The sequence below is a fragment of the Pseudomonas sp. ACM7 genome (genome assembly GCF_004136015.1).
GTDB lineage: Bacteria > Pseudomonadota > Gammaproteobacteria > Pseudomonadales > Pseudomonadaceae > Aquipseudomonas > Aquipseudomonas frigoris.
On the sequence record NZ_CP024866.1, the window covers coordinates 1,714,702 to 1,830,044 of the forward strand.

Sequence of the window (115,343 nt, forward strand, 5' to 3'; positions counted from 1 at the left end):
GACTGCGCAGATCAGACGTTGTCTTATTGATAGTCATCGCCAGACTATTCATTGTTCTGACAGTACCAGGCAAGTAATCGTATTGTTCGACGAGCATTTGTGCAGTGGTGTTCGTTCCTTGCACCGCGGCGTCATGGCCACGCAAGTTCGCCATATTGAAAACTGAATTATCCGAATTATTAAATAGCGAAAACATCTGGACCCTACTCCTGAAAGTCAAACGATTATTCTCATATTCCTTATCTGCCTCTGCGAACACAGCCAGCAATTGATCAGAACTTACTTTTATCTGCTCCCAAGGATCAATGATACTGAGTATCTGATTTTTAAATCGCCGCAAAGAAGTTGCCTCCTCCAGCTTATCGACCTCTTGGACAGATGCATTGATATAAGTAGCCAACGCATTCCATACCAGCATAAGATTTTGAGTCGCGACTTCAGCCTCGATCGCAACGTAGCTCAGATTCTGAAGGTCATCCCGCACCTTGTTCAAGGAGTTCAGTGTCTGGCTTTTACTGGCCATTTTTTGATTAGCTGCTTGTTGCCCTTCCTTCAGTTTATTTCGTTCACTGCGTATCTTTTCAGCCTTGACACCCTGATAGATGCCGAGAATCAACCCGCCAATATTGAGGGTCGCTGCCGACTTGATCGCTTCCTGTACCAGTTGGTCATATTGCTTATTGAGCTCATCAATCTCTTTCGAGCGTTGGTCAATTTCAGCTTGCAGGACCTGAATATCAGCCTGATAAGTATTTTTGGAAACAAACTCTAATCGCAACTTTATTTCCGGCAACACTTCCGCGCGCATATCAGTGCCAAAGCTATCCAGTTCGGCTCTAACCCGCCTTGTCATGACATAACTTGACCTTCGCCAGCATGTCATTGAGGTATGCCTTGATGTCTGGAACATCACCCTCAGGCAAGCCAAGATCGGGAAGATTCGGAATCTTGGCTTTAAGTTTCTGATACTCCTCCGGCGTGTTGATATTGTGCTCTTCCAGATATTTCGATGCTTTGAGATCCTCATAGACCTCTACAATTCCTTTGCCAATCCTGATAATGCTACCACCGAAAACTTTAAGGTCGGTGCCTGTCAGCATTATCTTCTCGCGCAATGGCGACCAGCGTTTAGCATGATCATATGTCATTGTGAATGTGCGTAGAAAATCCCTGGACTTAAGTCCCACACGCCCTTCATCACCTGCGCCATAATTTAAATACGCAATAACATCTTGCAGCCGAACAGGAAGAGACAACCCTAAAGTTTCATACTTCCTCAGACTGACAATCTGCTGTGCGGTCAGCTGCATTCCGGGCTCCCGGCTATATACCTCACCATCGCCAGTTGACGCTTCCACAAATACTTTGGGCGCTTTCGCCGCTGCTTGGACGATCTTATCGTCCACCTTGAATTCCATTAGAGACTCCTTGTCTTCTTCGGATGTATATAAAATTTATGTTTCCATCGATACTGAGAGTGTTTACTCCACTCAATTACAGATATCGCGCAAAAAGACTTTAATACAGCACCACAGTTATCCACCAGAGTTCAAATATATAAAATCAAGACAAACCACAAGAGAAACATCGCCTTCACCCGACTTGACGTCATGACTTAAAGATGAACCCCACAAAATTACTGGCCGAATCACTCACTTAAACAACAACGGCAAAATCCCGGCGGATACTTTATCGCCAGACCTTTATGTCATAGGAACCAAGATAATAAGCCTTGTTGTGCGGTGCTCTTTATTGCGCAACCCTGCGTATCAAGGCAACTTCGCTATTAAGAAGATAGAAGTAACGATAAACCGTTACAGGCCGGCCAGCTGGGACAATCGCTGCCGGTAAGCATCAGCCATCTCACGAATTTGCGGATGATGTGCGTCTAGTAATGACTCACTGCTCACCCGCAAGAAATTCACATTCCCCCCGACCAGCGCCTTGCGCAACCAGCCAAGTGCTTCATAGACTCGCCCCTCATCGGCCAGCACCGCCGCGTAACTGAACTGCCCCCGAAAATCCCCACCTTCGGCAGATCGCTGATACCACTGCCGTGCCGCGAGTGGATCAGCGAGGCAAACCTTGCCATCTTCCAGATAACGCCCCAGCAGGTTCATCGACTTCGCATGGCCCAACGCGGCCGCCTGGCGATACAGGTTCAGCGCTTGCAACTGATCCTCGATCACCCCGCGCCCGGTGGCCAGCAGGTTGGCGTAGTTGTACATCGCCCAATCCAGTCCGGTATCGGCGGCCTGGCGGTAATGAACAACGGCAACGGCGGCGTCGGCAACGCATCCCCAGCCATGCTCATGACAACGACCGAGCATGTTGCGCGCCATCAGGTGTCCACCCTGAGCAGCGATCCCGAACCAACGCAAGGCCAGCGGCTGATCCTGCTCGATACCCTGCCCGTCCAGCAGAATCTGCCCGAGCAAGGCCTGAGCATCGAGCACGCCTTCGCGGGCAGCGATCAGAATCGCCTGTGCCGCGCGCGCCGGGCTTTCGTCGAGCATGGATTTGAGACGATCACCATCGAGGACTTCCTCGCGGCGCAGTCGATAACTCATACCTCGACCCAGCGACGCAACAGGTTGTGATAAGTACCGGTGAGGCGAATCAGCGAAGGGTGATCGGGCATGTCCTGGGTCAGCTGCTGGATCGCCCCGTCCATCTCGAACAGCAAGGCGCGCTGACTGTCTTCGCGGACCAGGCTTTGGGTCCAGAAGAACGAGGCGTAGCGAGTGCCGTGCGTCACGGCGTTGACCTTGTGCAGGCTGGTGCCGGGGTACAGAACCATGTCGCCGGCCGGCAACTTCACCCGTTGGGTGCCGAAAGTGTCCTGGATTTCCAGTTCGCCGCCGTCGTAGTCGTCCGGCTCGCTGAAAAACAGAGTGGCCGACAAATCGGTGCGCACTCGCTCGAGGCTGCCTTTGGGCTGGCGCACGGCGTTGTCGATGTGAAAGTCGAAACTGCCGCCGGCCGTGTAACAGTTCAGTAACGGAGGGAAAACCTTGTGTGGCAACGCGGCCGACATGAACAGCGGATTTTTCCACAGCCGTTCCAGCATCGCCGCGCCGACTTCCTTGGCCAGCGGATGACCTTCAGGCAGCTGCAGATTGTGCTTGGCCTTGGCCGACTGATAACCGGCGGTGATTTTGCCGTCGGCCCAATCTGCCTGCTCCAGAGCCTCGCGGATGCGCTGCACTTCTTCTTTCGCGAACACGCCGGGAATGTGCAGCAGCATGGGATGACACCTGAAGACAAAGAGGCGGCAATGGTATTGATTCTTATTGACTCTGTAAAACCCCTGTGACGAACGAGACAGTAAAAACCGTAAGGGTAAATTGTAAAGAATGTAAATTCCTCGCGAATAGTAACGTTTCGCAATTGATACAAATACCTGTTTACCCTATATTCCGCGGCCTCAAATCCTTGGGGAGGGGAATTCTCATGTCACGCCAACAACCACAATTACCGGTCAGTTCACCGCGTTTGCTCGCGTCTGCAATTGGCGTGGCGATCACTGCCAGCTCTGCGGGCCACATGGCTTTCGCGGCTGAAAAGACCGACGAAAAAGCACCGAGCAACGTGATTTCCCTGGGCGCTACCGCTATCACCGGCGAGACCCAGGACGAGACTTCCTACAACGTCGAAAAAGCCTCCTCGCCCAAGTACACCGCACCGCTTGTGGACACGCCGCGTTCGATCACCGTCATCCCGCAACAAGTGCTCAAGGACACTGGCGCCCTCAACATGCAGGACGCCCTGCGCACTGTTCCAGGCATCACCTTCGGTGCCGGTGAAGGCGGCAACCCGCAAGGCGACCGCCCATTCATCCGCGGCTTCGATGCCCAGGGCGATACGTATCTGGACGGCGTGCGCGATACCGGTTCGCAGAGCCGCGAGATCTTCGCCGTTGAGTCGATCGAAGTCAGCAAAGGCCCGAACTCGGCCATGGGCGGCCGTGGCGCTGCCGGTGGCAGCATCAACCTGGTGAGCAAAAAGGCGCACCTTGGCAATTCGCTCGATGGCGGTTTCACCTGGGGTTCCGACCAGACCCAGCGTTACACCATGGATGGCAACTATCAGTTCACCGACACCGCCGCTGGCCGTCTGAACCTGATGAGTCACGAAAGCAACGTCGCCGGCCGTGACACTGTCGATTACGATCGCTGGGGTATCGCACCGTCGCTGGCCTTCGGCCTGGGCACCGACACTCGCGTCAACCTCGACTACTACCACCTGGAAAGCAACGACACGCCAGATTCCGGCATTCCATACAGCATTCCGGTCGCAGGCTCGACGGCTCGCACCAAGTCCAACCCGGACAAGCCTGACGATGGCGGCGACAGCAGCAACTTCTACGGCCTCGACGGCCGCGACTTCCGCAAGGGTCGCACCGACACCGCAACCATCGCCATCGAGCACGATCTGAGCGACGCGCTGACCGTCAAGAACACCCTGCGCCACGGCACCAGCATGCAGGACTACATCCTGACCCAGCCGGACGACAGCAAGGGCAACGTCAACAACGGCAGCGTCTGGCGTCGGGCCAACACCCGGGTCAGCAACACCGAAACCACCACCAACCAGACCGATCTGTTTGGCGACGTCTACATCGCCGGATTCAAAAACAGCTTCTCTACCGGTATCGAGTTGAGCCGCGAGGAAAGCGAAAAGTCCTCGTATAACGTCAACACCGACACCACCCCGGGAACAGCTGCCGCGACCACCAACTGCTCGCCGGCGTTGATTGGTGCGCCGAGCGGCTACAACTGCACCTCGCTGTCCAACCCGAACCCGAACGACCCATGGAACGGTGCAATCTCGCGTAACTACGCTGGCACCGACACCAAAGCCAACACCTATGCGCTGTATGTGTTCGACACGCTGGAGTTGTCCGAGCAATGGCTGGTGAACATGGGTCTGCGTTATGACCATTTCGACACCCAGTACCGCACCTTTGACAGCGCAGGGGCGACTGTCCTAAACAAAGGCGTACCTGCAAAAGGCAAAGACACCAGCGAATTCGTCACCGGTCAATTCGGTGTGGTCTACAAGCCGGCCGAAAACGGCAGCATTTATGCGTCCTACGCGACTTCTGCCACTCCACCTGGCGCCACCCTCGGCGAAGGCATGGACGGCAACCCGCTGGGGGGCACGGTTAATCGCAACAAAGATGTGCTCAAAAGCGACATGGAGCCGGAAACCACCAAGAACTACGAAATCGGTACCAAATGGGACCTGCTGAACGATCGCCTGTCGTTGACCGCCGACATCTTCCGCACCGAGAAAGAAAACGCTCGCGTTCAAGTCGACACAACCGCCTATGAAAACGCCGGCAAAACCCGCGTTCAAGGTATCGAACTGTCGGCCAGCGGCAAGATCACCGACAAATGGCAAGTGTTCGCCGGTTACGCATACATGGACAGCGAGCAGGTCGATGGCGGCCCGCTGAACCGCGCCACCGAAGGCAACGAGCTGCCTAACACACCGAAAAACAGTGCCAGCTTGTGGACGACTTATCAGGTCACGCCGAAGCTGACCATCGGTGGCGGTGCGTTTTATGTCGATGATGTGTTCGGCAGCGTGGCCAATACCACCATGGTTGATTCCTACGTTCGTTACGACGCAATGGCCGCGTACAAGCTGAGCAAAAACGTCGACCTGCAACTGAACGTGCAGAACCTGACCGATGAAACCTACTACGACAAAGCTTTCTCGACCCACTTCGCCAACCAGGCGGCGGGCCGTACGGCATTGCTGAGCACCAACTTCCACTTCTGATAGAAGCGTGAAGACCAGGGCCCCGTTCATCCAGGTGAACGGGGCTTTTGTGCGTAATAAAGAATGTTTCTCGACAACCCACGGCATAATGCCCGCCGTGATCATTATTTTCGAACGAACAAGGCGAGTGACGTGTTGAAGAAAACCCTGTTCCAGTTGCACTGGTTTTTCGGCATCAGCGCCGGACTGGTCCTGGCCCTGATGGGCATCACCGGGGCGACGGTGTCGTTTCAGGATGAAATCCTGCGCGCTCTGAACCCTTCTGTGTTGCAGGTCGAGAAGCAGGTCGCTGGCGTCCTGCCGCCCGCCGAACTGGTGGAAAAAATCGAGGGTGCCTCGGGCAAGAAAGTTTCGATGCTCTGGGTCGAGACTGACAGCGGAAACGCCGCGCGCGTGATCTTTACCCCGCCACCGGGCGAGCGCCGTGGGCAGATGCGCTACTTCGACCCATACACCGCCGAGTTCATGGGCGACGCCACTGGCCAGGACTTCTTCGGCCTGATGCTGCAACTGCACCGCTTCCTCGCCATGGGCGATAGCGGTCGGCAGATCACCGGTGCCTGTACGCTGATACTGGTGTTCTTCTGCCTGTCCGGCCTTTACCTGCGCTGGCCGCGCCAGTGGAAAAGCTGGCGCGCCTGGCTGACCCTCGACTGGAAGAAAAAGGGCCGCAGCTTCAACTGGGATTTGCACTCCGTCGCCGGCACCTGGTGCCTGGTGTTTTACCTCCTGGCAGCGGTCACCGGGTTGTCCTGGTCCTATGAGTGGTACAACAAGGGCCTGACCCGATTGCTTTCCGACTCACCGCAGAACGAGCGCGTTCGCGGCGGTCGCGGCCCGGCGCCAAGCGGCCCGGCCCCCACCGCCGACTACGCCGCGATGTGGAGCAGCATCTACAGCGCCGCCGGTCCGGCACTGAGTGCCTACAACATCCGCATGCCTCCCGTGGCCGGGCAGCCGGCAACCGTGTTCTACCTGTTGAACACCTCACCCCACGACCGTGCGCTGAACCAGATCACGCTGGACCCGGCGACCGGCATCGTCGCGCGGCATGATCGCTACAGCGACAAGAGCCTCAAGGCGCAACTGCTGACCAGCATTTACGCGCTGCACGTCGGCAGCTATTTCGGAATCATCGGGCGGATCATCCTGACGATCAGCGCGCTGACGATGCCGCTGTTTTTCGTCACTGGCTGGTTGTTGTACCTCGATCGTCGACGCAAGAAAAAGCAGATCAAGGATGCCCGCAAAGGCCTCGCACAACCGGGTAGCGACGCGCCTGCATGGCTGATCGGCTTCGCCAGCCAGAGCGGCTTTGCCGAGCAACTGGCGTGGCAGACCGCCGGGCAATTGCAGGCTGCGGGCCTGCCAGTGAAGGTTCAGCCGCTGGCGGACGTCAGCGAGCAAGACTTGCGTGATTCCAGCAATGCGTTGTTCGTGGTCAGCACCTTCGGCGACGGCGAAGCGCCGGACAGCGCCCGGGGGTTTGAGCGCAAAGTGCTGGCCCGGACGTTGAGCCTGGAAAGCCTGAACTACGCCGTGCTGGGCCTCGGTGATCGGCAGTATCAACATTTCTGCGGTTTCGCTCGACGCTTGCACACATGGCTGGGCGAGCACGGCGGCAAGACCCTGTTCGCCCCGGTGGAGGTCGACAGCGGCGACCCTTACGCCTTGCGTCACTGGCAGCAGCAACTGGGTCTGCTGACCGGACAGGCGCCCGTGGACACCTGGCAAGCACCAAGCTACGACAACTGGACCCTGACCCGCCGCGAACTGCTCAACCCTGACAGCACGGGTTCTGGTGTGTACTTGCTGGGCCTCACCGCCCCCACCACCAGCAGTTGGCTGGCCGGTGACCTGGTGGAAGTGTTGCCGCGCAATTGTCCGTGGACGATCGAACATTTCCTCGATGGCCTGGGCATTGACGGTCGCGCCACGGTTGCGCTCGGTGGCCTGTCACAACCGCTGGAGCAAGCCCTCGCCAGTCGACAACTGCCGGAAAACAGAGCTCACCTGGTCGGCCTGCATGCCCAGGCGCTGGTGGATGCGCTGGTGCCCTTGGCCATGCGCGAATACTCCATCGCCTCGATCGCCGCCGATGGCGTACTTGAACTGATCGTACGTCAGGAACTGCATCCCGACGGCAGCCTGGGCGTCGGCTCCGGCTGGCTGACCGAACACGCCCCGGTGGGCGGCACCATCAGCCTGCGCGTACGGCGCAACAGCGGTTTCCACCTGCCGGTCGAGCCAGTGCCGATGATCCTGCTGGGCAACGGCACCGGCCTGGCCGGGCTGCGCAGTTTGCTCAAGGCGCGGATTGCCGATGGGCAGCAGCGTCATTGGCTGTTGTTCGGCGAACGCAATCGCGAGCATGACTATCTGTGGCGCGATGAGCTGGAAGACTGGTTGATTTCGGGCGATCTGGAGCGGCTGGACCTGGCGTTCTCGCGGGATCAGGCCGAGAAGATCTACGTACAGGATCGACTGCGCGAGTCGGCTGGGGAGTTGAAGAAGTGGCTGGCTGAGGGTGCGGTCATTTACATCTGCGGCAGCTTGCAAGGGATGGCTTCAGGCGTGGATCACGTGCTCAACGAAATACTCGGAATTGCAGAGGTCGACCGCCTGATCGAGCAAGGCCGCTACCGCCGCGACGTCTACTGACCCCCCACAATCCCTGTGGGAGCGAGCTTGCTCGCGATGACGGTTTTACATTCAACAAATCTGTTGGCTGTTAGACCGTAATCGCGAGCAAGCTCGCTCCCACAGGGGTCAGGTGTACAACTCTCGACTTCTTTTCACTCCGGCTGCAGCTTCTGCTCAAACACCCCAACCCCATCCAAATCCCGCAACACCACACTCATCTCCCCCGTCTGCCCATCAATATTCACCTCACCAAAAAACTGAAACCCGGCAAACGGCGAGGTGTTCTGTGCCGGTGGTGCTTTCTCGAACACCACCTCGGGACCAAAGGTCTTATCCAGCAAATCAGGCCCGAAACTCCCAGCATTCAAAGGCCCGGCGACAAACTCCCAGAACGGTTCGAAATCCTGAAACGCCGCACGGTCCGGATGGTAATGGTGCGCGGCGCAGTAATGTACATCCGCCGTCAACCAGACAAAATTGCGCACCTGCTGCGCCCGCAGAAAACCCAACAATTCGGCGATTTCCAGTTCACGCCCCTGGGCCGGACCCGGATCGCCATTGGCCACGGCTTCCCAGCGCGCCACACCGGGGCTGACCTCACCATCCGGTACGCCGAGGCCAATCGGCATATCAGCAGCGATGACTTTCCACTGGGCCTTGGAGGCCTTCAACTCACGTTTGAGCCAGTCCAGTTGTTCACGTCCAAGGAAAGGTTTAGCGGCCCCCAGGTTGTCGTCATTGGCCCCGCGATAACTGCGCATGTCGAGCACGAACACATCGAGCAACGGACCGTAACCGAGCTTGCGATAAATCCGCCCGCCACCATCGGCGCTCTGCAACCGCATCGGTGCGTATTCAAGCCAGGCCTGACGCGCGCGATCGACCAGGCTGTGGATATCTTTGCTCTTGTAGCGATCATCCAACTGCTTGCCCGGCGACCAGTTGTTCACCACTTCATGGTCGTCCCATTGCCAGATCTGCGGGACCTCGGCGTTGAAGCGGCGGATGTTTTCGTCCATCAGGTTGTAGCGGTAATTGCCGCGATAGTCGTCGAGGGTTTCGGCGACTTTGCTCTTGGCTTCAGTGGTGATGTTGCGCCACACGCGGCCGCTCTCTGTGGTGAGCTGCGCAGGTACGGGGCCGTCGGCGTAGATGGTGTCGCCGCTGTGGATAAAGAAGTCCGGCAGGCGCAAACGCATGGCTTCGTAGATGCGCATGCCGCCGATGTCCGGGTTGATGCCGAAGCCCTGGCCCGCAGTGTCGCCACTCCAGACGAAACGGATGTCGCGACGGGTTTGCGGCACGCTGCGCAGATGGCCGAACCAGGGTTCGCTGGCGACGCCGCTCTGGGCGTCTTCGAAGTGCACGCGGTAGAAAATCGCCTGGTCGGCGGGCAGGCCAGTGAGTTCGACGCGGGCAGTGAAATCGGTATTGGAGACGGCCAATGGCGAGACAAAACGACGGGGGTTGCTGAACAGGCTGCGGGTGTCCCACTCCACCACCATTCGCGCCGGACGATCACATCGGCTCCAGATCATCGCCCGATCGCCCAGCACGTCGCCAGACTGCACGCCATCGGTGAGTTGCGGACGATCCTTGACCGAGGCAATCACCGCCGGCGCCAGGCCTGGCAACAACAGCCCGGCACCGACGGCTTGTATGACACGACGGCGACCGAGGTCGAATTCACTCATGGTGCTCTCCCTGAAAAGGAAAACTAAAGCATGGCTCGATGACTCAGGCATGACACAGAAATCTGCCAGTACAGCAGATCCCTTGTGGGAGCGGGCTTGCTCGCGAAAGCGGTCTAGCAGCCAACATATTTGTTGAATGCCAATCCGTCTTCGCGAGCAAGCCCGCTCCCACAATATCCGGCGACTAGCCGGGCGGATCGAGATTATCCAGCACACGGTTCACCGCCAGTTCTCCCAACATGATCGACTGCTGAATCCCCAACATCGTGTTGCATTGCGATCCTTGCAGATACCTCGCGAAGTCACTTGCCATGACATTCGCTGATGCCAGCGATTCACAGGCGTATTCCAGCAACGTCCGGTTGTCGGTTTCGGGGGCAATGAAGAAGATTTTGCTGGGTGTGCGCTGGGTCTGGTTGATGGTTGCAGCGCTGGGATCGGATGGAGCGGCCGGATCGGTATCCGGCGGGTTTGGCGTAGGTTTGAACATTATTTGGGGTCCTATACGTGAGAGCTACCACCGCCTCTCTACTAATAAGAAGAGGTGGCAGCTGTGCGCAGGTTAGTAGACCGGGGACCCAGGAAGCCGGCGCGCCCGAGGGCGCCCTACGCACAGCCACCATAAAGTACAGGGATGGGATACCTGACTGTCTGATGCGCTATACGCCATGGGAAACCACGGGCTACTAAACCCGATCACTGATGGGCAGTGACGAGAATCAAGTTACCGACGACCCTCAAGGCGCACAAGCCGGCGGATTCTGGCGCAGTTGTAGGCAACGACGCAACGTCGTGTAGCCCCAGGACGACGGCATTTTGATGCAAAACATCGCGGCTCCCGGCCCTATCAAGAAATAGGAAATTTCAGCGCCAAATTTGGGAAGCGTCCTAACGCCAGCCCTGAGCGAGCCAAGTAGGTTCAAGGCTTCCCAGCCACACTCAGAACAGGACGCCTATGGCTCGCAACAAGGACATCCCCCAAGTCTGGGAGCATGGCGGTGGTGGCGGCGGATCGGGCATCGGATACCGTTACCTGAGAGACATGACCCCAACCGAGCTCGCCGAGCGTAAGGCGAGGCAAAAGCCCTACGACGCCATGCTCGCCCGGCAACAGGCCTATGAAGATCGCATCTTCAAAGAAGTCGAACAGAGCAAACAGTTCGCCACACGAGGCTGCGTATTCGCCAAAAGCTGCAACCTCCCCGACGGCGTCATCAATCACGACAACCCCGCCGGTTTTGTCCCCGTCGAGAAACTGGCTGACTACGGGTTGTGGGCCGTGCTTGGCACCGGCGCAGCAATCACCGCCGAAGGGAGTCCCTTGAAACTGGTGGGAGGCTCAGCAACAGGCGGTGCCATTGCCCAACGTCTCGGCGGTTCTCTTGCACTGCGTCTACTAACAGGATCAGCCGTTGTGGCGACTGGTGCAGCGGTCGGGACAGTTGCGCTATTAATGCCGAACACCAGCCTTTCACCCGACAGCGCCTTCTACAAAAACGAGCAATACGCGGCGCTGGAGGCGGGGCGAACCCGTGTGCGCATCAACGTGAAGACATTGCCGGATAGCTCAGTCAACGCTTACGGCTTTTACACAGGCGGGAAAAAAGACTGGGAGTTTGTCCCGGTTATCAAGGCCACTCAAGAAGGCGAGAAGTTTGTTGCTGACATCGGTAACGGGATTGGCCTGACTTGGACGCCAGCAGCGAATCCAGACGTTGTACTAGGAATTCCTGCATTGGAAGGCGCCCCGCAACTACCGTCTGTATGGGTGTACCCGCCCACCGAGCAAGCCAATAAAGCACTAGTGAACCCCGAGCATCCGCCCGAGTATCAGGATGCGATCATCTGGTTCCCTGCAGATGCTGGACTTGAGCCGATCTATATTGTTCTGAGTGTGCCTGGAGACTACAAATACCGCCCTGCTCCTACGACACTCCCGGCTTTTCCAGATATAAAACCTGCTCCGTTAAAAACTTCAGTGCGTGGTGGTGGTAAAAAACGTCGGCGATGGAAAGATCCCTCAGGAAGGATTTATGAGTGGGACTCGCAACATGGCACCGTTGAGATGTACACCAAGCAAGGAAAACACCTTGGGGAGTACGACCCGCAAACAGGGGAGCAAACCAAGCCAGCTGACCCGTCTAGGAAAGTAGAAAAATGAAACACGTAATAGAGGTCTTCGACAGACACAGTGAGGAACTTCTCCTGAGTGTGGAAATACCCAAAAGCCGTCACGAAGAGCTAGCAAAACTAATGGATTGGCAAACACCAGAGGATGAGTTTGATGGCTACGACCTTTCTCCAGAACAAGTGCAAACACTTGAAACCTGGACTGGCAAGATCCTGGGAGACGCAAACCACATCGTGCAGTTGGTGTGCGTTGATTGATTTACTCCACCGCCATGAAATACGAACTGAAGTTTCAGATTTACGGAATACCTGAAAACGATGACTTGGCTGTATTCGAGATGGATTTGTCCCGGTCCATTACAACGGATGCCCTGAAGCCAATAATGGCTTGGCATGAAGAAGAGGATGCCATGGCAAGCCATCGACTATCCGCCAAGCAGGTTACAGCCATTGAGAATCTCGCAATGATTGAACTCCCCAAGGAACTAATGCTGTATCTCAGCAGCTACGAGTGAGCCTTGAATGGCGCGCAACTCAGGGCCTGGATTTAAAGAAAAATGCAGCATGGCGACGTTACCGGGACATGACACAGAAATCTGCCAACACAGCAGACCCTTGTGGGAGCGGCGGTGCGGCGATCCGACTTGCTCGCGAAAGCGGCCTGACAGCCAACATATTTGTTGAATGTCAGTCCGTCATCGCGAGCAAGCTCGCTCCCACAGGGTTTGGTGTCAGGCGCTGACTGGCTCTATTGCCAGCTCAACGACTTCCGGCCGCTTGAGCACCGCATACGCCACCGCTGTCAGCAGACTCCCGGCCACAATCGCCAGCAGATACAACAGCGCATGGTTGATCGCATTCGGGATCGCCAGCACGAACAATCCGCCGTGCGGCGCCATCAGTTTGCAGCCGAAATACATCGACAACGCACCGGTCAGCGCACCACCGGCAATGCTCGCCGGGATCACCCGCAGTGGGTCTTTCGCGGCAAACGGAATCGCGCCTTCGGAGATGAAGCACAACCCCAAAACCAACGCGGCCTTACCGGCCTCGCGTTCAGCCTGGGCGAACTTGCGTCGGGCAATAAACGTGGCGATGCCAAGACCAATCGGCGGCACCATGCCGGCCGCCATGGTCGCGGCCATCGGTGCATAACTTTGCGACGCCAGCAGCCCCACCGAGAACGCATACGCGGCTTTGTTGATCGGCCCGCCAAGGTCGACGCACATCATCCCGCCCAGCAATACACCGAGCAGAATCGCGTTGGTGGTGCCCATGCTGTCGAGGAAGTGCGTGAGCCCTGCGAGCATCCCCGCCACCGGTTTACCGACCACGTAGATCATCACCAGACCGGTGAACAGACTCGCCAGCAGTGGGATGATCAGGATCGGTTTCAATGCTTCAAGACTTTGCGGCAAGCGCGCATAACGGTTGATCGCCTGCGCCGCGTAACCGGCGATGAAACCGGCAATGATCCCGCCGATAAAACCGGCGCCCAAGGTGCTTGCCAGCAGACCGCCAATCATCCCCGGCGCCAGGCCCGGACGGTCGGCGATCGAGTAGGCGATATAACCCGCCAGCAGCGGCACCATCAGCTTGAACGCGGTCTCGCCGCCAATCTGCATCAGCGCCGCCGCCAATGTGCCCGGCTCCTTGAACGCCGTAATGCCGAACACGAACGACAAGGCGATCATCAGACCGCCCGCCACCACCATCGGCAGCATGAACGACACGCCGGTCAGCAGGTGCTTGTAGACACCGGTTTTCTCTTGCTTGGCCGGGCCTTTGGCGCCGGTCGATGCGGTTTCCTGCGTGCCTTCGGCCAACGCTTTGTTCAGCGTCGCCTCGGCTTGTTTGAGGGCGATTCCAGTGCCGCAACGGTAAATCTTCTTGCCGGCGAAACGCTCGGTGGCGACTTCGATATCGCAGGCCAGCAGCACCACGTCCGCATCGGCAATTACCGCTGCACTCAGCGGATTGCGCGCACCGACCGAGCCCTGGGTTTCCACTTGCAGGTCGTAGCCCAGACGCTTGGCCGCTTGCTGCAAGGCTTCAGCGGCCATGAACGTGTGAGCGACGCCGGTCGGACACGCGGTAATCGCGACCAGGCGCGGGGCGTTTTTTACGGGGGCGGCAGGCTCGGCCACAGCTTCGGGGGCAACGTAAACCTGAGCCTCTTCAGCACCGCGACGCAGCACCGCTTCAACCTCTTGCAGGGCTTGCGCCGGGGTACTTTGGAACACCCGCTTGCCGACGAATCGCGACATATCCACCGGCGCACTGGTCACCAGCAATACCCACTCGGCCGCCTCGATCGTGGCCGCCGACAATTGGCGTTCAGGGTGCGCGGCATCGTTGACTTCGACACTGGTGCTCCAGCCCTGACGCTGGGCCGCCGCATCAAGCAAACGGGCACACAGCACACTGGTGACCATACCGTTCGGGCAGGCCGTAACAATGGCTAACTTCATGACAAACCCTCTTATTGTTCTGTCAGGGTGCGTATGCGCACGCCCTGTTCGAGCCGCGCCAACTGCGTGGCGTCGCCAATACCGAAACCGATCTGGGTGACCGCCATCGCGGCAATCGCCGTGGCGGTGCGCAAGGTCTGTTCCGGCGTGTCGGCGCTGAGCAAACCGTGGAGCATGCCGGCCAGCAACGAATCGCCTGCGCCCACTGTGCTGACGACACTGACCTTGGGCGGCGTGGCATGCATCGCCGAGCCGACACTGAACCAGTTCACGCCATCGGCGCCGTCGGAGATCACCACGTGCTCGATGCCTTGAGCGTGCAAGCGGCTCGCGGCGTGCGCTTGCGCAGCCACCGAAACCACCTCGCAGCCGAGCGCGTCGGCCAGCTCTTCGGTATTGGGTTTGATCAGCCACGGACCAGCCTTGAGCGCCGCCCGCAAGGCTTCACCACTGGTGTCCAGCGCCACGTTCAAACCGAGATTTTTCAAACGCACAATCAACGTCTGCAACCACTGAGGACTGATGCCTTGGGGCAAGCTGCCGGCAACGACGACCGCGTCATGATCGGGTGCAATCTGATCAAGTCGATCAAGCAACGCCTGTTGCGCGGCTTCACTCACCAAGGGTCCGGGACCGTTGATGTCGGTGATGCGCCCATCGCTTTCCGCCAGTTTGATGTTGCTGCGCGTCTCACCGGGAACACGGATGAACGCGTCGACAAACCCGCGTTTGGCGAACAGGGTTTCGAACGCCTGGAGGTTGTCCTCCCCGAGGAAACCGCTGACCGTGAGCTGATGCCCGAGGTCCGCCAGCACTTGTGCCACGTTCACGCCCTTACCGGCGGCATGCGTGTGCATCTCGTCGCTACGGTTGACTTGGCCGGGGGCAAGTACCGGCAACTGGACGGTGAGGTCCAGCGCCGGGTTGAGGGTCAGGGTCAGGATCTTGGCCATTACAGGGCCTCCACTAATGCGCGCACTTCATTGGCGCTGCCCACGGCCAAGGCCTGCTGGGCAAGGATTTGGGTCTGGGCCAGGCTGAGTTCGCGAACCCGCGCCTTGACCTCGGCAATGCTGCGACCCGACACACTGAGCTCGTCCACACCCAGTCCGACCAGCACCGGCACCGCCAGCGGATCAGCCGCCAACTCGCCGCACACGCCGACCCACTTGCCGTTGGCATGCGCCGCGCGCACGGTGATGTCGATCAGTTGCAGCACCGCCGGGTGCAAGCCGTCAGCCTGGGCCGACAAGGTCGGATGACCACGGTCGATGGCCAGGGTGTATTGGGTCAGGTCATTGGTGCCGACGCTGAAGAAGTCGACCTCTTTGGCCAGTACCGGAGCGAGCAGTGCAGCCGACGGCACTTCAATCATGATCCCCAATTGCAGGTCTGCAACCGGAATTTCCAGACGCAGCCGTTCGGTCATGTCCCGCGCCTGGCGCCACTCATCAACGCTGCCGACCATGGGAAACATAATCCGCAGCGGACGGTTGTCCGCCGCACGCAGCAACGCGCGCAATTGCGCTTCCATGATGTGCGGACGTTGCAGAGTCAGGCGAATACCACGCACGCCGAGGAACGGGTTTTCTTCTTTGGCAATCGGCCAATACGGCAGCGGCTTGTCGCCGCCGACATCGAGAGTACGCACCACCAGCGGCCGACCGGCCAGGCCATCGAGTACACGACGGTATTCAACCTCTTGGGTCGCTTCGTCCGGCGCTTGCGAGTGGGCCATGAAAATCAGTTCGGTGCGCAGCAGGCCAATGCCTTCGGCGCCCTGCTCCACCGCGCTGGTCACGCCGGCGCTTTCGCCGATGTTGGCGAACACTTCGACTGCATGGCCGTCGGTGGTCAGTGCCGGCTGATGACGTTGTTCGGCAGCCGCTTTCAGACGCAGCTCGCGGGTGTCGCGCTCTTCGGTGGCGCGCTGCAAGGTCGCCGCGTCGGCGTCCACGTGCAGGCGGCCGCGTTGGCCATCAATCAGCAATGGCGTGCCCGGCGCCAGCAGCAACACGGCCGGGCCGGCGCCGACCAGCGCTGGAATACCAAGCGCTCGGGCGACAATCGCACTGTGCGCGGTAGCACCGCCACGGGCGGTGAGGATGCCGGCGACGCGGGCGGGGTCAAGACGGGCGACATCGGATGGACCGACTTCATCCATAACCAGAATGTACGGTTGCTCAGGCTCGCTCGGGGTTTCGACGCCACTCAGTTGCGCCAGCACTCGACGGCCGATGTCGCGTAAGTCGGCGGCGCGCTCGGCGAGCAAGGCGTCCTGCAGCGATTCCTGTTGTTTGGCCGCCGCTTCAATCACCGCCATCCACGCCGCTTCGGCGCTTTCGCCCTGCTTGAGACGGGTGTCGACTTCATCGGTCAACTCCGGGTCGTCGAGCATTTCCTGGTGAGTGATGAAAATCTCGCGAATGGCCTTGGACTTGCTGCGTTCGATCAAGCCTTCGATGTCGCGACGCACGTCCGCCAACGCCTGCTGGAGACGCTCGCGCTCGATCGCGGCAGACTCACCGCGCAGCGGGTACTCAATGGTTTGCAGCACTTGAATGTGCGCCGGGCCGATGGCGATGCCCGGTGCAGCGGCAATGGCCTGAACCAGGCTGCCGGAGGCTGGCGCGAGGATTACCTCGGCCACATCGGCGATCACTTCGCGCTGTTGGCTCACGGCGGGCAGCGGCTCGACTTCTTCACCGAGGCCTTCTTCGATGGCGGCCAGCAGGGCTGGCAAGGCATCGGCGGCGATGCTCGGTTCGGCGACAAATTCCAACACCTGACCGCGACGAGCACCGAGGCTGAGCAGTTTGCTCAAGCTCTTCACCGACACCGCGCTGTCCTGGCCATCGACGATGCGTACGCGGATTTCACCTTCAAAACTCTTCGCCAGTTGCGCAAGGATCTTCGCCGGGCGCGCGTGCAAGCCGTGGGCGTTGGCCAGGGCGATGCGAGCGCTCGGCCAATCCGCCGGCAGCTCACCGCCCAGGACTTCGAGGACTTTACGGCTGCTGGTGGCGCGGCCCAATTCGTGGCCGCGACCTTCGATCAGCAACGCACAAAGACGCTCGAGCAAGGCCTGATGGGCTTCACCGAGGCTGGCCAGACAGAACAGACCGCTGAGCGGCTGGCCGAGGTAGCGCATGGGTTTGTCCGGGGTGACGAAGGCCAGGCCCGGACGCTTGACCGTTTGCTCGCTGTGCAGCCACCACAAGCCATCGCCCAGCGGCAGCGCGTCGACCTGCTGCAACACGGCAGAGAAACCGTTGCTCACGCAGTCGGCCTGGCGCAGCAAACGTGCACCGCGCCAGACCAGCTCTTCGAAGTCATCGGCGGACACACCGAGGCCGATCATCTGTGCATCCAGCGCCAGTTCTTGCGGCGCGCCTTGCAGCAATTTCAGCAAGGCTTCGGCGGAACTGGCGCGGCGCAGCGCCTGGCCGAGGTCGGTTTCGCCGAGGGCACGGGTCAGCAGCTGCAACAGGCGCAGGTGTTCGTCGGATTTGGCTGCAATACCAATCGCCAGGTAGACGATCTGACCATCGCCCCAGTCCACGCCTTCAGGAAACTGCATCAGCCGCACGCCGGTGGAAAACACCTGATCGCGGGTTTCCGGCGTACCGTGGGGGATGGCAATACCTTGACCGAGAAAGGTCGAGCCCTGGGCTTCGCGCGCCTGCAACCCGGCGAGATAACCCTCGGCCACCAGGCCATCGGTGACCAGATGCTGCGCCAGCAGGTGCAACGCTGCGGACTTATCCACAGCCGATTGGCCCATGGATATCTGCTCTATGGTGAGCTCGAGCATGCTTTCTCCTTTTTGGCGCCTTGTGACGCCAGGTATTGTTTTGAATGATTCAGCTTAGGCGCTTAGGCACACCTTTTCAGGGGCAGTTTTGGCGGTTTCGCGGCAGAACCGGCAAAGGAGCCTATAACGTAGAAAATACGCCTGCTGAAACGTTTAATCTAGAAAGATTGGCACGTTACTCGATAATGTCTCATCCTTGAAGTCCAATTGTCGGATGTGCTGCGACAATGGTCGTCTGCCTTAATCGGGTAGGATTGGCGAAAATGTCGAGGCAAGCTCGAAAAAACAAGGAAAACCCGGGTTGAAACTCAGTGATATCGCCCAGTTGGCCGGTGTGTCCGTTACCACCGCCAGCTATGTCATCAATGGCAAGGCAGAACAACAACGTATCAGCAGTGCCACCGTCGAGCGCGTGCGCGCGGTCGTCGAACAACATGGCTTTACGCCCAATCCCCAGGCTGCCGGGCTGCGCAGTCGGCATACCCGAACCCTGGGTTTCATTCTGCCGGACCTGGAAAACCCCAGTTACGCACGAATCGCCAAACTGCTGGAACAAGGCGCCCGGGCTCGCGGCTATCAGCTGCTGATCGCCAGTTCCGACGATGCACCGGACAGCGAACGGCAATTGCTCAAACTGTTCCGGGCCCGGCGCTGCGATGCATTGATCGTTGCCAGTTGCCTGCCGGCCGGCGATGACAGCTATCGCCAATTGCAGGCCAAGGGCATTCCGATCATCGCGATCGACCGGGTCATGGAGTCTGAGCATTTCTGTTCGGTGATCAGTGATGACCGCGAGGCCAGCCTGCAACTGACCCGCAGTCTACTGGACCCGCTGCCCAAGCAGATCGCACTGATCGGCGCACGCCCCGAATTGAGCATCAGCCAGGAGCGTGCGGGCGGTTTCAAAGAAGCGTTGGCCGGGTTCAAAGGCGAAGTGCTGATCGAACACGGCGAGTCATTCAGCCGTGAGTGCGGCAAACAGTTGATGGAAGAACTGCTACAGCGTCTGGGTCATTTGCCGGATGCGCTGGTGACCACGTCCTACGTGCTGCTTCAGGGCGTATTCGATGCCTTGCACGACTTCCCGCTCAAAACCCGCCCGCTGCGGCTCGGCACCTTCGGCGACACGCAGCTGCTGGATTTCCTGCCGCTGCCGGTCAACGCCATGGCCCAGCAGCATCAACTCATCGTCGACAAGGCCCTCGAACTGGCCCTGGCCGCCATCGAGCAATCGGATTACCGACCCGGCGTGCAGGCTATCGCGCGGACCTTCAAGCAGCGTATTCGCCAGGACTGAACCGTGGAGCTGATCGACAGCCACACTCATCTGGATTTTCCGGACTTCGACGAGGATCGCACGGCGTTGTTGGCCGAGAGCCGCGCCCTCGGAGTGCGGCGGATGGTGGTGCTGGGGGTTTACAACGCCAACTGGCAGCGCGTCTGGGATCTGGTGCAAAGCGACCCCGATCTGTATGCGGCGTTCGGTTTGCATCCGGTGTATCTGGATGATCATCGTCCCGAAGACCTGACGGCACTCGGCGACTGGCTGAGCCGTCTAGCGGGCCATCGACAGTTGTGCGCGGTGGGCGAGATCGGTCTGGATTACTTTATCGAAACCCTGGACCGTGAACGTCAACAGGTACTGTTCGATGCGCAACTACAACTGGCGGCGGACTTCAATCTTCCCGCGCTGATTCATGTGCGACGCAGCCACGCGGCGGTGATTGCCACGCTTAAACGGTTTCGCTTGAAACGCGCGGGGATCATTCATGCCTTCGCCGGCAGCAAAGAAGAAGCCCGCGAATACATCAAGCTCGGTTTCAAACTTGGCCTGGGCGGAGCCGCGACCTGGCCTCAGGCGTTACGCATGCATCGTGTGCTTGCCGAATTGCCGCTTGAATCGGTGGTACTGGAAACCGATTCTCCGGACATGGCGCCCGCCATGTTCCCCGGACAACGCAACAGCCCGGCGCATCTGCCGGCGATCTGCTCGGCATTGGCCGGGATCATGGCGATCAGCCCTGAACAATTGGCCGATGCCAGCACTGCCAATGCCTGTGAGCTGTTCAACTGGTAATCAGTCGGCGTAGGCCTTGGCGGCTTCCAGCGTCAGCGTCATGTGTAGCCGGTGCCGGGCAAACCGCATGACGGCGAAATAGACGAGAATCGCCAACAGCGAAAAATTCAGCTGCTCCACGACGCTGAACATCCCGATCCACTCCAACACCAACGCCACCAGCAACGCGGTGCAAACCATGACCAACGTGCTCGCCCGCAGTAATGCCAGGGAGTCGAGGGACTTGAAGCGCTTGATCTGTTTCGGATCGTTCAGTTGCAAGGCTTTCTGGCAGTGGGAACATGCGAACGCTTCGTTGATCGCAATGGCGTTGAGTTGCCAGGGTTTGAGCAGGAGTGTGCTCGCGCAATGAGCGCAATGACCCTGGATTCCAATCGTTGCAGCAGACATAACCGAGCCTCCTCAGGGCGGGTCCAAGTGATTAATCTTCCTACATTGAAGACCAAAAACCAGACGGCGGAGGAAAACCGGACATTGCCTACCTGAAGAGGGAACAAATACTACAGACAGAGCACACATACCTGTGGGAGCGGGCTTGCTCGCGAAGGCTGATCAACATTCAACATAGATGTCGCCTGTCAGGCCGCTTTCGCGAGCAAGCCCGCTCCCACATTTTTTTTGCGCCGCAGAGTTCTTTAAACCCGGAACGCGCTGATCAGCTGCTTCAACTCCACCACCTGGGCCGACAACGCACGACTGGCGTCTTCGGTCTGGTGTGCACCTTCGGCGGTACGCTCACCGGCGCGGTTGATCTCGACAATGTTCTGGTCGATGTCATGGGCCACGGCGGTCTGCTGCTCTACCGCAGCGGCAATTTGCTGATTCTGATCGACGATCATGCCGACGGCACCGAGGATGTTTTCCAGCGCTTGCTGAACCTTTTCCGACTGCCCCACCGTGCCGTTGGCCATCTGATGACTGGTACCCATCGCCTTCACCGCAGCGCCGACACCACTGTGCAGCTTGGCGATCATCTGCTCGATTTCCTCGGTCGATTGCTGGGTGCGCTTGGCCAGGGTCCGGACCTCGTCCGCCACCACCGCAAAACCACGGCCCTGCTCACCGGCCCGAGCGGCTTCGATGGCCGCGTTGAGGGCCAAGAGGTTGGTCTGTTCGGCGATGCTCTTGATCACCTCCAGCACACGGCTGATGGACTGGCTGTCGCTGGCCAGCTGATTGATCACCAGCACCGACTGATCGATCTCACTGGCCAGTGCAGCGATGCTGCCCTGCTGGGATTCCACCAGCCCGCGACCGCTGATGGTCTCGTCATTGACGCTATGAGCGCTGCTGACCGCTGCCGCGGCACTGCGTGCAACCTCAAGGGACGTGGCGGACATCTGGTTCATGGCCGTGGCGACCTGCTCGATCTGCGTGCGCTGCCCCGCCACCGCCTGGTTACTCTGGGCGGAAACGTTCTCCACCTGCCCGGCCTGGCGCTCGACCTCAGTGACGGTCTGGCCGACCCGCTCGATCAGATCATGGATTTTCTTCACGGTGCCGTTGAACACCTCGCCCAACTCGCCCAGTTCATCGCGGCTGTTGGCGCTGAAGGTTACCGTCATGTCGCCGGCCGCGACCTTGTCCATCACCGCGCCAAGACGCTTGAGGGTGGTGCGGGTCGAGGCATAGAAGCCGCCGTAAAGGTAAAAAATCAGCACAAACACCACCGACAACGCCACGGCCTGCAAGACCATGTGGGTGCGGTTCTGCTCCAGTCGCTGTTGTAACTGGGTGCCGAGAAACTTCAGGGTGGCTTCGTTGAGCTGGTACGTCTGGTCCATCAGGCCCGTGACCTGATCGTAAAAGCCCTGCCACGGCGCATCGAGCGTGTCGGCCATTACCACCTGTTCTTCGAACAGTTCACTGGCCTTTTTCAACGATGCCTTGCTGTTATCGGCCTGAGTGGCCAGGGTTTCCCGTGCCGCTTTGCTGGAGCCCAGCGCGTCCTGCAACTTCAGGGCATATTCGGCGTGCAGTTTTTCGATCTGCGCCAGCAACTCATCAAAACGGGTACTTGATGCCGAATTGAGAAAGCCCTGCCCCAACGAAAAAGAGCCCATCGCCCGGCCTTCGCCCAGAAGCTGGGTCACGGGCGGGGTGACATTGGTAATGAGTTCGCTCAGCTGGCGCATGTCGCTCTGGGTGTCGCGGCTCAGGCCGGCCTGACTGGCGATGATCTGGCTGAAAATTTGCGCGTTGCCGAGCAACTTGCCGATCATCGCGCTTTTGCTTTGCAGGGAGTTTTCCGTTTGCTGGGCCTTGAACGCGGCGATCATTTCATCGCGTTTGCCATCGAAAACCATGATTTGCTCAGCGTCCGCGGTCATCGCCGTCAGCGCTTGCAAACGGGTCAGCACACTTTGCCCCAGGGTACTGATCTGTGACTCGACATTGCCGGCCTTGCCGGACTGACCAAGGGTGACGTTGATCTGCACCAGGTTGTTCAGGGTTTCCAGATCGCGCCGTAACGTCAGGCTACTGCCCAGCAGGTCGAGGCTTTGCAGTTCGACCCGGGTGCCCTGGAATTCTCGATAAGAATCACGCACCAGATAGAAGTTGGTCACCAGCATCGGCACAAGGAACAGCACGCTGATCAGGCTGAACTTCATGCCAAAGCTCAGGCGGTTCATCAGCGCGACGGCGGGATAGAGCAAGCTCTTCACTGGAAGTCTCCCTTTGATTTCTTATTTTTATTGGCAGGCGCGGGTCGAGAGCAGATAGCCACTATTCGGCGCTGTCTCTGTATAGCTCAAATCGGCGGGAGGTTTTGTAACTTAAGGTTAACGACGGGGGGACGCGGTCTTGTAGCAGCTGGCGAAGCCTGCGTTCGGCTGCGCAGCAGTCGTAAATCCTGATTACGCGGTGAGCCTGACAAACCGCGGTGACTGAGTTGGCGACTGCTGCGCAGCCGGACGCAGGCTGCGCCAGCTGCTACAGAGGCCAGTGTGCTTACGGAAGGACGGTCCACAGCGCGAAACCGGCGTACCAGAGCACCGCCGCGCGCAGCAGCAGTTCCCAGATCCGGTCGAGGCTGTTGATGCCGTCAGGCCCGACCACCGGTGCCGGGATTTCACCGGCCACCAGCCCGACCTTCTCGATCAATTGGGCGGCGCTGATGTTCCAGTTCAGCAGCTCGTGCACCATCACGCGACCCACCGCGACAAAGTTGCCGACCAACGCAAAGCTCGCCGCCAGCAGACGCACCGGCACCCAGTCGAACGCATGACGCAGTTTTGCCGCGCGCTCGACCACGGCCGGGTTCTGCCCGTGTTCTTCGGCCAGGGCCAGCAGTCGATAGCTCAGGGCCGCGACCGGCCCCAGCAGGAAGTACCAGAAAATCACCGCGAAAAAGCTCTGATAAGCCTCCCACAGCAGATGCCCTTCGACCCGTTCCAGCAGTTGTTCACCGCTATCGGCGCAGATACCCACATCGCGGTCCGCTACATGAGCGGCCGCTTGCAGGTCTTCCCGGCGCCAGGCATCGCGAAACGGCCCGAGACCGGCCAGCAGATCACCGCGGCCGAGACTGTAAATCACCACCAGCAGATGCACCGGCAACGCCAGCAGACCGTAAGCCACCGGGTCCAATACCAGTAGCAGCAAACCCAGCAGTGCCGCTGGCAACAACACCAGTATCAGCAAAATCAACCACGGACTTTTCGCCAGACGCGGACTGACCTCAAGCTTGTTCAGCTCGCGAACCCATCCACCATCGCGCTGAACCCGATGGCGCAGGGCCGAGAACTTCTCGATCCAGACCGCCAACAGCAACACCAGAAAACTCATTGTTGTTCCTCTTTTGCCAGGGCCGCCCGATAGCGTGCCCAGTCGAACGCAGGCCCCGGATCGGTTTTACGCCCGGGTGCAATGTCGCTATGCCCGCAAATGCGCTGTGCGGTGATGGCCGTGAACACGCTTTGCAGCTGCCGGGTCAGGGTCGTCAACGCTTGATACTGAGCGTCGGTGAACGGCAGATCATCCGTGCCTTCAAGTTCGATGCCCAAGGAAAAATCGTTACAGGTTTCCCGCCCTTCGAAACTCGAGACGCCGGCATGCCAGGCACGCTCAAGACAAGAGACAAACTGAGTGACGGTGCCGTCACGTTCGATCAGAAAGTGCGCAGACACTCGCAGGTCGGCGATCCCTTCAAAGTAAGGGTGCTCCGTGACATCCAGACGATTCTGGAAAAATTCCTGCACCTTGCCGGTAGCGAACTGCGCTGGTGGCAGACTGATGTTGTGGATCACCAGCAGGGAAATTTCGCCCGAGGGGCGCGCATTGAAGTTGGGCGAGGGGCAAATATCTACGCCCTGACACCAACCGCTCGCGGGGTCCAACTGCATACAGGTTCCTTCAACGACGACTGTGTAGGCGCCCAGTATGCCGCGATAGACCCTCGGGGCGCGATCACTTGCCGCGATTGAGGCGACGCAGATTGCCGATCACCGACTCCAGCGCCCGGTCGAACAGCAAGGTGTCGTCCAGCGCGCGCACCGCGCCACGACGCAATTCCAGCGCCAGACCGGTGCGGCTGCGCTCCAGCACTTTCATCCCGGTGCGATTGACGAAAATGTACTTGCCGGTGGCTTCAATGATCGCCGCCAGCTTGCAGCGAAGGGTGTTGTCCTCGTCTTCCTGAAACTCGACCCAGCACCCCAACCGCAGTTGATCGACCTGAAGCAAACCGGCATCGTCCTCCGGTAAACGAACTGACGCCGTTTCGGCCGGCCCTTCGTCCGCGGTTCGCAGGACGATTTCCTGCAGCACTTGGACCATTACCGGAGTATCGAGAGACTGTTCAAGCTTTTGCCCTGGACGTTCGAACAGTTGAACGTGCAAGGCTTCCAGCTCACTGAAAAATTCGCTGGTGGCGAACGGATCGAAGGCCGAACTGTTCAGCCCGTCGCGCAACGACTTGAGCAATCCAGGCACCAGCGCCAACAAGCGCAGACTCGCATCAGCCTCATCATGACGCTGCACGCTCCAGATCAGTTGCTCCATGGACTGCACATTGGCGTGCCACTCGGCCGACTGATCGCCGTGCTTGAGACAGGTCAGCAGCAGCACCTGGCTCCAGGCTTCCTGGACAAACACCACCACCCGTTGCGGCAATACTTTGCCTAACAAGGCCTGATTCAGCACCTGCTCGACGCGCTGGCGGGCCAGTTCAGTCCTGGCGCGGCCTTCTTCGGCGTCACGGGTACGTTGCTCCAGCAGCTCACTGCGACGGCGCTCATCGCTGGTGAAGGCGAGAAAATCCGCCAACAATTCGGAAAAGACCGCCGGATCATCGACAAAATCGTTCAGCAACCGTTGCACCACTTGCTCGATGCGCAGATACAGACTGTCGCGCTCATGGTCATCGAACTCACCCCAGCCCATGGCTGCGGTGGCGATTTCATTGAGCAGGCGCCGGGCCGGGTGACTGCTGCGGCTGAAGAAGCTCTTGTCGAGCACCGCCACTTTCAGCATCGGGATCTGCAGGCGGCCGATCAACGCCTTGAGCGAGTCCGGCAGGTTGCGGTCATCGAGGATGCATTCGAAGAGCATGGCGTTCAGGTTGATCACGTCTTCGTCAGCCACCCCGACCACGCGTGACTTGCCACTTTTGACGCTGACCCGGGTCAGCAGCTGTTCGAGCTGGTTTCGCAGATCGAAGTCGTCCTGGGCTGCCGGCGCCGGCACGTATTGCTGCAAGTGCGAGAGCAGCCGCATTAGGTCACGGGTGGAAATCGGCTGTGTCAGGGCACTGGCTTCCAGGGTTGGCGCGACACTGCCACGCACGTGAAACAGCAACTCCTGCAACGCCGCGAAGACTTCCTGCACGCTGTCGTCGATCGGCGGGCCACCGACGCGAGTGTTGGCCTGTGCGGGTTCAGTACCAACGCTGGCAGTCGCACGATCCGTGACCCGACGCGCAGGGGCGGGCTTAAGGTCAGGCAGAACACCGGTGGCGATCAGCAACTGATTGGCTTCGGCGTAAAGCTGATTGGCATCCCTGAGCACATAGCGCTCGAACAGTTTGAGGATGATCAGCTTGACCTTGATCTCCACCCCCAGGTTGCGCCCGGCCTGCAAAAAGTACTCGCAGAGCATCGCCGGCCCCATGGGATTGTGCTGATCGAGCAGTTCCCTGCCCAGCAGTGCGCTGAGTCGGGCGGTCAGTTGGTCCAGGGCGAATCCGTCGCGGTTCAGCACTTTTCTGACCATCGCCTCCACCGCCACGCTACGTTCCATGTCGTCATCGGGCATCGCCACCGAATCGTCGAAGACCAACGCCATGGGCAAGGCAGACTGAGTGATGTCGTACTGGGTGAGGCTGACAAAAGCCGCGAAGAATTGTTCGAGAAAGCCGCGTTCGATGTTTTTGCGCTTTAGGCGCAAGTCGCGCATGGCTTCGAAGAAGAGGTTCTGTTCGACGTCAATGCGGGCCCGGTCGGCCATTTCGAACAGCGTGTCGTCGGCGTTATCGAACAGTTCCTGCAAACCATGCCTGAGCTGTTGAGCGGCCTTGTCGCGAACCTGAAGCAGAATCACAGGCAGGCGGGCGAGCGGCGAGTGAGTCGCCTGGTCGGTAGCAACCTTGTGCAAAGGCACTACATTCCCGTCGTTGTGCATTCAGGCCTCCTGAAACGGTGAGTCTTCGAAGTCGTCAATCCAAATCCACGTCAAAGTCATGACGTCAAAAGCAAGGCGGATTATCTTGCAAAAGATGTCCCCTCTACCAGCAGACTCTGCGTTCCCCATTGAAATAGACGCTTATGGCAGACGCTGACTTAGTGCCGATTGCTCAGGCGAATCGACCAAATGCAGGTTTCAGAGTGATCGGAACGCGTCCGACGCCTTGGGTTGCCCAGCGCCATGGCCCTATAATCGGGCCACTTTGTTTGTGGAGTCCGTTATGCCGAATCTACGTCTCGCCGATTTGACCGCCGAAATCGAAGCCAACGTGCGCCGTGCGTTGCTCGAAGACATCGGCAGCGGCGACATCACCGCACAGCTGATCCCGGCCGAACGCCTGGCCAAAGCCACGATCATCACCCGCGACGCTGCCGTCATCTGCGGCACAGCCTGGGTTGATGCAGTGTTTCGGCAGCTGGACCCACGTGTTGCGGTGCACTGGCAAGTGCGCGATGGCGAGCGGGTGAAACCCAATCAGGTGCTGTTCCACCTCGAAGGCCCGGCGCGCTCACTACTGACGGGCGAACGCAGTGCACTGAACTTCCTGCAGTTGCTTTCTGGCGTGGCCACGCGCGCGCAGTACCTGGCGGATTACGTTGCCGAGACTCAGGTGAAGTTGCTCGACACCCGTAAAACCTTGCCGGGGCTGCGTCTGGCGCAGAAGTACGCCGTGACCTGCGGTGGTTGCCACAACCACCGCATCGGCCTGTACGACGCCTTCCTGATCAAGGAAAACCATATTGCCGCCTGCGGTGGCATCCCGGAGGCCATCAAAGCCGCGCACAAGATTGCCCCGGGCAAACCGGTGGAGATCGAAGTGGAAAGCCTGGAGGAGCTGAAGGAAGCCCTGGCGGCCGGTGCCGACATCATTATGCTCGATGAGTTGAGCCTGGATGACATGCGCGAAGCCGTGCGCCTGAACGGCGGCAAGGCGAAACTGGAGGCCAGCGGCGGTATCAACGAAAGCACGCTGCTACCGATCGCCGAAACCGGGGTGGATTACATCTCGATTGGTGCGATGACCAAGGATGTGAAGGCTGTCGATCTGTCGATGCGACTGAGCCTTTGATCGAGAAAACGTCCGTACCAAATGTGGGAGCGAGCCTGCTCGCGAAAGGGGTGAGTCAGGCGCCAATTACGTCGACTGACACGCCCTCTTCGCGAGCAAGCTCGCTCCCACAGTTCAGACCACCAGATTATTCATCTCGCAGTACTCTTCCCACTCGACGCCCAACACCTCGGCAGCCTCCTTGTGCAGAACAAGGCGCGCAACCTCGAACTCTTCAGGGGTTGAGGTGTACTTGAGCGTCAGTTCCCACGGCTGCAAGCCCTGAGACTCTGCCTCATCCTCGAATGCCCACTGGATCTGGTCTTTCTGATCGTCGGCGGGCAAGTCCTTGATCTCTTCGGCTAGCTGGGGCGAATCCAGCAAGTACTTCTTCAGTGCTTCTGCGTGTCTGGCTTCTTGGGTCAATTCTTTAACGGTCATGGCGTTCTCTTTGATCTGGGGAATGGAAGATGGATCTGGATCATCAAGGATCTCTCTGACGCAAAAAACCGTTTGAAGCCCGGTTTATCTGGCCTTCAGAACCATTCGGGATCATCTGAAAACAACGTGTCGCTCGTGCCCGAGACAGGAATCGAACCTGCGACCTTCGCGTTACGAGTGCGCTGCTCTACCAACTGAGCTACACGGGCAGTGGGCTAAACCTAGCACTGACTTTGGGGTCAGGCAACTTCATGACTCGTCTCATTTTTTTGCAGACAAAAAAATGCCCCGCAGCTTTCACTGCGGGGCATTTTTTATAACGTTGAAGCGGTCAGGCGTGGGGAGTGATTAAACGCCCGAAGCCTTGGCTGCTGCTACGTCTTTGATGGACAGCTTGATACGGCCGCGGTTGTCCACGTCCAGTACCAGAACTTCCACTTCCTGGCCTTCTTTCAGGATGTCGGTCACTTTCTCTACGCGAGCGTCGCTCAACATCGAGATGTGGACCAGACCGTCCTTGCCCGGCAGGATGTTGACGAATGCGCCGAAGTCGACGATGCGCTCAACCTTACCAACGTAGATCTTGCCGATTTCGGCTTCAGCGGTGATACCCAGAACGCGCTGACGTGCTGCTTCAGCCGCTTCCTTGGTTTCGCCGAAGATCTTGATCGAGCCGTCGTCTTCGATGTCGATCGAAGCCTTGGTCTCTTCACAGATCGCACGAATGGTCGCGCCGCCTTTACCGATGACATCACGGATTTTGTCGGTGTCGATTTTCATCGCGATCATGGTCGGAGCGTTTTCCGACAATTCGGTACGCGACTGGCCAATGATCTGGTTCATCTGACCGAGGATGTTCAGGCGCGCTTCCAGGGCTTGGCCCAGAGCGATCTCCATGATTTCTTCGGTGATGCCTTTGATCTTGATGTCCATCTGCAGCGCGGTCACACCTTTGGCGGTACCCGCTACTTTGAAGTCCATGTCGCCCAAGTGATCTTCGTCACCCAGGATGTCGGTCAGGATGGCGAACTTCTCGCCTTCTTTAACCAGACCCATGGCGATACCGGCAACCGGTGCCTTCATCGGAACGCCGGCATCCATCAGAGCCAGGGAAGCGCCGCAGACCGAAGCCATGGAGCTCGAACCGTTGGACTCGGTGATTTCCGACACAACACGAATGGTGTACGGGAACACGTCGGCAGCAGGCAGCATGGCTGCAATCGAACGACGGGCCAGACGGCCGTGACCGATTTCGCGACGACCAGCGCCACCCATGCGGCCACACTCACCTACCGAGAACGGAGGGAAGTTGTAGTGCAGCATGAACGGGTCTTTTTTCTCGCCTTCCAGGGTGTCCAGCAGTTGTGCGTCACGGGCGGTGCCCAGTGTTGCAACAACCAGAGCCTGGGTTTCGCCACGGGTGAACAGAGCCGAACCGTGAGTCTTAGGCAGAACACCGACTTCGATGTTCAGAGGACGTACGGTCTTGGTGTCGCGGCCGTCGATACGTGGCTTGCCGTTTACGATGTTTTCGCGAACGGTGCGGTATTCGATTTCGCCGAAAGCAGCTTTGACTTCGCTGGACGAAGGCTGGCCTTCTTCACCGGACAGCTTGGCAACAACCTGGTCTTTCAACTCACCCAGGCGAGCGTAACGGTCGGCCTTGATGGTGATGGTGTAAGCCTGGGAGATCGCGTCGCCGAACTCGGCACGGATAGCGCCCAGCAGTGCGGTGGCTTCTGGCTGTGGAGCCCATGTCCAGGTTGGCTTGGCTGCTTCAGCGGCCAGTTCTTTAACGGCGTTGATCACAACCTGGAACTCGTCGTGAGCAAACAGTACCGCGCCCAGCATCTGGTCTTCAGTCAGCTCTTTGGCTTCCGATTCAACCATCAGAACGGCTTCCGAAGTACCGGCAACGACCATGTCCAGGCTCGAAGCTTTCTGTTGTTCGTAAGTCGGGTTCAGCAGGTAGCCGGTGCTTTCGTGGAACGCAACGCGGGCAGCGCCGATCGGACCATCGAAAGGAATGCCGGAGATGGCCAGGGCAGCCGAGGTACCGATCATCGCAGCGATGTCCGGATCGGTTTTCTTGCTGGTGGAAACGACGGTGCAGACAACCTGCACTTCGTTCATGAAGCCTTCTGGGAACAGCGGACGGATCGGACGGTCGATCAGTCGGGAAGTCAGGGTTTCTTTCTCGGAAGGACGGCCTTCGCGCTTGAAGAAACCGCCAGGGATCTTACCGGCAGCGTAAGTCTTTTCCTGGTAGTGAACGGACAGAGGGAAGAAGCCCTTGCCTGGATCGGCTTGTTTGGCACCGACTACGGTCACCAATACGCTGACGTCGTCGTCAACGGTGACCAATACTGCGCCGGAGGCCTGACGGGCGATACGGCCAGTCTCGAGGGTAACGGTCGACTGACCGAACTGGAATTTTTTGATTACCGGGTTCACGGTGTCCTACCTTCTTTTGTGGCTCTTGGGGAACTTGTCTTCTTGCGAAATTCTTGGGCAACGCCGGGAATCGGCCCGACTGTCATTGTCCAGGTAAAGCAGGTATCCAGATAAAACTTGAGGCTGGGAGCCTGCCATGCGCCAGCGGGAAACCCACTGACGTACGACAGACAACCAACCTCTAGCGCAATCGCTTATTAGCGACGCAGACCCAGGCGACCGATCAGAGCCTGGTAACGACCCAGATCCTTGCCTTTCAGGTAGTCCAGCAGCTTACGACGCTGGTTTACCATGCGGATCAGACCACGACGGGAGTGGTGATCTTTACCGTTGGCCTTGAAGTGACCTTGCAGCTTGTTGATGTTGTGGGTCAGCAGTGCAACTTGCACTTCTGGCGAACCAGTGTCACCAACAGCTTGCTGGTAGTCAGCTACGATTTGAGCTTTTTCTTGAACGTCGAGAGCCATGAGGCAATCCTTTTATCAGGAAACTGTTTCAAAGAAACAGCTTCAACAGGCCAGGGACAAATCCCTGTATCTAAAAATGAGTAGTGACCGTGCCTGTTAACAGCCACCCTCGTCCCAGTTTGTGCAAAAGCTACTGCGCTCGGTAATCCTGCGTCAAAAACAGGCTCGGAATGCTCATTGACAGCAGTCAACTCCGCTTCCTCGCCTGTTTTTTCCTTGTCTTCCCTTCGCTCGTTACGCTTTTACACCAAACTGGTTCCGGTCATTCTGACCGAATCAGTCGACGTGGCGCGATGCGCCCGTCTTCGCTCACTTCACCGATACCGATGAAGCGACCATTGTGATCCTGTACCCGTACCATGCCGAACTTCGGTGCATCCGGGGCTCGTACCGGTTGGCCGTTAAGCCAGTAGAACGAGCTGTGCTCCGAGAACTGCAACAGTGGCCAATCCAGCAGGCCGCTGTCCGATGGCATCAGGAAGCGGTCGACCGCTTCGTTGCCGCCTTCGGCATGTACCGCTTCCAACTCTTCAAGCGTGACCGTCTGGGCCAGCGTGAAAGGCCCGGCCTGGGTACGTCGCAGTTCAGCAACGTAAGCGCCACAACCGAGTTGCTCACCGATATCCTCCACCAGGGTGCGGATATAGGTACCTTTGGTGCAATCCACTGCAAGCCGCGCAGTATCACCTTCAAAGGCCAGTAATTCCAAGCGCGCAATAGTAACAGAACGCGGTTCGCGCTCCACTACTTCACCTGCCCTGGCCAGCTTGTACAACGGCTGGCCATCACGTTTGAGCGCCGAGTACATGGGCGGTATCTGACTGATTTGCCCACGAAATTTCGGCAGCACCGCTTCAACATCGGCGCGACCAACGGTCACCGGGCGCTCCAGCAAAACGTCACCCTCGGCATCCGCCGTGGTGGTGGTCTTGCCCAGTTGCGCCAGGGTTTCATAAGCCTTGTCGGAATCGAGCAGGTATTGCGAAAACTTGGTGGCCTCACCGAAGCACAACGGCAACACGCCGGTGGCCAGCGGATCGAGACTGCCGGTGTGCCCGGCCTTCTCGGCGTTCAGCAGCCAGCGGACCTTCTGCAACGCCGCATTGGAGGTGAACCCCAGTGGCTTGTCGAGCAGGATGATACCGCTGACGTTACGACGGATACGTTTGACCTGAGCCACCGATTACTCCTTGGTGTCTTCGGCTTCTGCCGCAACCGGATGCTGATTGTCTTCAGCTACTGCACGTTCGATCAATGCCGACAGATGAGCACCACGCACGACGCTTTCGTCGTAGTGGAAGTGCAACTGCGGAACGCTGCGCAACTTCATTTCGCGAGCCAACTGCATGCGCAGGAAACCAGCGGCGGAGTTGAGCACCTTGATGCTTTGCGCGATGTCTTCAGCGTTGTCCTGCCCCATCACGGTGATGAAGATCTTGGCGTGACCGACGTCACGGCTGACTTCAACAGCGGTAATGGTGACCAGGCCGACGCGCGGGTCTTTGACTTCACGACGGATCAGCTGTGCCAGCTCACGCTGCATCTGATCGCCGATACGTTGGGTACGGCTGTATTCTTTTGCCATGTCTTGTTACCTGTTACTGCCCCACGGTGAAACCCGAAGGGTCTGAAAGCGGCAAACGCCCGGCCTGACAAAAGCCAGACCGGGCGTTGCATTTAGAGTCCTGACGCTGCGCCGCGCATCTGCATGCGACGGCTCATCGTGGCCCTTGAAGTGCGCGAGTTAGAGGCTGCGAGCAACCTGAACCTTCTCGTAGACTTCGATCTTGTCGCCTGCTTTGACGTCGTTGTAGCTCTTGACGCCAATACCGCATTCCATGCCGGCACGTACTTCGGAAGCGTCATCCTTGAAGCGGCGCAGGGATTCCAGCTCGCCTTCGAAGATAACGATGTCTTCACGCAGTACACGGATTGGACGGTTACGGTGAACAACACCTTCGATAACCATGCAACCGGCGATCGCGCCAAACTTCGGCGAACGGAACACGTCACGGACTTCAGCGGTACCCAGGATGTTCTCGCGAACATCGCTGCCCAGCATACCGGTGAGGGCTTTCTTGACGTCTTCGATGATGTCGTAGATCACGTTGTAGTAACGCATATCCAGACCTTCCTGCTCGACGATCTTGCGAGCGCCAGCATCGGCACGCACGTTGAAGCCAAACAGTACAGCGTTGGAGGCCAGTGCCAGGTTGGCGTCGGATTCGGTGATACCACCGACGCCGCCACCGACAACACGCACTTGCACTTCGTCGTTACCCAGGCCGTTCAAGGCACCGTTCAACGCTTCCAGCGAACCACGGACGTCGGATTTGAGGACGATGTTGAGCGTCTTCTTCTCTGCCTGACCCATGTTTTCGAAGATGTTTTCCAGCTTGCCGGCGTGAGCGCGAGCCAGTTTGACTTCGCGGAACTTGCCTTGACGGAACAGAGCCACTTCACGGGCTTTCTTCTCGTCCGACAGCACGCTCATCTCGTCGCCAGCGTCCGGGGTACCGTCCAGGCCGAGGATCTCGACAGGGATGGAAGGACCGGCTTCCTTGATTGGCTTGCCGTTCTCGTCGAGCATGGCACGTACACGGCCATAGTTCGAACCGACCAGCACCATGTCGCCTTGGCGCAGGGTACCGTCTTGAACCAGAACGGTTGCAACCGGGCCACGACCTTTGTCGAGACGCGATTCAACCACGACGCCACGGCCAGGAGCCGAAGGAGTCGCTTTCAGCTCCAGAACTTCAGCTTGCAGCAGAACAGCTTCGAGCAACTCGTCCACGCCAGTACCGACTTTCGCCGAAACCGATACGAACGGGGTGTCGCCGCCCCACTCTTCCGAAGTCACGCCGTGAACCGACAGTTCGCTACGGATGCGATCGAGATCAGCGCCCGGCTTGTCGATTTTGTTCACAGCAACCACCAGTGGAACACCGGCAGCCTTGGCGTGCTGGACCGCTTCAATGGTCTGCGGCATAACGCCGTCGTCCGCTGCAACGACCAGGATCACGATGTCAGTCGCCTTGGCACCACGAGCACGCATTGCGGTAAACGCAGCGTGACCCGGGGTGTCGAGGAACGTGACCATGCCGCGATCAGTTTCAACGTGGTACGCACCGATGTGCTGGGTGATACCGCCGGCTTCGCCAGCAGCTACCTTGGCACGACGGATATAGTCGAGCAGCGACGTCTTACCGTGGTCAACGTGGCCCATTACGGTCACGACTGGCGCACGGGAGAACGTCTCACCTTCAAACTTCAGGGACTCGGCCAGGGAATCTTCCAGGGCGGTGTCGCTGACCAGGGTCACTTTGTGGCCCAGTTCTTCGGCTACCAGTTGAGCAGTTTCCTGATCAAGCACCTGGTTGATGGTCGCTGGAGTACCCAGTTTGAACATGAACTTGATGATTTCAGCAGCCTTGACCGACATCTGATTGGCGAGATCGCCAACAGTGATGGTCTCGCCGATCTGCACATCACGCACGACAGGGCCTGTTGGGCTCTGGAAACCGTGTGCGTTGCGTTTTTTCAGCTTGGCCTTGCCGCGACCACCACGACGAAAGCCATCGCTTTCTTCGTCGGTAGTACGTGGGGCAACGCGTGGTGCAGGCGCTTTCTCTTTGACCGAGGCACGATGCGGAGCGTTTTTACGCTCGCCGTCGCCACCACCGCTGCGACGATTGTTATCGTCGGCACGTGGTTTATCCGGACGGCGCTGTTCGTTCTGCTTGTTGCGAACGTCAGCAGACGGTGCTGGAGCAGCGGCTACAACCGGTGCGCTTTCGCGTACTGGCTCGGCAACTGCAGCAGGCGCTGCAACGGCGTCGTTAGTAGCGGTTTGCGCAGCAGCAGGCTGGCGACGCGCTTCTTCTTCGGCGCGACGCTTGGCTTCTTCTTCAGCCTTCTGACGTGCAGCATTGTCTACTGCGCGACGTTCTTCCAGTTCGCGTTTGCGCTCGGCTTCGATTTCTTCCGGGCTGCGCTGTACGAAGACTTTCTTCTTGCGTACTTCAACGCTGATGCTTTTGCTGCCAGCAACACGCAGTGTACTGGTGGTTTTGCGCTGCAATGTAATCTTGCGCGGTTCTTCCACTTTCGCCTTGTGGCTGCTCTTCAAGTGAGTCAGCAAAGACTGCTTCTCACTATCGCTCACACCTTCATCGGCGGCGGTGTGCGGCAGACCTGCCTCACGCATCTGCTGCAACAGGCGCTCTACCGGTGTTTTGACCTCATCGGCCAGTTGTTTCACCGTGACTTGCGTCATGCACTTCTCTCCTCAGGCCGCGCCTAATTACTCGAACCAGTGGGCTCGGGCGGCCATGATCAACTTGCCGGCACGATCATCGTCAATGCCGTCGATGTCGAGCAGATCGTCAATAGACTGCTCGGCCAGGTCTTCGCGGGTAATTACGCCGCGCACCGCCAGTTCCATCGCCAAATCCTTGTCCATACCCTCAAGCGAGAGCAGGTCTTCGGCCGGATGGGCGTCTGCCAGCTTTTCCTCAGTAGCGATGGCTTTGGTCAACAAACGATCCTTGGCGCGAGCGCGAAGCTCGTTGACGGTTTCTTCGTCAAAGCCGTCGATGTTGAGCATTTCTTCCAACGGTACGTAGGCAATCTCTTCCAGGCTGGTAAAGCCTTCATCTACCAGCACCTGCGCCAGGTCTTCGTCGACTTCCAGCTCGTCGATGAAGTTGCGCAGGATGTCGCCGGTTTCTGCTTGCTGCTTAGCCTGGATGTCCGATTCGGTCATCACGTTCAGGGTCCAGCCAGTCAACTGGCTAGCCAGACGCACGTTCTGACCACCGCGACCGATGGCCTGAGCGAGATTGTCTGCGCCAACGGCGATGTCCATTGCATGGGCATCTTCGTCAACGATAATTGCCGCCACTTCAGCCGGCGACATTGCATTGATCACGAACTGAGCCGGGTTGTCGTCCCACAGGACGATGTCCACACGCTCACCGCCCAACTCACCCGACACTGCCTGGACGCGCGAACCGCGCATACCGATGCAAGCGCCTTGCGGGTCGATGCGTTTGTCCTTGGAGCGGACCGCGATCTTGGCGCGCGAACCCGGGTCACGGGATGCTGCCATTACTTCGATCAGGCCTTCAGCGATTTCCGGCACTTCGATGCGGAACAACTCGATCAGCATTTCCGGCGCGGTACGCGACAGGATCAGCTGCGGGCCGCGGTTCTCGGTGCGGATTTCCTTGAGCAGCGCACGCAGACGCACGCCAACCCGGAAGGTTTCGCGAGAGATGATGTCTTCACGAGCCAGCAACGCTTCGGCGTTGTTGCCCAGATCGACGATCACGTTGTCGCGGGTCACTTTCTTCACGGTGCCGGAGATGATTTCTCCCAGGCGCTCGCGATAGGCATCAACGACTTGAGCGCGCTCGGCTTCGCGAACTTTCTGCACGATGACTTGCTTGGCAGTCTGTGCAGCGATACGGCCGAACTCGATGGATTCGATCTTTTCTTCGACTACATCACCAACCTGAGCACCAGGATGCGTTTCTGCAACCTTGCTCGGCCAGGTTTCGATGGCCGGATCGTCCAGGTCTGCTTCTTCGACGACCGTCCAGCGACGGAATGTCTCGTAAGCACCGGTGTGGCGATTGATTTCCACACGCAGATCAACTTCGTCCTCGAAACGTTTTTTGGTAGCAGTGGCCAGAGCCAGCTCCAGCGCTTCAAAAATTACGTTTGCCGGTACGCCCTTTTCATTGGATACCGACTCAACAACCAGCAGTACTTCTTTGCTCATCGTACGCCTCGCCTTTCGCAAGCCATTGGATCCGCGGGATCCGCGTCTCAGTCAAAACTGGGAATAATGTTGGCCTTGTCGATCATATCGATCGGCAACAGGAACTCATGGTCTTCTACCTGCACCACGACGTCCTGCTCTTCTACACCGCGCAGAAGGCCCTGAAAGTTGCGTCGGCCTTCAAAAGGCGAGCGCAGCTTGATCTTCACTTGTTCACCGGCAAATTTTGCAAACTGCTCAATAGTGAACAGCGGGCGTTCCATGCCAGGCGAGGAAACTTCAAGGGTGTATTCAACGGCAATTGGATCTTCAACATCCAGAACGCCGCTGATCTGACGGCTGACAATGGCACAATCGTCCACGAGCACACCGCCCTCTTTATCGATATAAACGCGCAACATTGAGTGGCGACCTTGAGCCGAAAACTCAATACCCCAGCATTCATAGCCTAGGGCCACGACCACCGGGGCCAGCAAGGCCTGCAACTCTTCTAGCTTGCTCGACACCTGAAACCCCCTCGTGCATGTATGTGCATGCTGTGCAAAATAAAAAAATGGGCGAAACGCCCATCCTTGAAACGCCGTCGAACAGCGGCGTTGAAAGTGTCCAGCTAACAAAAAGCCCCTTAAAAGGGGCTCCTTAAACTGGTTGCGGGGGCCGGATTTGAACCGACGACCTTCGGGTTATGAGCCCGACGAGCTACCAGACTGCTCCACCCCGCGACAAAGCTGGGGCGGAAGTATACGACCGATCCCTGACAGGGTCAATGTAACCTTCCACCTACAAGAAAGCCCGCAACAGCGGGCTCTCCTGATAATTGGTACCGAGAAGGGGACTCGAACCCCTACACCCTATGGGCACAACCACCTCAAGGTTGCGTGTCTACCAATTCCACCACCTCGGCAATACTACGTTTGAAACCCTTCTTACTTTTGCTCTTGAGCTGGAGGCACGTCAGTCGCTGGAGTAGCCGACTTTTGCTCTTGAAGCACCGGTACATCATCAGAAGCCGGTTGTTGCTTTGGAACTTCCAACACTGCTGGATTTGGCAAACCTACTTGAGTCAGCTGGTGAGCCTTCTCTTTAGCAAAGTAACCTAACCCTAAGCTGGTTATGAAGAAACCGGCGGCAAGTATAGCAGTAAACTTACTAAGAAAGGTAGAGGAACCTTGGCTTCCGAACACAGTATTTGAAGCACCTGCTCCGAAAGACGCGCCAGCATCCGCACCTTTACCCTGCTGCAGCAATACCAGAGCAACTACGCCCAATGCACCCAGCAGATGAAAAACGACTACGACTGTTTCCAGCATTTTTTCAGTTTCCCGCGGCGCGACAAATCGCACCGAACTCATCTGCATTCAGGGAAGCCCCACCAATGAGCCCCCCATCGATATCCGGCATGCCGAACAGTTCGACCGCATTGGCCGCCTTCACGCTGCCGCCGTATAGAAGCCGCACACCTTGTGCGACCTCAGAATTCTCTGCCGCCAACTGAGCGCGAATGGCTGCATGCACATCCTGCGCCTGTTGCGGCGAAGCAGTCAGCCCGGTACCAATGGCCCAGACCGGCTCGTAAGCGATTACTGCCTTTGCAAAGGCACCAACACCCAGCTCCTCTATGATACTGCCTAGCTGACGCCCGACAACCTCAAGAGTTTTTCCAGCCTCGCGCTCTTCAAGGGTCTCCCCTACGCACAACACCGGAATCAAGCCACTTGCCTGTGCCGCTGCGAACTTGCGAATCAGCATTCCGTCCTGCTCGCCCATTATCTGGCGGCGCTCGGAGTGCCCAACAAGTACAAAAGAACAGCCTGCATCCACCAACTGACTCGGCGCAACTTCACCGGTCAACGCACCTTGCATGGATTCCACCGCAGAGTTCTGCGCGCCGACCGAAATCGACTTTTCCTTCAAGCCATCAATCACTTGATTGATATGCAAGCAAGGCGGGAATACCGCTACATCAACATCGCTCGGCAAGGCCAGATGACGAAGGCCATTGATCAGCTCAGCGACGCTGGCGCGGGTACCGTGCATCTTCCAGTTACCAGCTACCATAGGGCGACGCATGCTGTACCTCGTCGGTCAAAGTGGGCGCAGATGTTACCCAACACAATCATGGCTGGCAAGCCGAAATCAGGCAGAAACTTCAGTAACCAGTTTTGCCAGCTCTTCGGCGTAGCCGCGAACCTGTGTTTCGTCCTCGCCTTCGACCATGACCCGCACCAGCGGCTCCGTCCCGGACTTGCGCAACAGCACGCGCCCACGACCAGCCATAGCCTCGGTAACGCGCTCGCTTGCCTCCTTGACGGATGGATGATCAAGAGGGCTCGCACCGCCGCCGAATCGTACATTGATCAGCACCTGAGGGCACTTGCGCAGCGCCTGACGCGATTGCGCCAGCCCCTCGGAGCGGGTCTTCAGCGCCATCAATACCTGCAATGCGGCAATGATCGCGTCACCGGTGGTGGTGTGGTTGAAGCAGACAATGTGCCCCGAATTTTCACCACCCACCAGCCAATCACGCTCCAGCAACTCGGAGATTACGTAACGGTCGCCAACATTGGCCCGCACAAAAGGAATTGCCAGATCCGCCAGGGCCAACTCCAACCCCAGATTACTCATCAACGTACCGACCACACCACCCTGCAACTTGCCCTGCTCATGCAGGTCACGAGCAATGATGAACAGCAACTCATCACCGTCGACGACAGTACCGGTATGATCAACCATCTGAACGCGGTCACCATCACCGTCAAAGGCGATACCCAAATCAGCATGCTCGGCCAATACAGCAGCTTGCAGCGGCCCCATATGGGTCGAACCGCAATTTTCATTGATGTTCAGGCCGTTAGGATGAGCAGAAAGCACAACGACATCGGCTCCCAGCTCACGGAATACACTAGGCGCCACCTTGTAGGTCGCACCATGAGCGCAGTCGATCACGATCTTCAGGCCCGCGAAGCTGGTGCCGGTCGGGACGCTGCTTTTGCAGAATTCGATATAGCGGCCCGAAGCATCGTTGATGCGCGATACCTTGCCGATCTTGCTCGATTCAACAACAGTCATCGGGGTGTCGAGCAACTCTTCGATCATATGCTCGACTTCATCAGGAAGCTTGGTGCCCTTCCCGGAGAAAAACTTGATGCCATTGTCATCGTGAGGGTTGTGCGAGGCACTGATCACGATGCCCGCTTCAGCTTGGAAGGTACGCGTCAGGTAGGCGATGGCCGGTGTCGGCATCGGGCCCAGGAGCATGACATCGGCACCTGCCGAAGTAAGTCCGGCCTCGAGCGCAGATTCGAACATATAGCCAGAGATCCGAGTGTCCTTGCCCACCAACACCTTGCAGGCGCCCATTTTGCGGAACGCCATACCAGCAGCCCAGCCGAGCTTGAGCATGAAGTCAGGAGTAATCGGATATTCGCCGACCCGACCACGAATGCCGTCGGTGCCAAAGTATTTTTTAGTCATAAGTGCTCCATCATTCTTATTCGGCTGATTCCACTGCGGCGATCATCCGCACCACATCGACGGTTTCGGCCACATCATGGACGCGCAATATACGCGCCCCCTTGACCGAAGCCAGCGCTGCAAGCGCCAGACCACCATGCAGACGCTCGCCAACCGGACGATTCAATGCCTGACCTATCATGCTCTTTCGCGAGACCCCGACCAACAGGGGCCGCCCCAAGGCATGCAGGGCCTCCATATGCTTGAACAAGCTTAGATTGTGCTGCAAGGTTTTTGCGAAGCCAAAGCCCGGATCAAGGATGATCCGGTCCGCTGTAATTCCTACCGACGCACACTGAGCCATGCGCTCGGCGAGAAACTCGCCCACCTCTTTCGTGACGTCCTGATACTGCGGATTGTCCTGCATGTCGCCCGGCTCACCGAGCATATGCATCAGACAGACCGGCAGGCCAGTGGCCGCGGCCGCATCCAGAGCGCCATCGCGCCGCAGCGAGCGCACGTCATTGATCAACCCCGCACCAAGTCGTGCGGCTTCGCGCATGACAGCTGGCGTGGAAGTGTCGACCGAGATAATTACATCCAGCTCGCGGTGTATTCGCTCGACGACCGGAGCTACGCGCTCAAGCTCTTCCAGCGGTGAAACCACCCTGGCACCCGGCCGGGTCGATTCGCCACCGACATCAATCAACGTCGCGCCGGCCGCTACCATAGCCTCAGCATGGCGCAAGGCTGCATCGAGCTGGCTATATTGGCCGCCATCAGAGAAGGAATCGGGAGTGACATTGAGAATACCCATGACGTGCGTCAGGGCTAAATCGAGAACCCGATTGCCGCAAGGCAACCGGGTCGAGGACTGAACAGAAGTCATTTCAAACCTTAAACGTCAGCAGCCGGACCGCCGATCGGTGTTTCCGGACGCGGATCCTGTGCCACCGGAGGAGTTCCGGAGGTACCGGTGCCACCTGACCAGTCGCGAGGTTCACGAGGCGTACGACCCGCCATGATGTCGTCGATCTGATCAGCGTCGATCGTTTCGTACTTCATCAAGGCATCAGCCATGGCGTCGAGCTTGTCACGGTTATCGGTGAGGATCTGCTTGGCCGTGCCGTAGCACTGATCAATGATGCTGCGGACTTCGGAGTCGATCAACTTGGCCGTCTCACCGGAGAAGCTTGCACCCTGCCCGCCACCGCCGCGACCGAGGAACACTTCGCCCTCTTCTTCTGCGTACATCAACGGGCCGAGTTTTTCCGACAAACCCCACTTGGTCACCATGTTCCGTGCAATCTGGCTGGCACGCATGATGTCGTTTGATGCACCGGTGGTGACGCCATCGAAGCCCAAGGTCATTTCTTCAGCAATACGGCCGCCGTACAACGAGCAGATCTGACTGATCAATGCACGCTTGGACAGGCTGTAGCGATCTTCTTCCGGCAGAAACATGGTCACACCCAGCGCACGACCGCGCGGGATGATCGACACCTTGTAGACCGGGTCATGCTCAGGCACGACGCGCCCGACAATAGCGTGACCCGCCTCGTGATAAGCGGTGTTCTGCTTCTCTTTTTCGGACATGACCATGGATTTGCGCTCGGCGCCCATCATGATCTTGTCTTTGGCCAGTTCGAACTCTTTCATTTCGACGATGCGCTTGCCGGCACGGGCTGCGAACAACGACGCTTCGTTCACCAGGTTAGCCAGGTCAGCACCGGAGAAACCAGGGGTACCACGAGCAATCACGGCCGGAGCGACGTCGTCACCCATTGGCACTTTGCGCATGTGAACCTTGAGAATCTGCTCGCGACCACGGATATCCGGCAGACCGACGACAACCTGACGGTCGAAACGGCCCGGACGCAGCAACGCAGGGTCCAGTACGTCCGGACGGTTGGTTGCAGCGATGACGATAATGCCGTCGTTCATTTCGAAGCCGTCCATCTCTACCAGCAACTGGTTGAGAGTCTGCTCCCGCTCATCGTGACCACCACCCATCCCGGCGCCACGATGACGACCGACGGCGTCGATTTCATCGATGAAGATGATGCATGGCGCGTGCTTCTTGGCCTGCTCGAACATGTCACGAACACGGCTGGCACCGACACCCACAAACATTTCGACAAAATCGGAACCAGAAATAGTGAAGAAAGGTACTTTTGCTTCGCCTGCAATCGCTTTGGCGATCAAGGTTTTACCGGTCCCCGGAGGACCCACCATCAGCACGCCGCGAGGAATGCGACCACCCAGACGCTGAAACTTGCCCGGATCACGCAAGAACTCGACCAACTCACCAACTTCTTCCTTGGCTTCGTCACAACCGGCAACGTCACCCAAGGTGGTTTTCACTTGATCCTCGGAGAGCAGGCGCGCCTTGCTCTTGCCGAAGCTCATTGGCCCGCCCTTTCCTCCGGCGCCGCCCTGCATCTGCCGCATGAAGAACATGAACACGGCGATGATCACCAGGATCGGGAAGCTTGCGACCAGGAGCTGAGTCCAGATGCTTTGCTGTTCAGGCTGCTTGCCTTCGACTACGACATGGTTGTCCACGAGGTCGCCGATCAGACCGTTGTCCTGGATTGCAGGACGAATGGTCTTGAAGCTGTCGCCATCGTTGCGTTTGCCGGTAATCACGTAGCCGTCAACCGCTACGCGCTCGACCTTTCCATCCTTGACCTGCTGGATGAAGTCGGAATAGTTGAGGGTCTGCGGCTCGTTAGGGCTGGAGAAGTTGTTCATAACTGTCACAAGGACAGCCGCGATGATCAACCACAGGATCAGATTCTTTGCCATATCGTTCAATTAACTACCCTCTGAAGCAAGCTCCGCTAATGGCGCGCGCTTCGCATGATATTCACCGGCCTAACTTACTACATTACCTACGGCTCTGGCAGGCGCCGTCTGTAACCCTTTGTGAAACACTTTCTACACAATATTCGCTAATGCTCACGGGGCGAAATACGAAAATCCTATCGACCCGCAAAAAAACCTCGATTTACTCACTACGGCCGCGGTAGCCCCAAGCCAGCATGTATTGCTCGCGGGAACTGCCACGGGAAGAGTCCGGCTTGATCATCTGGACCTTGTCGAATTTCTGACGAACGTCCTTCACGTAAGCATCAAACCCTTCACCCTGAAACACCTTGATCACGAAATTACCACCCGGCTTGAGTATCCGAGCCGCCAGATCAAGAGCCAGCTCACATAGAAACATGGCTTTTGGCATGTCCACCTCAGGCGTACCACTCATATTGGGGGCCATATCGGAAATCACAAGGTCCACCTGCGAATTACCCACGGCTTCAAGGATCTGAGCGAGCACTTCGTCCTGGGTGAAGTCACCCTGGATGAAAGTCACGTCCGGAATGCTGTCCATTTCCAGGATGTCCGAGGCGATCAAGCGCCCCTGACCACCGATCAGCCGACTAGTGACCTGCGACCAGCCGCCGGGCGCCGCTCCCAGGTCGACAACACTCATACCTGGACGGATCAGTTTGTATTTCTCCTGGACCTCCAGAAGCTTGTAACTCGCACGCGAGCGGTAACCATCCTTCTGCGCCTGCTTCACATAGGGATCATTGACATGTCTTTGCAGCCATTTAAGGCTTGTCTTGGAACGGGCCACGGGCCACCTCGAAAATAAAACGGGTCGTGATTAACTGGGCGGTCCCGGACTCGCTCGGGTAAACTGGCCGCCGCTTTTTACAAGATCAGACGCAGGGGTCAGATTATGCCGCTCACTCAAGAGCAGAAGAAACAGTACAAATCCATTGGCCACCATCTGAAACCAGTTTTGACTGTGGCTGACAACGGTTTGACTGAAGGTGTGTTAGCCGAACTTGAACGCGCTTTGGCGGATCACGAGCTGATTAAAATCAAGCTCAACATCCTCGATCGCGAGTCGCGCCTGGCGAACATTGCAGAACTGTGCAAGGTCGGCAAAGCGGACCTGGTTCAGGTCATCGGCAAGATGGCACTGATTTACCGCAAGAACTTCAGCGTCAACAAGCAGCTGTCGAACGTCCATCGCTTCAAGTGATGACAAGGGTCAAGGGTGTGCTTCGCGCACCCTGCCACTCCATCCACGCACCGGCTGCAACACCAGCATCAGCCCGGAAAAGCCCAGAACAAGATAGCTGAACACCTGCCAACGCACGGCATCCGGCCAACCGATACGCACCGCGGCATACATCGCACACGCGAACAGCGCCATCATCAGCAGTTGCCCGCGAATATCGCGCCATAGACTGGCAAGGCCCTCGGCCTGAACCAGCACCAAAGCCTGAAAAATCACACACGCTGCGGCGAATCCCACCATCAGCGCATCAAGCATGCCTGCGATTTCGTCGATCAGCAGCGGTGCCAGGCCAATCCTGCCCAGCACCGGCAGCAGACCAATGTGCAACAGCCACAGGCCGCCGACCCACAACATCTGAGTCAGCTGCCAAAGCATGGCGCCCGCACGTAGCGGGCGCCTGCGTTTAGATGTGGCGTACTTCGACAATCTCGTACTCGATAACGCCGCCAGGCGTTTTCACGGCAACCACATCACCCTCTTCCTTGGCTATCAAGGCGCGGGCCAGTGGCGAGCCGACCGAAATCTTGCCAAGTTTGAAGTCAGCCTCATCCTCACCCACGATGTGGTAAGTGACGCGCTCGTCAGTCTCGACATTGGCGATTTCAACGGTGGTGCCGAAAATCACTTTACCGGTGTGAGGAATGGTCGTGACATCAATGATGACCTGATTCTGAATCCGGCCTTCAATGTCACGAATCCGCGCCTCAACCATACCTTGCTGCTCACGAGCAGCGTGGTATTCGGCGTTTTCCTTCAGGTCACCCAACTCGCGGGCCGTGCCGATGTCCTGGCTGAGCTTCGGGCGGACGACCTTGGTCAGGTGAGTGTGTTCTTCTTCAAGGGCTTTCGCGCCCTTGACGGTCATTGGGTACTTGATCATGCCTTCAATCCTGCGTGTAGATCCTGCAAGCGGCGCACGGTCTTCTCGGGACCGAACTTCAGCGCTTCGCAGATAGCTTCGCCAGCAGCAATGGTAGTGGTGCAGTAGATTTTGTGCTGCAAGGCATTACGACGAATGGAGTACGAATCAGCGATCGATTGACGACCTTCGGTGGTGTTGATGATCAGGGTGACTTCGTCATTCTTGATCATGTCGACCACGTGCGGACGACCTTCGGTCACCTTGTTCACACGACGCACTTTCAGGCCTGCGGCTTCGATCAGCTTGGCAGTACCGGCAGTGGCGACCACTTCGAAGCCCAAGTTGATCAGATCACGGGCCACGCCTGCAACCAGTGGCTTGTCGTCATCACGCACACTGATGAACGCTGTACCGCCGGTCGGCAACACTTCGCTGGCGCCCATTTGGGCCTTGGCAAACGCTTCACCGAAGGTGTCGCCCACGCCCATCACTTCACCAGTGGACTTCATCTCTGGGCCCAGGATCGGGTCCACGCCAGGGAATTTGGCGAATGGGAACACCGCCTCTTTCACACTGTAGAAGTTCGGAATGATTTCTTTGGTGAAACCGATTTCCTTCAGGGTTTTACCGGCCATCACGCGAGCCGCGATCATTGCCAGGGAAACACCGATGCACTTGGACACGAACGGTACGGTACGGGAAGCGCGCGGGTTGACTTCGATGACGTAGATGTCTTCGCCTTGCAGCGCCAACTGAACGTTCATCAGGCCGACAACGCCCAGTTCCAGGGCCATTTTCTTGACCTGTTCGCGCATCTCGTCCTGGATGTGAGCAGGCAGCGAGTACGGCGGCAAGGAGCACGCGGAGTCACCGGAGTGAACGCCGGCCTGCTCGATGTGCTGCATGATCGCGCCGATCACCACGTCGGTGCCGTCGCAGACCGCATCCACGTCCATTTCGATTGCGCAGTTGAGGAAGTGGTCGAGCAGCACCGGGCTGTCGTTGGACACTTTCACCGCATCGCGCAGGTAGCGCTTGAGCTCTTCTTCTTCGTAAACGATTTCCATCGCGCGGCCGCCCAGCACGTAGGACGGACGAACCACCAACGGGTAACCGATCTTGGCAGCGGCACGAATCGCTTCGTCTTCGCTGCGCACGGTGGCGTTTGGCGGCTGACGCAGGTTCAGGCGTTCGACCATTTGCTGGAAGCGCTCACGGTCTTCGGCACGGTCGATGGCGTCAGGGCTGGTGCCGATAATCGGCACGCCAGCTTCTTCCAGGGCGCGAGCCAGTTTCAGCGGGGTTTGGCCGCCGTACTGGACGATCACGCCTTTCGGCTTCTCGACGCGGACGATTTCCAGTACGTCTTCCAGGGTCACTGGCTCGAAGTACAGGCGATCGGAGGTGTCGTAGTCGGTGGAAACGGTTTCCGGGTTGCAGTTGACCATGATGGTCTCGTAACCGTCTTCGCGCAGGGCCAATGCCGCGTGTACGCAGCAGTAGTCGAACTCGATGCCTTGGCCGATACGGTTAGGACCGCCGCCGAGGATCATGATCTTGTCGCGACCCGACGGCGCGGCTTCACACTCTTCCTCGTACGTCGAGTAGAGGTAAGCGGTGTCGGTGGCGAACTCGGCCGCGCAGGTGTCAACGCGCTTGTAGACCGGAAAAATCTCCAGCTTGTGACGGTGGCGACGCAGAGCCTTCTCGGTTACGCCCAGCAGCTTGGCCAGACGCATGTCGGAGAAGCCTTTGCGCTTGAGGCGGAACATCAAGTCGCGGTCGATGCTGGCCAGCCCCAGGGTCTTGACCTTCTCTTCTTCCTTGATCAGATCTTCGATCTGCACCAGGAACCACGGGTCGATCATGTTCATGCCGAAGATGTCTTCGACCGACAGGCCGGCGCGGAAGGCGTCAGCCACGTACCAGATACGCTCGGCACCCGGCACGGTCAGTTCGCGCTTGAGCACGCTCATGCTTTCCGGGTTGCTCAGGTCGAGCTTCTCGTCCAGGCCGCAAACGCCCACTTCCAGACCGCGCAGGGCTTTCTGCAGGGATTCCTGGAAAGTCCGGCCGATGGCCATGACTTCACCGACCGACTTCATTTGAGTGGTCAGGCGTGCGTCGGCTTTCGGGAACTTCTCGAAAGCGAAACGTGGCAGCTTGGTGACGACGTAGTCGATGGACGGCTCGAAGGATGCAGGAGTAGCGCCGCCAGTGATTTCGTTCTGCAGCTCATCCAGGGTGTAGCCGATCGCCAGCTTGGCAGCGATACGCGCAATCGGGAAACCAGTGGCTTTCGAGGCCAGTGCCGAAGAGCGGGATACACGCGGGTTCATCTCGATCACGACCATACGGCCAGTGTCAGGGCAGATGCCAAACTGAACGTTGGAGCCGCCGGTTTCCACGCCGATCTCACGCAGTACCGCCAACGAGGCGTTACGCATGATCTGGTATTCCTTGTCCGTCAGGGTTTGTGCCGGAGCAACAGTGATCGAGTCACCGGTGTGCACGCCCATCGGGTCAAAGTTTTCGATGGAGCAGACGATGATGCAGTTGTCCTTCTTATCGCGGACAACCTCCATCTCGTACTCTTTCCAGCCGATCAGGGATTCGTCGATCAGCAGCTCTTTGGTCGGCGACAGGTCGAGGCCTCGGGCGCAGATTTCTTCGAACTCTTCACGGTTGTAAGCGATACCGCCACCGGTGCCGCCCATGGTGAAGGACGGACGGATGATGCACGGGAAGCCAAGCTTCTCGAGGACCACGTTGGCCTCTTCCATGCTGTGGGCGATACCTGAACGCGGGCAGTCCAGGCCGATGGATTTCATCGCCTTGTCGAAGCGCGAACGGTCTTCAGCCTTGTCGATGGTGTCAGCGTTGGCGCCGATCATCTCTACGCCGAACTTCTCCAGAACGCCTTCGCGCTCCAGATCCAGTGCGCAGTTCAGAGCGGTCTGGCCACCCATGGTCGGCAGCAGCGCGTCCGGACGCTCTTTCTCGATGATCTTGGCAACGGTCTGCCACTTGATCGGTTCGATGTAGGTGGCGTCGGCCATGTCCGGGTCGGTCATGATGGTCGCTGGGTTGGAGTTCACCAGGATGACGCGGTAACCCTCCTCGCGCAGGGCTTTACAGGCCTGGGCGCCGGAGTAGTCGAATTCGCAGGCCTGGCCGATCACGATCGGGCCAGCGCCGAGAATCAGGATGCTTTTAATATCTGTACGTTTTGGCATGGGTTTGTCACTCAAATCCGCAGGTCAGTCGGCAAGCCGTCTTGTTCAATCTTTGAAGACTTGAGGGGGCCACCGTGTGTCGGGACCGCCCTCAAGCTTTGCTACATCACGGCGAGCGATTAGCGTCGCTTGGCCATTTCGTTGATGAAGCGATCAAACAGTGGTGCTACGTCGTTCGGGCCAGGACTGGCTTCCGGGTGACCCTGGAAGCTGAAGGCGCTCTTGTCGGTACGCTCGATACCTTGCAGGGTGCCGTCGAACAGCGATTTGTGGATCGCGCGGACGTTGGCTGGCAGGGTCGTTTCGTCTACCGCAAAACCGTGGTTCTGGCTGGTGATCATCACCACACCGGTATCCAGATCCTGGACCGGGTGGTTGGCACCATGGTGGCCGTGACCCATTTTCAGGGTCTTGGCACCGGAAGCCAGAGCCAGCAGCTGGTGACCAAGGCAGATACCGAAGACCGGAATTTCGGTTTCCAGCACATCTTTGATCGCCTGGATCGCGTAATCGCAAGGCTCCGGATCACCTGGGCCGTTGGACAGGAACACGCCGTCCGGCTTTAATGCCAGCGCTTCAGCAGCTGGCGTCTGTGCTGGCACCACGGTCACGCGGCAACCGCGCTCGACCAGCATGCGCAGGATGTTCAGCTTGACGCCGTAGTCGTAGGCAACCACGTGGTACGGCAGCTCAGAGGCTTCGATGGTCGCATGGCTGTCGGTTTTCAAATCCCAGACAGTCGAGCGCCACTCGTATTTCTCTTTGGTGCTGACGACCTTCGCCAGGTCCATGCCTTTGAGGCCAGGGAAACCCTGAGCGGCGGCGATGGCGGCTTCTTCGGAAATGTTGTCACCGGCCATGATGCAGCCGTTCTGCGCGCCTTTTTCACGCAGGATGCGCGTCAGGCGGCGAGTGTCGATACCGGCGATTGCCACAACGTTGTTGGCTTTCAGGTAGTCGGACAGAGACATCGTGTTACGCCAGTTGCTCGCAACCAGTGGCAGGTCACGGATAACCAGGCCAGCGGACCAGACGCGGTCGGACTCGGCGTCTTCCGGCGTGGTGCCGGTGTTGCCGATGTGCGGGTAAGTCAGGGTAACAATCTGTTGGGCGTAGGAAGGATCGGTAAGGATTTCCTGATAGCCGGTCATTGCGGTGTTGAACACCACCTCACCAACGGTTTGACCGTCGGCTCCAATGGCTTCGCCGCGAAAAATGCTGCCATCAGCAAGGGCGAGTATGGCTGGCTTAGTCAAGAAGACCTCCCGTAAATAAAGCCTGAAAGGGCGATCGCAGGTTGTAAAAAAGCGGAGTGACGTATGGACACGTCACCCCGCTCTTCACCGAATAATTCTGCGCGCTTTTAGTGGACACACTAAAGCTGTAGCTTACAGAAAAAGGCATTTTTGGTCTACCGCCAATGAGCCTTAAAGGCCGGAGAATGCGACAGGACGTCGCTTGGCGGAGTAAAACCGGGCTCAAACACACTATTTGAACCCGATTTCGGGCGCATCTTAACGCAGATCGAGTACGTCTTGCATGTCGTAAAGACCCGGCTCACGACCGTCCAGCCACAACGCAGCACGTACCGCGCCCTTGGCGAAGGTCATGCGACTGGACGCTTTATGGGTGATCTCCAGTCGCTCACCCTCACAGGCGAACAGCACCGTATGATCGCCGACTACATCACCACCGCGAACAGTGGCAAAGCCGATCGTTTCACGCTCGCGAGCACCGGTATGGCCTTCACGACCATACACCGCAACCTTCTGCAGATCACGATCCAGGGCGCTTGCGATGACTTCGCCCATGCGCAGAGCCGTACCTGAAGGCGCATCGATCTTGTGCCGATGATGAGCCTCGATGATCTCGATATCCGCGTCATCACCCAGCACACGAGCAGCCATGTCGAGCAGCTTCAGGGACAGGTTTACACCGACACTGAAATTGGCCGCGAACACGATCGGAATATCTTTGCCGGCCTCAGCCAGCAGCTGCTTCTGCGCGGCGTCCAGCCCTGTCGTGCCGATCACCATGGCCTTGCCCGCCTTACGGCAGAACGCCAGGTTTTTCAGCATGACTTCCGGGAGCGTGAAGTCGATCAGCACGTCGAACTCATCAGCCACCGCGTCCAGATTGCCGGACAGTGGAACGCCGATACGCCCCAGCGAGGCCAGCTCACCAGCATCCACGCCAATCAGCGTGCTGCCGGGGCGTACGATGGCTGCCGTCAGCCCGGTCAGCGGCGCGCGCTGCTGCACCGCCTCGACCAGAATCTTGCCCATGCGCCCGGCAGCGCCCATCACAGCTATACGTCGCATGCCGACTCCTTACAAATCGCCGAAGAAGCGCTTCACGCCTTCAAACCAACCAGTGGTTTTAGGTGAATGGCTGTTGTCATCCGCCAGCGAGCTACGGAACTCTTCCAGCAGTTCGCGCTGACGACGCCCCAGATTGACAGGGGTTTCGACCGCCACTCTGCACATCAAGTCACCAGCACCGCCGCCGCGCACTGGCGCAACGCCCTTGCCGCGAACACGGAACTGCTTGCCGGTCTGAGTCCCTTCAGGGATTTTCAGTTTGACTCGACCATCAAGGGTCGGAATCTCCAGCTCGCCACCCAGCGCAGCATCAACAAAACTGATTGGCACTTCGCAGAACAGGTGCTTGCCGTCGCGCTGGAAGATCGCGTGCTCACGCACGTTGATCACCACGTACAGGTCGCCAGTCGGACCACCCTGAGCCCCCGCCTCGCCTTCGCCGGACAGACGAATACGGTCACCGGTATCAACACCGGCCGGCACTTTCACCGAGAGGGTTTTGTACTCTTCGACACGACCTTGACCGTCGCACGAGTCGCACGGATCGGAAATGATCTTGCCCTGGCCATGGCAGCGCGGGCACGTCTGCTGCACCGAGAAAAAGCCCTGCTGCATACGGACTTGACCGATACCGCCACACGTCGGGCATGTGATCGGCGAGGAGCCTTTCTTGGCACCCGAACCGTCGCACGGCTTGCAGTTGACCAGCGTCGGGACGCGGATATTCACAGTCGTACCGCGAACCGCCTCTTCCAGATTCAGTTCCAGAGTGTAACGCAGGTCGCTGCCGCGCTGAGCGCCGCCACGAGAACCGCCGCGACCGCCGCCGAAGAAGTCACTGAAGACATCACCAAAGATATCGGAGAAGTTCTGACCGCCAAACCCGGCACCGCCGCCACCCATGCTCGGGTCGACACCGGCATGACCGTACTGGTCGTAGGCCGCGCGCTTGCTGGAATCGGACAGTACTTCGTAGGCCTCGTTGGCCTCCTTGAACATATCTTCCGACGCTTTGTCATCGGGATTACGGTCCGGGTGGTGCTTCATCGCCAGGCGACGGTAGGCCTTTTTCAGGTCTGCTTCGCTTGAGCCGCGCTCAACACCTAATACTTCGTAATAGTCACGCTTTGCCATAAGTCTTTGCACTCTTAAGGACGTTCGGCAAACCTCTCCTGAGCCTTGCCAAACTCGTTGAGCCCCAATACAGGCCCGGACCCAACTCACGTCAATTCAACGATCCTGGTCTTTGATTCGATGCGGTACTTTCGGCTCGAAAAGCAGGAGCATTCCCGGCCATACCGCCAACACTGGGGCGGACTGAATGGCTTGTTCGTTAGGCAATTCCGGCGCCTGAACACCTATCCTGCGTTGCCACTCCTCCCCATAGCGAGCTATGAGTCGTCGCAGCGCCTTGGTTATGGCGTTCAGGAATCCGAACTTGCTCTAACGAACAAGCCACTCACTCCGCCTTTGTCGCATGCTGTAAAAATTCGCTAACTCCAGACACGCCAACGCGGGAGCAAGCCCCCGCGCGGCGACATCCTACCAGTCACTGCCTAAAGGCAGTCAACCGGCCGACCAACAACTTACTTGTGGTCTTTGACTTCTTCGAACTCAGCGTCGACAACGTCGTCAGCCTTTTCAGCCTTTTCAGCCTTTTCGTCGTGCGGTGCAGCGCCTTCAGCTGGCTGAGCCTGCTCGGCGTACATTTTCTGAGCCACTGGCGCGGAGACTTTCGACAGCTCTTCAACCTTGGCTTCGATCGCGGCCTTGTCGTCGCCTTTGACAGCGGCTTCCAGGGCAACAACAGCAGCTTCGATTGCAGTCTTCTCTTCAGCAGTCACTTTATCGCCAGCGTCTGCGACCATTTTGCGAGTCGAGTGAACCAGCGCATCGCCCTGGTTGCGAGCGGCTGCCAGCTCTTCGAACTGGCGATCTGCGTCGACGTTGGCTTCAGCATCGCGAATCATCTGCTGAATCTCTTCCTCGGACAGACCGGAGTTGGCCTTGATCACGATCGACTGAGTCTTGCCGGTAGCCTTGTCTTTGGCGCCTACGTGCAGAATGCCGTTGGCGTCGATGTCGAAGGTCACTTCAATTTGTGGCACGCCACGTGGTGCTGGTGGAATTTCGGCCAGGTCGAACTTGCCCAAAGACTTGTTCTGAGCGGCTTGCTTACGCTCACCTTGCAGCACGTGAATGGTCACTGCGCCCTGGTTGTCGTCGGCAGTCGAGAACACTTGCGATTTCTTGGTAGGAATCGTGGTGTTTTTCTCGATCAGCGCGGTCATCACGCCACCCATGGTTTCGATACCCAGGGTCAGCGGGCTAACGTCCAGCAGCAGAACGTCTTTCACGTCACCGGCCAATACTGCGCCCTGGATAGCAGCACCCATGGCAACGGCTTCGTCCGGGTTCACGTCTTTACGTGCTTCTTTACCGAAGAATTCGGTCACCAGCTTCTGAACCAGTGGCATACGGGTCTGACCGCCGACCAGGATCACGTCATTGATAGCGCCAATGTCGATACCGGAGTCTTTCAGAGCGATGCGGCAAGGTTCGATGGTGCGTTGAACCAGGTCTTCTACCAGCGCTTCGAGCTTGGCGCGGGAGATTTTCACGTTCAAGTGCTTAGGACCGGTGGCGTCTGCAGTGATGTACGGCAGGTTCACGTCGGTAGAATTGCTCGAAGACAGTTCGATCTTGGCTTTTTCAGCGGCTTCTTTCAGGCGCTGCATGGCCAGCGGGTCGCCCTTAAGGTTCATGCCGCTTTCTTTCTTGAATTCGTCAACGAGGTAGTCGATCAGACGAATGTCAAAGTCTTCACCGCCCAGGAACGTGTCACCGTTGGTGGCCAATACTTCGAACTGGTGCTCGCCATCGACTTCAGCGATTTCGATTACGGAAACGTCGAAAGTACCGCCGCCCAAGTCGTAAACGATCACGGTGTGATCGCCCTTCGCCTTGTCCATACCGTAAGCCAGAGCGGCTGCGGTTGGTTCGTTGATGATACGTTTTACGTCCAGACCCGCAATACGGCCGGCGTCTTTGGTGGCTTGACGCTGGCTGTCGTTGAAGTAGGCCGGAACGGTGATCACTGCTTCGGTTACAGGCTCGCCGAGATAGTCTTCGGCGGTCTTCTTCATTTTCTTCAGAATTTCAGCCGAGATTTGTGGCGGCGACATTTTCTGGCCGTTCACTTCAACCCACGCATCGCCGTTATCAGCCTTGGCGATTTTGTACGGAACCATCTTGATGTCTTTCTGTACGACTTCTTCGTCGAACTTACGACCGATCAGACGCTTCACCGCATACAGGGTGTTGTGCGGATTGGTCACAGCCTGACGCTTGGCCGATTGACCAACGAGGATTTCACCATCGTTGGCGTAAGCGATGATCGACGGCGTGGTACGCGTGCCTTCAGCGTTTTCAATAACTTTGGCTACGCCGTTTTCAAGCACGGAGACGCAGGAGTTGGTAGTCCCCAGGTCGATACCGATAATTTTGCCCATGTTCACTCTCCCGAAACTTTGGATTTGGTTGCCGCAGCAGTGGTGGCTAACTGCGGTAGCACTTAAACGCTTGACTTCTAAATGGGGGCCTTGCGGCTAATTTCAAGCCTGCTCGTCAATCGAAGGCGAAACCGGTGCCGGGGCCTTGCTGACCACGACCATGGCCGGGCGCAGCAGGCGACCGTTGAGCTGATAGCCCTTCTGGAACACCTTGAGCACGCTGTTCGGCTCCACGTCGGCGGCTTCCTGCATGGCCATTGCCTGATGCTGAACGGCGTTGAACGGTTCGCCATGCGGATCAATCGCTTCCAGCTGATAACGTTTCAGGGTGTCCTGGAACATTTTCAGGGTCAGCTCGATGCCTTCGCGCATTGGACGAATGCTTTCGTCGTCCGGGCTGGACAACTCCAGACCACGCTCCAGGCTGTCGATGATCGGCAACAAGTCACCGGCGAATTTTTCCAGTGCGAACTTATGAGCCTTTTCTACATCCTGCTCGGCGCGACGGCGGACGTTCTGCAGATCAGCTGCTACACGCAAAGCCTGATCATGAGCGCCAGCCAATTGCTCTTCGAGCACTTGAACACGAGCCGCCAGTTCATCACCCGAGTCCTGGGCAGCCTGATCGGCGTCTAGATTTTGCGTATCCACTGTCTGTTCGTCAGCCATAGATTTCTCCTTTCAATATCGTCCGCGAGCTCAACTCGCGCTTCTGCCCAGCTATATGGGGCCGCAAAATTCAGCTTCAAGGGGTGCTTATTTATTAACCCTACAAAAAACAGCTGCATTGTCATTCCCGGGCGCACTAAGGATTTCGTCGGATCAAGCAAATCGAGCTAAGGGAGGGCATTGTCAGCCAGAAACAAAACACTGTATAAATAACCAGACCTAAAGCCTGGGAGCGGCCTTTATGCTGGTGCACCTGTCCGTACATAACTACGCCATCGTTGAACATCTCGATCTCGAACTCGATCGCGGGATGAGCGTGATCACTGGGGAAACCGGCGCCGGCAAGTCGATCATGCTCGACGCCCTCGGCCTGACCCTGGGCGATCGCGCCGACAGCGGCGTGGTCCGTCCCGGTGCCGACAAGGCCGATATCCTGGCAACCTTCGACCTGGTCGATATTCCAGAAGCCAGCGCTTGGCTGGCCGAGCGCGACCTGGAGAGCGATGGCCCGTGCATCCTGCGCCGGGTGATCACCGCCGAAGGGCGCTCGCGTGGCTATATCAACGGCACGCCCTGCCCCCTCGGCGACCTCAAAGCCCTGGGTGAACTGCTGATCGATATCCACAGCCAGCATGAACATCAATCCCTGCTCAAGACCGACACGCACCGCCGCCTGCTCGACGAGTACGCCGGTGCAACGGACCTTGCCCGCCAGGTACACCTGGCCGCCCAACGCTGGCGCCAGACCCGCCAGGAGCTGGAACGCCTTTCCAATTCCGGAGATGAGCAGCGCGCTCGCCATCAATTGCTCAGTTATCAACTCGAAGAGCTGGAAAACCTCGGCCTCGGCGAAAACGAGCTGGAGCAGCTGGAACAAGAACACAAGAACCTGACCAACGCCGAAACCCTGCTGGGCATTTGCCGGCAAGTGGTCGAACAATGCAGTGAAAGTGATTCCGGGAATGTTCTGAACGCCCTCACCGCCAGCCTCAATCGCCTTTCGAGCGTCAACAATTCGATTGGGGCCCTGGGTGAAGCCAGTAGCCTGCTGACCAGCGCGCAGATCCAGGTCGAAGAAGCCGTGGGAGAACTGAACCGCTTCCTCGATAACTTCGATGCCGATCCAGCGCGCCTTCAGTACCTGGAGGAACGCCTTGATGCGATCTATACCATGGCGCGCAAACACCGCATCCAGCCGACCGAAGTGGCCGAGATGCAGCAGCGCTTGCTGGATGAAATCGAAACCCTGAATGCCAACGACGAATCCATCGAGCGACTGAGCGATGAACTGGCCTCCTATGCCCGTCATTATCAGGAAAAGGCTCGCGAGCTCAGCGATTTGCGCCATCAGGCCTCGAACAGCCTGGCCAGCGCCGTGGAGCAGGAAATCCAGCGACTGGGCATGCCCGGCGGTCGTTTCACCATCGAGCTGCGCCCCAACAGTAGCGATGAACTGCTACCCAATGGCCTTGAGCAGGTAGAGCTGCTGGTAAGTGCTAACCCGGGCCAACCTTTGAAAGCGCTGGCAAAAGTAGCATCCGGCGGCGAATTGTCACGGATCAGCCTGGCGATTCAAGTGATCACCGCGCAGACCTCCCGCGTACCGACCCTGGTGTTCGACGAAGTGGACGTGGGCATCGGTGGCCCGACCGCCGAAATCGTGGGCCAATTGCTGCGTCGACTTGGGGAGCGCGGGCAGGTATTGACGGTAACTCACTTGCCGCAAGTAGCAGCGCAGGGACATCAACATCTATTCGTACACAAAGTGCGCGGCGAAGATGCCACTCACACAGCCGTCTCCAAGCTGAGCAAGAACGATCGTGTCGAAGAAGTGGCGCGGATGCTGGGAGGCATCGACCTTACAAAGGAATCTCTGGCTCATGCCAGGAAAATGGTCGTCACCGCGAAAATTTAAGACCGGCAGAAAGCACGAAGGCGACCCTGGGGTCGCCTTCGCTCGTTTCGCGAACCTTAAGTTCGCGCGACATGCTTACTTTTTCTTGCGTACGTACAGCACAAGGTTGTGATCAACCATCTCGAAGCCATACTTGTCGACGATTGCCTTCTGCAGTCGCTCGATTTCTTCGTCGAAGAATTCGATCACTTCACTGGTCTCGACGTTGACCATATGGTCGTGATGCTTGCCGTCGTCCAGCTCGAAGACCGCATGGCCCCCGTCGAAGTTGTGCCGCACCACAAGGCCAGCTGCCTCGAACTGGGTCAGGACACGGTAAACCGTGGCCAGACCGACGTCCTCACCAGCCTCCATCAGCGCCTTGTAGACGTCCTCGGCACTCATGTGGCGTTGCTCGGCGGAATCGAGCATTTGCAGAATTTTGACCCGTGGAAGGGTCACTTTGAGGCCGGCTTTGCGTAGTTCGCTATTTTCAACCATGGTCAGCTTTCTCGCGATGCTGCTTCGCAGCTTCTCTTAATGCGGGTATGATCGGCGTTTACGTTGTCCCAGCCAAGATAGTGGAAGTCGCCCACCGATGCAAAACACCAAGCTCTTGCTAACCAGTTTCACCTTTGTGGGACTGCTCGCACTCGCCGGTTGTTCATTCCCCGGGGTTTACAAAATCGACATCCAGCAGGGCAATGTCGTCACGCAGGACATGATAGACCAGTTACGCCCGGGAATGACCCGCAAGCAAGTACGGTTTATCATGGGCAACCCTCTGTTGACCGACACGTTCCATGCCGATCGCTGGGATTATCTGTACAGCCTGCAACCGGGTGGCGGTGAACGCCAACAGGAACGCATTAGCGTTATCTTCAACCCAAATGACCAGCTTGTCAGCCTCTCTGGTGATTTCATGCCAGGCGTGAGCCGCGACGAAGCCATTCTCGGCAAGGACAGCGGCACTACAGTTGCTGCGCCAACAGAAAACGCCGAGAAGCCGAAACCAGAAAAACCGGTCAAGCCAGGTTCGCTGCTGGACCAGATCCAGAAGGATGTCGACGGTGTAGAAACCGTTCCAGTCCCGACTCCAGAACCTCTGGAAACCTCGCCGCAATAATTTGCGACGCAATAAAAAACCCGGCATGTCCGGGTTTTTTATTGTCTGGCGTTTAGTGATTCACTGATTCCGGTTTTTGGCCTCAGCAGCCTTGGCTGCGCGCAACCGACGAACTTCTTTCGGATCAGCCAGCAATGGTCGGTATATCTCGATGCGATCTCCAGCCTGGACAGGATGCTTGTCCGGATCAGCGATCACTTTACCGAAGATCCCCACCGGGCAACTGGCCAGAGCCAGCTCCGAAAACGCCTCGCCGATGCCTGACTTCAACAAAGCCGCCCGCACTGTCGTTCCTGCTGGAACCGTCACCGAGAGAAGCACCTGACGATCAATGGCGGCATACACCACCTCAACGTCGATCACGACCTCAACCATGCATCTGCTTCGCGCGCTGGCAGAAGGCATCCACCAGCGTATTGGCCGCCTGATTGAACAACGGCCCCAAGGTCGCGCGGACAATCGAACCGGCGTAATCGAATGACAGGTCCAGGCTGATCTTGCAGGCTTTCTCGCCCAACGGCTTGAACACCCAGACGCCATGCAATTGATTGAACGGGCCTTCCTCGAGGTTCATCTCGATCGAATGCCCAGGCACCAGCGTGTTGCGCGTTACGAAATGCTGGCTGAGACCGCCCTTGGCCACGCCGACGCTAGCGCGCATATGCTCAGGAGAACTCTCCAGGACTTCGGCCGATGAGCACCACGGCAGAAATTCCGGGTAACGCGCCACGTCGTTGACAAGGTCATACAGCGCTTGTGCCGGATACGGCAGCAGGGCCGAACGTTGAATGTGTGTCGTCATGTCAGCGTCACTTCCACAGCTGGGCGGCAAACACTACGAGAATGCCGATGGGCGCCACATAGCGCATCAAGAACAAGGACAGGGCGAACATCGCAGGGTTGCGGATCGACAACTCGTCGCGTACCGCTTCACGCCCCATCACCCATCCTGCAAACACCACGAAACACAAACCACCGAGTGGCAACATGATCCGCGAGGTGAAGAAATCGATCACACCAAAGAAGTCCAGGCCACCGGCCGCACCCCATTGATAGAGGTGGAACATCCCGCCTTCGTTCACGAAAAATTTGGCTTCCTTCCAGATATTGAAGGAAAACACCGTGCCCAGACCGACGAACCAGCAGATGAATGCCAGCCAGAAGGTGACCCAGGCGCGGCTGACTTTCGTGCGCTCAACCAGGTAAGCCACCATCGGCTCAAGCAGGGAAATTGCGGAACTCCAGGCTGCAATCGCTACCAGCACGAAGAACACTACGCCCATCAACTGGCCGAACGCTACGTTACCAAAGGCAAAGGGCAAGCTGACGAACATCAGGCCAGGGCCTTCGCTTGGGTTCAGGCCCGCGGCAAACACGATCGGAAACAATGCCAGACCAGCCACCAGGGAAACGAAGGTATCGAGCAGTGCCACGCCGACGATGGTGCCGGAAATCGATGAGTTCTTCGGCATGTAGGCGCCGTAAATCATGATCGAGCCGACGCCCACGCTCAGGGAAAAAAACGCGTGCCCCATGGCAGGTAGCAAACCGTCGAGTACTTTTTCCGGGTGGAAGTCGAACATGAAATGCACGCCTTCCATGAAATGGCCGGTGGTCATGCTGTAGCCCAGCAGAACAATCACCATCACGAACAGTAGCGGCATCATGATCCGCAGGCTGCGTTCCAGGCCGGCGACCACCCCTTTGGCAATCACCACCGCCGACAGCAGCATAAATATTGTGTGCCAAAGTGTCAGGCGCCATGGATCGGCGATCACATTGCCAAAGTAGGCGCCGACCTGGTCAGCCGTCACCCCCTGGAAGTCGCCACGGCCCATGTCGATGATGTAATCCAGCGACCAGCCGCCGACCACACTATAGAAAGACAGGATCAGCAACGCCGTGATCATCCCGGCAAATGCGCCCCAGGACCACTTCGTCGAATGCCCGGCTTCCAGCGCCAATACCTTCAGGGCGTTGGCCGGGCTCTGCCGTGCACGGCGACCGATCAGGGTTTCGGCCAGCATGACCGGCACACCGATCAGCGCGATACAGGCCAGGAACATCAGCACGAAGGCGCCGCCGCCGTAGACGCCGACCATGTACGGGAATTTCCAGATACTACCCAGGCCCACGGCCGAACCGGTCGCGGCGAGTATGAAGACCCAGCGGCTAGCCCAACTGCCGTGGACAGAAACCTTGTCTGTCGACATCGTTATCACGCCCAAGCGTTCAAAAAAGAGGCCGCATTGTCCGGGATTCAATCAACCTGCTCAAGCACGTAGCGATACCGTAGCCGACTCGCGTGCAACTCCCTATAATGCCGCCCCTATGGCTAAACAGAAGAAACACCCAACAGGGACCATCGCGCAAAACAAAAAGGCGCGACACGATTACTTCATCGAGCACAAGTTCGAGGCTGGTCTGGTCCTGGCCGGCTGGGAAGTAAAAAGTCTGCGGGCAAGCAAGCTGCAACTGGTCGACAGTTACGTGCTGCTCAAGGATGGCGAAGCCTGGCTGCTCGGCAGCCACATTACGCCGCTGATGACCGCCAGCACCCACGTCATCGCTGATCCGACCCGCACCCGAAAATTGCTGCTCAACCGACGCGAGCTGGAAAAGCTGGCCACTGCCGTACAGCAAAAAGGTTACGCCTGCGTGTGCCTGTCCTGGTACTGGAGCAAGCACATGGTCAAGTGCGAGATCGCTCTGGGCAAGGGCAAGAAGGAATACGACAAGCGTGATACCGAACGCGAACGCGACGCCGGCCGCGAGTTGCAGCGTGCGGTGCGCAACAAGGGCAAGGAAGACTAATCTTTCGGCCTGAGTGTTGTGGCGCTAGCGAAAAGATCGCAGCCTGCGGCAGCTCCTACATAGATCGCGTATCCATGTAGGAGCTGCCGCAGGCTGCGATCTTTTGCTTTAAATAATCACATCCCCTTGCGCCGCTCCGCCCGAGCCATGCGCTGCACTTCCTGACGCACTTCTTCCAGCACTTCCTGCACATACAAGATATGTCGGCTGGAGACTTCCCGCGCCTGCTCTGCCCTTCCTTCAATAATCGCCAGGTACAACTCCCGGTGCTGTGTGATCAGCATGTCGCGGGTTTCCGTACGCTGCTTGTACATACCGCCGATGTTGGTCACCACGTTACGCTTGAGCAGATCGAACAACCCACGAATGGTGTGCAGCAACACCGCGTTATGACTGGCTTCAGCAATTGCCAGGTGGAATTTCGCATCCGCCGCCCCCTCTTCCGCCCGACTTACCTCGTCGTGACGCGTATAGCAGTCCTGCAATTCATTGAAGGCCGCAGTCAATCGCTCGCGATCAACATCCGTAGCACGCATGGCTGCGTAATAGGCGCAGGAGGCTTCCAGGGTGTGACGAAATTCCAGCAGATCGCGCTGCGCTTCAGGGTTGCTTTCCAGCAGATGCAGCAGCGGATCGCTGAAGGTTGACCCCAGCGACTCCACCACATAATTGCCACCACCCTGGCGACTGACCAGCAAGCCCTTGGCCGCCAGTTTCTGAATCGCTTCGCGCAACGAAGGGCGTGACACGCCGAACTGCTCGGCCAACGCACGTTCGGCCGGCAAGCGCTCACCCGCCTTCAGCGTGCCCTCGAGAATCATCCCCTCGAGCTGCTCGACAATATCGTCAGACAAACGGCGCTGACGAATCTGATCAAACCCCATAACTCATTTCTCCACGATCCCGACGGCTCGCCGGGGTCTCTATTCTGGCCTATCAGGGCTGTGTCAGCACCTGCCAGACGGCATTTGGTCGAGCGGACCAGATGACTTCTGCACCGCGTTTCGACAAAAGTTTTAGGGCGGCAAATTGACACGCCGCCTACAAGGCTTTTACCCTAGCCAACAGCGATTGTAAATTGGTATTACCAATTATCCAAGAACGCTGACCAGTGCCTGACCAACAACAATTAGGGGCCACCCCATATGCAAACCTGGCAACAGCTCTATTCTCCGCTCGGCAGTCTCGGCGTATCCGCGCTCGCGGCCGTTATCCCCATTGTGTTTTTCTTCCTGGCATTGGCCGTGTTCCGACTCAAAGGACACGTGGCCGGCAGCATCACGCTGGCCTTGTCCATTGCCGTGGCGATCTTCGCCTTCCAGATGCCCGTCGACATGGCCTTCGCCGCCGCCGGCTATGGTTTCGCCTACGGTCTATGGCCGATTGCCTGGATCATCGTGGCGGCGGTATTCCTCTACAAACTGACGGTAAAGAGTGGTCAGTTCGAAGTGATCCGCAGCTCGGTTCTGTCGATTACCGACGACCAGCGCCTGCAGGTGCTGCTGATCGGCTTCTGCTTTGGTGCCTTCCTGGAAGGTGCCGCCGGTTTCGGTGCGCCGGTCGCGATTACTGCCGCCCTGCTTGTAGGACTGGGCTTTAACCCGCTGTACGCCGCTGGCCTGTGCCTGATCGCCAACACCGCGCCGGTTGCCTTCGGCGCCTTGGGGATTCCGATCATCGTCGCCGGGCAAGTGACCGGTATCGACGCGTTCAAGATCGGCGCCATGACGGGCCGCCAACTGCCGCTGCTGTCGCTGTTCGTGCCGTTCTGGCTGGTGTTCATGATGGATGGCCTGCGCGGCGTTCGCGAAACCTGGCCGGCAGCACTGGTGGCCGGTTTGAGCTTTGCCGTCACCCAATACTTCACGTCGAACTTCATCGGCCCGGAACTGCCGGACATCACCTCGGCCCTGGCCAGCCTGATTTCCCTGACGCTGTTCCTGAAAGTCTGGCAGCCAAAGCGTGCCGCAGGCCAACACATCGTCGGTGCCGTCTCGGCTTCCGTGGTGAGCGCCAGCGCCGGCGGTTTCGGTCAGCCGCGCAGCACCGTGGCTTCGCCCTACAGCCTCGGTGAAATTCTCAAAGCCTGGTCACCGTTCCTGATCCTCACCGTGCTGGTCACCATCTGGACCCTGAAACCGTTCAAGGCAATGTTTGCCGCTGGCGGTTCGATGTACAGCTGGGTGTTCAACTTCGCGATCCCGCACCTGGACCAAATGGTGATCAAGGTCGCACCGATCGTGGCCGCCCCGACCGCCATTCCAGCGGTGTTCAAACTCGACCCGATTTCCGCGACCGGCACGGCGATATTCTTCTCCGCGCTGATCTCGATGCTGGTACTGAGGATCAATGTCAAAATTGGTCTGACCACTTTGAAAGAGACCTTCTACGAGCTGCGCTGGCCGATTCTGTCCATCGGCATGGTGCTCGCCTTTGCCTTCGTCACTAACTACTCAGGCATGTCCTCGACCATGGCGCTGGTTCTGGCAGGCACCGGTGCAGCATTCCCGTTCTTCTCGCCGCTCCTCGGCTGGCTGGGTGTGTTCCTGACCGGTTCCGATACCTCGTCCAACGCACTGTTCAGTTCGCTGCAAGCGACCACTGCGCACCAGATCGGTGTGAACGACGTGTTGCTGGTTGCGGCGAACACCAGCGGCGGCGTGACCGGCAAGATGATCTCGCCACAATCGATCGCCGTCGCCTGCGCCGCGACCGGTCTGGTGGGCAAGGAATCGGATCTGTTCCGTTTTACCCTCAAGCACAGCCTGTTCTTTGCAACGATCGTCGGCCTGATCACGCTGGCTCAGGCCTACTGGTTCACCGGCATGCTGGTGCACTAAGTACTACACAATAAAAAGCAAAAACCGACGCCGGACCACGATTCCGGCGTCAGCTATTCACAACCCGGTCTGTAAGGCTGCTGAAAGCTTGCCTCTCTATATTCAGCAGCCACCACAGACGGATAACCGGGACCACCCGGAGACACGCCTGATGAGCGAGCTTTTTTACAACGCTGTTCCAAATGCGACCCGCGTCGCCCCGCCACTGCCCGAGCCTCGGCAATACCCCAGCGAGAAACCGTCACGGGTCTATCTGTTCGGAACCTGCGTGGTGGATTTGTTCTACCCTGAAGCCGGGATGGACGCGATTCACTTGCTGGAACGCGAAGGCATTCGTGTCGAGTATCCGCAGGGGCAAAGCTGCTGCGGGCAACCGGCCTACACCTCGGGTTACACCGAGCAGGCGAGGACCGTGGCACGCTCGCAACTGGCGCTGTTTGCCGGGGACTATCCGGTGGTGGTGCCTTCGGGATCGTGTGCCGGGATGTTGCGCGAACACTACGCCGACTTGTTCAAGGACGAGCCGGACACGCTGAAACAGGTTCAGGCGCTGGCGGCCCGGACTTATGAACTGGCCGAGTTTCTGTTGTTTGTCTGCAAGGTGCAGCTCAAGGACAGTGGCGAGCCAGTCAAAGTAGCGCTGCACACGTCGTGCTCGGCACGCCGTGAGATGAACACCCACTTGCATGGCCGCGAGTTGTTGGCGCAGCTCCGTAACGTGGAGCGAGTCGACCACAGTCATGAAAGTGAATGCTGTGGCTTCGGTGGGACTTTCAGCGTCCGTATGCCAGACATTTCCGGCGCGATGGTGGCTGACAAGACCCGCTCGTTGAAGGAATCTGGCGCGCACAAGGTACTGAGTGCCGACTGCGGTTGCCTGATGAACATCAACGGCTCGCTGGAGAAACAGAAGGAAGCATTGCGCGGCCAACATCTGGCCAGCTTCCTTTGGCAGCGAACGGGAGGTGTTCTATGAACGCTTCCGCGATTATTCCTACGGTTGCCGTAGAAGAAGATTTCCGCACCCGTGCTCACAAGGCGTTGGGTGACAAGCAACTGCGAAATAACTTTCGCACGGCGATGGATTCGCTAATGACAAAACGGGCAGCGTCTTTCAGCGATGCCCACGAAAGAGAACATTTGCGAGTGCTGGGCAATGCTGTCCGCGCCCGTGCTTTATCCAAGTTGCCCGACCTGCTCGAACAGCTTGAACAGAACCTGACCCGCAACGGTGTGACAGTGCACTGGGCGGAAACGGTGGATGAGGCCAATGGCATCGTCCTCTCGATCATCCGCGCTCACGAGGGGCGGCAAGTGATCAAGGGCAAATCGATGGTCAGCGAAGAGATGGAGATGAATCACTTCCTCGCTGAACAGGGCATTGAATGCCTGGAATCGGACATGGGCGAGTACATCGTCCAGCTCGACCACGAGAAGCCTTCACACATTATTATGCCGGCGATCCACAAGAATGCCGGTCAGGTCGCGTCCTTGTTCCACGACAAACTTGGCGTGGAATACACCAAGGACGTTGACCAACTCATTCAGATCGGTCGCAAGGTCTTGCGGCAGAAATTCTTCGAAGCGGACATCGGCGTCTCCGGCGTCAACTTCGCAGTGGCCGAAACCGGCACCTTGCTGCTGGTGGAAAACGAAGGCAACGGGCGCATGACCACTACCGTGCCGCCGGTGCACATCGCCGTCACAGGCATCGAAAAAGTCGTGGAAAACCTGCGCGATGTGGTGCCGTTGCTGTCACTGCTGACCCGTTCAGCCCTCGGCCAGCCGATCACCACCTACGTCAACATGATCTCCGGCCCGCGCAAGGAGCATGAACTCGACGGCCCTCAGGAAGTGCACCTGGTATTGCTCGACAACGGTCGCAGCCAGGCCTTCGCCGACAGCGAATTGCGCCAGACCCTGAACTGCATCCGCTGCGGCGCCTGTATGAATCATTGCCCGGTCTACACCCGAATCGGCGGCCACGCCTATGGGGAGGTTTACCCTGGGCCTATCGGAAAAATCATCACCCCGCACATGGTCGGCCTGGCGAAAGTCCCGGACCACCCGAGTGCCTCGTCGCTGTGTGGCGCCTGCGGTGAAGTCTGTCCCGTAAAAATTCCGATTCCGGCGCTGCTGCGTCGCCTACGGGAAGAGAACGTCAAAGCCCCGGACAGCCCTCATCAAGTGATGCGCGGCCAGGGCAGCAAGTACTCGCGTAAAGAACGGGTTATCTGGAATGCCTGGGCGAAGCTCAACAGCTCACCTACGCTTTATCGACTGTTCGGCTTCTTCGCCACTCGCTTGCGCACGCTGGCACCGAGTAATGTCGGCCCCTGGACGCAAAACCACAGCGCACCGAAACCCGCTGCCCGCTCACTGCATGACATGGCCCACGAGCATCTGGCCAAACAGGGAGATCGCTGATGAGCGCCAAGCAAAATATCCTCGCCAAATTGCGTAAAAGTCTGACGGGCACCACGCCGGTGCCTGACGAATTTGACGTCGAACTGGTGACAGCGCCCTACACGTACACCGCCGAGCAACGCATCCCGCAGCTGCGCAAGCTGATGGAAGCGGTGCACACCGAAATCCATCTGACGTCCGGCGAAGGTTGGCCTTCGTTGCTCGCTCAGTTATTGCGGGACCGTCAGTTGCCGAGTTTGTTGATTGCACCGACTACACCTCACGGGCAACGCGTCACTCAGCACTGGGCGAAAAATCCTGATCTGCCAACGCTCAAAGCCTACGACCGTCCGGTTGAAGAATGGAAAGCCGAATTGTTCAACGACACGCCGGCCAGCCTGACTGGCACCCTCGGTGCAATCGCCGCGACAGGTAGTCTGATTCTCTGGCCAACGCAGGAAGAACCGCGCTTGATGAGCCTGGTGCCGCCGGTGCATTACGCCCTGCTCAAGGCCAGTGAAATCCGCGACAACTTCTATCAAGTGCAGCAGGAATTCGAGTGGGCCCAAGGCATGCCGACCAACGCCCTGCTGGTGTCCGGCCCGTCGAAAACCGCTGACATCGAGCAGGTCCTGGCTTACGGCGCTCACGGTCCGAAAGACCTCGTGGTCATGATCCTGGAGGACCAATGAATCTACCCGCGGCTTTCCTGCGAGATGCGCAGCAACTGATTCCCCAGGAGCGACGTTTCGACGACCCGCTGTCGACCTTGGCCTTCGGCACCGACGCCAGTTTCTACCGGTTGATTCCGAAACTGGTGATTCGTGTCGAGTCGGAAGATGAAGTAGTCGCGCTGCTGAAACTTGCGCAACGGGATCTAGTCCCGGTAACCTTCCGCGCCGCCGGCACCAGCCTGTCCGGCCAGGCCATCAGTGACTCGGTGTTGATCGTCCTGGGGGATAACTGGAACGGTCGCGAGATCCGCGGCCAAGGCACGCAAATCCGTCTGCAACCGGGCGTGATCGGCGCACAGGCCAACGCATGGCTGGCGCCGTTCGGACGCAAGATCGGCCCGGACCCGGCGTCGATCAATGCCTGTAAAATCGGCGGCATCGTCGCCAACAATGCCAGCGGCATGTGCTGCGGCACGGCGCAAAATACCTATCACACATTGGCCGGCATTCGCCTGGTGCTGGCCGACGGCAGCCGTCTCGATACCGAAGATGCGGCGAGTGTTGCGGCGTTTCGTGAGAGCCACGCTTCGCTGCTTGAACGCCTGGCAACGTTGGGCCGCGAAACCCGCGCCAATGCCGAGCTGGCGGCGAGAATTCGCCACAAATACCGTCTGAAAAATACCACTGGCCTGTCACTCAATGCGCTGGTGGATTTCGATGAGCCTGTGGATATCTTGAGCCACTTGCTGGTGGGCTCCGAAGGCACCCTCGGCTTCATCAGCGCGGTGACTTACGACACGGTGATCGACCACCCGAACAAGGCCTCGGCGCTGATCGTGTTTCCGGACGTGGAGACCTGCTGCAACGCCGTAACCGTGCTGAAAAGCCAACCGGTGTCGGCCGTCGAACTGCTGGACCGCCGCAGTCTGCGTTCAGTGCAGGACAAACCCGGCATGCCCGCTTTCGTACAACAGTTGTCGAACAATGCCTGTGCGCTGCTGATCGAATCCCGCGCCGCATCGTCCACTTTGCTACAGGAACAACTGGCGCACATCATGGCGTCGTTGACTTCTTTCCCGGTGGAAAAACAAGTCGACTTCACCGAAGACCCGGTGGAAAACGCCCGGCTCTGGGCAATCCGCAAAGACACCTTCCCCGCCGTCGGCGCCGTGCGCAAAACCGGCACCACGGTGATCATCGAAGACGTGACCTTCCCGGTGGAACAACTGGCCATCGGCGTAAACCGCTTGATCGAGCTGTTCGACAAACATCACTACGACGAAGCGATCCTTTTCGGACACGCGCTGGAAGGGAATCTGCATTTCGTCTTCACCCAAGGCTTCAACAACCCGGAAGAAGTCGCACGCTACCAAGCGTTCATGGACGACGTGGCGCAGTTGGTGGCGGTGGAGTTCGGTGGTTCGCTGAAGGCCGAACACGGCACCGGCCGCAACATGGCGCCCTTTGTCGAACTGGAGTGGGGCAGCGATGCCTACCAGTTGATGTGGCAGCTTAAACGTCTGCTCGACCCCAACGGCATTCTCAACCCGGACGTGGTGCTCAGCGAGGATCCGCAGATCCACCTCAAGCACCTGAAGCCGTTGCCGGCCGCCGATGAGATTGTGGATAAGTGCATCGAGTGCGGCTTCTGCGAACCGGTCTGCCCATCTAAAGGCCTTACCCTGAGCCCGCGCCAGCGCATCGTGATCTGGCGTGACATTCAGGCGAAGAAACGCGCTGGCGTGGACACCACCGAACTCGGAGCCGCTTACGAATACCAAGGCATCGACACCTGCGCCGCCACGGGACTCTGTGCGCAGCGTTGCCCTGTAGGAATCAACACCGGCGAGCTGGTGAAAAAGCTCCGCAGCCGGAAGGCAACTCATACAAAAACCGCCAATTGGCTGGAAGGCAATTTCGCCACCGCGCTGCAAGGTGCACGTTTCACCCTGCACGTGGCCAACGGCGCACGGATGCTGCTGGGGGCGCCACGATTGGCAAAGCTTTCGGCAACGTTGACGCGCCTATCCAAAGGTCAGGTCCCGCAATGGACCAACGCCATGCCGCAACCGGAAAAAGCCATTCGTTTCAGCCCGACAGTGTCGGACGAACGCCCTCGAGTGGTGTACTTCGCGGCCTGCGTGTCGCGGGCAATGGGCCCGGCGGCGGGTGATAAAGAGCAAATGTCGCTGTACGACAAAACCCGTGGGTTGTTGGAAAAAGCCGGTTACCAAGTGGTCTTCCCGGACAACCTGGACAACCTCTGCTGCGGGCAACCATTCGCCTCCAAGGGCTACGCCGAACAGGCCGAGCACAAACGCCAGGAACTGATCGGCGCCTTGCTGCACGCCAGTCGCGGCGGGCTCGACCCGATCTACTGCGACACCAGCCCCTGCACCTTGCGCCTGGCCCAGGACCTGGGCGATGTTCGACTGGACCTGTACGACCCGGTGCGTTTCATCCGTACGCACTTGATGGATCGCCTCGATTTCACGCCGCAGGAAGCGCCGATTGCGGTGCACGTCACTTGCAGCACCCAGCACCTTGGCGAAAGTCAGACGCTGATTGATCTGGCGCGTAAATGCAGCAAAAACGTGGTCATTCCCGAAGGCATTCACTGCTGCGGGTTTGCGGGGGATAAGGGTTTTACTACGCCGGAACTGAATGCACATTCGTTGCGCACGCTCAAGGATGCGGTGCAGCAGTGCAGCGAGGGGATTTCGACCAGCCGCACGTGTGAGATCGGTCTGACGCAGCACGGCGGAATTGATTACCACGGGCTAGTCTATCTGGTGGATCGGGTAACGCAGGCGAGGGTCATGCAAGAAAAATAGAACCCTGATGCGCTGCCATAGTCCACAGAATAAGCCCGGACGTTACCGCAATGCTGTTCACTTAAGGGAAACCGGCGCTTACCCCGAAATGGGAAAGCGCCGTTTTTCTTGGACTTCGCCGCAGCACCGAAAAGCAAAAACCTTCGGTCAGCGGCTTAAGTGAACAGCATTGCGGACGTTACCGGGCTTTACCCAAACTCGGCAGCCCGTCCTGACGGCCAGCGCAGCCTGGACCCTCAGTTCAAGGAGATACACATGAAACGTTCTGTACTGTTAGGTCTGTTCGTTACTGTCTCACTGATGGCGTCCACCTCGTTTGCCGCCGAAGACCTCTGTTCGGTCAACTTGAAAACCATCGAAAATGCCAAGGCACAGACTCCTCCGGAAATGTCTGATCAGGTAATGGAAAGCGTCACGAAAGCCAAAGCCGATCAGGCAAAAGGCACCAAGGAAGGGACTGACGACTGCATCGCCGAGACCGAACAAACTATCCAGGAACTCAAGAACGCGAACAAAGGCGGGAAGTAACCCAGCACAATGCCAACCTTCGGGTTGGCCTTGTGGCCCCCCCGGTGCCACCAAATATGTAGCAAACCAAAACCCGCCAAGTGCGGGTTTTGTTGCATCTGCTGTTGGCCATGTGTAAACCGCCCGCGTCGCCGTGAAAAAACTCGACCCCATGCCCAAATCCGTGGAAGGCGCGAAGCCCATTGGAGCTAGGCCCTGGAAGAGGCCACCAGCGAAAAGAAGCGATTGCGCCCGCTTTTAATGCCATTGCTTCTATCAAACAATTTTTTCATAGCCGTTCTGCTAAAACCGAATTCCTGCGCCGCTCCGTAGTCTTTTAAGTAGGCCCCATCAATCGTGGCTTATTTTCCGACCTCGGCCGAACCGCCCGCTCATACGGCAGCACCGAGACCATCAGTACAAGGAGATATCCATGAAACGTACCGCACTCGCTGGTCTGTTCATTTCTGCTGCAATGTTGGCCTCTCCCGTATTTGCTGCGGACAACAACCTTTGTACGAGCAAGCTGCAAGAGCTCAAAAGCAAAGTGAATTCACTGCCGGCGAGCTCCGGCAACATCACAATGGAGATCAAAAGACTGATGTCCAGCGCCGAAGCGTCCCAAGCCTCCGGGGACGACAAAAAATGCGTCACCGAGGCCACCCAGGCAATGTCACTCGCTGACCAACAGCGCAACCAAACCACCCCATAATCTGTGGTGGCCAACCTTCGGGTTGGCCTTCTCACGCGTGTTGACGTACACTGCGCAGGCTTGTTGCTCACTTTGATTCACAGAGCAACAGGCTCGGGGCCGTTTAGGATTCGACGCCGGTTGCGAAACTTTAGGTGCATGCCGAGTTGGTAACAGAACTCGTAAATCCACTGTTGCAACTTTCTATAGTTGCCAATGACGAAACCTACGGGGAATACGCTCTCGCTGCGTAAGCAGCCTTAGCCCTTCCCTCCTGGTACCTTCGGGTCCAGCAATCATCAGGGGATGTCTGTAAACCCAAAGTGATTGTCATATAGAACAGAATCGCCGTGCAGTACGTTGTGGACGAAGCGGCTAAAACTTACACAACTCGCCCAAAGCACCCTGCCCGTCGGGTCGCTGAGGGTTAACTTAATAGACACGGCTACGCATGTAGTACCGACAGCGGAGTACTGGCGGACGGGGGTTCAAATCCCCCCGGCTCCACCACTTCATCATCTAAAGACGTCCAAGGGCGTCTTTTTTTGTGCCTGAAATCCAGCAAATACAGGGGATTCAGGTCCAACGGGGTCCGATGGTATCTGAGCACATCCTACAATTCGTGTATTCCACGTGGTATTCCAAGCCCACGACTGCTATTTTTTGGAATACATGCAGCATCGGAGATTCTCATGGGCGCCCAAGCCACTCGACTTTCAGACGTCAAAGTCAAAGCAGCGAAACCAAAGGAAAAAGACTACATCCTCACTGATGGCGACGGCCTCCAGATGAGAGTGAGGGCTAATGGCTCAAAGCTCTGGAATTTTAACTACATTCACCCAGCCACCAAGAAACGGATCAATATGGGCCTGGGTACGTTTCCGGAGGTGAGTTTGGCTCAAGCCAGGAAACGGACGGTAGAGGCCAGGGAGCTGGTGGCGCAAGGGCTTGATCCGAAAGCGAAGCGTGACGAAGATCGACAAACGTTGAGAGCAACTACGGAACATACCTTTAAAAACGTAGCCACCGCTTGGTTCGAGCTCAAGAAAGACTCGGTTACTACTGCTTATGCTGAAGACATCTGGCGCTCGCTCACGCTGCACGTTTTTCCCGACTTGGCCGCTACCCCAATTTCAGCGATCACTGCTCCGGCGGTTATCAAACTGCTTAGACCGCTTGAAACCAAAGGCAGTCTTGAGACCGTGAAGCGACTGAGCCAACGCCTTAACGAGATCATGACTTATGGCGTGAATTCCGGCTTGATTCACTCGAATCCATTGAGCGGAATTCGCTCTGTCTTCAAGAAACCCAAGAAGACGAACATGGCAGCACTTGCGCCAAACGAACTCAATGAGCTAATGGTGACGGTGGCCAACGCCAGTATCAAAAGGACTACACGCTGCTTGATTGAGTGGCAACTTCACACCATGACTCGCCCGTCAGAAGCAGCCACCGCACGATGGGCAGATATCGACATCGGCAAGAAAATCTGGACGATACCGCCTGAGCGGATGAAAAAGCGCCGGACCCACATCATCCCACTCACAGAACAAGCTTTGGGGCTCCTAGAGGCTATAAAGCCCCTTAGCGGGCACCGCGAGCATGTCTTCCCGGCGGATCGCAATCCCCGTACTCATTGCAACAGCCAAACAGCCAATATGGCTCTGAAGCGCATGGGGTTCGAAGGTCGCTTGGTCAGCCACGGCATGCGCTCAATGGCCAGTACCATCCTCAACGAACACGGCTGGGATCCTGAGCTAATCGAGGTTGCCCTGGCTCACGTGGACAAGGACGAGGTGCGTAGCGCCTATAATCGGGCAGATTACATAGAGCGCCGCAGGCCAATGATGAAATGGTGGAGCGAGCATATCCAGGAAGCTGCTACCGGGAGCCTTTCTATGTCCGCGACCAATGACAGCGGGGGTGTAGTCCGCTAACGCAATACGCACAATTTTGCATAACATAAATTACGTGCAAATCACCAGGCACGATTTCCGGTCTTCCTTTGGGGACTGGGCCGGGGAATGCACGCATTATCCACGAGAGGTTTGTGAGATGGCGCTGGCGCATGATGAACGAGATCAGACTGAGGGGGCATACTCCCGCACTGACTTTCTCTACAAGCGGCGCGACCTCATGAACGACTGGAGTAAATTTATTACATCTCCACGAACAGCAATCGAAAATTAAGCATGCGACTTCCGTAGCAACATTCTTGCCCTTCAATCCAAAAAATATACATCGAATAGATACTACTTAAAAGAATATCACCAAGAGGTATGCAATGAAAAAAACGAAGCCTCCACTTTTTACGCGAAGCCAGCTCACAATGCATATGAATGAGCGCATAGGCAGCACCACAATCAATGAGGCCATCGCAAGAAACAACGGGTTACTTCAATGCCATTTTTTTGAACACTTTATCAAGCCTGGCGAATATTTGAAATTGTTAGACAGTATCCGCTCTTGCATAATTGACCCAGTACTCCAGGGTCAGTTAGAGGCGAGTTGGATCAACGAAACCATCGAGGATAACGAAGAAATCACTATACTGTTCCAGCATGTGAGATATGCATGCCTATATCTGGAGCTGGCCAGAGCAGCCGAAGAGAATAAAGACCGCGACCGCGCTTGGGCCTTTACTAACGACGCTAGTTTAATGACCGGTGAAATCATAGAAAAATCAAGCGCCATTCTCAATGCGATGGAGGTCGAGGGTCGCAAGGCACAAAACAGTAAAAATGCTCAAGGACGAAACAATGCTAGCGTGCTGATGAAGGAGGAAGTCGTAAGACTATTAGAGGAGAAGAGGCCAGAGTCAGGCTGGCCATCTAAAGTAGCCGCCTTCACTGCGCTAGAAAGCCTTATGACTGACTTTATCAAACGCAACAATATCCTTGGTATAAAGGCCTCGAACATTGAAAGCTGGCTGCCGGAATGGTTACGAACAGACGAACTGGTTAAGCTTGCTTGGGAAAAGACTAAGCGTGCAAATACCCGATGATACTTAGGCTTTACACCATCGTCGTTTTGATGGCGCCCTACAAGGCTCTCAGTAGCACTGAGAACCCTTAATAACAATAAGCCCTAGGCCATGCACCCCGCCATAGAGATTGCAGCCCTTGGCCTGCCACGAGGGCCTTTGGGGGCAGGCCTTAACCCTTTCCCCATACCACGGCCTTCAGTTTGAAGTTTCATGTATAGATCCGTCTTGGTCAGGTAGATCACCACGTTGCGCAGTCCCTTACGTAGCTGGACGTCAGTATGATCGATCATGCCGATACCGCAACTCTTATAGGTACGCTTAACGGCGTTACAGTTGAAATAAAGGCCTCGCCCTTTCGTAACTACGGCCTCCCAGTATTCACCAATCCGTTTGGCCAGAGTTATGTCTTCGCGAACCTTGGAGCCATCAAAGAAAAAAATCATGTGGTAATGGAAGCCTTTCTCTGGACCGTGCTCCAGCTTCCAGATGTAGCCCACCATGTTATCAAACAGCTTGTTCGCCCTCGCGTTTTCGAATAGACGCTCTCGATCTCGCTTGGCTTGATCCTGCGCGGTTTTGGCGTTCTCCTTCGAATAGGAAAGATCAACCCTCAGCACGAGCAGTCTAGAATAGCGCTCAAACAACGCATCTGCGTATCCCGTGAGTTCCTTGTAGTTTTTGTTGCTCGACCGCTGGTAGCTGTTCAGCTTAGCCTTAAACGACTTTGACTGGCCCTCTTGGCGAATGCCATCCACACATTCGTTCAATCGCTGCGCAACGGCCTTGGCATCTTCAGCACATATTGCCATTCTAGGGATCAAATGACTCCCGTACAAACGGGACTTCATAATTCGACTGAGTGCCATCTCAATATACGGCTCAAACTGATACAGCGACCTGAACTCCATGTCAGTAGGTACATGGGCATTTATTATGTTGATCAGCAGTCGCCCTGCCTTATTGGATACTAGGCGAGCATTGCCGATCTCGTCCACATCTTGAACTTCAAAGGCGTTGCCTTCTGTGGTCATTAGCTTCTGAACCAACAGCGACACTTTCTTTAGAGTCTCAATCAACCCAATATCCACAGAGCCCAGTCGAATATCGGCTTCTCCTTTCACCTGTATGCTGTACTTACTCATGAGCGCTATGCTGCGCTCATGATAATCAATCCCCATAGCGACACCTCATATTCATATAGATACCTGATTACATTCAGGTCTCAGACCAATACAGCAACCACCTTATACAAGGCATCTGATTTAACTGGAACACCTCGCTTGTGTGTAGCTCTCTGCTAACGGTACCTTGTTGATACCTAACGCAGCACTCCTATATCTGTTGTTGATATACACATATCAACTACAAGCCATTACTAATCACTGGTACGACTAGTGCTAGTATCAGTAGCACTAACACATCTAACATCTAATAACATATAAACCAGAAACATCAAGACAAGCCGATCCCGATCAAAGCACTACTGGTAGCGCACCTCGCAATAGAAGCAACTATTAAAACGTTATACGGAGTTGGTGTTTGATTCCAGCCAACTACAACAAAGGAAAGTTCAGCCTATTGACCGATGAAGAAGCAGTCCAAATATTAACGTACCTCCTTGGCAGACATGCGCTGCTCAATCCAGGTGGTGATTTCGGAATCAATCCAGCCGATGGCTGCCGCCCCCAGCTTGATTGGTTTGGGGAACGTAGCGTCGTACCTCGGCGACTGGGTGTCCATGCGGTCATAGATCGTGGACCGCCCAAGGCCGATCCGATCGGTCAGTTGTTTGAGGCGTAAAATCCTCGGGTGGAAAACAGTTTGTGTGTTTGTCACTTGCCTTCTCGTCATGTGTTTGGGAGTGGTGCGACTTTAAGCCGCCCTCGCACCTACAAGTAGGCTCCAGCGGTCAGTATTTTTTTTATGCGTCGAGAGCACGCTTTGACTCGGACTGGCCACCCAATAGGAACCAACTTCGTATACGAGGGAACTAACTCCGCATGGCTTTGGCTGGCCCGCTCAGGGGTAACGAGCGCCTGCCCCATCCATAAATGATATTGAAACTCATTTCACATATATATCACGGAGCTGAATATCCATCATGGAACCCTAAACCATGTCATTTCAGTGCCCTTCCTGTAGCTCTCCCAAAATTGCTTTCCACAGAACAGCCATGAAGATAGGTGCCGTTGTCGGCGCTGCCGGAGGCGCTGCACAAGGAGTAAGCACCGCGCTTGCTGCAAGCCAAACAAGCACTGCTGTCGGTGCTTTTGCCGACACCGTAGGTACAGTCTCTAGCGCCATTCTCGGCGGAATGACCGGAGGCATAGGCGGCTGCATCGTTGGTGCGCAACTTGGCGAAAAGTTGGATCGCCATGTGCTGGCCAACAACCTCTGCCTGGCCTGCGGGCACTACTTCAACCTCCCTACTTAATCAACCTCCCCAACTGCCCCGGCAAGTGATGCGCTCTGCGCAGCGCTTATGTCGTTCTATACCCAAAGGAATCATTCTCATGGCACATCTCATTGAACAAATGGCCTACGTTGGCGACACCCCTTGGCACGGCCTTGGCTCAGCACTTTCGCCAAAACAGCCTTTAGAAATCTGGCAACGCGAAGCTGGCATGAACTGGCAGATTCAGGAAAGTCCGGTTCATTTTAAAGCGGATGCATCGGGCCACTTGGGCACCATTCACTCATTCCCGGAACAAAAGGTACTGTATCGCTCCGATACCAAAGGGCCGTTATCGGTAGTTTCTAATCGCTATCAGGTGGTACAGCCACGTCAGGTTTTGGAGTTCTACCGAGACCTGACCGAGTTCTCCGGTTACGAGCTGGAAACCGCTGGCGTGCTCAAGGGCGGCCGCAAGTTCTGGGCCCTCGCCAGAACAGGTCAGGCCACGGCGCTGAAGGGGAACGACCAAGTGAATGGTTATCTGCTGCTGGCCACCTCCTGCGACGGCACACTGGCGACCACCGCGACTCCCACGACCGTTCGCGTGGTCTGCAACAACACGCTGACTATCTCCCTGAATGGAGCCACCCGCGCCATCAAGGTTCCACACAACACGCGCTTTGATCCGCAAGCAGTAAAAAAGCAACTGGGCATCACCGTCTCGCAATGGGACGAATTCATGTACCGGATGCGCGCTCTCGCCGAACGCAGGGTTCAGTCGAAAGAAGCCATGGGCTTCTTTATGGAAGTCCTGTGCGATAGCAGCGCCCATAACCCCATTCCCAATGTGCTGCCAAACAAGCGAGCGATGGAGAAGGTACAAGGCCTGTACGAAGGTAGAGGACGAGGATCAGAGTTGGAATCTACTCGCGGTACAGCATGGGGGTTGCTGAACGCCGTGACGGAGTATGTGGATCACGAACGGCGCGCTCGCAGCTCGGAATACCGAATGGATTCAGCATGGTTCGGCCAAGGTGCGGTAATCAAACAAAAAGCGCTGGATGCCGCCCTGCAACTAGTGGCGTAAACCGAAGAACAACCCTCATGAAACTGCACAAGCTCAAGGCCAGTGACATTGCCGGCCAGTACCTCATCGAATCCCCCGTCAGCGAAAGCGACATTCTGCGCATGACTCAGCAGTTAGCCCGCCAGCACCTGGCCAAAGGTCGATTACTGACCTCGCACGGCCAAGTCATCAGCCACCTGCAAGTACTCCTGCAACATTATGAGCACGAAGTGTTTGCCTTGTTGTTGCTCGATAGCAAACACCGCGTGCTCGGCTTTCGTGAGTTGTTTCGCGGCACCCTGGATGAAACCAGCGTCCATCCACGGGAAGTGGTGAAGCTGATATTGAAGCACAACGCAGCGGCAGTGGTTCTGCACAACCATCCTTCTAGCGATCCAGAGCCCAGCCAGGCAGATCGTCAGCTGACAAAAGCGCTGAAAGAAACACTCTGCCTGGTTGGCACCCGAACGCTAGACCATATCGTGGTTGGTTTGGAAGGCTGTGTGTGATTCGCCGAGCGCGGCTTTATCTAAATACACCCATCCAGCCAATACCGTTCCTCCCCCACAGGTTAAATGCCCACGACAGGAAAGACGTCCATGACTGTGCTTCGATTTTTTCTCACGTTGTTTCTCTTCATATGCTTGCTCGCCGGTAGCAGCGTGCTGGTGGCTGCAGCCTGCCTGACGCTGCGCTTCCCGCCCCTGCTGTTCGCTGTTGTGCTGGGTTGCGTTCTTTTGGTCATCGTCCTGAAAATGCTTCGCCGTAGACATACCCAGACAGCCCCTTGATGCCCACGGCGCTTGCCCAGCGTAGCCTTCACTCTCCCGATCAGAGACGCCAAATGAATCCACACTGTTTGATTTGTGAGTCTTCAGCAATCCTGTCTCAGGACGACGCCAAAGCAGTTGTACAGCTCCTGGCGGTATTGAATGGCCTTGCCCGTGAGTGGCAAAAGTCCCAACCACCGGCCAGCGGCCTTAACGCCGAGGAACCGATGGTCGGGATACTGAAACAGGTGACCGGGGCAGTGGCGAGCGCCGCCTCGGCCCTGCGGGCCAGTGACGCGTTTATTCAGGATATGCATACCTACCAGTTCGGTGCATTTACTCACCTGTGTCTGCGCTGTGGCGCCCTCTTCGATGCCCTCGATTCGTGATCAGATTTTTAGGCGATTGACTAAACGCTCGACCAACTCGACCACCATCTGGCGATCCGCATGATCCAACGCCCTTAACAAATGGCTAATCCGACTGGCTTGGTCATCGACGAGCGGACTCACCTCACTGAGCAATTCAGCCGCTTCACAGCCAAAGATCTCGGCAAACTCCAACAACCTGGTGATATTGGGCATCACGACTCCCCGTTCGATACGGGAAACTGCCTCATTGCCCACGCCCAAGCGTTCCGCGACGGCCTCCTGGGTCAGCCCACAGCGTACCCGCTGTTTCGATATGGCGCGCCCTACGGTGTCCGCCAACTGCTTCTGATTAATTTCAGCCATACACCCTCCCATCTCAACCCAGATGGTTGGGCATCACCTCATTGACATGAAGAACACCGCGAGTTGAAAATCAACCTTCTAAGTTGATAATCGGCTTAGAACCCTGTACCACCATCATTCGATAAGGAATATCCCATTAATACGAAACCCCTCTTGTTGGCAGTGCTGAGCTGCCTCGCTATCAACACCGCCGCTGCCGGAACGAATACCTGGACCTCGGGTTGGGCCATGGGCACCAGCGAATATGCCGTCGATGACGGCAATGGCAACGAACTGGTGATTGCCTGCGCCTCCGATGACGACCGTTATGTTTCGGCCAGCGCCACGGTGAACGGTCAAGCCTATAGCTCGGAAGATGGACAAGGCTTTGACCTCATCGTCGATGGCAAAACTTTCAACAACCCCTTTTACACCGACTGCCGCGCATGCAGCAGCATCTTCACTCAGGAGTTCTGGGGTGCCTTGCGCAAAGCCAACCGCTTGCAGGTCAGAGCTCAAGGCAAGGTCTTCAACCTGCCGACGAAAAATCTAAAGACGGTATTGCCGACACTGAGCGACGAAACCAACAGCTGCAAGGCGGCCTGGTAGCTGAGCGGTCAATCACCACAAAAGGAGAACCATATGCCACAACAAGGTGAGAACCCACAGAGCGGGCTCAGCGAAGAAGACAGCGACGCAAGCAGCCTCAGCCCAGCCACTATTGGTTGGGGGGTGGCAGCGGTGGTGCTAGCGATACTCAGCGTGACTTACAACACGTCGTCGATGGCATTGGGCGCAGGCTGGTTCGCTAAATGCCTGGCCGTTCTGGTCGGTGCGTTCCTGGGCTGGTTGGGCGCCCTGGCCGGCGATGCCATCCGCAAATTTGCTCACCCGGACGCCGTGTACACCAGCGGGGGTATGTTGAGCCTGATATGGATCAAGTTGTTTTGGGCGCTCGGGCCGCAAGTGATTGGCTTGGGGATAGGTGTAGTCTTCGGTTGCGCCATGGTGCTGCGCTGATGCCCGGATCCAGCCTGGCTTTGATGTGCAGCGTGATCGCCGCGTTGAAACTGTTGACGGGGTGCTCGGATGAAAACTCGCGCGCCCGAGGAGAATTCCTTTCTGGTTGTGTGCAAAGCGGAGCGTCCAAAGCGATTTGTCAGTGTACCTTTCAGAAACTGGAGGCGAAGTACTCTCCAGCGCAGCTTCGCTCGAGTAGTAACCCTGACAAGCTGCTCCAGGACGTAATGATTGCAGCACGCACCTGACAGAAAGAGTGAACGTCAAATCTCACCATTAGTGACCCGAACGGATAGCTAACAAATAAGCCTGAAGAACCGGCCTCAAAAATGGGTCGTTTCTTCAGGCTTTAATTTTGAATTATGCCGATTAGTTAATCACCTCGGACTCTCTAGATATAAAAATAACTCCATTGAGTTAATGCAGTGTTGCACTCAGTGTTTGCGCCTAAACAGACTAGAGCTGACCGTTTGTAAATTTTTTATCATAAATTACCAAGCGCGTTGGCTCGCCTCACCTAAAATCATCGATAAAGGCTGAGATGCTTATGATTCCCTAATCCATGTCCAAGCCAAGCGGGCAGGCGGTAGATCTGAGCGATCACCGTAAGTCTCTCTTGGAGGCTCGTAAACGCGACATGAGCCTAGCTGATGTCTCAATCGATTTTGTGCTGATCGGTTTTGAGTAGAATGTTGAATTTAACGTGTATTCAGAAAGAACCGGATCAACTCTTGGCACCTCACTCAGGGAGCCGCGATGAAGCTTGAGGCCCTCCCGATGCCTGCGCCCCCCCCGCAACCATGGCTATGACAGCGCTGACTGCCTAAAAAATCCGATTTGGCCCACCCTAAAAGCTGTAAGAACAGTGATGGTGTGTTCCAATTTCGAATGATGATACCCGCGACATTGACCGTATGATCGCTCAACTAACGAGCGTCCGCGCTTCAAGACGATGAGAACCTTGAGCGCGTTGCTACACACTCTGGGCCAAAAGCTGTCAGTAAGCGTCTATAGCAGCAGTGGCGATTCATTTTGTGCAGGTCTTTTCATAATATCTTGACGCTCGGCAACCCGCCGACACACAACGTCATAAACAATTTCCGCGATTTTGTTTGCCAATAAAGGCGGTACCGCATTGCCCACTTGGTGGTACTGCTGGGTTCGATTCCCTTCGAAATAATAGTTATCTGGGAAGGTCTGAAGCCGCGCGGCCTCGCGAACGGTCAAGCTACGACATTGCGCAGGGTCGTAGTGAATAAAGTAGTGGCCATCCTTCGAGATATGGCTGGTGATAGTCGTTGCCGGGAGTTCTGCGAGCTGCACCCTGAAGCGGTCAATGAATTTACCGCTTTCCCAGTTCTTGTGAGCGGGAGCAAGGCCCGGTAGTGAAAATTGTTGATGGCCCTTTGGCGAATACTTGTTGTGCTCAGCGAAGGTGCTTGCAAAAGCGTATCGCCGCAGGTCGGACTGCATATGTCCGCGGGCATCGTGGCTCATCCAGTATTTGATATTGGAGTCTTGGTACCAGGCATCAAGGGTGGGTATACCCGTGTTGCCTAGACCTTGTTCCTTAGGCACTCGCTGACTACCAGAACTCTGAGGCGCATTGAAAAGTGCTTGACGAGTAGCTCGCAGAGGCGCAATCAGTTTGCCATTTTCCATTTCCGCGTGACGCAGTAAATCGTCTACTTCGTCGGCAACCGCCCGGTACCAATCTTCTTGGGAGTCCGAACGCCGCGACAGCTTGCTTCTAAGCTTGGGCAGGCCGCCGATGGCTTGTCTGACCGATACCGGATCGGCTGTTTTCAGGAGGTCATGAAATGGGGTATTACCGTACTCGTCGAGCGCTATTCCCAGAAGAATGACTCGATGGCGAGCTTGTGGAATCCCGTATTTTTCTGCTTCGATGATAAAAGACTTCGGGTTTACCCTGCCGATGCAATCAGCAGAGCTGATCGACTCCTCGGAAACCAGAGAACAGATCTTGTATTTCTGCCCGCCCTCTACATGATCCAATGCTTGGGTAGGGTCCACTAGGTCTCTGAGAATCTGCGCAAAGATCCCTTCACCCCCAACCTTGGAAGACAATATCCCTTTGACATTTTCCATGACAAAAACAGTAGGGCGATAATTCTTGATGATGCGCAGATAATCTTTATACAGAAAATGCCGATGATCATTCTCAGCGACATAACCCTGCTTGCCTTGATTTCTAGCCCGACCAACGATTGAATACGCTTGGCATGGAGGGCCGCCTATGAGGACCCATGGACGTCCATCTTTATTCAATCTGGCGTCGATGAGTTCATTTAGCTCAGAGTCGCCCTCCTCCGACCCTAGGGTGATCTGCCGTGCTTCCTCCTCGGCTCGGGTCCAGAAATCTCTCGTTTCAGGAGTGAAAGGCTCTGCGGCCTCACCATTGCAGTACCGGTAGTAGTCCTGAAGCCCTTTGGGATACTCGCGCTTGAGCAAGCGATAGAAGGCACGCAGTTTAAGTGTCTTCCTGGCTACAGGGTCCATTTCGGCGGAAACGATGATGTCGAATCGATTGCCATCACCTGAGGATGAAAAACCCTCACCCAGTCCGCCAGGGCCAGCGAAAAGGTCAACGATTTGGATAGCGTCCTCAACTGCAACAGCTGGCTCGGCGGTCGCCCTCGGCGGGAAAAGAGTGTTCTGGTATTGAGTCATGGGCTCATCAGTCAAGGAAACAGGAATGGCAACAGCGTAGTTAGCCGAGCAGCAATACTGTACCAGGATTGGCCCACCAGCGCAGCTTTAGCCGCGCTCACGACGATTGCCAACTAAAAGTTTCTCGGCGGAAATGACAATCTCAAATTATGGTCCATACGCAGCAAAATCGTTGTCCACCCCTCCGCGCCCAGCAAGAAAGCCAACGATTTATAGGCCTAGGGAGCGCTAGCGCAGTTGAAAGGTCATAACTTAAGCAAGAGCAGGCACATCTGGAGGGTGATCGGTGGACGTAGTCAGCAAAGAAGTCAGATCTCGCATGATGGCCAGCATCCGCGGCAGCAATACAATCCCAGAGATGAAGGTTCGAAAGCTGCTGCACAGTCATGGCTTCAGGTATCGATTGCACCCACGACAGCTTCCGGGTCGCCCCGACGTGGTGTTACCTCGGTACCGCCTCTGCTTATTCATTCATGGCTGCTTCTGGCACAGGCACCCCGGATGCCGGTACGCGACCAATCCCAAGTCTCGCGAAGATTTCTGGCGCGCAAAGTTCGAGCAGAACGTGAAGCGAGATATAAGAAACAGGAACGAACTGCTGCAACAGGGTTGGCGCGTCTTCGAACTCTGGGAGTGCGGAATCCGCAGACCGGAAGCAGAGATCCAATGGCTTCTGGAGGCCGTGCCGGATTGCGATCAACGTTATATTTCTTGGCCCGCTTTCCATACCGAGCCGTTCAGCTGACCGGGGCGCTCGGGCTACTGGGCCGGCAATTCCGAGCCTCCATCGAACCGTTACGCAACCTGAGTCAATCTCTGTAGCAGCTTGGACTTTAGACCAGAAAGATCAACGCTGTATTCGAACTGAACAACGCCTGCAGGTAACACCCCACCTATGAAACTTGCAGGCGTTATCCGGGGAAAACTGTCATCAACCGAATAGGACAGTGCCTCGAGCAGGTTGTATGCTTCTTTTCGTGCCGAACATCCTGCCTCCATGCCGAGACGCTGTAATGCTCCTTCCAGCACGGCGGCATCGATGCCGAGAGCAACGAGACGATCGCAAACGAGATCAATCGACAGACCTTCATCGACCGGCTCAAACCTGAAGTGAATCAGTTGTAGCGGCTTACCCGATGAGGCGGCCAGCTGGAACTGCCCGGAAATGTTGATCACGCTCCCGTAACGGCTGATCGTCGACTTGACTTCGTAGTCGGTCGTTGGAGTTCTAATGTCAACTACGCCGCCGAAAGGGCCGCTCCACTCATAGGAGACCCCTCCTATAAGCAGCGTCTCCAGAGCCAGCAGTTCAGCGAGCACGTCATAGCCATGCTTGTCGACCAGCGCATTCCCCAGCAGGTGCCGCCACCTTTCCCACCAAACCAGAGGATCAGCCAGCAACGCTTGCCGTACCGCGGCGCCGGACTCGACGCTGACCATATGCTCGCAGATAACCCCGAACTCGTTGCGGAGCCATTCAATGGACGACTCCAACCGCAGGAAGCGTCTCTGCTGTCCCGCGATCACCCGCTCCACTGTCCGGAGCCTGGCGCCGGCGAACACTTCCGAGATCTCCAGGGGGGCGGAGCACTCAACGGCAACGCCGAACCTGTCGCCTTCACGAAATACCCACGCAGGGCAGGCTGCCGGCATCGCCTTGATGGGCAACATCCGCCCGCTCTGGTCAAGGTTGGCAAAGCCTCCCTGAATCTCTTTCAACAAGTCAGTCATGGTCGCTATTAATACCAATAGGGGCGCATCCTACATCCGCAAACAGTGCATCGACGTAGCCGAACAAACCGCCTTCGCAGAAAACGGGTTCCTTGAGCACGATCTGCGCCGTATTGAGCTTCATGATTGCCCTGAACTGATCCTGGGAAGGTTTACGCAGCAATCGCATCCTGAAAATCAAGCGCGTCAGATCAATCCTGAAACCGCCCTTGCCTGGGCGCTCAACCAGTTGTACGACCGTATCGGTAGTCACGCTCTCCAACACCTTTCGAGTGTCTTCCTCGGTGCCCTGCCACGTTAGATGAACGGTCCACCACAACGCCCGTAACCAGATGCGGCTTCGGCCTTTCCAGTAACGCACGGGTGGTGCGCTGTCCCAACGATTTTTCACCAGATCAGGCAGTACACGCAGGGATAAATAGCGCCACCAGCCGTCATCAGCGGCGCTGCGAATGTCCATACCAGCCTCTCCCAAGACCTGGTACAGGGCAAGGCCAACTTTCATGTCATAGACGCCAGGGCCTGAGGCGTTGCTTCTGGCAATGGGGTCATACATCGACACAATGGCAAAGAGTTTGCGGCGTACCTCTTCCATTTCCGGACTGGAAGCTTCGTGGATAAATGAACCACTTTTGACCATCTCGTCAAAGTGGCGCTGCGACAGTTTGAGATTCAGTGTCGGGAAGCTCATACCGCGTTCTCCAGTGCCCGAATCCGGCGATCAAGCCAGCATTGGGTGGATATGAACAATTCCGGAAGCGAGGCTGTATTCAGATCACCCATTCGAATGAACGTATGCACTGCATCAGCAATACTCGCAATACCTTCATCGGTATCGAGCGTGTCCTGATATGTATCGAATTGTGCCCCCATGTCTGCTTTGACCTGCGCAATGACCAGGGCGAGCCATGCTGCGAACACCTGGCGCATTAACGGCGACTGCTCGATATTCAGCGCCCGACGGTCGCGCAACTGCTCAAAATGCGGGTGGGCATTGTTGAGTACCAGAGCGACATAGTCGCTTGAGAATGGCTCATCCTGCGGATCGCTCCAGCAAGTTTTTAATTCCCACAGTGGTCCGTCTGCGCCAAGGGACTCCTCCACCACAGGGAAAAGGGAGCCGTCACCGTCGATGATGATTTCGATCGGTTGTGCCAAAGGACCCAGTCGTGCACCTGGGTGATGCGCAAATCCGGGAACGAACTCTGCTTTAGATTGGCCTAGAAACGCCTGAACAGACAGAAAACCGCTCCCTCTGACGGTCCCGGGCTCCAGTTCGATGTTGAGCATCACACCGCTGCCTGCTTCTTCGTGACGCAGGCCATGAACGGGCCCAAGCATTCTCCAGCAGGAGTCTGCCGATGCCCATTCCAGTGCCAGCAACACTTCAGCGTCGCTGTTCGCCACACCCTCAGGACCGAAGATGGCTTCCAGAAGCGGAGCACGCTCGATCAAGGATTGAACCATCAAGGGATGTTCGGCCGGATTCCAGTCACTGTCCTTGCCCAAAGCGTATTGATCGCCACTCACCTCCGTCGCCCCCGGATCAAGGCCATCATGTGACCGGAAAACAAAGAGCACTTCCGAATCGCTTGCGCCGCCGAGTGGCGCATTCAGCATTCGATATAGCGGCAACCGAGTACTCATTGCGCGGCTCCATTGGAATCCGAAATCCGCACACCGACCACCGGCCGCAACAACTTGCCACCAGGTTCATTTATCCTGACGTGAAGCTCCCCCTCCAGCACCAGCCCCGGTTGAACAAACGCAGTATCGACCGTGAGCCTGACACAGGTTCCGTCGCCCATTTCCGTGCACTTTACAGAGGGGATCGCACTGCTGATTAGGGGTGATTCCAATCGAAACGGAAACGTGCCGAGCCCGTTCACAATCCATGCCTCTAAGGGGATCGGCCCGGATTCGGAGTCCACGGAAACGGTGATTTCTCTGGGTATGTCTGGCTGCACCAGCCCCCACCTCAAGCACCATTTCATGACGATGGCGGATGCCGCATACTTGACTTCGGTTATCTCCAGTTCAGGCGAAGCCACCGCCCCTTTTCTGGAACCTTGGCCGATGGACGGAGGCGGCACCGCTTTGCCAAACCTCCCATCCCCGCCGAATCCACGACTGGGCAGCACGAGTTCGGCCAATTTGCGTGACATACGCATCGAAGGTTTGACGGTTACGCTGGGCTGGGACGGTACGCCGAAATCCTTCAGGATTCGGCCACACTGGCCACGAATCTTTTCAACCACTCGCCCTCCGTTCACGTCCACCCACGAGGCATGGTCCGCACGCTCGCAGCTTCTTAGATAACCTTCAAGATTCTGTATGTTCGAGCGTAACCCTCGGGCTGCGGATGGCAGGAGCTCCTGTGCCGAATCTGGAACAAAAAGCGCCACCACGTATCTGCCGTCTGCAAAACCGGAGAACCCACCTGCCCAGCCTCGCGAATCGATACTGTCTTCCCAACAGATGTTCATTCCAGGCGAACGCATGAATGTTACTATCGGTCGATGGGGAGCGCCGCTGCCTGCCTTGGAGAAGATGCAGGTTTCCGGGCTGGGGGCGTTGTCTGGCGCCTCCATCTGCAATTGACGTGAGGTCAACGCCACGCCAAGCAGCCAGCCCGCGTGACCGGAGGCCACGAACTCACCTCGCAACTGGATAGCTTTGCAAAGCACCTCATCGCTCTTGATACCTCTGGCCGTCAAATAATCTGCCTCTTCAGGCACCTCTCCTATTGCGCGGTCATACAAGCACTGACTGGCCCGGAATATCGGTAACATATCCCCGCTGGCTATCTCCATGCCGTTAACCGAAGCACTCAGGTATCTACCACTGGCGAAGTAGGGGTTATCCAGGCGCGCACTGAACCAGCGCTGGATCGCAACATTTACGTAATCTTCGTAACTACTGTGCCACCACGGTGCCGGCCCGTCCTCATGGTCGAAGACGGGCAGCAGGTTTTCTTTGAGCAATGGGATGATGATTGCCGTGCCGGTTGTTTTACCGCTGAACGGCTGAGTACCCAATGCCTTCAGGATATTGTGGATGTGCTCCGGCGCCGTGATTGCTTGCAGTCGATCATTCTCCCCCCACCAAGCAATGCCGGTTTGCGTGGTGACCTGCAAGCGGTCGACACGGTTTTCATCTTCGACCAGCGAAGCCACCAGCCGCTCTTCATATCCTTCGGAGGTCTCGATCCGGCTGTAGTATATGACGAGGCCTGCCCCCATGCGGAAATAACAGGTCTTGCCCAATCCCCACGAACCGCCCGCACTATCATCAGTGCGAGTCCGGCCGATTTCGAACACGAGCTTCAGGAAATTGCCATGTTGACCATTGGCTAACACGCTGTCGAAGGTCATCGGCCCGGTCAGCCCCTCGGTACCTGAGTCGCGGATCTCAAGCAGTTTCGGCGTACGTGGATAGCGTTTTCCGAGCATCTGCAGGTTCAGCCCTTCACTGAAAATGGAGGCGATGGCCTCCAGAGAATGCTCGCGGATATGGAAATCCACTGACACCGGCAGTTCCTGATTATCTTTGCGCCCTGCGTCGAGCGCGTTCTGAACGGATTCGCGTACCAGCAAGTCCAACAATGGCGTTTCTTCATTCTGCAGCGCGCGAAGCAGGAACGCACCGGACTCCTGCATGGGCTGCAGTGGGAGGCTGTAATACTTCATGGATCAGATCGCGCCTACCGTTTCTTCAAGATTATTTTCCGATGGCGCGAAGGTCTCCGGAATATTGACTGTCACGTGAGTGACATAGCTTTTCTGCTTGCCTTGCGAACCCGGCAGATAAAGGCTGATACCTACGATGTGCGCTTTGGCATTGAGCGATTGCCTCTCTCGGCGCGGCGCAGGGGCGACCTTTGTAGAAGGTTCATAAGGGCTGTCTTTGTCGATGAGATAGATCAGCAGTTGAGGTACTGTTCCGACACCACCTTTGTCGCGCTCCTCTGCCACTTGGAAATTACTAGACCCCGGCTTCCGAAGACCAACCTCTTGAAGCGCATAGGCATCCGCCAGCAAGTCCTTCGGATCTCGCAGCGTACCAATGGACACACCATCATCCGAACGCTTATCGGCGAAGCGGCTACGGTTGATCCGGCCAATAGTTTCGCCGGAAATCTCCCAGCTATTTTCCGGTTTCGGTGTGTTGCCCGCCACTACGACATTCCACTCCGTATAGCCAGCGTCTCTATTGTGCTCACCGAGCCATGTCAAAAAAGCTGGCATGTCGGAGAAGAACTGATTACCGGGATGAAACGAGAGGTTCGCAAGATATCTGACTACCTGACCGACGTCGACATTACGCCAGACAAGGCTATTGGCCCCCTTCAATTCGGTTTTTTTGAGGTTGGTACCTGCCGAGCTCAGAAATTTCTCTGTACACAACAAATTGTTATTGAGCACCGCAGCAGCATCATCGCCGTCATGAAAAACGGTTGTTTGCCGATTGATTCCCGAAAAGTCGAATTTCGCCTTGATCGCGCGCTGCATCCTGTTCGCACCTGTCGGGCGAAGCCATGCGAGCCGAGCATGGACACGGACCCGAGGCCCGAACTCTTCAGGCTTGGCACCGGCATGCATGAAGCGCTGTAGATCGTCACGAAGTTCCTCTTCCGCGACGGTCATGAACTCGTACTTTTCTCTCGTATCATCGGACATCCACACGCGAGGCAACAGTTCATAGCCTCTGCGGTAACCAAACCAGCGCCCCATCTGCATCAGGGAATCTGCCTGCGCCGAGCCACGCAGGAAGAATGTGCTGACGAGGTTTTCAATCGTCAGCCCGCGAGAAAGAGTGCCACCGCCGATAACGATAAACGCTGTGCAGTAATTCAGAGCGTGCTCAGCGTCAGGGTAGAATAGCCGCCTGACCTCGTTCTCATCAGTCACACCGTTATTGGCACAGTTATCAACACAGATATGGATGCCTTGGTGGTATGTCCGTTGCAAATCCGCATCCAGCTGGATAGCTGTCACCGCATCCAGCAGTGTCCGCACTTCTGCAAAAAAATAGTCAAACGCCGGGAGTTCACGAAGCTCGGAGAGCCGGCCGTAGTCAGGGAAACGGTCGGCAAACTGCGCACCATCGAGTTGTGACGAAACGTTGTCCCACACGGGCCTGAACGTAGCGGCCAACTGATCATCAGCGTACTTCGACCACGCCTGGAGCGCTGCCTGCACGGCTTTGCTCATGTACTCATGATCAAGCTGCCTTGCACTTGTATGGATCAACATGCTCACAGGCTTTGCAGCGCCGGACAATCGCATCACGGCTACACAGCACAGGTACCAGATCAGGCTTTCTTGCAGCGCGTGAGGCAGTGTCAAGTCTTCCCCTCGGTGAAGGATACTCACCTGTTCCACGTCTTTTGTAGAGACTTCACGAACGATTCCAAGCGGCTCTTTATCATGTTCGGCGTAACCGAAAATCTGCACGGGCCCGAAATGTTCGTCCGCCTGTGGCAGCGCTGCAATGAAATCCGAAGGGTAAAGGGTCTCTCCTGGTCCTTCATTGAGAAAGTTGGCGGAGGGTGTGGCGGTGAACGCAACGTAGTTCACACATTGCAGAGGCAAACTGATCAATTGAAGGATGAGTTTGTTGATGGCCGTTCGCTCAGCCTTCGAAACGTCATTTGAATTGATGCCCGCTTGATCCGCCTCGTCATCAATCACCACGAGCCGCATCTGCGACATCCCCAGCGGGTGCGCTTTGATCCACGCAATGAGATGCTTCAACCGAGCCGGGTTCTTCAGGCAAACAACAAGGTGGCGGTCTCTTCGGCCAGCGTCGAACTGCATGTCCTGCGCACGGGCACCATAAGGACTGTTCTTCGATGGATGCTCGATCGCCTTCCAACTGACGTTACCGTCATGCTGGAACAGATCGCCGACCAGACGCTTATTGGTTTGTACCCGCAGGTTCTCGAGGGTGCCGGTGAGCACGACGAACAGGTTCCATCTATAGTCGGCTGCCATGGAAATCAGGCCCGCCATGTTGGCTGTCTTGCCGGATTGTACATGTCCGACCACCAGCCCTTTTACAGGCATGCGATCTTGGGTGGTCTGCCGCAGATGCCGAAGGACGCGCACCGCAGACTTTTGAATATTATCGACCGAGGCTTGCTTCCAGCCCTGCGCGATCAAGTGTTTTCTGTAGAGCTGCCATGCACTTCGCGCGTCTTGCGGCACTGCCATGCCAGGCTCGGCTTCTTCCGCCCCAACAACAATCAAGGGTCTCGCCGCGGCGACGGATTGCTGCTCGGCCTGTTCCTTGTGCCGAACGATCTTCTTCCAACATTCAAGGCGCTCTTGCGGGCTATTGCCCAGCGAAGGCCAGTCATCCATTTGCTCCTGCAACAGGAACCAGTCGTTGGCCTTCTCAAGTGACTGTTCCGTCCGGCCGAGTCTGGCGATATCTTCCCAACTCCAGCTTTTCAGGCGCCGTCCATCAATGAACGCACGGCATTTATCGTACGCTGGGTTGATACTGTAATCAGCCATTAGCATCCCTACTGTATTCGGAAGACAACTCGAAGCAGGAACATCCCTACATTCAAGTCAAAGCCAAGGATAGTGGCACAGAGCCGGTCACCTTACAAAACCCGGCTGCTAGGGAAACTCTGAAAAACACTTCCAAATTTGGTGAAATACCCGTCTCGTCCACACTGAACGGTTGAGCCCGATGAAACAGATGTCCTTCGCCGATGCTGAGTATGCCGGTAAACGCAAACAGACCCAGCGCGAGCGCTTCCTGATCGAGATGGATCAAGTCGTGCCCTGGAAGGGCCTGATTGCCTTGATCGAACCGTATTATCCAAAAGGTGAAGGCGGCCGTCCGGCGTACCCGCTGATGGCGATGTTGCAGGTTCACCTGATGCAGAACTGGTTCGGCTACAGCGACCCGGCGATGGAAGAAGCGCTCTACGAAACGACGATCTTGCGCCAGTTTTCAGGGCTTCACCTGGACCGGATTCCCGATGAAACGACGATTCTCAACTTCCGTCGACTGCTGGAAAAACATGAGTTGGCCAGTGGGATCTTGCAGGTCATCAACGGTTATCTGGGTGATCGTGGCCTGATGCTGCGCCAAGGCACGGTAGTCGATGCCACGATTATTCACGCGCCGAGTTCGACCAAGAACCAAGAGGGCAAACGCGACCCTGAGATGCATCAGACGAAGAAAGGAAACCAGTATTTCTTCGGGATGAAAGCGCACATCGGCGTCGATGCCCACTCCGCCCTGGTCCATAGCCTGGTGGGCACGGCGGCCAATGTGGCCGATGTCACGCAGGTCGATCAGTTGCTGCAGGGTGAGGAAACGTACGTCTGTGGCGACTCGGGTTACACCGGTGTGCAGAAGCGTCCTGAGCACTAGGGACGCCAGATGTACTGGTCGATCGCCGCCCGGCCCAGCACGTATAAGAAGCACGGCAAGAAGAGCCTGATTCAGCTCGGCATCACTCGTAGCGGCAGGTTGCAAGACCAGAAACTTAGTCGCCACGGCGTTCGATCTTCAAGGGAATTCGGCGGGTCGGCCCATTACGTAGAGACCCGCTACACCGTACTTTATGACATCTGCACGCAGAACGCTCTAATCATCCTGCGGAATTGCCTTACATAGGTGCCATTGCCAACTGGGGTAAGTGAAGCGAACGGCAAGTCGCAGGGGGAAACAGCAATCAGGTTCTGATCAGAACCGAATACAATGGCAGGCCAATTCAAGCCGTTTGCGAATTGAGATGGACTCAGTATTCCAAAAGGTATTCCAAGCCTCGCAAAAAAAACTAAAAATATATACAAATCAATAATTTACTGAATCGGTTCAGATTACCCCGGCCACCAAATACGAAGCAAAACAAAACCCGCCAAGTGCGGGTTTTGTTGCATCTGGGATTCGACAATCCATGCCCCACCGCCCCCCTGTGGGAGCGGGCTTGCCCGCGAAGAGGCCAGCCCTACCAATACAAAATACCCAGCGGCCGCCGAAGCCGCCGCCGCGACCTCCCTCGGAGACGCCCATGCGCCAAGCCCTCCTTATCATCGACGTCCAGCCCAGTTTCGCCCCACCTCAATGGCTCATCGAAGGTATCCAGACACTATAGGCACGCTGCCCAGCGTCGCCACGGTCGAGCGCCACGACGAATCCAAAACTCCGTTCCAGAAACAACTCGGCTGGCATACCGCACCCGACGATGACAGCCTGATTCAGGCCGACCGCCTCTTCATCAAGCACGGCTACGCGCCTTCACTGGAAACCATCGAGTATTTGAAAAGCCTGAAGGTGGATCGCGTGCTCGTCTGCGTTCTTCAGACCGAGACCTGCTGCCTGGCGGCGGGGTTTGCATTGTTTGATGCGGGGTTGCAGCCGACGTTGATTACGGACTTGACGATGGGGTCATCGCTGGATCGGACGGGAGAGTTGGGTGTCAGGCTTTGGAAGCATCATTTCAAGCACACGCTCAAATCGAGTGAGCTGTAATCAACGTATTAGTCGGCGATTCAACACAACAGGACCTATGCTGCGGGTTTGCCTGCAACCGCTTGAGCAACCACTCACTCAGGAAGATCAACATGAACGTATGGATCGCAGCCGTCCTGGCCGCCATGGTTTCTGTGCCTGTACACGCCGCCACCGAGATCGCTCCTCGTGTCGAGCAGGTCACCTTCAAAAAGGGCTCCGACACCGCCAGGTTCGCCCGATCCATCAAAGGCCCGCTCACCGCGCAGTACCGCCTAAACGCGAAGGCCGGCCAAATGATGACCGTGGACTTCAAGTCTTCCAACGCCTCTGCCTACTTCAACATCACCGCGAAAGGTGCGGACTATGCGTTGTTTAACGGATCGATCATGGGCAATCACTTTCTGGGACCATTGCCCGCCGATGGCGAATATACGGTTCAGGTATACCTGATGCGCAGCGCTTCTCGGCGCAATGAAGTGGCCAACTACAACCTTTCGTTAAGCCTGAGCTCGGGTGATGCAACGGATAGCAACCAGCCGTTCGACCAGACACTTGAATTGCAGGGCATTGGCTTTCACGTGACGAGCGTGTCGGTCGATGGAAGTCGTGCTCTACGCATTGCACCCCAAGGTCTGGAAATCGATAACACAGAGATCGTACGCCCGCTCACCGGCACCATCGTCCGAGCAGAGGTCGCCGACCTTGATCGCAATGGCTCTCCAGAGATTTACGTATTCATCAGGTCACCGGGGCGCGGGATGCCGGGCGAGCTCATTGCTTACGCTGCCAATCGCAAGAAGTCACTTAGCGAGATTTATCTACCACCTGTCAGCGAGAACCCAAAAATAGCGGTGGGCTACCAGGGCGAGGATGAGTTTGCCATGGTGGAAAATGCGTTGGTGCAGCGGTTCCCGGTTTATGACAGCACGGATGCCGACGCGGGCAGGACGGGGAAAATTCGGCAGGTTCAGTACACGTTGATGCCTGGTGAGGCCGGGTGGGTTTTGAGGGCTTTGGGGACGACTGAGTATTGAAGGATGCTCGTTAGTGAGTTGCTCCCGTTCGCCCCCACGGTCAAAGCCAAAACACTTCGGATGAAGACCCGAAGCCCTTCTACACTCACCTCTCACACGTCTAAAACACTCACCATACGAGCCCACATGACCTCCCTCAAAGACCGCTTGAAGCAAGGCAAGGATGCTCGCAAGAACTGCTCCCGCAGTTCGCAGGCGGCCATGGGGAAAGTAAATCGCGACCCGCTGCCGCTGATCAAAACGTCCAGTGAAGGCCGGATCACGTCGCTGGTCGAGTTGCGCTACGGCCGCATGCTGGTCTCGCCGTTCACCTTCTATCGCGGCAACGCGCTGCTGCAAGCCCACGACTTGGCCGAAACAGCCAACATGGGCCTGGTATCGCCCATCTGCGGCGACAGTCACCTGATGAACTTCGGAGGCTTTGCAACGCCGGAACGCAATCTGCTGTTCAGCGTCAACGATTTCGACGAAGCCCATCCCGGGCCTTGGGAATGGGACTTGAAACGTCTGGTGGCGAGTTTCGTAGTGGCCGCCCGCGACCTGCGCCATGGCGACACGGTCCAGGAAACAGTCTGCCGCCAGGTGGTCGGCGCCTACCAACAGACCATGCTCGAGTGCGCCGAACAAAGCGCCATGGAAACCTGGTACGAGTCCATCACTTATAACGATCTGCGGCAACAGGCAAGCAAAGCGACCCTGGAGCATGTGGAGCGCGCCATCGAAAAAGCCGAACGTCGCACCCATGCTGAACTGCTGCCGAAGATCAGTGAACGTGACGCACATGGCCGACTGATCATTCGCGATGACCTGCCGGAAATTTTCCACTTACACAACAACACCACGCTGCTGGATGCCGATGACGACTGGCTGCGCCTGTCGGACTGGCGGCCGCTTTACGACACGTTCATGCGCGACTATCCCGACACCCTGCAAGCCGACCGTCGCGAGCTGTTGTCGCGTTTTCATGCCCACGACATGGCGTTCAAAGTGGTCGGTGTGGGCAGCGTCGGGACTCGTTGCCTGGTGGCCCTGCTGACCGACGATCAGGAGTTCCCGCTGTTCCTGCAGTTCAAGGAGGCACGTCGTTCGGTGCTTGCCGATTATGTGAAGACTAAATTGCGGGTGCGGCATAACGGTCAGCGCGTGGTCGATGGCCAACGGTTGATGCAATCGGCCAGTGACCTGTTCCTCGGCTGGACCACCGGCCCCAGTGGTCGACACTTCTACGTGCGCCAGTTGCGCGATATGAAAGTCTCGGCTGAACTCGAGACTTTCGATGCGGACACCTTCGCCGCCTACGGACGCATTTGTGGCCGCGCCTTGGCCCGTGCCCATGCCAAATCATCCGGGAACGCTGCACACATCAGTGGCTACATCGGCAAGAGCGATGCGCTGGCCGACGCGCTGTTCAAGTATGCGCAAAGCTACACCGCGCAGAATGAGCGCGACTTCGAACGATTCCAGCAGGCCTGCCGCAAGGGCCGTTTGCGGGCGCGCTCGGAGGTGGACTTTGCGGCGGATCATTTGCCGTAGGCGTGTCTCAGGGCGTGAAGCGGCGAACTCATCGACATGAATTTTTCTTCACCCCATGACCTTTCACCAACGGGTACATTGCGCTCGCTCATTCAAGAAACTACGGTTTGCCCGCCCTCCCGCGGGCTTTTTTTTGCCTGCTGTTTTGTTTGCCCATGCACTAAAGAGTCCGTTTTTCGGGCCCTGCTGCAATCCCCTGACGCAAACCACTCCCGACACCGCCATAGGGTGTACCATCAAGCACTGTCCATCAGATATCAGTTAGCCATGTCCACGCTAAGCGATGAGAGCCGCCAGATCGTAGCTTCTCTGGCGCACCGCGTTGGCCCCAACGCTGACATTGCAACAGTCGCGCAAGCGATCGCATCAATATTGCAGGATATGGACGCAGCCCTCACGCCCATCATTGGCCAGCAAGGGGTTGTCGCGCTTTATCGCCGCAGCCTTCATCTGTGCGCCTCCAGCCATCCGCGTTTGGCCGGCACCTATGACAGTGTGCAGGCGGCCTCCCTGGATCTGACGGCCCTCAAGTCCGTACTCGTTGAGCAAAGCGATGCCGATGCGCTGTTTTTCGGTGAAGTGTTGCTGACCACGTTTTACGAGCTGCTGACCATGCTGATCGGGCCCTCGCTCACCGCACGTTTGCTTCGTGGCGTGTGGGAACCTTCTTTGAGCGACACCCCTTCGCAGGAAATTTCGCCATGAGCACCAAAGTGACTATCAACCGCCTGGCCACCGGCGTGCCAGGACTGGACGAGGTGCTGGGCGGAGGATTGCCGGAGTTTTCGTTCAACCTGATCGCAGGTCCGCCTGGCTGTGGCAAAACCACCCTGGCGCATCAGATGATGTTCGCCCTGGCGACGCCCGAGCGCCCGGCGCTGTTTTTTACGGTGCTGGGCGAGCCGCCGCTGAAGATGCTGCGTTACCAGCAGCAATTCGACTTTTTCGACAGCGAAGCGATCAACCAGTCGATCCGCTACGTCAACCTGGCTGACGACACCCTGGCCGGGAATCTGGACGAAGTGCTGCGACGTATCGTCAGCGAGGTGGAGGCTCACTCCCCGTCACTGGTATTCGTCGACTCGTTCCGTTCGGTGGTCCTGGCGAGCCAGACCCAGGACAACCCCAACAACAACCTGCCGCAGTTCGTTCAGCAACTGGGCATGTTGATGACCACCTGGCAGGCCACGACCTTCCTGATTGGCGAATACTTCACCGAAACCGACACCAACCCGATCTTCACCGTGGCCGATGGCTTGATCTGGCTGCGCCAGAGCGTTCAGCGCAATTCCATGGTGCGCAAGATGGAAATCATGAAGATGCGCGGCCAGCCGACGCTGCCAGGGCTGCACACCTTCCGTATCGCGACGTCGGGGATCAAGGTCTTTGCGCCTGCGGCCCTAAAACCGGTTGAAGCACCGCTGGAGTTCCCCATCAAGCGCCTGAAAATGGGCGTGCCACAGCTCGACGAGATGCTGGGCGGTGGCCTGCCCCGTGGTTATTCCTTGCTGGTGGCCGGGCCATCAGGCTCGGGCAAAAGCATTCTGGCGTCCACCTTCCTGGCCGAAGGCGCGCGTAATGGCGAAACCGGTGTGATCGCGGTGTTTGAACAACGGCCTAATCACTCCCAGAACGCCACCCTAACGGGCCTGATCCAGAGCGGACAGGTCGGTCTGGTGGACAGCCGGGCCCCGGACCTGTCCATCGACGAGATCGTGCAATTGCTGCTCAGCGAGATCAGCCGGCTGAAAGCCACCCGTGTGGTGATCGATTCATTGTCGGGTTTCGAACTGGCGCTGGCGCCGACCTTCCGCGAAGACTTTCGCGAGTCGCTGTCGCGCATGGTCACTGCGTTGACGAGCGCCGGGGTCAGCGTGTTGATGACCTCAGAGCTGGAAGACCGCTACACCGACCTGCGTTTCAGCCCTTACGGCACGGCATTTCTCACCGACGCCATCATCGTTCAGCGCTACATTGAAGTGCAGAGCCGTTTGCTGCGCATCATGGCCGTGGTCAAGGTGCGGGCCAGCGCTCACTCCGATGAGTTACGCCAGTACCACATCGACAATAACGGTTTACAGATCGGCGAGATGTTGCCAGACCAGGAAGGCTTACTCGGCGGCCGACCTACCCGGCAGCGTTTGGGCAAAGACGACGGATGAGCAAAAACCATGAGTGAGGCCAATGGCAAGAACGAGCAAGCGATGGCCACTGCCGCTCGCGAACTGTTCCTGCTCGGCCAGAAAACTGTTGAGGCACGGGCAGTGCTGGCGGCGCTGCAAAAAGAGCTGAGCGACGCCAACACCCGGCTGGTCGATAGCCAGCAGGTCGAGCAACTGATCGAGGCCAATCAGCAATTGGTGCTGGCGATTTTGCTGGCGCAGTCCGATGCAGAAACACCAAAACGCACGCACGAAGAACAACGACTGTTCCTGGAGATGCGTGAAGCCAACGCGCAATTGGTGATCGCGGCCCTCAGCGCGCAAGACCTGCAAGCCACGGCCGAACACACGCTGGAACAACAACGCAACATCCTCACCCTGGTGGCCCACGAACTGCGCAACCCGCTGACGCCCATCAGCATGATCGCCGGACGTCTGGTGCGCGTGCCCAGTGAGGAACTGCCGCGCATGCAGGCGTTGATCGAAAGCCAGGTGCAGCACATGTCGCGGCTGGTGGACGATTTGCTCGACGTCTCCCGCGCCAGCACCGGCAAGCTGCGCCTCGATTGCGAAATCGTGGATATGGTGCAGATCATCCATCAGGCCATCGACGTTTGTAGCCCGGTGATGACGGCTCACCATTTGCACTTCACCGCTGAACTGCCCGAGTGCGCGTTGGCGGTGAATGGTGACCCGGTGCGCCTCACGCAGATTCTCGGCAACCTGCTGGGCAACGCGGCCAAATACACACCGGCGCACGGCAATGTCACGCTGTCGGTGACCGCTGAAGCCGACGTGCTGCAGATGAGCATTTGCGATGACGGCATCGGTATTTCCGCCAAAGCGCTGCCCTTTATCTTCGAGCCCTTTGTCCAGGACGTTCACGCGGTCGGTTTCAATGGCGAGGGCCTCGGCATTGGCCTGACGGTGGTGCGCGAGCTGGTAGAAGCCCATGGCGGCACCGTGATCGGCATGAGTGACGGTGACAGCAAAGGCAGCACCTTCATCGTGACATTGCCGCTGGCGATTTGAGTTTTCCCGCTGGCCACGCAATGCTTGCGCGACGATCCCCGTGAACCGGAGCGCCCTATGCCGCTGTTGTCCCTGCCCTGTAAACGCTTGACGCTAGTGGTGCTCGCCCCTGAACAGGCGGCGCTGGAAAGCGACTTCTACCGGCGCAACCAGAGGCATCTCGCCCGGTGGTCACCGATTCGTCCCGCCGATTACCACAGCCCTGAACGCATCCGCCCGCGCCTTGAGGTGCAAGCCAGTGCTTTCCAGGCCGGTCTGGCGGTGCATTTCGCGCTCCTGGATCCGGACAACGGCCAGATGATCGGCGCCTGCAACTTCAGCGGCATCACTCGCGGGGCGTTTCAGGCCTGCTATCTCGGTTACCACATCGACGAATCTCATCAGGGCCGCGGCTTGATGCAGGAAGCACTGGAAGCGGGAATCGGCTACATGTTCGATGAGCAGAAGCTGCACCGGATCATGGCCAATTACATCCCTGGCAATGAACGCAGTGCGCGGCTGCTGCAGCGCCTGGGATTTGAACGTGAGGGCTATGCCAAGGCCTACCTGAGTATCGCCGGGCGCTGGCAGGATCATGTGCTGACAGCGTTGATCAACCCGGCGCCGAATGCCGGGTACCGCTAAGCGCTCATCGTGTTATTGCACGACCACCTTTTGCGCAACGTCGGGCAACAGGCAGCCTTTGGCCATCCACTGACAATCCCGGTCCCAACGATAACCGGTTTCCAGGTTGCCTCGATCGTCATAGTAGGTCAGCCGCAATTGGCTGGGATTCAAATCAAGTTTGGCAAAACCGGCATGTGCGGTGGCAAACGAGGTGTCCTGCGATCCGGCGCCAACGGCGTAGAGTTTCTGGCCCCCGGCCCCGGAAACCACCCAGGCTGGCTCGGCCGCGCGTAGCAGCAGTTGCTGATTGTGGTCGTGCCCGGCCAGGAACATGTCGACCTTGTTGCGTTCCAGTGCGGGCAACAACAGGTTGACCAGTTCACCGTCTTCACCATGCTGGCCATGATTGCGGACCGGGTGATGGGCCGCCGCGATGCGCCATACAGGTGCCGGTCCCGGTTGCTGGAAGGCCTGGTCAAGCATGTCGATCTGACGCTGAAAGGATTCCCGTGGCGCCGAGGTGTCGAGGAACACCATTCGCACCAACGGTCGACCATCGACGCTGCCGAAATCCTTGACGTAGAAGTTGCTCGACATCTGCCAGCGACCCGAGCCCTTGCGCTGCCGGCCATATTCGAGTTCGACCTTTTGCGACTTGGGGTAATCGTGATTGCCCAGCACGGCGTAGAACGGCACATGACTCAGCCACTGGCCCCAATAGACGCGCTCGAATTTCATTTGCCAGCCGAGGTCGTGGGTACTGGTCAGCGGTTTGCCATAGAAGTTGTCGCCCAACAACACGACCATGTCCAGCCGCCCGTCTCTGGCCGCGACTCGCTCCATGGCCTGCCCCACTCGCCACTGTTGCAGATCGCCGCTGCCCTGGTCGCCCAAGGCAATCATCGACACGGCGGAAGGATCCAGACCGCTCAACGGAACAAACGGCGCCGGCGGTGTAAACATCCAGTACCCGACCATCGCTGCGCCAATCAGTAGGATGACCGCGATGATGCTTAACCTGCGAACAGCTTTTCCGGGGACAAAACGTTTTGCAGCGGGTGATGAAATTGGGGGGCGTTTCAATCAAGGACTCACTTGGCATGGCCAGCCAGGCATTAAGGGAAAGCAAGGGTTGCTATTAATAGATCACACCAGTTGTTCACACTTTGTTAAGAATTCGCCCCGTATACCGTTTTTTAGCCCGTTGTTTTTCAGTAGGAGTGAGCCTGCTCGCGAAGGCAATCTCCTGACTTCCCCCCACAAGACGGACAACAAAAAACCCGCCACTCTCTTCAGGGTTGGCGGGTTTTGTCGTTCAAGTCTTTTGAATCAGCTAGCCGTCTGAGGTTGTGCAACGCTTTCAGGCCGCTCATGCGCTTGCAGCACCGGTTGCTCCAGCCGCGCTCGCCCATAGAACGCCAGCGCTGTCAGCAAACACGCCAGCCATACGAAGATCCCGGCCCAGAAGGTGTGGGACATGTAGTGCCAGCCTTGCACAACCCGCGTCGTGCCGTAGACAAAACCGAGCAGCAGCGAGCCGTACATGATCGCTTTGGAATAGCGCCAGCGGTAGCGGCGCGCCACAAAGTACAGCGCGAGCATGGTGAAACCACCCGAGGCGTGCCCGCCCGGCCAGCAGCGACCCTTGCCGGCAACTTTCAGCAGATCGAAATTCTGATACCACTCCTTATGCTCGATTTTCCCCGCGTACTGGGTCGTTTCGATCGGGCAGTACACGCTGGTGTGGCCCTTGAGGTAGTGGATCACACCGGTGCAGATGGAGAACGCGAACACCACGTAGAGGAAGTCCCGACGGTGCTTGCTGGCGAACCGAAGCACCGGCGCGACTTTGATTTTTTCCAGGAATGCGATGATTTTCGAATGCTTTTCGGCCTTCAAACGCGGCCAGAGAAACGACAGCAAGGCGCCGACGATCGCTAACTCTCCGGTCCAGTTCGGGATGATCCGCGCCCATTTATGGGTGATCTTTTCGAACAGTTGGATATGATCCAGCGGAAACGTCTGCGTGACCGGGTCATAAAAAAGATCATTGAAAGCAATATCGATTTTGGTCAGGTCGAACAGCAGGAAAACCACGACCGCACAGGCCAGCGGAATGCCGAAGTTCACCCAGTAAAAGCGGTAGCGGGAAGAAGTCAACATCGTGTTTCCTGATCCAGAAAGTGAATTCATTCGGCGGTCACCGAGTGCCAATCCGAGGCTTCGATGACACCGAGCATCCGGGGCGCCTGAGGCGTTTCGGCCGAGATAAACAAAGAAGCACCGTAGCCAAGGGTAGCGCTCGGCAATTTGAGGTCTTTCTCAAGTTGTGACATGCATTCGCTGTGGGTCACCAGAATCAGGTTTCGCCCGGCCACCTTGTGCGCCAGAGCGTCGCGCAGCATGGTGCCCTTGCAATTGATCAACCATTCTTCACCGACACTGACCTTGTTGAACATGTAGCCAGCGGTCTGCGCTGTACGGAGGACGGGGCTGTTGTAGATGTCGGCCTTGTTCAGCCCCAGTTGTCCGAACTGCGCACCGACACCCACCGCGACACTGCGAGAGCGTTCGGTAATGCCATCGTTACCGTTCAGACAGGCGGCGCTGGAGTGATCGCAGCGTTCAACGTGACGCACCAGCACGATCACGTTGCCCTTGGCCCAATCGGCCTTCAACGCCCGGGCGCCGGCCACATTACCGTGGGCCAGGTCCGGTACAGCGGCAGGATGCAACAGCCAGACCGTCAGCGCAATCACCAACAGCGCCGAGGTGAGCACGACAGCCGCATTGCGATAGCGGGCCAAACGGCTCAGATCAATCGAGCGTTTTACCCCGAATAGACTCAGTCTCAATACCACATCAAACCGCCTCGCCGGCACGCATCACTTTCATTCGGTGCGGCGAGAGTAAAGAGGCTGGCGTCGGCAGTCGGTGAAACGTATGTGAAAAAAAGCTTAAGACCTGCACAAAAGCCTTGTTACACATCGGTCCTACAAAAACCATTCAGCTCTCGCAATAGCTGCCGATACAGTCCTGCTACACACCTTGCTGGCTACCAAAAACAACAATCTTCCAGCCAACCGACGATCTAGAAGCACAACGTTCCTGGAGGACTTTTGATGAATAGCTGGTTCGGCAATATCAGCGTGAACATGAAGCTGGGCTTGGGGTTCGGCCTGGTCCTGGCCCTGACCTGCGTCCTCGCCCTGACCGGCTGGACGAGCCTGGGCGGATTGATTGACCGCAGCAACTGGATGAGCGACATCACCCAGCTCAATGCCGGCCTGACCAAGCTGCGTGTGGTTCGCCTGCAATACATGCTGACCAACGGCGACGAAACCGCCGCACAGAACGTCCAGACCACGCTCGAGGCGTTCTCCGCTCAGCAACAAGCGCTGCTGGTGAAATTCAAGAGCCCGGAAAACCTCAAGCTGCTCAAAGAGCAAGGCGCCGTCATCGACGCCTACAAGACGTCCCTGAACAAAATGCGCAGCGCCTACCGCACCGGTAATAGCGCGCGCGACGCCATGGGCGCCAATGCCGACACCGCGAACACGCTGATCAACGCCATCAACACCCGCGTGCAGCAAATGCCTCTGAGCGACCAGCGCTTCGAACAATTCCAGGCCATCACGGCGGCCAAGGAAGCCTTCTTGCTGGCCCGCTACGAAGTGCGCGGCTACACCGCGACCACCAACGCCGAGACCGAGCAAAAAGCCGTCGGCCAACTGGACGTGGCAATCGCCAGCCTGAAACCCCTCAACGTGCATTTCGCCGACACCCAGCAAGATGCCCTGCGTCAGCTGGAAACCGCACTGACCAACTACCGCAGCGCCTTGCAGGCTTATAAAGCGGCCAACACCGATGCGGTGCAGGCACGCAAGGAAATGACCGACCAGGGCGCCGCCATCGTGACCCTGAGTGATGAGCTGTATCAGATCCAACTCGACCGCCGTGACGTCGAAAGCGCCCAGGCTCGCACACTACAGCTGATCAGCACCTTGCTGGCGTTGCTGGTGGGCATCATTGCTGCCGTGATCATCACCCGTCAGATTACCGGCCCGCTGCGCGACACCTTGGCCGTGGTTGAACGCATTGCCAGCGGCGATCTGTCCCAGGACGTCAAAGTGACTCGCCGCGACGAACTCGGCGTGTTGCAACAAGGCATCGCTCGCATGGGCGTGACCCTGCGTGACTTGATCAGCGGCATCCGCGACGGCGTCACCCAGATCGCCAGCGCTGCGGAAGAGCTATCCGCCGTGACCGAGCAAACCAGCGCCGGCGTAAACAGCCAAAAGATCGAAACCGATCAGGTGGCCACCGCCATGCACGAGATGACGGCCACCGTGCAGGAAGTCGCACGCAACGCCGAACAAGCCTCCCAGGCTGCGGCCGCTGCTGATGGCGAAGCCCGTGAAGGCGACAAGGTGGTGAACGAAGCCATCGCCCAGATCGAACGCCTGGCCACTGAAGTGGCGCGCTCCACCGAAGCCATGAGCGTGCTGCAACAGGAAAGCGACAAGATCGGCAGCGTCATGGACGTGATCAAGGCGGTAGCCGAACAGACCAACCTGCTGGCGCTCAACGCCGCCATCGAAGCGGCCCGTGCCGGTGAAGCCGGTCGTGGTTTTGCCGTGGTGGCCGACGAAGTCCGTGGCCTGGCTCAGCGCACGCAGAAATCCACCGAAGAAATCGAAGGCCTGGTGGCCGGTCTACAGAACGGCACACAACAAGTGTCCGCCGTGATGAACAACAGCCGCGCCCTGACCGACAGCAGCGTCGCGCTGACTCGCAAGGCTGGCGTGTCACTGGAAAACATCACCCGCACGGTATCCAACATCCAGTCGATGAACCAGCAGATTGCGGCAGCCGCCGAGCAGCAAAGCGCCGTGGCCGAAGAGATCAGCCGCAGCATCATCAACGTGCGCGACGTGTCCGAACAGACCGCCGCCGCCAGCGATGAAACCGCTGCGTCCAGTGTTGAACTGGCGCGGTTGGGCAATCAGTTGCAGATGATGGTGAGTCACTTCCGGGTCTGACATTCACTTTGCGGTGAATGAAAGAACCAATCGCGAGCAAGCTCGCTCCCACATTTGATCGGCGTCGACCACTTAACCGTGGAACGACGCAAACCATTGTGGGAGCGAGCTTGCTCGCGATGGCTATCTAACAAACAAACGAGAGATTCGCTGTTAACCCCATTCTCAAACACTGATCGCATTGGTAAACACCAACCGATTCCCGAACGGATCACTGATCGTCATGTCCTGGCTTCCCCAGGGCATGGCCTGAATCTGCGGGTGAGCAAAGGGATACTCCTTGGCCAGCAACTGCTGCTGGAACACTTCCAACTCATCAGTCTCAATCCGCAGCGCCGAGCCCGGCGTGCTGTCACCGTGGTGCTCGGAGAGGTGCAGCACACATTCGCCGCGAGAGACTTGCAGGTACAGCGGAAAACCGGGTTCAAAGCGATGCTGCCAGTCGATCTTGAAACCCAGGAAGTCGACGTAGAACTCCACGGCCTTGATTTCATCGAAAATCCGCAGGATCGGGGTGGTTTTGCCGAAGCTCATGGAGTTGCTCCCAGACTGATAAGGCCCAGAGTGTAGCTGGGCGAGATGTCAGCGCTTCGGCTTGGCGATGGCTTTCTTTAGTCTCAATGTGCCATCACTGTGACGCAGCACTCGGAATGTTTACTGAAACCCATCACGCAAGTCCCCTTGCCGCGCCAGAAACCGCCCTTCCCTTCTTCCGTTTGCCTGACCTTCGCTGTAACTCAACACACCGTTGACCCACACCCCATCGATACCTTCCGCCGCCCGTTGCGGATCATTGAAATCCGCCACATCACGTATCGTCACAGGATTGAACAACACCAGATCCGCCCAATGTCCTTCACGGATTTCGCCACGTTCCTTCAAGCCAAATCGCGCCGCCGACAACCCGGTCATCTTGTGCACGGCGGTGTGCAGCGGAAACAGCCCTACGTCTCGACTGAAATGTCCGAGCACGCGTGGGAATGCACCCCACAAGCGTGGATGCGGGAACGGGTCTTCCGGCAATCCGTCAGATCCCACCATCGACAGCGGATGCGCGAGGATTCTTCGTACATCCGCCTCGTCCATTCCGTAGTACACCGCACCGGCCGGTTGCAGGCGTCGGGCGGCATCAAGTAGCGGCACGCCCCACTCAGCAGCGATGTCCATCAGGTCACGGCCACCCACTTCAGGGTGCGGCGTTGACCAAGTGATGGTGATGCGATGAGCGTCGGTGACTTGCTTGAGGTCCAGCGTCGATGAACTCGCCGCGTAGGGATAACAGTCGCAGCCTACCGGGTGGGTTTTCGCCGCCTGCTCAAGGGACGCCAACAGTTGCGGACTGCGCCCCCAGTTACCGGCGCCCGCACATTTGAGGTGGGAAATGATCACCGGTGTTTTCGCATGACGGCCGATCTGGAATGCTTCATCCATGGCCTCCAGCACAGGCTCGAATTCGCTGCGCAAATGGGTGGTGTAAACCGCACCGAAAGCGGTCAGCTCTTCGGTCAATTGCATCACTTCATCGGTGGACGCCGAGAACGCGTTGGCATAGGCAAGCCCCGTGGACAGGCCCAACGCACCGGCCTCAAGACTGTCGCGCAGTTGCTCGCGCATCGCGCTGATTTCGTCCTGCGTGGCAGTACGAAACAGATCGTCGAGGTGGTTGCTGCGCAGCGCCGTGTGGCCGACCAGTGCGGCCACGTTCAGCGTAGTTTTCGCCGCTTCGACGGCGGCGCGGTAGTCGCTGAACCTCGGATAAATGAACGCAGCAGCGGTGCCGAGCAGGTTCATCGGGTCGGGAGGATCACCGCGCAAACTCACCGGCGATGCGCTGATCCCGCAGTTGCCGACAATCACGGTGGTCACGCCCTGGCTGAGCTTGGGCAGCATCTGCGGCTGGCGGATCACCACGGTGTCGTCGTGGGTGTGCACGTCGATGAAGCCTGGCGCCAATACGCGGCCGGCGGCGTCAAATTCTTCAGTGGCGCTGGCATCGTGCAAGTCGCCGATACGTTCGATGCGGCCGTTCAGAATCGCCACGTCGGCGGGATAACCGGCGGCATTGCTGCCATCGATGATCAGGGCGTTGCGAATCAGCGTGTCGTACTTCATTTCAGTCTCCCAGCGGCAAGTGATCGTCGCCGCCGCGGTAATCGTCCAGGGCGAGTTTGATCCGCCGCAGACGCTCTTGATTGTCTTCAGGATTGGCCAGCGCCAGCTCGGTGGCGAGCACGTCGATGGCCAGCAACATGCCGTAGCGCGCCGCCGTGGGTTTGTAGATGAATGAGGTTTCGACGCCTTGCAGCGGCAGCAGCACATCAGCCAATTGCGCCAGGGGCGAGTCGGCCCGGGTGATGGCGAGAATTCGTGCGCCGTAGCTGCGCGCCAGCTCGACGGTCTCGAGCAGTTCGGGCGTGATGCCGGTCAACGAACAGGCAATGACTGCGCGTTCGGCATCGAGGCTGGCGGCAGTCACGCGCATCATCACCGGGTCGTGGCACACCGCAATCGGGTAGCCGAAACGCACCAGCCGTACTTGCAGTTCATCACTGCACAAGGTCGAGCATCCGCCCATGCCGAAGGCGTGAATCATCCGCGCCTTGCCCAGCAGTTTTACCGCGTCGGCGAAACGTGATTCGTCGAAGGCCGACAGATGCTGACGCAATGTCGACTCGATATCGCCAACGATCTGCCCGTAAAACGCCGACTGCTCGGGCGTGCCCGCCGGGTCCAAAAAACGGCTGCCGACGCCGCTGGCCTGGGCCAGTTGCAGCCGTAGATCGCGCAAGTCGCGGCAGCCGACCGTACGAGCAAAACGCGAGAGCGTGGCGGTGCTGACTTCCGCTCTCAGCGCCAGTTCATCGAGACTGGCGGCGGAGGCAAATCCTACGTCGTCGAGCATCAGCCGAGCGATGCGTCCTTCGCCCGCGCTGAAGGAATCCTGACGGGCGCGGATCTGGTAGAGGATGTCCATGGCGGGCGGCTCCGGCTAAAGCAGATAAGAAAGGCCCACGGTCAGACCGAAGGCGACGACCGAGATAATGGTCTCGAGCACCGTCCAGGTCTTGAAGGTCTGGGCGACGGTCATGTTGAAGTATTCCTTGATCAACCAGAAGCCGCCGTCATTGACGTGGGAAAAGATAACCGACCCCGCGCCCGTCGCCAGCACCAACAGCTCCGGATGGGGATACCCCAGACCAATGGCCACCGGCGCGACGATCCCCGACGCGGTGGTCATGGCCACGGTGGCGGACCCGGTGGCGATGCGCATCAGCGCGGCGAACAGCCAGCCCATCAACAGAGGCGACAGGTGGAATACCTGGGCCAGGCTGACGATCTGGTCGGTGACGCCAGCGTCCACCAGAATCCGGTTCAAGCCGCCGCCCGCGCCCACCAGCAAGGTGATGCTGGCGGTCGGTGCCAGGCATTCGTTGGTGAATTTGAGGATCGATTCGCGGTTGAAGCCTTGGGCCAGGCCAAGCGTCCAGAAGCTCAGCAAGGTCGCCAGCAGCAAGGCGATCACCGAGTTGCCGATGAACAACAGAAACTGATTGAAGCCGCTGCCCGGCGTGGAAATCAGATTGGCCCAGCCGCCGACCAGCATCAGCACCACTGGCAACAGAATGGTCGCCATGGTGATGCCGAAACCCGGCAGGCTGTCGCGCGGTTCACGCTCGAGAAACTGACGCTCCAGCGGGTTATCTTCCGGCAGTTGAATGCGCGGCACGATGAACTTGGCGTAGAGGGGGCCGGCGATGATCGCGGTCGGAATCCCGATCAGGATCGCGTAAAGCAAGGTCTGCCCCACCGAGGCCTGATAGGCCTGCACCGCCAGCATCGCCGCCGGGTGTGGCGGCACCAGCGCGTGGACCACCGAGAGCCCGGCCACCATCGGCAAACCGACCATCAGAATCGAAACGCCTACGCGCCGCGCCACGGTGAAAGCGATCGGCACGAGCAGTACAAAACCGACCTCGAAGAACAGCGGCAGTCCTACAAGGAAAGCGATGCAAACCATCGCCCAGTGCGCATTTTTCTCACCGAAGCGGTCGATCAACGTACGCGCCATCTGCTCGGCGCCGCCAGACTCGGCCATCATCTTGCCGAGCATCGTGCCCAGCGCGACCACCAGCGCGATATGGCCCAGCGTTTTGCCGACGCCCGCTTCGTACGCCCCCACTACGCCCGACGGTGGCATCCCGGCAAGCAACGCCAGGCCGATGGAGACCAGGGTGATTACGATGAACGGATTGAGCCGGTAGCGGGCGATCAGAACGATCAGCGCGATGATGGCGATGGCGGCGTAAACCAGCAGCCAATAGCCGAAGGACGGTGTCATGCGGTACTCCTCGAAAGGGTCACGTCGAATGGGTTGTGAAACTCATAAAACATTTCGAGGTGTTATTTTCAAACGAGGTGAAAGTAATTTTCGTGGAGGGATAAGGGTTGTCGCGCTGAGGTATGGGCGGTCGCCGGTTATGAAAATCAAGGGGAGTTATTTACATGATCGTTCCCATGCGGGGGAACGATCAGTTGCCAGTCTCAGTCGTGATTGACGCGGGCGCGCTTGAGCAGTTTCTTGCAGCGTTCGGACAAGTGCAGCACGCGCAGATGTTTGCCTGCCTTGCCGTAGCGTTCACGCAGCGTCTTTAGCGCGGCGATGGCCGAATAGTCGACAAAGCTCAGGTGGCGACAATCGATCGTCACGACGGGCGGATCGTTGGCGGGATCGAATTGATTGAGGAAAGGTGCAGTCGAGGCGAAGAACAGCGTGCCATGCAGAAGGTAAAGCTTGCTGCCATCGGCTTCTAGGTGACTGTCGGCATAAAGCTCGCGAGCCTGCTGCCAGGCGAAGTTGAGCGCCGCAATGATGATCCCGCAGAGCACTGCAGTGGCCAGATCGGTGAACACCGTAATGACCGTTACCGCGAGGATCACCAACACATCGTTCAGCGGAACTTTGTTCAACACCCTAAGCGAGGCCCAGGCGAAGGTTTGCTGCGACACCACGAACATCACCCCGACCAACGCGGCCAGCGGGATGCGCTCGATCAGCGGCGAAAGGAAGAGGATGAACAGCAAAATCATCACGCCGGCCACCACACCGGACAGCCGACCGCGACCGCCGGAACTGAGGTTGATCACGGTTTGACCGATCATGGCGCAGCCACCCATACCGCCGAATACACCAGAGACCATGTTGGCCGCGCCTAGCGCCACGCATTCGCGATCCGGGTAGCCACGGCTCTCGGTGATCTCATCGGTGAGGTTCAGGGTCAGCAGGGTTTCCAGCAGGCCGACCAACGCCATCAATATCGCGTAAGGCGCGATGATGCGCAGGGTTTCCAGGTTCCAGGGAATGTCTGGCAGCGCAAAGGTCGGCAAGCCGCCGGCGATGTGCGCCATATCGCCCAAGGTGCGGGTCGGCAGACCGAGCAGATAAACCGCCAGACCAACGCCCAGAATCGCCACCAGCGCCGGCGGCACGGCGCGCGTCAGACGCGGCAGCAAGTAAACGATGGCCATCGTGACAGCAACCAGCCCCGCCATCAGGTACAGCGGCGTGCCGCTGAGCCAGACGTCACCGCTCTTGAAGTGTTCCAGCTGCGCCAGAGCAATGATGATCGCCAGGCCGTTGACGAAGCCGAGCATCACCGGGTGCGGCACCATGCGCACCAGCTTGCCAAGCTTCAGCAACCCGAACGCGAGCATGATCAACCCACCCAGCAACACGGTGGCCAGCAAGTACTGCACACCGTGCTGCACCACCAAAGCGACGATCACCACGGCCATCGATCCAGCGGCGCCGGACACCATGCCCGGCCGCCCACCAAAAAGCGCGGTCAGGGTGCAAATGATGAAGGCGCCGTAAAGCCCCATCAATGGATTGAGGTGAGCAACCAGCGCGAAGGCGATGCATTCGGGTAGCAGGGCGAAAGACGTGGTGAGTCCGGCCAGGGTATCGGCGCGCAGACGTGTTGGTTTCATGGATTACCCAAAGATACAGGTCGCAGGAAGTGACCGGAAAAGAGGGTGCGGATGTTACGAAATTGAAGGCGACCCGGCCAGTTATTGGATAGCGAGCTGATCGGGCTGGAGTTTTCAGCATCACGATAAGCGTTATACTCGGCACTCATTCCCCGACCGAGCCAAGTCAATGACAACTGTGCGTCGCAACGGAAAAAAACTGAACTCCGATACCGTCATTCGCGCTATCGCCAGCTCTACCGCCATCGAGACGGGACAGAGCATCGAAGTGATCGAGCGCAAACTAAAAAGTAAAGCCTGCAAGTTCCTGCATCTCAATCTTGCACCGTAAAACAGGAGCTCGGTGTGCGGCACATCTTACCATTCATGCCGACAACGCTTGCCGAACCCAATGTTCCATTGGTCCATAATTGCAGTTGAGCCCTTGATTGATCGCCGCAAAGTAAGCGTCCTTATTCTCCTCCCAAGTGCTGTAATCCAGCGGCGTGCGGCCCGCTTGTACGGACATCACATCCGCCAGTAACCGTGACAAGCGGCCGTTACCTTCACGAAACGGGTGAATCAGGATGAACTCTACGTGGGTCAAGGCAATCGCCTCAATCAACGCTTCGTCGGTACAGGTGCTACAAGGTGTAAATCTGACAAGACAATCATTTTCGAAATCACCGAGCAGTCGGGGAATTTGCGGCACAGCCGCGAAGAAGAAGCCACCCTTGCCCATATTGACCGAGCGCACGTCTCCCGCCCACGGATAGATGTTTCCCAGCCATCGTCGGTGCCAGTCCTTCAGATCCTGAACAGTCAGTTGCCGATCAGGCAAGTTCTCGAGTAATACCGATTGGTACAACTTTTCCAACAGCACCAACTCAGCATCGTCCATATCCTCCGGATCGGTAATACCCAGTTTGTTGGCTAACACCTGCTCGTCCGAACCCGGTTCATAGGTACTTTGCGCCCCTTCGGCGTCGTAACGATTGTTCATTTTTCAAGCCTCCTGGCCTAGTCCACACTTGTGAAATCAACCATAGGCCTGGGAACGGTGTTTGATCAAACCAGAAAACAAAAACGGCCACCCGAGGGCCGCCGTTTGGATGACTGATAACGCAGTCACATTTCGTTTCAATACCTTCACACCATCTCGTCACGAATCCATTCAATCACCGATGTCCGCTTCGGCGCCCAGCCCAGCAACTCCCGCGCCTTTTTACCGCGAACCCGGCTGTTGGAGCCCAGGCCATAGTTGGCCATTTCATAACCCCACTCGGCTTCGGCCTCTTTCAGCGGCCAGTCTTGTGGCTCACCCAGATTCAGCGCTTGGGCAATCGCAGTGGTCATGTCGATGAACGACGCTTCACCGCTTTCGACGAAGTAGAAGGTGCCCGGTACGTTTTTGGTCAGCGCCAGCAGGTACAGGGAAACCACGTCTTCGATGTGTACGTTGGACCAGATGTTCTGGCCGGTACCGACATGCCGGACCACACCACTTTTACGCGCCTGTTTCAGCAAGCGCGGCAATTGCACGCTGTCACGTTTGACGCCCAGGCTGTGGCCGTAGATCAAAGTGTTGCAGATGACTGCCGAGTTCACTCCGTCCTTTGCTGCGGCGAGGATCAGGTTGTCGATGGCCACGCGAGCAGCCTTGTCGACGGTAGGTGCCGGCAGGTTGTCTTCGTAATAGATAACGTCGCTGGATTTGCCGCCCGACGCATCGCCAACAATGCTCGAGCCGCTGGTGTGCAGGAACACTTTGTTGGAACCGCGAAGTGCATCGAGCAACGCGTCCACCGCACCGCGATGGTCGCTGCTCGCGGCGTTGATCACCGCATCGGCAGCACGGGCCTGCTCGGCCAGCAATGCGCTGTCGTCAAGCGTGCCGAGCACCGGGGTGATACCCAGAGCACTCAGTTCATTGGCTTGTTCGGTACTGCGCACCAGGCCGGTGACTTTGTAACCCGCCTGGACCAGACCGGTGGCGATGGAGCCGCCGATGAAACCCGCGGCGCCGGTAATGAATACGTTCATGGAGAAACTCCCTGCGTTAATAAGTGATGCAGCCAGTATCGAGGACCGATGCCTGCGGAAACAGACGGCGTTGCCCAATTCACTCTTGCGCAGGGATCACGAATCAGCCCTTGAAGTCCGCGTTCGCGTAAGCCGCCAATTTGCCCTGGATGAAGTCCAGGAAGCATTGAATCCTTAGCGCAAGTTGCGAGTTACGGTAGTACACCGCATTGATCGGCTGGCGATAACCGCTGTTGAAATCCGCCAGCAGCACCTGCAAACGTCCGGCGCGGATGTCATCAATCGTCATGAAGTGCGACAGGCAGGCAATGCCCTGACCTTCCAGCGCCAAGTGCCTGATCGTCTCACCGCTGGACGCGCTGATTGAAGCCTGAATCGGCCAGCGATCACCTTGGACGTAGCGCAACGGCCATTGGTTGAGGCCTTCGTTCTGGGTAAAGCCCAGCAGCGTATGCCCGGACAAATCCGCCACTTCGGCCGGTACACCGTGTTTTTCAAGATACGCCGGGCTGGCGACGATGTGCAGCGGACTGCATCCCAGCGATCGAGCGTGCAAGGTCGAGTCGGCGAGCGTGCCAATGCGGATGGCGATGTCGGTGCTTTGCTCCAGCAAATCGATGATCAGATCGTTGCTGTTGAGTTCCAGCTGGATGTCCGGATAGAGCCGGCGGAACTCATCGATGTAGGGCACGATGGCGTGCAGCATGAACGGCGATGCGGCGTTGATCCGCAGACGCCCGGATGGGGTTTGTTGGCGTGAGGTCAGCCGTTCTTCGAGCTCGTCCATTTGATCGAGAATCAGCTTGGCGTGCTCGAAGAAGTACTTGCCCTCTTCGGTCAAGTCCATGCGCCGCGTGGTGCGGTTGATCAGCGTGGTATCGAGTTTCGCCTCCAGCCGCGACAGCGTGCGGCTGACTGCCGAAGGCGTTTGCCCGACCTGTTCGGCCGCAGCGGAAATCGACCCGCATTCAATCACGCAGACGAAAATCTGCAACTCATCGGATCTGGCTTTCACGGATGCCCCTCATTCAAAACTGGCTTGATAGTAGCTGGATGCGGGGCAAAAGGAACCTTACGCTGGCAGGCTGAACACCTCGGTCAAATGCTGCTCATAGCGCGCGACCGATCCCGCCCGACGCTGTTTATCTTCTACGAGATCTGGCAGTCCCAGGCTCACTTGGACGTGCACTCTAACCTGCCGCACATGAAGCAATTCCTCGAGCAGCGCGATGAGTACCTGGAACGGGATTTCGATATCCGCGCCATCGACATGCTCAGCCCGTCGTCCGCTACCCGCTGATCAGCAAGTGGCCGCCGAGCACGCCCAGGCCAATGAAGAACACGCGCTTGAACAGCACGGCGCTGATCCGCTGGCGCAGCCATTGCCCCAGCAACATGCCGAGCACCGCCGGGATCAGCGCCAGCAACGACGCACTTAACTCGCCACCGCCCAGTGCGCCACGCCACAACAGGCCGGCGGCCAAGGCCAGGGTCGAGACGGTGAACGATAGACCCAGCGCCTGCACCAGTTCATCCTTGGTCAAGCCCAACGCTTGCAGATAAGGCACGGCCGGAATCACGAAGACGCCGGTGGCCGAGGTGATGACGCCCGTCAACAGGCCGCAAAGCGGACCGAGCCAGCGCTCGGTGTGACGGCCGACACGCAAGGTCGGCAGAAACAACCCGCTCAACGCATAGAGCAACAGCGCAGCGCCCAATCCCCGTACGACCCAATGACCACCCGCCATGCCGATCCACAACGTGCCGGCTCCGGTGCCGATGAAGATCGCCAGCAACATCGGCCACAGGCGTTTGATCAACCCCCGCAGATGCCCACCGAATGCCAGTTGCCAGACATTGGTGAGCGTCGCGGGGATGATCAGCAGTGCGGCAGCCTGCGACGGAGCCATAGCCAGACCGAGTAGACCCATGGCGATGGTTGGCAGACCGAGGCCGATCATGCCCTTGATCATGCCGGCCAGCAGAAAGGTCGCGATGACCATCAAGGAAAGGGCCAGACCGAGGTTTTGATAGAACGCGGCGAGAGTATTCATGGCGCTATCGTGGGCCCGGATTGGCTGCTTGAAAATCTGCCATATACTGAGGCAGCCTCTCGTCAAGCAATAGGCTGAAAACTTCGTCGTTTTGAAGGCCGCTATCGCGAGCAAGCTCGCTCCCACAGTGGACCGAGTCGGTGCGGATGACGCGGTCACCTGTGGGAGCGAGCTTGCTCGCGATAGCGGCCTTCCAGACAACACAGATCAAGAGGTTGCCGATGCACTTCGACCTGACCGACCTGCGCCTCTACCTGAATATCCTCGACAGCGGCAACATCACCGCCGGCGCGGCTCGCAGTCATCTGTCCCTGGCGGCGGCGAGTGCACGCATCCGCGCCATGGAGGCTTCGTTGGGGATCGAATTCCTGGAGCGAGGTCGCCGCGGTGTCAGCCCGACCCCGGCCGGCAAAGCTCTGGCGCAACACGCCCGCGTCCTGCTGCAACAGGCCGAACGCATGCAACAGGACCTGGCCGAATACGCCAAGGGCGTCAAAGGCCAGGTCCGACTGTTATGCAATACCACGGCGATCACCGAGTACCTGCCTGAGTTGCTTGCAGACTTCCTGCGCAGCCACCCCAACCTC

General features: G+C 57.6%; 100 protein-coding genes, 3 tRNA genes, 1 other RNA gene and 4 pseudogenes (2 of these 108 only partly in view). 43 read left to right on the forward strand and 65 right to left on the reverse strand.

Annotation, left to right across the window (positions count from 1 at the left end):
- The 4 genes from CUN63_RS08185 to CUN63_RS08195 form a co-directional block, all read right to left on the reverse strand.
- Nucleotides 1-853: the 5' portion of an alpha-xenorhabdolysin family binary toxin subunit A gene (locus CUN63_RS08185; RefSeq protein WP_256657676.1), read on the reverse strand. 797 nt of this gene lie to the left of the window's left edge; only the first 853 of its 1,650 coding nucleotides appear in the window; its start codon is at nt 851-853; the stop codon falls past the left edge of the window.
- The gene (locus CUN63_RS32090) at nt 837-1,418 is read right to left on the reverse strand and encodes a hypothetical protein (RefSeq protein WP_256657677.1); all 582 of its coding nucleotides are present in this window, start codon (nt 1,416-1,418) and stop codon (nt 837-839) included. The genes CUN63_RS08185 and CUN63_RS32090 overlap by 17 nt, the downstream gene beginning before the upstream one ends.
- 396 nt (nt 1,419-1,814) lie before the next feature.
- Nucleotides 1,815-2,570, reverse strand: a complete 756-nt coding sequence (locus tag CUN63_RS08190; protein ID WP_129438561.1) for a tetratricopeptide repeat protein — start codon at nt 2,568-2,570, stop codon at nt 1,815-1,817.
- Nucleotides 2,567-3,247: a Fe2+-dependent dioxygenase gene (locus CUN63_RS08195; RefSeq protein ID WP_129438563.1), complete on the reverse strand. Its 681-nt coding sequence runs from the start codon at nt 3,245-3,247 to the stop codon at nt 2,567-2,569. Before CUN63_RS08195 ends, CUN63_RS08190 begins: the two co-directional genes overlap by 4 nt.
- A gap of 206 nt (nt 3,248-3,453) precedes the next feature.
- On the opposite strand from CUN63_RS08195, the gene CUN63_RS08200 reads away from it, so the two are divergent.
- Together CUN63_RS08200 and CUN63_RS08205 are read left to right on the forward strand one after the other, a co-directional pair.
- Entirely contained in the window at nt 3,454-5,790 is a 2,337-nt protein-coding gene (locus tag CUN63_RS08200) for a TonB-dependent siderophore receptor (RefSeq protein WP_129438565.1), read from the forward strand.
- 132 nt (nt 5,791-5,922) lie between these two features.
- Nucleotides 5,923-8,451: a sulfite reductase flavoprotein subunit alpha gene (locus tag CUN63_RS08205; protein WP_129438567.1), complete on the forward strand. Its 2,529-nt coding sequence runs from the start codon at nt 5,923-5,925 to the stop codon at nt 8,449-8,451.
- Between the two features lie 134 nt (nt 8,452-8,585).
- On the opposite strand, the gene CUN63_RS08210 is transcribed toward CUN63_RS08205, so the two are convergent.
- Entirely contained in the window at nt 8,586-10,127 is a 1,542-nt protein-coding gene (locus CUN63_RS08210; protein WP_129438569.1) for an alkaline phosphatase, read from the reverse strand.
- 184 nt (nt 10,128-10,311) lie between these two features.
- The gene (locus tag CUN63_RS08215; protein ID WP_165353239.1) at nt 10,312-10,617 is read right to left on the reverse strand and encodes a DUF6124 family protein; all 306 of its coding nucleotides are present in this window, start codon (nt 10,615-10,617) and stop codon (nt 10,312-10,314) included.
- A gap of 465 nt (nt 10,618-11,082) precedes the next feature.
- Here CUN63_RS08215 and CUN63_RS08220 point away from each other — a divergent pair, with 465 nt between their 5' ends.
- From CUN63_RS08220 to CUN63_RS08230, 3 genes are read left to right on the forward strand one after another with little or no spacing between them, the layout of a single operon-like run.
- On the forward strand, nt 11,083-12,288 hold the full coding sequence (locus CUN63_RS08220) for a colicin E3/pyocin S6 family cytotoxin (protein WP_178082658.1): 1,206 nt from the start codon (nt 11,083-11,085) through the stop codon (nt 12,286-12,288).
- A complete protein-coding gene (locus CUN63_RS08225; protein WP_129438571.1) occupies nt 12,285-12,515 on the forward strand; it encodes a hypothetical protein in 231 nt (76 codons plus the stop codon). The genes CUN63_RS08220 and CUN63_RS08225 overlap by 4 nt, the downstream gene beginning before the upstream one ends.
- Nucleotides 12,512-12,772 carry a hypothetical protein gene (locus CUN63_RS08230; protein ID WP_256657678.1) on the forward strand — a complete coding sequence of 87 codons (261 nt, stop codon included), beginning with the start codon at nt 12,512-12,514 and terminating at the stop codon, nt 12,770-12,772. The genes CUN63_RS08225 and CUN63_RS08230 overlap by 4 nt, the downstream gene beginning before the upstream one ends.
- A 216-nt stretch (nt 12,773-12,988) precedes the next feature.
- On the opposite strand, the gene CUN63_RS08240 is transcribed toward CUN63_RS08230, so the two are convergent.
- Genes CUN63_RS08240 through ptsP form a run of 3 tightly spaced genes read right to left on the reverse strand, consistent with a single transcriptional unit; the run spans nt 12,989 to nt 18,542 of the window.
- Nucleotides 12,989-14,728 carry a PTS fructose-like transporter subunit IIB gene (locus CUN63_RS08240; RefSeq protein ID WP_129438573.1) on the reverse strand — a complete coding sequence of 580 codons (1,740 nt, stop codon included), beginning with the start codon at nt 14,726-14,728 and terminating at the stop codon, nt 12,989-12,991.
- A gap of 11 nt (nt 14,729-14,739) precedes the next feature.
- Complete coding sequence (gene pfkB / locus CUN63_RS08245; RefSeq protein WP_129438575.1) at nt 14,740-15,681, reverse strand: 1-phosphofructokinase; 942 nt, start codon at nt 15,679-15,681, stop codon at nt 14,740-14,742.
- A complete protein-coding gene (gene ptsP / locus CUN63_RS08250) occupies nt 15,681-18,542 on the reverse strand; it encodes a phosphoenolpyruvate--protein phosphotransferase (RefSeq protein WP_129438577.1) in 2,862 nt (953 codons plus the stop codon). Before ptsP ends, pfkB begins: the two co-directional genes overlap by 1 nt.
- Before the next feature lie 301 nt (nt 18,543-18,843).
- On the opposite strand from ptsP, the gene cra reads away from it, so the two are divergent.
- On the forward strand, nt 18,844-19,839 hold the full coding sequence (gene cra, locus CUN63_RS08255) for a catabolite repressor/activator (RefSeq protein WP_129438579.1): 996 nt from the start codon (nt 18,844-18,846) through the stop codon (nt 19,837-19,839).
- Between the two features lie 3 nt (nt 19,840-19,842).
- Nucleotides 19,843-20,619 carry a TatD family hydrolase gene (locus CUN63_RS08260; RefSeq protein ID WP_129438581.1) on the forward strand — a complete coding sequence of 259 codons (777 nt, stop codon included), beginning with the start codon at nt 19,843-19,845 and terminating at the stop codon, nt 20,617-20,619.
- On the opposite strand, the gene CUN63_RS08265 is transcribed toward CUN63_RS08260, so the two are convergent.
- The 5 genes from CUN63_RS08265 to CUN63_RS08285 form a co-directional block, all read right to left on the reverse strand.
- Nucleotides 20,620-21,009, reverse strand: a complete 390-nt coding sequence (locus CUN63_RS08265) for a hypothetical protein (protein WP_129438583.1) — start codon at nt 21,007-21,009, stop codon at nt 20,620-20,622. It abuts the gene before it with no gap.
- 245 nt (nt 21,010-21,254) lie between these two features.
- Nucleotides 21,255-23,285 carry a methyl-accepting chemotaxis protein gene (locus tag CUN63_RS08270; protein WP_129438585.1) on the reverse strand — a complete coding sequence of 677 codons (2,031 nt, stop codon included), beginning with the start codon at nt 23,283-23,285 and terminating at the stop codon, nt 21,255-21,257.
- A 286-nt stretch (nt 23,286-23,571) separates the two neighbouring features.
- On the reverse strand, nt 23,572-24,408 hold the full coding sequence (ampE, locus tag CUN63_RS08275; protein ID WP_129438587.1) for a regulatory signaling modulator protein AmpE: 837 nt from the start codon (nt 24,406-24,408) through the stop codon (nt 23,572-23,574).
- Nucleotides 24,405-24,965 (reverse strand): 1,6-anhydro-N-acetylmuramyl-L-alanine amidase AmpD, encoded by a 561-nt coding sequence (ampD, locus tag CUN63_RS08280; protein WP_129438589.1) that lies wholly within the window; start codon nt 24,963-24,965, stop codon nt 24,405-24,407. Before ampD ends, ampE begins: the two co-directional genes overlap by 4 nt.
- 64 nt (nt 24,966-25,029) lie before the next feature.
- On the reverse strand, nt 25,030-27,240 hold the full coding sequence (locus tag CUN63_RS08285; protein WP_129438591.1) for a DUF1631 domain-containing protein: 2,211 nt from the start codon (nt 27,238-27,240) through the stop codon (nt 25,030-25,032).
- Between the two features lie 283 nt (nt 27,241-27,523).
- Between CUN63_RS08285 and nadC the strand changes: the two genes are divergently transcribed.
- On the forward strand, nt 27,524-28,372 hold the full coding sequence (nadC, locus tag CUN63_RS08290) for a carboxylating nicotinate-nucleotide diphosphorylase (RefSeq protein WP_129438593.1): 849 nt from the start codon (nt 27,524-27,526) through the stop codon (nt 28,370-28,372).
- 114 nt (nt 28,373-28,486) lie between these two features.
- On the opposite strand, the gene CUN63_RS08300 is transcribed toward nadC, so the two are convergent.
- The 17 genes from CUN63_RS08300 to rlmE form a co-directional block, all read right to left on the reverse strand.
- On the reverse strand, nt 28,487-28,792 hold the full coding sequence (locus CUN63_RS08300) for a DUF6388 family protein (RefSeq protein WP_129438595.1): 306 nt from the start codon (nt 28,790-28,792) through the stop codon (nt 28,487-28,489).
- A gap of 136 nt (nt 28,793-28,928) precedes the next feature.
- A tRNA-Thr gene (locus CUN63_RS08305) sits at nt 28,929-29,001 on the reverse strand.
- Between the two features lie 139 nt (nt 29,002-29,140).
- A complete protein-coding gene (gene pnp / locus CUN63_RS08310; protein ID WP_007942868.1) occupies nt 29,141-31,246 on the reverse strand; it encodes a polyribonucleotide nucleotidyltransferase in 2,106 nt (701 codons plus the stop codon).
- 197 nt (nt 31,247-31,443) lie between these two features.
- Complete coding sequence (rpsO, locus tag CUN63_RS08315; protein ID WP_003176135.1) at nt 31,444-31,713, reverse strand: 30S ribosomal protein S15; 270 nt, start codon at nt 31,711-31,713, stop codon at nt 31,444-31,446.
- A 262-nt stretch (nt 31,714-31,975) separates the two neighbouring features.
- Complete coding sequence (truB, locus tag CUN63_RS08320) at nt 31,976-32,893, reverse strand: tRNA pseudouridine(55) synthase TruB (protein WP_129438597.1); 918 nt, start codon at nt 32,891-32,893, stop codon at nt 31,976-31,978.
- A 3-nt stretch (nt 32,894-32,896) separates the two neighbouring features.
- Nucleotides 32,897-33,298, reverse strand: coding sequence for a 30S ribosome-binding factor RbfA (gene rbfA, locus CUN63_RS08325; protein ID WP_008149016.1), 402 nt, complete (start codon nt 33,296-33,298; stop codon nt 32,897-32,899).
- A 159-nt stretch (nt 33,299-33,457) separates the two neighbouring features.
- Nucleotides 33,458-35,989, reverse strand: a complete 2,532-nt coding sequence (gene infB / locus CUN63_RS08330) for a translation initiation factor IF-2 (RefSeq protein WP_129438599.1) — start codon at nt 35,987-35,989, stop codon at nt 33,458-33,460.
- Nucleotides 35,990-36,016: 27 nt separating this feature from the next.
- Nucleotides 36,017-37,498 carry a transcription termination factor NusA gene (gene nusA, locus CUN63_RS08335; RefSeq protein WP_008024459.1) on the reverse strand — a complete coding sequence of 494 codons (1,482 nt, stop codon included), beginning with the start codon at nt 37,496-37,498 and terminating at the stop codon, nt 36,017-36,019.
- A 47-nt stretch (nt 37,499-37,545) separates the two neighbouring features.
- Nucleotides 37,546-38,004, reverse strand: a complete 459-nt coding sequence (gene rimP / locus CUN63_RS08340; protein WP_010463487.1) for a ribosome maturation factor RimP — start codon at nt 38,002-38,004, stop codon at nt 37,546-37,548.
- Nucleotides 38,005-38,143: 139 nt separating this feature from the next.
- A tRNA-Met gene (locus tag CUN63_RS08345) sits at nt 38,144-38,220 on the reverse strand.
- A gap of 96 nt (nt 38,221-38,316) precedes the next feature.
- A tRNA-Leu gene (locus CUN63_RS08350) sits at nt 38,317-38,402 on the reverse strand.
- Nucleotides 38,403-38,424: 22 nt separating this feature from the next.
- A complete protein-coding gene (gene secG, locus CUN63_RS08355) occupies nt 38,425-38,808 on the reverse strand; it encodes a preprotein translocase subunit SecG (RefSeq protein WP_017336473.1) in 384 nt (127 codons plus the stop codon).
- A gap of 4 nt (nt 38,809-38,812) precedes the next feature.
- Entirely contained in the window at nt 38,813-39,568 is a 756-nt protein-coding gene (gene tpiA / locus CUN63_RS08360) for a triose-phosphate isomerase (protein ID WP_129438601.1), read from the reverse strand.
- A gap of 66 nt (nt 39,569-39,634) precedes the next feature.
- The gene (gene glmM, locus CUN63_RS08365; RefSeq protein WP_129438603.1) at nt 39,635-40,972 is read right to left on the reverse strand and encodes a phosphoglucosamine mutase; all 1,338 of its coding nucleotides are present in this window, start codon (nt 40,970-40,972) and stop codon (nt 39,635-39,637) included.
- 16 nt (nt 40,973-40,988) lie between these two features.
- A complete protein-coding gene (gene folP, locus CUN63_RS08370; RefSeq protein WP_056741071.1) occupies nt 40,989-41,840 on the reverse strand; it encodes a dihydropteroate synthase in 852 nt (283 codons plus the stop codon).
- 8 nt (nt 41,841-41,848) lie between these two features.
- Nucleotides 41,849-43,759, reverse strand: coding sequence for an ATP-dependent zinc metalloprotease FtsH (ftsH, locus tag CUN63_RS08375; protein WP_129438606.1), 1,911 nt, complete (start codon nt 43,757-43,759; stop codon nt 41,849-41,851).
- Nucleotides 43,760-43,961: 202 nt separating this feature from the next.
- Complete coding sequence (gene rlmE / locus CUN63_RS08380) at nt 43,962-44,591, reverse strand: 23S rRNA (uridine(2552)-2'-O)-methyltransferase RlmE (protein WP_129438608.1); 630 nt, start codon at nt 44,589-44,591, stop codon at nt 43,962-43,964.
- A 105-nt stretch (nt 44,592-44,696) separates the two neighbouring features.
- Here rlmE and CUN63_RS08385 point away from each other — a divergent pair, with 105 nt between their 5' ends.
- Nucleotides 44,697-45,005, forward strand: a complete 309-nt coding sequence (locus CUN63_RS08385) for a YhbY family RNA-binding protein (protein WP_008005472.1) — start codon at nt 44,697-44,699, stop codon at nt 45,003-45,005.
- Nucleotides 45,006-45,014: 9 nt separating this feature from the next.
- Here CUN63_RS08385 and CUN63_RS08390 read toward each other — a convergent pair whose 3' ends face one another.
- The 8 genes from CUN63_RS08390 to grpE form a co-directional block, all read right to left on the reverse strand.
- Nucleotides 45,015-45,419 (reverse strand): MFS transporter, encoded by a 405-nt coding sequence (locus tag CUN63_RS08390; RefSeq protein ID WP_129438610.1) that lies wholly within the window; start codon nt 45,417-45,419, stop codon nt 45,015-45,017.
- 28 nt (nt 45,420-45,447) lie between these two features.
- Nucleotides 45,448-45,924, reverse strand: a complete 477-nt coding sequence (gene greA, locus CUN63_RS08395) for a transcription elongation factor GreA (protein WP_007933522.1) — start codon at nt 45,922-45,924, stop codon at nt 45,448-45,450.
- Nucleotides 45,921-49,142, reverse strand: a complete 3,222-nt coding sequence (carB, locus tag CUN63_RS08400; RefSeq protein ID WP_129438612.1) for a carbamoyl-phosphate synthase large subunit — start codon at nt 49,140-49,142, stop codon at nt 45,921-45,923. Before carB ends, greA begins: the two co-directional genes overlap by 4 nt.
- Before the next feature lie 119 nt (nt 49,143-49,261).
- Nucleotides 49,262-50,398, reverse strand: a complete 1,137-nt coding sequence (gene carA / locus CUN63_RS08405; RefSeq protein WP_046045784.1) for a glutamine-hydrolyzing carbamoyl-phosphate synthase small subunit — start codon at nt 50,396-50,398, stop codon at nt 49,262-49,264.
- A gap of 258 nt (nt 50,399-50,656) precedes the next feature.
- The gene (gene dapB, locus CUN63_RS08410; protein WP_129438614.1) at nt 50,657-51,463 is read right to left on the reverse strand and encodes a 4-hydroxy-tetrahydrodipicolinate reductase; all 807 of its coding nucleotides are present in this window, start codon (nt 51,461-51,463) and stop codon (nt 50,657-50,659) included.
- A gap of 9 nt (nt 51,464-51,472) precedes the next feature.
- Nucleotides 51,473-52,597, reverse strand: a complete 1,125-nt coding sequence (gene dnaJ, locus CUN63_RS08415; RefSeq protein ID WP_008149037.1) for a molecular chaperone DnaJ — start codon at nt 52,595-52,597, stop codon at nt 51,473-51,475.
- Between the two features lie 452 nt (nt 52,598-53,049).
- Nucleotides 53,050-54,975, reverse strand: coding sequence for a molecular chaperone DnaK (gene dnaK, locus CUN63_RS08420; protein WP_129438616.1), 1,926 nt, complete (start codon nt 54,973-54,975; stop codon nt 53,050-53,052).
- A gap of 102 nt (nt 54,976-55,077) precedes the next feature.
- Nucleotides 55,078-55,644, reverse strand: coding sequence for a nucleotide exchange factor GrpE (gene grpE / locus CUN63_RS08425; RefSeq protein ID WP_129438618.1), 567 nt, complete (start codon nt 55,642-55,644; stop codon nt 55,078-55,080).
- 241 nt (nt 55,645-55,885) lie between these two features.
- On the opposite strand from grpE, the gene recN reads away from it, so the two are divergent.
- A complete protein-coding gene (recN, locus tag CUN63_RS08430) occupies nt 55,886-57,559 on the forward strand; it encodes a DNA repair protein RecN (protein WP_033058136.1) in 1,674 nt (557 codons plus the stop codon).
- Between the two features lie 75 nt (nt 57,560-57,634).
- Here the strand turns inward: recN and fur are convergent, their stop codons facing one another.
- Complete coding sequence (fur, locus tag CUN63_RS08435) at nt 57,635-58,039, reverse strand: ferric iron uptake transcriptional regulator (RefSeq protein WP_003197684.1); 405 nt, start codon at nt 58,037-58,039, stop codon at nt 57,635-57,637.
- A gap of 97 nt (nt 58,040-58,136) precedes the next feature.
- On the opposite strand from fur, the gene CUN63_RS08440 reads away from it, so the two are divergent.
- Nucleotides 58,137-58,664 (forward strand): outer membrane protein assembly factor BamE, encoded by a 528-nt coding sequence (locus tag CUN63_RS08440; protein ID WP_033058138.1) that lies wholly within the window; start codon nt 58,137-58,139, stop codon nt 58,662-58,664.
- Nucleotides 58,665-58,724: 60 nt separating this feature from the next.
- Here the strand turns inward: CUN63_RS08440 and CUN63_RS08445 are convergent, their stop codons facing one another.
- The 3 genes from CUN63_RS08445 to CUN63_RS08455 are packed head-to-tail and all read right to left on the reverse strand — an operon-like array spanning nt 58,725 to nt 60,877.
- Nucleotides 58,725-59,039: an RnfH family protein gene (locus CUN63_RS08445; RefSeq protein WP_129438620.1), complete on the reverse strand. Its 315-nt coding sequence runs from the start codon at nt 59,037-59,039 to the stop codon at nt 58,725-58,727.
- Nucleotides 59,032-59,466: a type II toxin-antitoxin system RatA family toxin gene (locus CUN63_RS08450; RefSeq protein WP_129438622.1), complete on the reverse strand. Its 435-nt coding sequence runs from the start codon at nt 59,464-59,466 to the stop codon at nt 59,032-59,034. The genes CUN63_RS08445 and CUN63_RS08450 overlap by 8 nt, the downstream gene beginning before the upstream one ends.
- A 7-nt stretch (nt 59,467-59,473) precedes the next feature.
- Nucleotides 59,474-60,877 (reverse strand): sodium-dependent transporter, encoded by a 1,404-nt coding sequence (locus CUN63_RS08455; protein WP_129438624.1) that lies wholly within the window; start codon nt 60,875-60,877, stop codon nt 59,474-59,476.
- A gap of 118 nt (nt 60,878-60,995) precedes the next feature.
- Here CUN63_RS08455 and smpB point away from each other — a divergent pair, with 118 nt between their 5' ends.
- Nucleotides 60,996-61,478, forward strand: a complete 483-nt coding sequence (gene smpB, locus CUN63_RS08460) for an SsrA-binding protein SmpB (protein ID WP_008149046.1) — start codon at nt 60,996-60,998, stop codon at nt 61,476-61,478.
- Between the two features lie 116 nt (nt 61,479-61,594).
- Here the strand turns inward: smpB and CUN63_RS08465 are convergent, their stop codons facing one another.
- Entirely contained in the window at nt 61,595-62,362 is a 768-nt protein-coding gene (locus tag CUN63_RS08465) for a GntR family transcriptional regulator (RefSeq protein WP_008149047.1), read from the reverse strand.
- A 261-nt stretch (nt 62,363-62,623) separates the two neighbouring features.
- Here CUN63_RS08465 and CUN63_RS08470 point away from each other — a divergent pair, with 261 nt between their 5' ends.
- The 11 genes and pseudogenes from CUN63_RS08470 (at nt 62,624) to CUN63_RS08520 (ending at nt 74,434) form a co-directional block, all read left to right on the forward strand.
- Complete coding sequence (locus tag CUN63_RS08470; RefSeq protein WP_129438626.1) at nt 62,624-64,318, forward strand: lactate permease LctP family transporter; 1,695 nt, start codon at nt 62,624-62,626, stop codon at nt 64,316-64,318.
- A gap of 151 nt (nt 64,319-64,469) precedes the next feature.
- Nucleotides 64,470-65,294, forward strand: a complete 825-nt coding sequence (locus CUN63_RS08475) for a (Fe-S)-binding protein (protein WP_111450476.1) — start codon at nt 64,470-64,472, stop codon at nt 65,292-65,294.
- Complete coding sequence (locus tag CUN63_RS08480; protein WP_129438628.1) at nt 65,291-66,745, forward strand: LutB/LldF family L-lactate oxidation iron-sulfur protein; 1,455 nt, start codon at nt 65,291-65,293, stop codon at nt 66,743-66,745. The genes CUN63_RS08475 and CUN63_RS08480 overlap by 4 nt, the downstream gene beginning before the upstream one ends.
- The gene (locus tag CUN63_RS08485; protein ID WP_129438630.1) at nt 66,745-67,416 is read left to right on the forward strand and encodes a lactate utilization protein C; all 672 of its coding nucleotides are present in this window, start codon (nt 66,745-66,747) and stop codon (nt 67,414-67,416) included. Before CUN63_RS08480 ends, CUN63_RS08485 begins: the two co-directional genes overlap by 1 nt.
- The gene (locus CUN63_RS08490) at nt 67,413-70,232 is read left to right on the forward strand and encodes an FAD-binding and (Fe-S)-binding domain-containing protein (RefSeq protein WP_129438632.1); all 2,820 of its coding nucleotides are present in this window, start codon (nt 67,413-67,415) and stop codon (nt 70,230-70,232) included. The genes CUN63_RS08485 and CUN63_RS08490 overlap by 4 nt, the downstream gene beginning before the upstream one ends.
- Nucleotides 70,233-70,487: 255 nt before the next feature.
- On the forward strand, nt 70,488-70,760 hold the full coding sequence (locus CUN63_RS08495) for a hypothetical protein (RefSeq protein ID WP_129438634.1): 273 nt from the start codon (nt 70,488-70,490) through the stop codon (nt 70,758-70,760).
- 412 nt (nt 70,761-71,172) lie between these two features.
- Nucleotides 71,173-71,451: a hypothetical protein gene (locus CUN63_RS08500; protein ID WP_129438636.1), complete on the forward strand. Its 279-nt coding sequence runs from the start codon at nt 71,173-71,175 to the stop codon at nt 71,449-71,451.
- 95 nt (nt 71,452-71,546) lie between these two features.
- Nucleotides 71,547-71,940: a transfer-messenger RNA gene (gene ssrA, locus CUN63_RS08505) on the forward strand.
- A 182-nt stretch (nt 71,941-72,122) separates the two neighbouring features.
- Nucleotides 72,123-73,367 carry an integrase domain-containing protein gene (locus CUN63_RS08510; protein ID WP_256657680.1) on the forward strand — a complete coding sequence of 415 codons (1,245 nt, stop codon included), beginning with the start codon at nt 72,123-72,125 and terminating at the stop codon, nt 73,365-73,367.
- Nucleotides 73,363-73,620, forward strand: a pseudogene (locus CUN63_RS32680) (integrase); the annotation flags it as partial. The gene CUN63_RS08510 and the pseudogene CUN63_RS32680, both read left to right, overlap by 5 nt.
- Before the next feature lie 94 nt (nt 73,621-73,714).
- Nucleotides 73,715-74,434: a hypothetical protein gene (locus CUN63_RS08520; protein WP_129438638.1), complete on the forward strand. Its 720-nt coding sequence runs from the start codon at nt 73,715-73,717 to the stop codon at nt 74,432-74,434.
- Nucleotides 74,435-74,517: 83 nt separating this feature from the next.
- Here CUN63_RS08520 and CUN63_RS08525 read toward each other — a convergent pair whose 3' ends face one another.
- Nucleotides 74,518-75,594: an inovirus-type Gp2 protein gene (locus tag CUN63_RS08525; protein ID WP_129438640.1), complete on the reverse strand. Its 1,077-nt coding sequence runs from the start codon at nt 75,592-75,594 to the stop codon at nt 74,518-74,520.
- Nucleotides 75,595-76,021: 427 nt separating this feature from the next.
- Complete coding sequence (locus CUN63_RS08530) at nt 76,022-76,267, reverse strand: AlpA family transcriptional regulator (RefSeq protein ID WP_129438642.1); 246 nt, start codon at nt 76,265-76,267, stop codon at nt 76,022-76,024.
- A gap of 322 nt (nt 76,268-76,589) precedes the next feature.
- Between CUN63_RS08530 and CUN63_RS08535 the strand changes: the two genes are divergently transcribed.
- The 5 genes from CUN63_RS08535 (at nt 76,590) to CUN63_RS08555 (ending at nt 79,036) form a co-directional block, all read left to right on the forward strand.
- Nucleotides 76,590-76,850: a hypothetical protein gene (locus CUN63_RS08535; protein ID WP_256657681.1), complete on the forward strand. Its 261-nt coding sequence runs from the start codon at nt 76,590-76,592 to the stop codon at nt 76,848-76,850.
- Between the two features lie 79 nt (nt 76,851-76,929).
- Nucleotides 76,930-77,898 carry a DUF932 domain-containing protein gene (locus CUN63_RS08540; RefSeq protein WP_129438646.1) on the forward strand — a complete coding sequence of 323 codons (969 nt, stop codon included), beginning with the start codon at nt 76,930-76,932 and terminating at the stop codon, nt 77,896-77,898.
- A gap of 17 nt (nt 77,899-77,915) precedes the next feature.
- Complete coding sequence (locus tag CUN63_RS08545; RefSeq protein ID WP_129438648.1) at nt 77,916-78,386, forward strand: JAB domain-containing protein; 471 nt, start codon at nt 77,916-77,918, stop codon at nt 78,384-78,386.
- Between the two features lie 90 nt (nt 78,387-78,476).
- Nucleotides 78,477-78,668: a hypothetical protein gene (locus tag CUN63_RS08550; RefSeq protein ID WP_129438650.1), complete on the forward strand. Its 192-nt coding sequence runs from the start codon at nt 78,477-78,479 to the stop codon at nt 78,666-78,668.
- A 53-nt stretch (nt 78,669-78,721) separates the two neighbouring features.
- Nucleotides 78,722-79,036 (forward strand): hypothetical protein, encoded by a 315-nt coding sequence (locus tag CUN63_RS08555; RefSeq protein WP_129438652.1) that lies wholly within the window; start codon nt 78,722-78,724, stop codon nt 79,034-79,036.
- Here CUN63_RS08555 and CUN63_RS08560 read toward each other — a convergent pair whose 3' ends face one another.
- The gene (locus CUN63_RS08560; protein ID WP_129438654.1) at nt 79,037-79,381 is read right to left on the reverse strand and encodes a helix-turn-helix domain-containing protein; all 345 of its coding nucleotides are present in this window, start codon (nt 79,379-79,381) and stop codon (nt 79,037-79,039) included.
- 162 nt (nt 79,382-79,543) lie between these two features.
- Here CUN63_RS08560 and CUN63_RS08565 point away from each other — a divergent pair, with 162 nt between their 5' ends.
- Nucleotides 79,544-79,969 carry a hypothetical protein gene (locus CUN63_RS08565; RefSeq protein WP_306108959.1) on the forward strand — a complete coding sequence of 142 codons (426 nt, stop codon included), beginning with the start codon at nt 79,544-79,546 and terminating at the stop codon, nt 79,967-79,969.
- 33 nt (nt 79,970-80,002) lie between these two features.
- Nucleotides 80,003-80,380 carry a hypothetical protein gene (locus tag CUN63_RS08570; protein WP_218570146.1) on the forward strand — a complete coding sequence of 126 codons (378 nt, stop codon included), beginning with the start codon at nt 80,003-80,005 and terminating at the stop codon, nt 80,378-80,380.
- A gap of 1,008 nt (nt 80,381-81,388) precedes the next feature.
- On the opposite strand, the gene CUN63_RS08575 is transcribed toward CUN63_RS08570, so the two are convergent.
- The gene (locus tag CUN63_RS08575; protein WP_129438656.1) at nt 81,389-83,071 is read right to left on the reverse strand and encodes a DNA cytosine methyltransferase; all 1,683 of its coding nucleotides are present in this window, start codon (nt 83,069-83,071) and stop codon (nt 81,389-81,391) included.
- A 322-nt stretch (nt 83,072-83,393) separates the two neighbouring features.
- Between CUN63_RS08575 and CUN63_RS08580 the strand changes: the two genes are divergently transcribed.
- On the forward strand, nt 83,394-83,816 hold the full coding sequence (locus tag CUN63_RS08580) for a very short patch repair endonuclease (protein ID WP_371928229.1): 423 nt from the start codon (nt 83,394-83,396) through the stop codon (nt 83,814-83,816).
- Between the two features lie 50 nt (nt 83,817-83,866).
- Here the strand turns inward: CUN63_RS08580 and CUN63_RS08585 are convergent, their stop codons facing one another.
- From CUN63_RS08585 to CUN63_RS08605, 5 genes are read right to left on the reverse strand one after another with little or no spacing between them, the layout of a single operon-like run.
- Nucleotides 83,867-84,802 (reverse strand): PD-(D/E)XK motif protein, encoded by a 936-nt coding sequence (locus tag CUN63_RS08585; RefSeq protein ID WP_129438660.1) that lies wholly within the window; start codon nt 84,800-84,802, stop codon nt 83,867-83,869.
- Nucleotides 84,795-85,493, reverse strand: coding sequence for a hypothetical protein (locus CUN63_RS08590; RefSeq protein ID WP_129438662.1), 699 nt, complete (start codon nt 85,491-85,493; stop codon nt 84,795-84,797). The genes CUN63_RS08585 and CUN63_RS08590 overlap by 8 nt, the downstream gene beginning before the upstream one ends.
- Nucleotides 85,490-86,449, reverse strand: coding sequence for a hypothetical protein (locus CUN63_RS08595; RefSeq protein WP_129438665.1), 960 nt, complete (start codon nt 86,447-86,449; stop codon nt 85,490-85,492). Before CUN63_RS08595 ends, CUN63_RS08590 begins: the two co-directional genes overlap by 4 nt.
- Nucleotides 86,446-88,491 (reverse strand): hypothetical protein, encoded by a 2,046-nt coding sequence (locus tag CUN63_RS08600; protein ID WP_129438667.1) that lies wholly within the window; start codon nt 88,489-88,491, stop codon nt 86,446-86,448. Before CUN63_RS08600 ends, CUN63_RS08595 begins: the two co-directional genes overlap by 4 nt.
- 3 nt (nt 88,492-88,494) lie before the next feature.
- On the reverse strand, nt 88,495-91,323 hold the full coding sequence (locus tag CUN63_RS08605; protein ID WP_165353240.1) for a Z1 domain-containing protein: 2,829 nt from the start codon (nt 91,321-91,323) through the stop codon (nt 88,495-88,497).
- A gap of 181 nt (nt 91,324-91,504) precedes the next feature.
- Between CUN63_RS08605 and CUN63_RS08610 the strand changes: the two are divergent.
- The 8 genes and pseudogenes from CUN63_RS08610 to rimJ form a co-directional block, all read left to right on the forward strand.
- Nucleotides 91,505-92,264, forward strand: a pseudogene (locus CUN63_RS08610) (IS5 family transposase); the annotation flags it as partial.
- Between the two features lie 576 nt (nt 92,265-92,840).
- Nucleotides 92,841-93,301 (forward strand): annotated as a pseudogene (locus CUN63_RS08615) (cysteine hydrolase family protein).
- A gap of 92 nt (nt 93,302-93,393) precedes the next feature.
- Nucleotides 93,394-94,317, forward strand: a complete 924-nt coding sequence (locus CUN63_RS08620) for a hypothetical protein (RefSeq protein WP_129438671.1) — start codon at nt 93,394-93,396, stop codon at nt 94,315-94,317.
- A 126-nt stretch (nt 94,318-94,443) separates the two neighbouring features.
- Complete coding sequence (locus CUN63_RS08625) at nt 94,444-95,850, forward strand: DUF2252 domain-containing protein (RefSeq protein WP_129438673.1); 1,407 nt, start codon at nt 94,444-94,446, stop codon at nt 95,848-95,850.
- A 36-nt stretch (nt 95,851-95,886) separates the two neighbouring features.
- Nucleotides 95,887-96,555, forward strand: a complete 669-nt coding sequence (locus CUN63_RS32095; RefSeq protein ID WP_256657683.1) for a hypothetical protein — start codon at nt 95,887-95,889, stop codon at nt 96,553-96,555.
- On the forward strand, nt 96,552-98,012 hold the full coding sequence (locus tag CUN63_RS08635; protein ID WP_129438675.1) for an ATPase domain-containing protein: 1,461 nt from the start codon (nt 96,552-96,554) through the stop codon (nt 98,010-98,012). Before CUN63_RS32095 ends, CUN63_RS08635 begins: the two co-directional genes overlap by 4 nt.
- A 9-nt stretch (nt 98,013-98,021) precedes the next feature.
- Nucleotides 98,022-99,044: a sensor histidine kinase KdpD gene (locus tag CUN63_RS08640; RefSeq protein ID WP_129438678.1), complete on the forward strand. Its 1,023-nt coding sequence runs from the start codon at nt 98,022-98,024 to the stop codon at nt 99,042-99,044.
- A gap of 57 nt (nt 99,045-99,101) precedes the next feature.
- Entirely contained in the window at nt 99,102-99,668 is a 567-nt protein-coding gene (gene rimJ, locus CUN63_RS08645) for a ribosomal protein S5-alanine N-acetyltransferase (RefSeq protein ID WP_129438680.1), read from the forward strand.
- 12 nt (nt 99,669-99,680) lie between these two features.
- Here rimJ and CUN63_RS08650 read toward each other — a convergent pair whose 3' ends face one another.
- The 3 genes from CUN63_RS08650 to CUN63_RS08660 all read right to left on the reverse strand — a co-directional run bounded on the left by CUN63_RS08650 (nt 99,681) and on the right by CUN63_RS08660 (nt 102,511).
- Nucleotides 99,681-100,613, reverse strand: a complete 933-nt coding sequence (locus CUN63_RS08650; protein ID WP_256657684.1) for a metallophosphoesterase — start codon at nt 100,611-100,613, stop codon at nt 99,681-99,683.
- Between the two features lie 366 nt (nt 100,614-100,979).
- Nucleotides 100,980-101,813 carry a phosphatase PAP2 family protein gene (locus CUN63_RS08655; RefSeq protein WP_129438684.1) on the reverse strand — a complete coding sequence of 278 codons (834 nt, stop codon included), beginning with the start codon at nt 101,811-101,813 and terminating at the stop codon, nt 100,980-100,982.
- Nucleotides 101,814-101,839: 26 nt separating this feature from the next.
- On the reverse strand, nt 101,840-102,511 hold the full coding sequence (locus CUN63_RS08660; RefSeq protein ID WP_129438686.1) for a histidine phosphatase family protein: 672 nt from the start codon (nt 102,509-102,511) through the stop codon (nt 101,840-101,842).
- A gap of 261 nt (nt 102,512-102,772) precedes the next feature.
- On the opposite strand from CUN63_RS08660, the gene CUN63_RS08665 reads away from it, so the two are divergent.
- Nucleotides 102,773-104,692, forward strand: coding sequence for a methyl-accepting chemotaxis protein (locus tag CUN63_RS08665; RefSeq protein ID WP_129438688.1), 1,920 nt, complete (start codon nt 102,773-102,775; stop codon nt 104,690-104,692).
- Between the two features lie 165 nt (nt 104,693-104,857).
- On the opposite strand, the gene CUN63_RS08670 is transcribed toward CUN63_RS08665, so the two are convergent.
- From CUN63_RS08670 to CUN63_RS08690, 5 genes are all read right to left on the reverse strand, one after another.
- Nucleotides 104,858-105,226: a glyoxalase superfamily protein gene (locus CUN63_RS08670; protein ID WP_129438690.1), complete on the reverse strand. Its 369-nt coding sequence runs from the start codon at nt 105,224-105,226 to the stop codon at nt 104,858-104,860.
- A 120-nt stretch (nt 105,227-105,346) separates the two neighbouring features.
- Nucleotides 105,347-106,804: an amidohydrolase family protein gene (locus CUN63_RS08675; protein ID WP_129438692.1), complete on the reverse strand. Its 1,458-nt coding sequence runs from the start codon at nt 106,802-106,804 to the stop codon at nt 105,347-105,349.
- Nucleotide 106,805: 1 nt separating this feature from the next.
- Nucleotides 106,806-107,666, reverse strand: a complete 861-nt coding sequence (locus CUN63_RS08680; RefSeq protein WP_129438694.1) for a MurR/RpiR family transcriptional regulator — start codon at nt 107,664-107,666, stop codon at nt 106,806-106,808.
- Nucleotides 107,667-107,681: 15 nt separating this feature from the next.
- Nucleotides 107,682-109,031 carry a GntP family permease gene (locus CUN63_RS08685; RefSeq protein ID WP_008149082.1) on the reverse strand — a complete coding sequence of 450 codons (1,350 nt, stop codon included), beginning with the start codon at nt 109,029-109,031 and terminating at the stop codon, nt 107,682-107,684.
- 203 nt (nt 109,032-109,234) lie between these two features.
- A complete protein-coding gene (locus CUN63_RS08690; protein WP_129438696.1) occupies nt 109,235-110,680 on the reverse strand; it encodes a SulP family inorganic anion transporter in 1,446 nt (481 codons plus the stop codon).
- Nucleotides 110,681-110,849: 169 nt separating this feature from the next.
- Here CUN63_RS08690 and CUN63_RS31670 point away from each other — a divergent pair, with 169 nt between their 5' ends.
- Entirely contained in the window at nt 110,850-111,011 is a 162-nt protein-coding gene (locus CUN63_RS31670; protein ID WP_165353241.1) for a hypothetical protein, read from the forward strand.
- Nucleotides 111,012-111,044: 33 nt separating this feature from the next.
- Here CUN63_RS31670 and CUN63_RS08695 read toward each other — a convergent pair whose 3' ends face one another.
- From CUN63_RS08695 to CUN63_RS08705, 3 genes are all read right to left on the reverse strand, one after another.
- Entirely contained in the window at nt 111,045-111,662 is a 618-nt protein-coding gene (locus tag CUN63_RS08695; RefSeq protein WP_129438698.1) for a Fic family protein, read from the reverse strand.
- 146 nt (nt 111,663-111,808) lie between these two features.
- Nucleotides 111,809-112,702 carry an NAD-dependent epimerase/dehydratase family protein gene (locus CUN63_RS08700; RefSeq protein ID WP_129438700.1) on the reverse strand — a complete coding sequence of 298 codons (894 nt, stop codon included), beginning with the start codon at nt 112,700-112,702 and terminating at the stop codon, nt 111,809-111,811.
- 103 nt (nt 112,703-112,805) lie between these two features.
- Nucleotides 112,806-113,717 (reverse strand): LysR family transcriptional regulator, encoded by a 912-nt coding sequence (locus CUN63_RS08705; protein WP_129438702.1) that lies wholly within the window; start codon nt 113,715-113,717, stop codon nt 112,806-112,808.
- 102 nt (nt 113,718-113,819) lie between these two features.
- Between CUN63_RS08705 and CUN63_RS08710 the strand changes: the two are divergent.
- A pseudogene (locus tag CUN63_RS08710) lies at nt 113,820-114,002 on the forward strand (putative quinol monooxygenase); the annotation flags it as partial.
- Here CUN63_RS08710 and CUN63_RS08715 read toward each other — a convergent pair.
- Nucleotides 113,992-114,756: a sulfite exporter TauE/SafE family protein gene (locus CUN63_RS08715; RefSeq protein WP_129438704.1), complete on the reverse strand. Its 765-nt coding sequence runs from the start codon at nt 114,754-114,756 to the stop codon at nt 113,992-113,994. The pseudogene CUN63_RS08710 and the gene CUN63_RS08715 overlap by 11 nt on opposite strands.
- A 221-nt stretch (nt 114,757-114,977) precedes the next feature.
- Between CUN63_RS08715 and CUN63_RS08720 the strand changes: the two genes are divergently transcribed.
- Nucleotides 114,978-115,343, forward strand: partial view of a LysR substrate-binding domain-containing protein gene (locus CUN63_RS08720; protein WP_129438706.1) — the 5' end (the start) only. Its footprint extends 519 nt past the window's final position; the window shows 366 of its 885 coding nt (coding positions 1-366); it begins with the start codon at nt 114,978-114,980; its stop codon lies beyond the right edge, outside the window.

Coding starts and splice junctions, on each gene's coding strand:
- CUN63_RS08385 (WP_008005472.1), top strand. CDS start 44,697: ATGCCGCTCACTCAAGAGCAGAAGAAACAGTACAAATCCATTGGCCAC.
- CUN63_RS32095 (WP_256657683.1), top strand. CDS start 95,887: ATGAATTTTTCTTCACCCCATGACCTTTCACCAACGGGTACATTGCGC.
- CUN63_RS08695 (WP_129438698.1), bottom strand. CDS start 111,662: ATGAACAATCGTTACGACGCCGAAGGGGCGCAAAGTACCTATGAACCG.
- CUN63_RS08680 (WP_129438694.1), bottom strand. CDS start 107,666: ATGGACATCCTCTACCAGATCCGCGCCCGTCAGGATTCCTTCAGCGCG.
- CUN63_RS08715 (WP_129438704.1), bottom strand. CDS start 114,756: ATGAATACTCTCGCCGCGTTCTATCAAAACCTCGGTCTGGCCCTTTCC.
- ampD (WP_129438589.1), bottom strand. CDS start 24,965: ATGCAGTTGGACCCCGCGAGCGGTTGGTGTCAGGGCGTAGATATTTGC.
- CUN63_RS08640 (WP_129438678.1), top strand. CDS start 98,022: ATGAGTGAGGCCAATGGCAAGAACGAGCAAGCGATGGCCACTGCCGCT.
- recN (WP_033058136.1), top strand. CDS start 55,886: ATGCTGGTGCACCTGTCCGTACATAACTACGCCATCGTTGAACATCTC.
- CUN63_RS08580 (WP_371928229.1), top strand. CDS start 83,394: ATGGCCAGCATCCGCGGCAGCAATACAATCCCAGAGATGAAGGTTCGA.
- CUN63_RS31670 (WP_165353241.1), top strand. CDS start 110,850: ATGACAACTGTGCGTCGCAACGGAAAAAAACTGAACTCCGATACCGTC.
- CUN63_RS08690 (WP_129438696.1), bottom strand. CDS start 110,680: ATGAAACCAACACGTCTGCGCGCCGATACCCTGGCCGGACTCACCACG.
- rbfA (WP_008149016.1), bottom strand. CDS start 33,298: ATGGCAAAAGAATACAGCCGTACCCAACGTATCGGCGATCAGATGCAG.
- CUN63_RS08195 (WP_129438563.1), bottom strand. CDS start 3,247: ATGCTGCTGCACATTCCCGGCGTGTTCGCGAAAGAAGAAGTGCAGCGC.
- CUN63_RS08585 (WP_129438660.1), bottom strand. CDS start 84,802: ATGACTGACTTGTTGAAAGAGATTCAGGGAGGCTTTGCCAACCTTGAC.
- CUN63_RS08265 (WP_129438583.1), bottom strand. CDS start 21,009: ATGTCTGCTGCAACGATTGGAATCCAGGGTCATTGCGCTCATTGCGCG.
- CUN63_RS08210 (WP_129438569.1), bottom strand. CDS start 10,127: ATGAGTGAATTCGACCTCGGTCGCCGTCGTGTCATACAAGCCGTCGGT.
- CUN63_RS08215 (WP_165353239.1), bottom strand. CDS start 10,617: ATGTTCAAACCTACGCCAAACCCGCCGGATACCGATCCGGCCGCTCCA.
- CUN63_RS08635 (WP_129438675.1), top strand. CDS start 96,552: ATGAGCACCAAAGTGACTATCAACCGCCTGGCCACCGGCGTGCCAGGA.
- CUN63_RS08470 (WP_129438626.1), top strand. CDS start 62,624: ATGCAAACCTGGCAACAGCTCTATTCTCCGCTCGGCAGTCTCGGCGTA.
- CUN63_RS08655 (WP_129438684.1), bottom strand. CDS start 101,813: ATGTTGACTTCTTCCCGCTACCGCTTTTACTGGGTGAACTTCGGCATT.
- CUN63_RS08520 (WP_129438638.1), top strand. CDS start 73,715: ATGAAAAAAACGAAGCCTCCACTTTTTACGCGAAGCCAGCTCACAATG.
- CUN63_RS08285 (WP_129438591.1), bottom strand. CDS start 27,240: ATGCACAACGACGGGAATGTAGTGCCTTTGCACAAGGTTGCTACCGAC.
- folP (WP_056741071.1), bottom strand. CDS start 41,840: ATGACTTCTGTTCAGTCCTCGACCCGGTTGCCTTGCGGCAATCGGGTT.
- grpE (WP_129438618.1), bottom strand. CDS start 55,644: ATGGCTGACGAACAGACAGTGGATACGCAAAATCTAGACGCCGATCAG.
- CUN63_RS08500 (WP_129438636.1), top strand. CDS start 71,173: ATGAAACGTACCGCACTCGCTGGTCTGTTCATTTCTGCTGCAATGTTG.
- greA (WP_007933522.1), bottom strand. CDS start 45,924: ATGATCAAGTACCCAATGACCGTCAAGGGCGCGAAAGCCCTTGAAGAA.
- CUN63_RS08665 (WP_129438688.1), top strand. CDS start 102,773: ATGAATAGCTGGTTCGGCAATATCAGCGTGAACATGAAGCTGGGCTTG.
- CUN63_RS08220 (WP_178082658.1), top strand. CDS start 11,083: ATGGCTCGCAACAAGGACATCCCCCAAGTCTGGGAGCATGGCGGTGGT.
- CUN63_RS08540 (WP_129438646.1), top strand. CDS start 76,930: ATGGCACATCTCATTGAACAAATGGCCTACGTTGGCGACACCCCTTGG.
- CUN63_RS08570 (WP_218570146.1), top strand. CDS start 80,003: ATGCCACAACAAGGTGAGAACCCACAGAGCGGGCTCAGCGAAGAAGAC.
- CUN63_RS08600 (WP_129438667.1), bottom strand. CDS start 88,491: ATGAAGTATTACAGCCTCCCACTGCAGCCCATGCAGGAGTCCGGTGCG.
- infB (WP_129438599.1), bottom strand. CDS start 35,989: ATGACGCAAGTCACGGTGAAACAACTGGCCGATGAGGTCAAAACACCG.
- CUN63_RS08200 (WP_129438565.1), top strand. CDS start 3,454: ATGTCACGCCAACAACCACAATTACCGGTCAGTTCACCGCGTTTGCTC.
- CUN63_RS32090 (WP_256657677.1), bottom strand. CDS start 1,418: ATGGAATTCAAGGTGGACGATAAGATCGTCCAAGCAGCGGCGAAAGCG.
- CUN63_RS08650 (WP_256657684.1), bottom strand. CDS start 100,613: ATGTTTACACCGCCGGCGCCGTTTGTTCCGTTGAGCGGTCTGGATCCT.
- secG (WP_017336473.1), bottom strand. CDS start 38,808: ATGCTGGAAACAGTCGTAGTCGTTTTTCATCTGCTGGGTGCATTGGGC.
- CUN63_RS08535 (WP_256657681.1), top strand. CDS start 76,590: ATGAAGATAGGTGCCGTTGTCGGCGCTGCCGGAGGCGCTGCACAAGGA.
- CUN63_RS08300 (WP_129438595.1), bottom strand. CDS start 28,792: ATGACCGTTAAAGAATTGACCCAAGAAGCCAGACACGCAGAAGCACTG.
- carB (WP_129438612.1), bottom strand. CDS start 49,142: ATGCCAAAACGTACAGATATTAAAAGCATCCTGATTCTCGGCGCTGGC.
- nusA (WP_008024459.1), bottom strand. CDS start 37,498: ATGAGCAAAGAAGTACTGCTGGTTGTTGAGTCGGTATCCAATGAAAAG.
- CUN63_RS08445 (WP_129438620.1), bottom strand. CDS start 59,039: ATGGTTGAGGTCGTGATCGACGTTGAGGTGGTGTATGCCGCCATTGAT.
- CUN63_RS08605 (WP_165353240.1), bottom strand. CDS start 91,323: ATGGCTGATTACAGTATCAACCCAGCGTACGATAAATGCCGTGCGTTC.
- CUN63_RS08595 (WP_129438665.1), bottom strand. CDS start 86,449: ATGAGTACTCGGTTGCCGCTATATCGAATGCTGAATGCGCCACTCGGC.
- dnaJ (WP_008149037.1), bottom strand. CDS start 52,597: ATGGCAAAGCGTGACTATTACGAAGTATTAGGTGTTGAGCGCGGCTCA.
- CUN63_RS08510 (WP_256657680.1), top strand. CDS start 72,123: ATGGGCGCCCAAGCCACTCGACTTTCAGACGTCAAAGTCAAAGCAGCG.
- CUN63_RS08590 (WP_129438662.1), bottom strand. CDS start 85,493: ATGAGCTTCCCGACACTGAATCTCAAACTGTCGCAGCGCCACTTTGAC.
- CUN63_RS08525 (WP_129438640.1), bottom strand. CDS start 75,594: ATGGGGATTGATTATCATGAGCGCAGCATAGCGCTCATGAGTAAGTAC.
- glmM (WP_129438603.1), bottom strand. CDS start 40,972: ATGACTAAAAAATACTTTGGCACCGACGGCATTCGTGGTCGGGTCGGC.
- CUN63_RS08685 (WP_008149082.1), bottom strand. CDS start 109,031: ATGACACCGTCCTTCGGCTATTGGCTGCTGGTTTACGCCGCCATCGCC.
- CUN63_RS08625 (WP_129438673.1), top strand. CDS start 94,444: ATGACCTCCCTCAAAGACCGCTTGAAGCAAGGCAAGGATGCTCGCAAG.
- dnaK (WP_129438616.1), bottom strand. CDS start 54,975: ATGGGCAAAATTATCGGTATCGACCTGGGGACTACCAACTCCTGCGTC.
- CUN63_RS08530 (WP_129438642.1), bottom strand. CDS start 76,267: ATGACGAGAAGGCAAGTGACAAACACACAAACTGTTTTCCACCCGAGG.
- fur (WP_003197684.1), bottom strand. CDS start 58,039: ATGGTTGAAAATAGCGAACTACGCAAAGCCGGCCTCAAAGTGACCCTT.
- CUN63_RS08620 (WP_129438671.1), top strand. CDS start 93,394: ATGAACGTATGGATCGCAGCCGTCCTGGCCGCCATGGTTTCTGTGCCT.
- CUN63_RS08485 (WP_129438630.1), top strand. CDS start 66,745: ATGAGCGCCAAGCAAAATATCCTCGCCAAATTGCGTAAAAGTCTGACG.
- tpiA (WP_129438601.1), bottom strand. CDS start 39,568: ATGCGTCGCCCTATGGTAGCTGGTAACTGGAAGATGCACGGTACCCGC.
- CUN63_RS08190 (WP_129438561.1), bottom strand. CDS start 2,570: ATGAGTTATCGACTGCGCCGCGAGGAAGTCCTCGATGGTGATCGTCTC.
- ftsH (WP_129438606.1), bottom strand. CDS start 43,759: ATGGCAAAGAATCTGATCCTGTGGTTGATCATCGCGGCTGTCCTTGTG.
- CUN63_RS08675 (WP_129438692.1), bottom strand. CDS start 106,804: ATGAAGTACGACACGCTGATTCGCAACGCCCTGATCATCGATGGCAGC.
- rpsO (WP_003176135.1), bottom strand. CDS start 31,713: ATGGCTCTCGACGTTCAAGAAAAAGCTCAAATCGTAGCTGACTACCAG.
- CUN63_RS08455 (WP_129438624.1), bottom strand. CDS start 60,877: ATGTCGACAGACAAGGTTTCTGTCCACGGCAGTTGGGCTAGCCGCTGG.
- ptsP (WP_129438577.1), bottom strand. CDS start 18,542: ATGCTCGAGCTCACCATAGAGCAGATATCCATGGGCCAATCGGCTGTG.
- CUN63_RS08700 (WP_129438700.1), bottom strand. CDS start 112,702: ATGAACGTATTCATTACCGGCGCCGCGGGTTTCATCGGCGGCTCCATC.
- CUN63_RS08440 (WP_033058138.1), top strand. CDS start 58,137: ATGCAAAACACCAAGCTCTTGCTAACCAGTTTCACCTTTGTGGGACTG.
- CUN63_RS08575 (WP_129438656.1), bottom strand. CDS start 83,071: ATGACTCAATACCAGAACACTCTTTTCCCGCCGAGGGCGACCGCCGAG.
- CUN63_RS08465 (WP_008149047.1), bottom strand. CDS start 62,362: ATGGGGTTTGATCAGATTCGTCAGCGCCGTTTGTCTGACGATATTGTC.
- CUN63_RS08555 (WP_129438652.1), top strand. CDS start 78,722: ATGAATCCACACTGTTTGATTTGTGAGTCTTCAGCAATCCTGTCTCAG.
- CUN63_RS08495 (WP_129438634.1), top strand. CDS start 70,488: ATGAAACGTTCTGTACTGTTAGGTCTGTTCGTTACTGTCTCACTGATG.
- smpB (WP_008149046.1), top strand. CDS start 60,996: ATGGCTAAACAGAAGAAACACCCAACAGGGACCATCGCGCAAAACAAA.
- CUN63_RS08390 (WP_129438610.1), bottom strand. CDS start 45,419: ATGCTTTGGCAGCTGACTCAGATGTTGTGGGTCGGCGGCCTGTGGCTG.
- CUN63_RS08240 (WP_129438573.1), bottom strand. CDS start 14,728: ATGAAGTTAGCCATTGTTACGGCCTGCCCGAACGGTATGGTCACCAGT.
- CUN63_RS08545 (WP_129438648.1), top strand. CDS start 77,916: ATGAAACTGCACAAGCTCAAGGCCAGTGACATTGCCGGCCAGTACCTC.
- CUN63_RS08450 (WP_129438622.1), bottom strand. CDS start 59,466: ATGACGACACACATTCAACGTTCGGCCCTGCTGCCGTATCCGGCACAA.
- ampE (WP_129438587.1), bottom strand. CDS start 24,408: ATGAGTTTTCTGGTGTTGCTGTTGGCGGTCTGGATCGAGAAGTTCTCG.
- CUN63_RS08490 (WP_129438632.1), top strand. CDS start 67,413: ATGAATCTACCCGCGGCTTTCCTGCGAGATGCGCAGCAACTGATTCCC.
- CUN63_RS08225 (WP_129438571.1), top strand. CDS start 12,285: ATGAAACACGTAATAGAGGTCTTCGACAGACACAGTGAGGAACTTCTC.
- rimJ (WP_129438680.1), top strand. CDS start 99,102: ATGCCGCTGTTGTCCCTGCCCTGTAAACGCTTGACGCTAGTGGTGCTC.
- CUN63_RS08670 (WP_129438690.1), bottom strand. CDS start 105,226: ATGAGCTTCGGCAAAACCACCCCGATCCTGCGGATTTTCGATGAAATC.
- nadC (WP_129438593.1), top strand. CDS start 27,524: ATGCCGAATCTACGTCTCGCCGATTTGACCGCCGAAATCGAAGCCAAC.
- pfkB (WP_129438575.1), bottom strand. CDS start 15,681: ATGGCCAAGATCCTGACCCTGACCCTCAACCCGGCGCTGGACCTCACC.
- dapB (WP_129438614.1), bottom strand. CDS start 51,463: ATGCGACGTATAGCTGTGATGGGCGCTGCCGGGCGCATGGGCAAGATT.
- CUN63_RS08560 (WP_129438654.1), bottom strand. CDS start 79,381: ATGGCTGAAATTAATCAGAAGCAGTTGGCGGACACCGTAGGGCGCGCC.
- CUN63_RS08480 (WP_129438628.1), top strand. CDS start 65,291: ATGAACGCTTCCGCGATTATTCCTACGGTTGCCGTAGAAGAAGATTTC.
- CUN63_RS08475 (WP_111450476.1), top strand. CDS start 64,470: ATGAGCGAGCTTTTTTACAACGCTGTTCCAAATGCGACCCGCGTCGCC.
- CUN63_RS08550 (WP_129438650.1), top strand. CDS start 78,477: ATGACTGTGCTTCGATTTTTTCTCACGTTGTTTCTCTTCATATGCTTG.